The sequence below is a fragment of the Mesorhizobium sp. WSM4840 genome (genome assembly GCF_055811755.1).
The window spans coordinates 56,713-162,768 of sequence record NZ_JBVVQD010000008.1 but is presented as its reverse complement, the minus strand read 5'-3'; the positions used below and the strand labels follow the sequence as shown (position 1 = coordinate 162,768).

Annotated in this window: 99 protein-coding genes, 1 tRNA gene, 8 pseudogenes and 1 riboswitch; of the genes and pseudogenes, 50 read left to right on the top strand and 58 right to left on the bottom strand. The window is 62.0% G+C overall.

What is annotated here, in order from left to right:
• Window positions 1-5: 5 nt before the first annotated feature.
• The 8 genes from AC0L3I_RS13815 to AC0L3I_RS13780 form a co-directional block, all read right to left on the bottom strand.
• Window positions 6-839, bottom strand: a complete 834-nt coding sequence (locus tag AC0L3I_RS13815; RefSeq protein WP_473527230.1) for an ABC transporter ATP-binding protein — start codon at window positions 837-839, stop codon at window positions 6-8.
• Entirely contained in the window at window positions 832-1,566 is a 735-nt protein-coding gene (locus AC0L3I_RS13810) for an ABC transporter ATP-binding protein (RefSeq protein ID WP_473527229.1), read from the bottom strand. Before AC0L3I_RS13810 ends, AC0L3I_RS13815 begins: the two co-directional genes overlap by 8 nt.
• Window positions 1,563-2,531 (bottom strand): branched-chain amino acid ABC transporter permease, encoded by a 969-nt coding sequence (locus AC0L3I_RS13805; RefSeq protein ID WP_473527228.1) that lies wholly within the window; start codon window positions 2,529-2,531, stop codon window positions 1,563-1,565. Before AC0L3I_RS13805 ends, AC0L3I_RS13810 begins: the two co-directional genes overlap by 4 nt.
• Window positions 2,531-3,397: a branched-chain amino acid ABC transporter permease gene (locus tag AC0L3I_RS13800; protein ID WP_473527227.1), complete on the bottom strand. Its 867-nt coding sequence runs from the start codon at window positions 3,395-3,397 to the stop codon at window positions 2,531-2,533. The genes AC0L3I_RS13805 and AC0L3I_RS13800 overlap by 1 nt, the downstream gene beginning before the upstream one ends.
• Window positions 3,398-3,458: 61 nt before the next feature.
• A complete protein-coding gene (locus AC0L3I_RS13795) occupies window positions 3,459-4,667 on the bottom strand; it encodes an amino acid ABC transporter substrate-binding protein (RefSeq protein ID WP_473527226.1) in 1,209 nt (402 codons plus the stop codon).
• A 316-nt stretch (window positions 4,668-4,983) separates the two neighbouring features.
• The gene (locus AC0L3I_RS13790; RefSeq protein ID WP_473527225.1) at window positions 4,984-6,243 is read right to left on the bottom strand and encodes an NAD(P)/FAD-dependent oxidoreductase; all 1,260 of its coding nucleotides are present in this window, start codon (window positions 6,241-6,243) and stop codon (window positions 4,984-4,986) included.
• 15 nt (window positions 6,244-6,258) lie between these two features.
• Window positions 6,259-6,576 (bottom strand): 2Fe-2S iron-sulfur cluster-binding protein, encoded by a 318-nt coding sequence (locus AC0L3I_RS13785; RefSeq protein ID WP_473527224.1) that lies wholly within the window; start codon window positions 6,574-6,576, stop codon window positions 6,259-6,261.
• A 10-nt stretch (window positions 6,577-6,586) separates the two neighbouring features.
• The gene (locus AC0L3I_RS13780; protein WP_473527223.1) at window positions 6,587-7,768 is read right to left on the bottom strand and encodes a cytochrome P450; all 1,182 of its coding nucleotides are present in this window, start codon (window positions 7,766-7,768) and stop codon (window positions 6,587-6,589) included.
• 100 nt (window positions 7,769-7,868) lie between these two features.
• Here AC0L3I_RS13780 and AC0L3I_RS13775 point away from each other — a divergent pair, with 100 nt between their 5' ends.
• Window positions 7,869-8,825, top strand: a complete 957-nt coding sequence (locus AC0L3I_RS13775) for a LysR family transcriptional regulator (RefSeq protein ID WP_473527222.1) — start codon at window positions 7,869-7,871, stop codon at window positions 8,823-8,825.
• Between the two features lie 69 nt (window positions 8,826-8,894).
• Here the strand turns inward: AC0L3I_RS13775 and AC0L3I_RS13770 are convergent, their stop codons facing one another.
• Both AC0L3I_RS13770 and AC0L3I_RS13765 read right to left on the bottom strand, forming a co-directional pair.
• Window positions 8,895-9,437: a cupin domain-containing protein gene (locus AC0L3I_RS13770; RefSeq protein WP_473527221.1), complete on the bottom strand. Its 543-nt coding sequence runs from the start codon at window positions 9,435-9,437 to the stop codon at window positions 8,895-8,897.
• A gap of 61 nt (window positions 9,438-9,498) precedes the next feature.
• On the bottom strand, window positions 9,499-10,620 hold the full coding sequence (locus AC0L3I_RS13765; RefSeq protein ID WP_473527220.1) for an alcohol dehydrogenase catalytic domain-containing protein: 1,122 nt from the start codon (window positions 10,618-10,620) through the stop codon (window positions 9,499-9,501).
• Between the two features lie 327 nt (window positions 10,621-10,947).
• Here AC0L3I_RS13765 and AC0L3I_RS13760 point away from each other — a divergent pair, with 327 nt between their 5' ends.
• The 5 genes from AC0L3I_RS13760 (at window position 10,948) to AC0L3I_RS13740 (ending at window position 16,410) form a co-directional block, all read left to right on the top strand.
• Entirely contained in the window at window positions 10,948-11,739 is a 792-nt protein-coding gene (locus AC0L3I_RS13760; RefSeq protein WP_473527219.1) for a fumarylacetoacetate hydrolase family protein, read from the top strand.
• Between the two features lie 104 nt (window positions 11,740-11,843).
• Window positions 11,844-12,743, top strand: coding sequence for a VOC family protein (locus AC0L3I_RS13755; protein WP_473527218.1), 900 nt, complete (start codon window positions 11,844-11,846; stop codon window positions 12,741-12,743).
• 79 nt (window positions 12,744-12,822) lie between these two features.
• Window positions 12,823-13,704 (top strand): alpha/beta hydrolase, encoded by an 882-nt coding sequence (locus AC0L3I_RS13750; protein WP_473527217.1) that lies wholly within the window; start codon window positions 12,823-12,825, stop codon window positions 13,702-13,704.
• Between the two features lie 32 nt (window positions 13,705-13,736).
• A complete protein-coding gene (locus AC0L3I_RS13745) occupies window positions 13,737-14,774 on the top strand; it encodes an Ldh family oxidoreductase (protein WP_473527216.1) in 1,038 nt (345 codons plus the stop codon).
• 64 nt (window positions 14,775-14,838) lie between these two features.
• Window positions 14,839-16,410, top strand: a complete 1,572-nt coding sequence (locus AC0L3I_RS13740) for a bifunctional 3-(3-hydroxy-phenyl)propionate/3-hydroxycinnamic acid hydroxylase (RefSeq protein ID WP_473527215.1) — start codon at window positions 14,839-14,841, stop codon at window positions 16,408-16,410.
• 72 nt (window positions 16,411-16,482) lie between these two features.
• Here the strand turns inward: AC0L3I_RS13740 and AC0L3I_RS13735 are convergent, their stop codons facing one another.
• Window positions 16,483-17,100 carry a TetR/AcrR family transcriptional regulator gene (locus AC0L3I_RS13735; protein WP_167366449.1) on the bottom strand — a complete coding sequence of 206 codons (618 nt, stop codon included), beginning with the start codon at window positions 17,098-17,100 and terminating at the stop codon, window positions 16,483-16,485.
• A gap of 57 nt (window positions 17,101-17,157) precedes the next feature.
• Window positions 17,158-17,514 carry a DoxX family protein gene (locus AC0L3I_RS13730; RefSeq protein WP_473527214.1) on the bottom strand — a complete coding sequence of 119 codons (357 nt, stop codon included), beginning with the start codon at window positions 17,512-17,514 and terminating at the stop codon, window positions 17,158-17,160.
• Between the two features lie 269 nt (window positions 17,515-17,783).
• Here AC0L3I_RS13730 and AC0L3I_RS13725 point away from each other — a divergent pair, with 269 nt between their 5' ends.
• The 4 genes and pseudogenes from AC0L3I_RS13725 to AC0L3I_RS13710 all read left to right on the top strand — a co-directional run.
• Complete coding sequence (locus AC0L3I_RS13725) at window positions 17,784-18,893, top strand: alcohol dehydrogenase catalytic domain-containing protein (protein ID WP_473527213.1); 1,110 nt, start codon at window positions 17,784-17,786, stop codon at window positions 18,891-18,893.
• Window positions 18,894-18,992: 99 nt separating this feature from the next.
• Window positions 18,993-20,015, top strand: coding sequence for an amidohydrolase family protein (locus AC0L3I_RS13720; protein ID WP_473527212.1), 1,023 nt, complete (start codon window positions 18,993-18,995; stop codon window positions 20,013-20,015).
• 67 nt (window positions 20,016-20,082) lie between these two features.
• Window positions 20,083-20,754 carry a 4-carboxy-4-hydroxy-2-oxoadipate aldolase/oxaloacetate decarboxylase gene (locus AC0L3I_RS13715; RefSeq protein ID WP_473527211.1) on the top strand — a complete coding sequence of 224 codons (672 nt, stop codon included), beginning with the start codon at window positions 20,083-20,085 and terminating at the stop codon, window positions 20,752-20,754.
• Between the two features lie 168 nt (window positions 20,755-20,922).
• Window positions 20,923-21,105, top strand: a pseudogene (locus tag AC0L3I_RS13710) (transposase domain-containing protein); the annotation flags it as partial.
• A 9-nt stretch (window positions 21,106-21,114) separates the two neighbouring features.
• Here the strand turns inward: AC0L3I_RS13710 and AC0L3I_RS13705 are convergent.
• From AC0L3I_RS13705 to AC0L3I_RS13685, 5 genes and pseudogenes are all read right to left on the bottom strand, one after another.
• Complete coding sequence (locus AC0L3I_RS13705; RefSeq protein ID WP_473527210.1) at window positions 21,115-22,086, bottom strand: adenylate/guanylate cyclase domain-containing protein; 972 nt, start codon at window positions 22,084-22,086, stop codon at window positions 21,115-21,117.
• A 251-nt stretch (window positions 22,087-22,337) separates the two neighbouring features.
• Window positions 22,338-23,042, bottom strand: coding sequence for a hypothetical protein (locus tag AC0L3I_RS13700; protein WP_473527209.1), 705 nt, complete (start codon window positions 23,040-23,042; stop codon window positions 22,338-22,340).
• A 188-nt stretch (window positions 23,043-23,230) separates the two neighbouring features.
• Window positions 23,231-23,494, bottom strand: coding sequence for a hypothetical protein (locus AC0L3I_RS13695; protein WP_473527208.1), 264 nt, complete (start codon window positions 23,492-23,494; stop codon window positions 23,231-23,233).
• Between the two features lie 373 nt (window positions 23,495-23,867).
• Window positions 23,868-24,584: a pentapeptide repeat-containing protein gene (locus AC0L3I_RS13690; RefSeq protein ID WP_473527272.1), complete on the bottom strand. Its 717-nt coding sequence runs from the start codon at window positions 24,582-24,584 to the stop codon at window positions 23,868-23,870.
• 369 nt (window positions 24,585-24,953) lie between these two features.
• Window positions 24,954-25,079, bottom strand: a pseudogene (locus AC0L3I_RS13685) (3-oxoadipyl-CoA thiolase); the annotation flags it as partial.
• A 255-nt stretch (window positions 25,080-25,334) separates the two neighbouring features.
• Here AC0L3I_RS13685 and AC0L3I_RS13680 point away from each other — a divergent pair.
• The 3 genes from AC0L3I_RS13680 (at window position 25,335) to AC0L3I_RS13670 (ending at window position 29,924) form a co-directional block, all read left to right on the top strand.
• Window positions 25,335-27,920: a hypothetical protein gene (locus AC0L3I_RS13680; RefSeq protein ID WP_473527207.1), complete on the top strand. Its 2,586-nt coding sequence runs from the start codon at window positions 25,335-25,337 to the stop codon at window positions 27,918-27,920.
• Window positions 27,863-29,002, top strand: a complete 1,140-nt coding sequence (locus tag AC0L3I_RS13675) for a hypothetical protein (RefSeq protein ID WP_473527206.1) — start codon at window positions 27,863-27,865, stop codon at window positions 29,000-29,002. The genes AC0L3I_RS13680 and AC0L3I_RS13675 overlap by 58 nt, the downstream gene beginning before the upstream one ends.
• A 184-nt stretch (window positions 29,003-29,186) precedes the next feature.
• Entirely contained in the window at window positions 29,187-29,924 is a 738-nt protein-coding gene (locus tag AC0L3I_RS13670; protein ID WP_473527205.1) for a DUF4336 domain-containing protein, read from the top strand.
• Window positions 29,925-29,945: 21 nt separating this feature from the next.
• Here AC0L3I_RS13670 and AC0L3I_RS13665 read toward each other — a convergent pair whose 3' ends face one another.
• The gene (locus AC0L3I_RS13665; protein ID WP_245318963.1) at window positions 29,946-30,170 is read right to left on the bottom strand and encodes a hypothetical protein; all 225 of its coding nucleotides are present in this window, start codon (window positions 30,168-30,170) and stop codon (window positions 29,946-29,948) included.
• 179 nt (window positions 30,171-30,349) lie between these two features.
• On the opposite strand from AC0L3I_RS13665, the gene AC0L3I_RS13660 reads away from it, so the two are divergent.
• Both AC0L3I_RS13660 and AC0L3I_RS13655 read left to right on the top strand, forming a co-directional pair.
• Window positions 30,350-30,583, top strand: a complete 234-nt coding sequence (locus AC0L3I_RS13660; protein WP_165848647.1) for a P27 family phage terminase small subunit — start codon at window positions 30,350-30,352, stop codon at window positions 30,581-30,583.
• Between the two features lie 136 nt (window positions 30,584-30,719).
• Window positions 30,720-30,968, top strand: a complete 249-nt coding sequence (locus AC0L3I_RS13655) for a hypothetical protein (RefSeq protein ID WP_473527204.1) — start codon at window positions 30,720-30,722, stop codon at window positions 30,966-30,968.
• A 555-nt stretch (window positions 30,969-31,523) separates the two neighbouring features.
• Here AC0L3I_RS13655 and AC0L3I_RS13650 read toward each other — a convergent pair.
• The 3 genes and pseudogenes from AC0L3I_RS13650 to AC0L3I_RS13640 all read right to left on the bottom strand — a co-directional run.
• Window positions 31,524-31,724, bottom strand: a complete 201-nt coding sequence (locus tag AC0L3I_RS13650; RefSeq protein ID WP_123149332.1) for a hypothetical protein — start codon at window positions 31,722-31,724, stop codon at window positions 31,524-31,526.
• Window positions 31,725-31,940: 216 nt separating this feature from the next.
• On the bottom strand, window positions 31,941-32,657 hold the full coding sequence (locus tag AC0L3I_RS13645; protein ID WP_473527271.1) for a recombinase zinc ribbon domain-containing protein: 717 nt from the start codon (window positions 32,655-32,657) through the stop codon (window positions 31,941-31,943).
• Window positions 32,658-32,802: 145 nt separating this feature from the next.
• Window positions 32,803-33,060, bottom strand: a pseudogene (locus tag AC0L3I_RS13640) (recombinase family protein); the annotation flags it as partial.
• Window positions 33,061-33,167: 107 nt separating this feature from the next.
• On the opposite strand from AC0L3I_RS13640, the gene AC0L3I_RS13635 reads away from it, so the two are divergent.
• Both AC0L3I_RS13635 and AC0L3I_RS13630 read left to right on the top strand, forming a co-directional pair.
• Window positions 33,168-33,287, top strand: a complete 120-nt coding sequence (locus AC0L3I_RS13635; protein ID WP_342210972.1) for a hypothetical protein — start codon at window positions 33,168-33,170, stop codon at window positions 33,285-33,287.
• An 81-nt stretch (window positions 33,288-33,368) separates the two neighbouring features.
• The gene (locus tag AC0L3I_RS13630) at window positions 33,369-33,587 is read left to right on the top strand and encodes a hypothetical protein (RefSeq protein ID WP_123149331.1); all 219 of its coding nucleotides are present in this window, start codon (window positions 33,369-33,371) and stop codon (window positions 33,585-33,587) included.
• Window positions 33,588-33,768: 181 nt separating this feature from the next.
• On the opposite strand, the gene AC0L3I_RS13625 is transcribed toward AC0L3I_RS13630, so the two are convergent.
• From AC0L3I_RS13625 to AC0L3I_RS13610, 4 genes are read right to left on the bottom strand one after another with little or no spacing between them, the layout of a single operon-like run.
• Window positions 33,769-34,767, bottom strand: coding sequence for a substrate-binding domain-containing protein (locus AC0L3I_RS13625; protein ID WP_123149330.1), 999 nt, complete (start codon window positions 34,765-34,767; stop codon window positions 33,769-33,771).
• A gap of 43 nt (window positions 34,768-34,810) precedes the next feature.
• Window positions 34,811-35,797, bottom strand: coding sequence for an ABC transporter permease (locus AC0L3I_RS13620; RefSeq protein ID WP_473489837.1), 987 nt, complete (start codon window positions 35,795-35,797; stop codon window positions 34,811-34,813).
• Complete coding sequence (locus tag AC0L3I_RS13615; protein ID WP_473527203.1) at window positions 35,794-37,308, bottom strand: sugar ABC transporter ATP-binding protein; 1,515 nt, start codon at window positions 37,306-37,308, stop codon at window positions 35,794-35,796. The genes AC0L3I_RS13620 and AC0L3I_RS13615 overlap by 4 nt, the downstream gene beginning before the upstream one ends.
• On the bottom strand, window positions 37,308-38,135 hold the full coding sequence (locus tag AC0L3I_RS13610) for a GntR family transcriptional regulator (RefSeq protein ID WP_473527202.1): 828 nt from the start codon (window positions 38,133-38,135) through the stop codon (window positions 37,308-37,310). The genes AC0L3I_RS13615 and AC0L3I_RS13610 overlap by 1 nt, the downstream gene beginning before the upstream one ends.
• Here AC0L3I_RS13610 and AC0L3I_RS13605 point away from each other — a divergent pair.
• From AC0L3I_RS13605 to AC0L3I_RS13575, 7 genes are all read left to right on the top strand, one after another.
• Window positions 38,134-39,006 (top strand): SMP-30/gluconolactonase/LRE family protein, encoded by an 873-nt coding sequence (locus AC0L3I_RS13605; protein WP_123149326.1) that lies wholly within the window; start codon window positions 38,134-38,136, stop codon window positions 39,004-39,006. The two genes, AC0L3I_RS13610 and AC0L3I_RS13605, sit on opposite strands and share 2 nt — an antisense overlap.
• Before the next feature lie 30 nt (window positions 39,007-39,036).
• Window positions 39,037-40,086: a sugar ABC transporter substrate-binding protein gene (locus tag AC0L3I_RS13600; protein ID WP_473527201.1), complete on the top strand. Its 1,050-nt coding sequence runs from the start codon at window positions 39,037-39,039 to the stop codon at window positions 40,084-40,086.
• 119 nt (window positions 40,087-40,205) lie between these two features.
• The gene (locus AC0L3I_RS13595; protein WP_473527200.1) at window positions 40,206-41,672 is read left to right on the top strand and encodes a sugar ABC transporter ATP-binding protein; all 1,467 of its coding nucleotides are present in this window, start codon (window positions 40,206-40,208) and stop codon (window positions 41,670-41,672) included.
• Window positions 41,669-42,667 (top strand): ABC transporter permease, encoded by a 999-nt coding sequence (locus AC0L3I_RS13590; protein ID WP_123149323.1) that lies wholly within the window; start codon window positions 41,669-41,671, stop codon window positions 42,665-42,667. The genes AC0L3I_RS13595 and AC0L3I_RS13590 overlap by 4 nt, the downstream gene beginning before the upstream one ends.
• Window positions 42,664-43,158: a lactoylglutathione lyase family protein gene (locus tag AC0L3I_RS13585; RefSeq protein ID WP_473527199.1), complete on the top strand. Its 495-nt coding sequence runs from the start codon at window positions 42,664-42,666 to the stop codon at window positions 43,156-43,158. Before AC0L3I_RS13590 ends, AC0L3I_RS13585 begins: the two co-directional genes overlap by 4 nt.
• Window positions 43,159-43,177: 19 nt before the next feature.
• Window positions 43,178-44,188 (top strand): C-terminal binding protein, encoded by a 1,011-nt coding sequence (locus AC0L3I_RS13580; protein ID WP_473527198.1) that lies wholly within the window; start codon window positions 43,178-43,180, stop codon window positions 44,186-44,188.
• Window positions 44,189-44,201: 13 nt separating this feature from the next.
• Window positions 44,202-44,873: an RraA family protein gene (locus AC0L3I_RS13575; RefSeq protein ID WP_123149320.1), complete on the top strand. Its 672-nt coding sequence runs from the start codon at window positions 44,202-44,204 to the stop codon at window positions 44,871-44,873.
• Between the two features lie 328 nt (window positions 44,874-45,201).
• Here the strand turns inward: AC0L3I_RS13575 and AC0L3I_RS13570 are convergent, their stop codons facing one another.
• The 5 genes and pseudogenes from AC0L3I_RS13570 to AC0L3I_RS13550 all read right to left on the bottom strand — a co-directional run bounded on the left by AC0L3I_RS13570 (window position 45,202) and on the right by AC0L3I_RS13550 (window position 48,103).
• On the bottom strand, window positions 45,202-45,528 hold the full coding sequence (locus tag AC0L3I_RS13570; protein ID WP_473527197.1) for an antibiotic biosynthesis monooxygenase family protein: 327 nt from the start codon (window positions 45,526-45,528) through the stop codon (window positions 45,202-45,204).
• Window positions 45,529-45,563: 35 nt separating this feature from the next.
• Window positions 45,564-45,929 (bottom strand): 4a-hydroxytetrahydrobiopterin dehydratase, encoded by a 366-nt coding sequence (locus tag AC0L3I_RS13565; RefSeq protein ID WP_095491315.1) that lies wholly within the window; start codon window positions 45,927-45,929, stop codon window positions 45,564-45,566.
• Window positions 45,930-45,977: 48 nt separating this feature from the next.
• Window positions 45,978-46,052: pseudogene (locus tag AC0L3I_RS13560) on the bottom strand (NADH-quinone oxidoreductase subunit D-related protein); the annotation flags it as partial.
• Between the two features lie 42 nt (window positions 46,053-46,094).
• The gene (groL, locus tag AC0L3I_RS13555; protein WP_473527196.1) at window positions 46,095-47,738 is read right to left on the bottom strand and encodes a chaperonin GroEL; all 1,644 of its coding nucleotides are present in this window, start codon (window positions 47,736-47,738) and stop codon (window positions 46,095-46,097) included.
• Between the two features lie 50 nt (window positions 47,739-47,788).
• On the bottom strand, window positions 47,789-48,103 hold the full coding sequence (locus tag AC0L3I_RS13550) for a co-chaperone GroES (RefSeq protein WP_095491317.1): 315 nt from the start codon (window positions 48,101-48,103) through the stop codon (window positions 47,789-47,791).
• A 535-nt stretch (window positions 48,104-48,638) separates the two neighbouring features.
• Here AC0L3I_RS13550 and AC0L3I_RS13545 point away from each other — a divergent pair.
• Window positions 48,639-48,894: pseudogene (locus tag AC0L3I_RS13545) on the top strand (hypothetical protein).
• Window positions 48,895-49,015: 121 nt separating this feature from the next.
• Here the strand turns inward: AC0L3I_RS13545 and AC0L3I_RS13540 are convergent.
• The 3 genes and pseudogenes from AC0L3I_RS13540 to AC0L3I_RS13530 all read right to left on the bottom strand — a co-directional run.
• Window positions 49,016-49,453, bottom strand: coding sequence for a hypothetical protein (locus tag AC0L3I_RS13540; RefSeq protein ID WP_095492058.1), 438 nt, complete (start codon window positions 49,451-49,453; stop codon window positions 49,016-49,018).
• A gap of 303 nt (window positions 49,454-49,756) precedes the next feature.
• A pseudogene (locus tag AC0L3I_RS13535) lies at window positions 49,757-49,881 on the bottom strand (IS6 family transposase); the annotation flags it as partial.
• Between the two features lie 659 nt (window positions 49,882-50,540).
• Window positions 50,541-50,903 (bottom strand): annotated as a pseudogene (locus AC0L3I_RS13530) (protein-L-isoaspartate O-methyltransferase family protein); the annotation flags it as partial.
• Window positions 50,904-51,506: 603 nt separating this feature from the next.
• On the opposite strand from AC0L3I_RS13530, the gene AC0L3I_RS13525 reads away from it, so the two are divergent.
• The 3 genes from AC0L3I_RS13525 to AC0L3I_RS13515 all read left to right on the top strand — a co-directional run bounded on the left by AC0L3I_RS13525 (window position 51,507) and on the right by AC0L3I_RS13515 (window position 53,861).
• On the top strand, window positions 51,507-51,665 hold the full coding sequence (locus AC0L3I_RS13525) for a hypothetical protein (RefSeq protein ID WP_258122432.1): 159 nt from the start codon (window positions 51,507-51,509) through the stop codon (window positions 51,663-51,665).
• Window positions 51,666-51,738: 73 nt separating this feature from the next.
• Window positions 51,739-52,929 (top strand): NADH-quinone oxidoreductase subunit D, encoded by a 1,191-nt coding sequence (locus AC0L3I_RS13520; protein ID WP_123149585.1) that lies wholly within the window; start codon window positions 51,739-51,741, stop codon window positions 52,927-52,929.
• Window positions 52,930-53,645: 716 nt separating this feature from the next.
• The gene (locus tag AC0L3I_RS13515) at window positions 53,646-53,861 is read left to right on the top strand and encodes a hypothetical protein (protein WP_254022074.1); all 216 of its coding nucleotides are present in this window, start codon (window positions 53,646-53,648) and stop codon (window positions 53,859-53,861) included.
• A gap of 297 nt (window positions 53,862-54,158) precedes the next feature.
• On the opposite strand, the gene AC0L3I_RS13510 is transcribed toward AC0L3I_RS13515, so the two are convergent.
• Window positions 54,159-54,452, bottom strand: coding sequence for a hypothetical protein (locus AC0L3I_RS13510; RefSeq protein ID WP_123149695.1), 294 nt, complete (start codon window positions 54,450-54,452; stop codon window positions 54,159-54,161).
• Window positions 54,453-54,758: 306 nt separating this feature from the next.
• Here AC0L3I_RS13510 and AC0L3I_RS13505 point away from each other — a divergent pair, with 306 nt between their 5' ends.
• The 7 genes from AC0L3I_RS13505 to AC0L3I_RS13475 all read left to right on the top strand — a co-directional run bounded on the left by AC0L3I_RS13505 (window position 54,759) and on the right by AC0L3I_RS13475 (window position 60,454).
• Entirely contained in the window at window positions 54,759-54,881 is a 123-nt protein-coding gene (locus tag AC0L3I_RS13505) for a hypothetical protein (protein WP_258122430.1), read from the top strand.
• A gap of 132 nt (window positions 54,882-55,013) precedes the next feature.
• Complete coding sequence (locus AC0L3I_RS13500) at window positions 55,014-55,349, top strand: hypothetical protein (RefSeq protein WP_123149587.1); 336 nt, start codon at window positions 55,014-55,016, stop codon at window positions 55,347-55,349.
• Window positions 55,350-55,362: 13 nt separating this feature from the next.
• Window positions 55,363-55,656: a DUF1488 family protein gene (locus tag AC0L3I_RS13495; RefSeq protein ID WP_123149588.1), complete on the top strand. Its 294-nt coding sequence runs from the start codon at window positions 55,363-55,365 to the stop codon at window positions 55,654-55,656.
• A gap of 130 nt (window positions 55,657-55,786) precedes the next feature.
• Entirely contained in the window at window positions 55,787-55,972 is a 186-nt protein-coding gene (locus AC0L3I_RS13490; protein ID WP_123149696.1) for a DUF3606 domain-containing protein, read from the top strand.
• Between the two features lie 372 nt (window positions 55,973-56,344).
• Complete coding sequence (locus AC0L3I_RS13485; RefSeq protein ID WP_473486500.1) at window positions 56,345-57,001, top strand: ABC transporter ATP-binding protein; 657 nt, start codon at window positions 56,345-56,347, stop codon at window positions 56,999-57,001.
• Window positions 57,001-59,409, top strand: coding sequence for an ABC transporter permease (locus tag AC0L3I_RS13480; protein ID WP_473527195.1), 2,409 nt, complete (start codon window positions 57,001-57,003; stop codon window positions 59,407-59,409). The genes AC0L3I_RS13485 and AC0L3I_RS13480 overlap by 1 nt, the downstream gene beginning before the upstream one ends.
• Complete coding sequence (locus AC0L3I_RS13475; RefSeq protein ID WP_123149590.1) at window positions 59,399-60,454, top strand: lipocalin-like domain-containing protein; 1,056 nt, start codon at window positions 59,399-59,401, stop codon at window positions 60,452-60,454. The genes AC0L3I_RS13480 and AC0L3I_RS13475 overlap by 11 nt, the downstream gene beginning before the upstream one ends.
• Window positions 60,455-60,554: 100 nt before the next feature.
• On the opposite strand, the gene AC0L3I_RS13470 is transcribed toward AC0L3I_RS13475, so the two are convergent.
• Window positions 60,555-60,683, bottom strand: coding sequence for a hypothetical protein (locus tag AC0L3I_RS13470; protein ID WP_473527194.1), 129 nt, complete (start codon window positions 60,681-60,683; stop codon window positions 60,555-60,557).
• Between the two features lie 103 nt (window positions 60,684-60,786).
• Here AC0L3I_RS13470 and AC0L3I_RS13465 point away from each other — a divergent pair, with 103 nt between their 5' ends.
• On the top strand, window positions 60,787-61,680 hold the full coding sequence (locus AC0L3I_RS13465; protein ID WP_473527193.1) for a LysR family transcriptional regulator: 894 nt from the start codon (window positions 60,787-60,789) through the stop codon (window positions 61,678-61,680).
• A 467-nt stretch (window positions 61,681-62,147) separates the two neighbouring features.
• Window positions 62,148-63,107, top strand: a complete 960-nt coding sequence (locus AC0L3I_RS13460; RefSeq protein ID WP_473527192.1) for a DMT family transporter — start codon at window positions 62,148-62,150, stop codon at window positions 63,105-63,107.
• Window positions 63,108-63,250: 143 nt separating this feature from the next.
• On the opposite strand, the gene selD is transcribed toward AC0L3I_RS13460, so the two are convergent.
• Window positions 63,251-64,324 (bottom strand): selenide, water dikinase SelD, encoded by a 1,074-nt coding sequence (selD, locus tag AC0L3I_RS13455; RefSeq protein WP_473527191.1) that lies wholly within the window; start codon window positions 64,322-64,324, stop codon window positions 63,251-63,253.
• 456 nt (window positions 64,325-64,780) lie between these two features.
• Between selD and fdnG the strand changes: the two genes are divergently transcribed.
• From fdnG to AC0L3I_RS13410, 9 genes are all read left to right on the top strand, one after another.
• Window positions 64,781-67,867 carry a formate dehydrogenase-N subunit alpha gene (gene fdnG / locus AC0L3I_RS13450; protein WP_473527190.1) on the top strand — a complete coding sequence of 1,029 codons (3,087 nt, stop codon included), beginning with the start codon at window positions 64,781-64,783 and terminating at the stop codon, window positions 67,865-67,867.
• Window positions 67,868-67,877: 10 nt separating this feature from the next.
• Window positions 67,878-68,828, top strand: a complete 951-nt coding sequence (gene fdxH / locus AC0L3I_RS13445; RefSeq protein ID WP_473486494.1) for a formate dehydrogenase subunit beta — start codon at window positions 67,878-67,880, stop codon at window positions 68,826-68,828.
• Entirely contained in the window at window positions 68,815-69,507 is a 693-nt protein-coding gene (locus AC0L3I_RS13440) for a formate dehydrogenase subunit gamma (RefSeq protein ID WP_473486493.1), read from the top strand. The genes fdxH and AC0L3I_RS13440 overlap by 14 nt, the downstream gene beginning before the upstream one ends.
• 152 nt (window positions 69,508-69,659) lie before the next feature.
• Window positions 69,660-70,577 carry a formate dehydrogenase accessory protein FdhE gene (gene fdhE, locus AC0L3I_RS13435; protein WP_473527189.1) on the top strand — a complete coding sequence of 306 codons (918 nt, stop codon included), beginning with the start codon at window positions 69,660-69,662 and terminating at the stop codon, window positions 70,575-70,577.
• A gap of 7 nt (window positions 70,578-70,584) precedes the next feature.
• On the top strand, window positions 70,585-72,003 hold the full coding sequence (selA, locus tag AC0L3I_RS13430; protein WP_473527188.1) for an L-seryl-tRNA(Sec) selenium transferase: 1,419 nt from the start codon (window positions 70,585-70,587) through the stop codon (window positions 72,001-72,003).
• On the top strand, window positions 71,990-72,814 hold the full coding sequence (locus AC0L3I_RS13425; protein ID WP_473527187.1) for a tetratricopeptide repeat protein: 825 nt from the start codon (window positions 71,990-71,992) through the stop codon (window positions 72,812-72,814). The genes selA and AC0L3I_RS13425 overlap by 14 nt, the downstream gene beginning before the upstream one ends.
• Complete coding sequence (gene selB, locus AC0L3I_RS13420; protein WP_473527186.1) at window positions 72,811-74,754, top strand: selenocysteine-specific translation elongation factor; 1,944 nt, start codon at window positions 72,811-72,813, stop codon at window positions 74,752-74,754. Before AC0L3I_RS13425 ends, selB begins: the two co-directional genes overlap by 4 nt.
• Window positions 74,755-74,765: 11 nt before the next feature.
• A tRNA-Sec gene (locus tag AC0L3I_RS13415) sits at window positions 74,766-74,861 on the top strand.
• Between the two features lie 16 nt (window positions 74,862-74,877).
• Window positions 74,878-75,327, top strand: a complete 450-nt coding sequence (locus AC0L3I_RS13410; protein ID WP_473486489.1) for a hypothetical protein — start codon at window positions 74,878-74,880, stop codon at window positions 75,325-75,327.
• Between the two features lie 68 nt (window positions 75,328-75,395).
• Here AC0L3I_RS13410 and AC0L3I_RS13405 read toward each other — a convergent pair whose 3' ends face one another.
• The 4 genes from AC0L3I_RS13405 to AC0L3I_RS13390 form a co-directional block, all read right to left on the bottom strand.
• Window positions 75,396-76,202: an ABC transporter permease gene (locus tag AC0L3I_RS13405; protein WP_473527185.1), complete on the bottom strand. Its 807-nt coding sequence runs from the start codon at window positions 76,200-76,202 to the stop codon at window positions 75,396-75,398.
• Window positions 76,199-77,209 carry an ATP-binding cassette domain-containing protein gene (locus AC0L3I_RS13400; protein WP_473527184.1) on the bottom strand — a complete coding sequence of 337 codons (1,011 nt, stop codon included), beginning with the start codon at window positions 77,207-77,209 and terminating at the stop codon, window positions 76,199-76,201. The genes AC0L3I_RS13405 and AC0L3I_RS13400 overlap by 4 nt, the downstream gene beginning before the upstream one ends.
• A 197-nt stretch (window positions 77,210-77,406) precedes the next feature.
• Window positions 77,407-77,916: a superoxide dismutase family protein gene (locus AC0L3I_RS13395; RefSeq protein ID WP_473486486.1), complete on the bottom strand. Its 510-nt coding sequence runs from the start codon at window positions 77,914-77,916 to the stop codon at window positions 77,407-77,409.
• A 135-nt stretch (window positions 77,917-78,051) separates the two neighbouring features.
• Entirely contained in the window at window positions 78,052-78,828 is a 777-nt protein-coding gene (locus tag AC0L3I_RS13390; RefSeq protein ID WP_473527183.1) for a sulfite exporter TauE/SafE family protein, read from the bottom strand.
• A gap of 315 nt (window positions 78,829-79,143) precedes the next feature.
• Window positions 79,144-79,256: riboswitch (TPP riboswitch) on the top strand.
• Between AC0L3I_RS13390 and AC0L3I_RS13385 the strand changes: the two are divergent.
• From AC0L3I_RS13385 to AC0L3I_RS13370, 4 genes and pseudogenes are all read left to right on the top strand, one after another.
• Window positions 79,247-79,390: pseudogene (locus tag AC0L3I_RS13385) on the top strand (YkoF family thiamine/hydroxymethylpyrimidine-binding protein); the annotation flags it as partial. Its footprint overlaps the riboswitch before it by 10 nt.
• 85 nt (window positions 79,391-79,475) lie before the next feature.
• A complete protein-coding gene (locus AC0L3I_RS13380) occupies window positions 79,476-80,276 on the top strand; it encodes an ABC transporter permease (protein WP_473486484.1) in 801 nt (266 codons plus the stop codon).
• Window positions 80,273-81,031 carry an ABC transporter ATP-binding protein gene (locus AC0L3I_RS13375; RefSeq protein ID WP_473486483.1) on the top strand — a complete coding sequence of 253 codons (759 nt, stop codon included), beginning with the start codon at window positions 80,273-80,275 and terminating at the stop codon, window positions 81,029-81,031. Before AC0L3I_RS13380 ends, AC0L3I_RS13375 begins: the two co-directional genes overlap by 4 nt.
• A complete protein-coding gene (locus AC0L3I_RS13370) occupies window positions 81,028-82,041 on the top strand; it encodes an ABC transporter substrate-binding protein (protein ID WP_473527182.1) in 1,014 nt (337 codons plus the stop codon). Before AC0L3I_RS13375 ends, AC0L3I_RS13370 begins: the two co-directional genes overlap by 4 nt.
• A gap of 241 nt (window positions 82,042-82,282) precedes the next feature.
• On the opposite strand, the gene AC0L3I_RS13365 is transcribed toward AC0L3I_RS13370, so the two are convergent.
• The 18 genes from AC0L3I_RS13365 to AC0L3I_RS13280 all read right to left on the bottom strand — a co-directional run bounded on the left by AC0L3I_RS13365 (window position 82,283) and on the right by AC0L3I_RS13280 (window position 105,952).
• Window positions 82,283-83,395, bottom strand: coding sequence for an AI-2E family transporter (locus AC0L3I_RS13365; RefSeq protein WP_473486482.1), 1,113 nt, complete (start codon window positions 83,393-83,395; stop codon window positions 82,283-82,285).
• Between the two features lie 497 nt (window positions 83,396-83,892).
• Window positions 83,893-84,852 (bottom strand): D-ribose ABC transporter substrate-binding protein, encoded by a 960-nt coding sequence (locus tag AC0L3I_RS13360; protein WP_091594763.1) that lies wholly within the window; start codon window positions 84,850-84,852, stop codon window positions 83,893-83,895.
• A gap of 32 nt (window positions 84,853-84,884) precedes the next feature.
• On the bottom strand, window positions 84,885-86,021 hold the full coding sequence (locus AC0L3I_RS13355; protein ID WP_473486481.1) for an ABC transporter permease: 1,137 nt from the start codon (window positions 86,019-86,021) through the stop codon (window positions 84,885-84,887).
• Window positions 86,022-86,046: 25 nt separating this feature from the next.
• Window positions 86,047-87,588, bottom strand: a complete 1,542-nt coding sequence (locus AC0L3I_RS13350; protein WP_473527181.1) for a sugar ABC transporter ATP-binding protein — start codon at window positions 87,586-87,588, stop codon at window positions 86,047-86,049.
• Window positions 87,585-88,235: a DUF2291 family protein gene (locus AC0L3I_RS13345; protein ID WP_473486479.1), complete on the bottom strand. Its 651-nt coding sequence runs from the start codon at window positions 88,233-88,235 to the stop codon at window positions 87,585-87,587. Before AC0L3I_RS13345 ends, AC0L3I_RS13350 begins: the two co-directional genes overlap by 4 nt.
• Window positions 88,232-88,354: a hypothetical protein gene (locus AC0L3I_RS13340; protein WP_473486478.1), complete on the bottom strand. Its 123-nt coding sequence runs from the start codon at window positions 88,352-88,354 to the stop codon at window positions 88,232-88,234. The genes AC0L3I_RS13345 and AC0L3I_RS13340 overlap by 4 nt, the downstream gene beginning before the upstream one ends.
• Before the next feature lie 398 nt (window positions 88,355-88,752).
• Window positions 88,753-90,483, bottom strand: a complete 1,731-nt coding sequence (locus tag AC0L3I_RS13335; protein ID WP_473527180.1) for a glycerol-3-phosphate dehydrogenase/oxidase — start codon at window positions 90,481-90,483, stop codon at window positions 88,753-88,755.
• Entirely contained in the window at window positions 90,480-91,256 is a 777-nt protein-coding gene (locus tag AC0L3I_RS13330) for a DeoR/GlpR family DNA-binding transcription regulator (RefSeq protein ID WP_473486476.1), read from the bottom strand. The genes AC0L3I_RS13335 and AC0L3I_RS13330 overlap by 4 nt, the downstream gene beginning before the upstream one ends.
• Window positions 91,253-92,788, bottom strand: a complete 1,536-nt coding sequence (locus AC0L3I_RS13325) for an FGGY-family carbohydrate kinase (protein ID WP_473527179.1) — start codon at window positions 92,786-92,788, stop codon at window positions 91,253-91,255. Before AC0L3I_RS13325 ends, AC0L3I_RS13330 begins: the two co-directional genes overlap by 4 nt.
• 350 nt (window positions 92,789-93,138) lie before the next feature.
• The gene (gene amaB / locus AC0L3I_RS13320) at window positions 93,139-94,650 is read right to left on the bottom strand and encodes an L-piperidine-6-carboxylate dehydrogenase (protein WP_473486474.1); all 1,512 of its coding nucleotides are present in this window, start codon (window positions 94,648-94,650) and stop codon (window positions 93,139-93,141) included.
• A 179-nt stretch (window positions 94,651-94,829) separates the two neighbouring features.
• Complete coding sequence (locus AC0L3I_RS13315) at window positions 94,830-96,104, bottom strand: RNA polymerase sigma factor (protein ID WP_123149615.1); 1,275 nt, start codon at window positions 96,102-96,104, stop codon at window positions 94,830-94,832.
• Entirely contained in the window at window positions 96,101-96,475 is a 375-nt protein-coding gene (locus AC0L3I_RS13310; protein ID WP_473527178.1) for a YciI family protein, read from the bottom strand. Before AC0L3I_RS13310 ends, AC0L3I_RS13315 begins: the two co-directional genes overlap by 4 nt.
• Window positions 96,476-96,734: 259 nt before the next feature.
• On the bottom strand, window positions 96,735-97,301 hold the full coding sequence (locus tag AC0L3I_RS13305; RefSeq protein ID WP_473527177.1) for a type II toxin-antitoxin system VapC family toxin: 567 nt from the start codon (window positions 97,299-97,301) through the stop codon (window positions 96,735-96,737).
• A gap of 1 nt (window position 97,302) precedes the next feature.
• Complete coding sequence (locus AC0L3I_RS13300) at window positions 97,303-97,644, bottom strand: hypothetical protein (protein ID WP_473527176.1); 342 nt, start codon at window positions 97,642-97,644, stop codon at window positions 97,303-97,305.
• Between the two features lie 336 nt (window positions 97,645-97,980).
• Window positions 97,981-99,087 (bottom strand): DNA topoisomerase IB, encoded by a 1,107-nt coding sequence (locus AC0L3I_RS13295; protein WP_473527175.1) that lies wholly within the window; start codon window positions 99,085-99,087, stop codon window positions 97,981-97,983.
• A gap of 147 nt (window positions 99,088-99,234) precedes the next feature.
• On the bottom strand, window positions 99,235-100,119 hold the full coding sequence (locus AC0L3I_RS13290; RefSeq protein WP_473527174.1) for a transglutaminase family protein: 885 nt from the start codon (window positions 100,117-100,119) through the stop codon (window positions 99,235-99,237).
• Window positions 100,120-100,144: 25 nt separating this feature from the next.
• Window positions 100,145-102,550, bottom strand: a complete 2,406-nt coding sequence (locus tag AC0L3I_RS13285; RefSeq protein WP_473527173.1) for a circularly permuted type 2 ATP-grasp protein — start codon at window positions 102,548-102,550, stop codon at window positions 100,145-100,147.
• A 6-nt stretch (window positions 102,551-102,556) separates the two neighbouring features.
• Complete coding sequence (locus tag AC0L3I_RS13280; protein ID WP_473527172.1) at window positions 102,557-105,952, bottom strand: transglutaminase family protein; 3,396 nt, start codon at window positions 105,950-105,952, stop codon at window positions 102,557-102,559.
• Window positions 105,953-106,056 lie beyond the last annotated feature (104 nt).

The following is a 106,056-nucleotide window of genomic DNA, read 5'->3' as shown; positions in this document are numbered from 1 at the left end:
CATCATTAGAACCTCCTCTCGGTCCGCGCCGGCGCGCCTTCCTTTCGGTTTTTGTTGTTTCTTGTTCCCCCCCCCCCCCCCCCCCGGGGGGGGGGGGCCGCCCCCCCCCCCCCCCCCCCCCCCCCCGCGGCGGCGTCGCCGAGGTAGGCACTCATGACCTTTGGATCTTTGAGCAGGTTTGGCGCCGTGTCCTCTCCGACGAACCTTCCCGTCTCGATCAGGTAGCCGCGATCGGCGGTCTTGAGGCTCAGCCGCGCGTTCTGCTCGACGAGCAGGATGCCGAAACCTTCGGCGGCGATGGTGGCCAGTGACTTGAACAGCTCCTTGGACAGCAGTGGCGACAGGCCGAGCGAGGGCTCGTCCAGCATCAGGATGTCCGGCTTCGACATCAGCGCCCTGCCGATCGCGACCATCTGCTGCTCCCCTCCCGACATCGTCTGCGCCAATTGGCGACGGCGTTCGGCGAGCCGGGGGAACAGCCCGTAGACAAAATCAAGCATCTTGCCCGCGTCAGGCTTCGCGCGCCTGGCATGGCTTCCAAGCCGCAGGTTCTCCGCCACGGTGAGTTCGCCAAAGATGCCTCGGCCTTCCGGGACGAGCGCGATCCCCTCCTCCACCATCAGATGGGCGTCGAGTTTCGTGACATCCTTGCCGTTCATGACGATCCTCGTGCCGGCCTCCGTCCCGACGAGCCCGGCGACAGCGCCGAGGAAGCTGGACTTTCCCGCGCCGTTGGCACCCAGGATGACGCAGATCTCGCCTTTGGAAACGCGTGCGGAAACGCCTTCGAGCGCAACATGGCGTCCGTAGCGGACGCCGAGATTGGACACCTCAAGCATCGTCGTCGTCCCCCAGATAGGCGCGGACAACCTCCGGGTCGGCCAGGACGCTGGCCGAGATGCCGTCGGCGATCTTCGTACCGGAATTCATGACGACGCAGCGTTGGCAAAGCGAGCGGATGGCATCCATCACATGCTCGACCATGATGATCGTCCGGCCCTGCGCACTGATCTCGCGGATGAGCGCCATGCCGATCCTGAGTTCGCTGGGGTTGAGGCCGGCGAGCCACTCATCGAGCAGCAGGACATGAGGGTTGCTCGCAAGGGCACGGGCGAGCTCTATTCTCTTCTGGTCGATATAGGTCATTGCCGCCACGGGAATCTCCTCGCGGCCCTTCAACCCGACCCGTGCCAGCAGTTCGCGGGCAAGCGTCAGTGCCTCGCCGCCCCAGAGCCTGTTGTGCCCGAAGACGGCGCCGGCGACGACGTTCTCCACCGCGCTCATGGACGGCAGGACGCGTACCAGCTGGAAGGTCCGGGCAACCCCGATCCGGGCGATCTTGTGGGCTGCCAGTCCGGCGATGGGCTGTCCGGACAGGAGAATATTGCCCGATGTCGGCGACAGCGCCCCCGATATGAGGTTGAGCATCGTGGTCTTGCCTGAACCGTTCGGGCCGATCAGTCCCAACAGCTCACCCTCGGCGACCTCGAAACTCACATCGTTGACGGCGACGAGGCCGCCGAAGGCCTTGCGCACCCTGTCGATGGCCAGCAAAGGAACGCTCATCTCCCCTCCTCCACGGTCGTTGCCAGCAAGCTCTGGTCGGTTGGGCGGCGACGACGGAACAGGCTTTCCAGCTGGCCCGTGACACCGTCGGGAAGCACATAGACGATCGCCAGGAAAGCGATGCCAACGATCACCGCCGTCTGGTTAGGGAAGTGGCCCGAGATGAAGTCCATCACCAGGGTGAAAGGGACGACGCCGACCAGGGGACCCCACAGGCGGCGTGTCCCGCCGAGCAGAGCCATGATGACCACGAGGAAGGACGTCATCGGATTGAAGGCCGCGTCCGGCGTGATGTAGGAATAACGAGGCGCCATGATTGCGCCGGCCACGGCAATGAAGGCCCCCGAGACCGCGAACAAGATGATCCTGGCGCGAGCGGTGTCGACGCCGACATGACGCGCCACGGCCTCGTCATTGCCGATGATGCGCAACGCCAGGCCCAGCCGGGACCTGTTGATGAGCCACCCGGTCATGAACACGACCACCGTCAGCGCAAGCAGCATCCAGTAGAGATGCGCCTCGGTGAGATCGGTGAAGACGTATAACCCGATCGTGCCGCCGAAATTGGTTTGTACCCAGGTCACGATCTGGCCCATGAGTTCGGCAAGGCCTAGCGTGAAGATCACGAAATAGACGCCTGAGAGCCTGAGGGTCGCCAATCCGACCAATATGGCCAGCAAGGCGCTGGCTGCGACAGCGATGAGGATGAGCGCCGGGAAAGGCAGGACGTCGATGAAGATCGCGACCGAATAGGTTCCGACGCCGAAGAAGGCGGCGCTCGCCAACGAGACCAGGTGCGTGGGCCCGGAAAAGAGTGCCCAGGCCGTGCATATCGCCGCATAGAGCATGATGTTCACGCTGACCGACAGCCAGAACCCCTCGGTGACCAAGGGAAGAAAGGCCAGCACAGCCGCGCCGCCAAGGCCGGCACCAACAGCCAGAAGTTCATTGCGCGGAATGTTCATCACGCCGGCCGCTTTCCGAAGATGCCCTGCGGCCGGAACAGCAGAACGAGGATGAAAAGGGCGTAGTTGGCCGCCAGCGTCAGCCCCGGGTCCAGCAGGCTGGCGACGAGCGTCTCGGTCAGGCCAAGCACGAGGGCGGCGAGAACCGCGCCACGAATGTCGCCGACACCGCCCATGATCACGATGATCAGCGCCTTCATGGTGAACAGCACGCCCATCGACGTGTTGAACGTGTAGAAGGTCGACAGCAGCGTGCCGGCGCAGGCCGTGATCGAGCCTCCCAGGGCAAAAGCGAAGGCCGCCGTCCGGCGCACATCGATCGCCACGAGCCTTGCGGCGCGCGGATCGACGGCGACGGCGCGAACGGCCGTGCCGCGGTCGGTGTGGTAGAGGAAGACGTAGAGAGCGGCGGCGATGACGGCCGCGGCGACAAAGGCCACGACGCGGTTGAGGCCGAACGAGTCGCCCATGATCGAGAAGGGCTGGGCGAGGAACTCATAGTTGAAATAGGACCCGCCGAAGGCCTGCAGCATCAGCCCCTGGAACAGGAACAGCAGTCCGAAAGTCGCCAGGATCGAATCGACCTCGAGCATGCCTCGGTTCTTGGCCCGCTTCACCAGAGGCTGCATCAGCCAGGCATAGATCAGCCAGTTGACGACGAAAGCGCCGGGGCCGATCACCAGCAGGCCAAGAAGCGGATTGATGGCGTAGCCCGTATACAGCCAGAAGGTGACGAAGCACGCGGCGACGAGCGTCTCGCCATTGGCGAGGTTCATTATGCGCGCCACGCCGTACTGCAGCGTGAGCCCGAGGGCGATGAGCGTATAGGTGCCCCCAAGGAGCAGGCCTGTCAGCAGGATGAGCATTGGTATTCTCGCAGTGAGGGCCTGGCGCCACGAGGACGCCGAGGCTCCTGGGAGGATCGGATCAGTTGCTGGGCCAGACGGGCTTGATCACTGGCTGCTGCGCGCCCTGGAGGTTCCCGGTCGCCCTGACGCCATGAACGACGCCATCGCTCCACTGGCCCACCGTCCAGTTGTTGTTGTTGATGTTATTGTCGAAGTGGACATCGCCGATGACGGTCTTGAAGGTGCCCGACTGGATTTCCTTGTTGAGCGCTTCCTTATCCAGGCTGCCGACGTGCTCGACGGCCTGTTGCAGGATCTCCAGGCTGGCATAAGCCACCGGGCTCGCCCACCAATCGGCTTCCTGACCCGTCACCTCGAGGTGCTCCTTGCGATAGGCCTGGAAGACGGGATCGCTGGCATTGACACCGCCCATGATCAGGACCCCGTTGCCAGCGGCGCCAAAGCGCTTTCCGTAGGCGTCGAGATTGCCGCCGACGCTGACGAAGAACGCCTTGACGTTGAACTTCTGCAACTGCGCCTGCTCGGTGAGAGCGAAGCTGTCCGGCGGGTAGGAGTAGGCGACGAAGGCATCGGGGTTCGCCGCCTTGGCGCTTGCTATCACGGGAGCGACGTCCTGGTTGCCGAGCGGATAGGAGCTTTCGTAGACGATATCGAAACCGGCCTGCTTGAGCGCCGGCTTGCCGGTCTTGATCATCTCGAGGCCGAAGGCATCGGAGACGTTGACCACCGCGACCCGATTGCCGATCTTGCCGGCGTCGCGCAGATCCTTGAGCGTGCCGACGATGCCGTCGGCGATGCCCTGTGCCGGACCGAGCAGCCAGAACGTGTTCGGCCAACGCTTGACGAATTGGTCGAGATCGTTGGCATTGCCGGTGGAGACGATCTGCGGGTAGGCATATTTCGCGATCAGCGGAGCGGTCGCGAGATTGAGGCCTGTCGAATATGGCGGGATGATCAGGTCGACCTGGTCCTGGGTGGCGAGACGCTGAATGTTCTTGACCGCCTCTTCCGGCGACGACTTGTCGTCATACTCGACGATCTCGATCGGCCGCATCTGATCGCCGACCTTGAGGCCGCCGGCCTTGTTCACCTTCTCCGCCCACAGCTTGATGTTCGGCCAAAGGACACCTGACGCGCCGCCCGAGAGCGGCCCGGTCTTGGATGCACTGACGCCGATCCTGACCGGCTCCTGCGCCAAGGCGGCGCCGAACGTGCCGGCCACCAAAGCCGCCGAAAGCATGAGTACGTTGAAACTGCGTCGCAACATCGATTCCTCCCAGTTCTGATTGCAGGGGGCGCCCCCTCGCCTCGCGTCCCGCGAGAACGAGTTGATCGCCCGATCCTCTAGCGAATTGCTTAGGCCATTTTCCTCCGATGATCCAGCTAATTTCGTAATATCTAATATTTTCGTTATTTTTGCGGGCGACGCCCGACCCGAGGCGACTTGGCCGGAGCACGAGGCTGCGCCCGTCCAAAACCGCTTCCGCCTCACCCCACCAAGATACCAAATGGTATTCAGATACTAATAAGAATGTCAACATTAAAAATCTGCCGGTGCGTCCCTACTCCCCTCCGGGTCGGCCTCATTTCGAGCTCGCCAGGGCCTCGAGCGCCAGCGCCGGATCCGCTACCTGAGCAGGGTCGAGGCTGGCCGACACGGCAAGGAGGCGCTTTCCGATCAGATAGTCGCGCGGCGCATTCAGCCCGTCGACGGCGACGAACTGCCCCTCGCGGTAGTACCAGTGCGACCGTCCTGGGCCCGCCCCCTGCCTGACAACCACCGTATCGCCCGTTCTGGACAGGCCGGCGATCTGCAGCTTGAGATCGAACTGATCCGACCAGAACCACGGCTTCGGCTTGTAGGGCTGGCGCGCGCCCATAATGTTGCGGGCGACCAGGTCGGCGCTGTCGATGGCGTTGCCGACGCTTTCCATCCGCAGCGATCCTCCCGGCAAGGAGAAGTTGGCGCAGTCGCCGGCAGCCCAGATGAACGGATCACCCGTGCGCCCGTACGCGTCGGCAGCGATACCGTTGTCGATAGCGAAACCCGCCTCTGCAGCCAGCGTCGTTTGCGGCATGCCGCCGATTCCCGCCACGACGACGTCGGCGGCGATGATCGTGCCGTCGCCGAGCCTGGCGCCAGTAACGCGATCAGCGCCGAGCAACTCGCTCACCGCCCTGCCGAGATGGAACGTCACGCCCCTGGACCGGTGAAGGTCTTCCACAGCCCTCGCCGTTTCCGCCGAAGCCACCCGTGCGAGCGGCCGATCGGTGGCTTCCACGACATCCACTGTCATGCCGAGCCCACGCGCGACGGCGGCGATCTCGAGGCCGATATACCCACCGCCGATGACAAGGAGCTTGCCACGCGTTTCGAGCGCAGGCCGCAATGCATCGATGTCGGCGAGCGTGCGGATAGTGAAGATGCCCGCAAGGCCGCGCGAAATCGCCTGCGGAAGCTTTCGGGCGGTCGCTCCGGTTGCGAGCACGAGACGGTCGTAGGCAAGCATGCCGCCATCGGCGAGGCATACGCGCCGCCGGCCGCGGTCGATGGATGCGACGCGCGTTCCCAGTCGCAACGCGATCCGGTTCTTTGCGTACCAGTCCTCCGCTTTCAGCTTCAACCGGTCCCGCTCGAGTTCGCCAAGAAGATAGGCCTTCGACAGCGGAGGACGCTGGTAGGGAGCATCGGCCTCGTCCCCGATCAGGGTGAGCGACCCAACAAAACCGTTCGCCCGCAGCTTCTCGGCCGTCGACAGGCCGGCCTGTCCGGCGCCGACGATCACGATGCTGCTTTCGTTGCCGGGTACGGCGGTGGCGGGATGGTCGACGTCGTGGAGCATGGCCAGCCGCAACCGCTAGGCGGCCGGAATGCGGACGGAAACGTTGTCCAGCGCGTCGCTCACCTTGATCTGGCAGCTCAACCGGCTTCCAGGTTCACGCGGTGCTTCGGCGAAGTCCAGCATGTCGTTTTCATGTTCGCTGATGGGTCCGAGCCTCGACATGATGTTCTCGGGAAGCACGACATGACATGTGGCGCAGGCCGCCGAGCCGTTGCATTCGGCGATGATGCCCGGAACGCTGTTTTCAAGCGCGGTTTCCATCAAGGTGCGGCCGCTCTGGGCCTCGACGGCGAGCTCGGCGCCGTCGGCGAGGAGGAACCTGATCTTCGGCATGAAACTCTCCTCAAGCGTCCCAGACAACGGGCATGTGCGTCGGGCCACGAAACACCCAGCCCCGGATGCGGACGTGGTCCGGATTCTTGAGCCTGAGATTGCGCAGCCGCTCGAACACCGTCGGCACGGCGATCTGGCTTACCAGCGCGCGCGACACCCATGTCCCGGCGCAGAAATGCGATCCGGCGCCAAACGCCAGGTGGAACTTCTTCTCCCGGAACACATTGAATTTCTCCGGATCGCTGAAACGGCTGTTATCGTGGTTGGCGGCGCCGACGCATAGACCGACCTGCTCGCCCTTGCGGACCAGCGTCCCCGAGATCTCCGTGTCGCGGGTCAAGCGGCGCGGATACATGCCGATCGGCGAAATCCAGCGCACCGCTTCTTCGAACGCCTGCCCCCAAAGCGAAGGCTCGGCGCGAATGCGCGCGAGCTGGTCCGGGTTCTGCAGCAGGCCAAGGATCAGCGTAAGGATCGAGTCGCGGGTCTCGTTCAGCCCGCCCCCGATCGCGACCTTGATGTTGGCGTAGATCTGCTCGACGGTCTGCGGAGGATCGGCCTGGAGCATCGAAGACAGCATCGAAGGATTTGGATTGTCCCGATGATGGGGAAGCATCCTGTCGACGGCGCTCTCGACGCCGCTGGCTGCTTCCCTCGCCTTGCGAGCGATCTCCGGGTTGTGGGAGTAGTTGCCGGAACCGTCGATCAGCGACTGCGACCACAGTGCCATCGTGCGCCAGTCGACGCCGTCGAAACCCAATATGTCGGCCAGTGCTCGTGCCGCGATCGGCGCTGCGAGTTCCTCGAAAAGTTCGGCCTCGCCCCGGTGCTCGATCTGCGAAATAACGTCGTCGCAAATGGCCCGCATGGGGTCGGCCCAGCACCGCTTGACGACGCCAGGCCGCAGACTCGGATCCATCGCCGCCCTTTCGCGGGCATGATCGTCGCCGTCCTTGCGCATCAGGTTCGGCCCGATCACCGTGTTCAGCAGCGACTGCGGATTGATGGAGGAAAACGTCTCGGGGTCGCGTTCGATGGCCATGATGTCGTCGAAGCGCGTGACCATCATGATGTTGGCCGCCTCGACCTTGACGACCGGCCCGAGGTCGCGGACGCGCTTGAAGACCGGATACGGGTTGGCAAGCAGGTCTTCGAACGCAACGTCGTCGACCACTTTCACGGCTTCGCTCATGATTTCCTCCTGTCGGGGAACGGCGTACGAAATCCACGTGTATTCAGCAATGCGATGAGTTAGATAGAGGTCATCGAAAATTTGCATGAGGAGGATAGCAATGCTGCCCGAGGAGCTTGCCAGTGTGGACCTCGCGGCCCTGCAGACGCTTGTTGCTGTCCAGGACCGCGCCTCGTTTTCGGACGCCTCCCAGCTTCTCGGCGTCAACCAGTCCACCATAAGCTACGCCATCAAGAGGCTGCGAAAGGCCTTCAACGATCCGCTGTTTGTCCGCCAAGGCAATTCGATCGTGGCAACCGATAAGGGCGAACAGCTGGCCCAGCAGGCACGCGGCATCCTTGAGCAGATGGCGGCGCTTTCTTCGCCGTCGGGTTTTGATCCAGCCACGGCCGAGGGAAGCGTGACGGTGTCCTGCAACCATCATGAGCGGATGTTTCTCATTCCGGACTTTCTGCGGCGCGCGCAGAAGGAGGCGCCGCAGGCGACGATCCACATTTTCGAGTCCGCCGTCGACGGCAAGCAGCAGTTGAAGGAGAACACCTGCGATATCGTGCTTGGCCCGGTCTCGATCCTCGGGGACATCTACTACCGTAGGAAGATGTTTTCGGATCACTATGCGTGCGTCATGGACCCGGCGCACGAACTCACGCGCGGAGCACTGACGCTTGAGCGCTATTGCGCCTCGCGGCATGTCGCGGTCACCCATAACGGGCGCTGGGAGGCTCTCTATTTCGCGGCGCTGCGCGCCAGGGGCATCGAGTTGGAGCCGGACGTCACCGTCTCCAGCCATGACATACTGGAACGCCTGATACCGGCCTCCGAATTGGTAGCGACGATACCGTATCGACTGGCGCGTCGCCTTTCGGACAGGCTCACTTTGCGCCCGTTCCCGATGGACGTCTTCATCCAGGTCGACATGTACTGGACCGAGCGCACGCACCATTCCGGCCTGCACCGCTGGGCCCGCCAGATCCTGGCCGAGGTCGCCGAGAAGAATCTCGGCGACGGGGACCCGCACACAGCAAGACGAGATGACCGCCTGACGGGCGGACAGTAAGCCTGGGCAGACGAAGCCGGTGCCGCGCAAGCGGAGCGCACTTTGCGATCGGCCCGGGAGCGACAACGCCTAGACCGTGGTCGCTCCGAGCATCACGACCGAGATCGTCACCGGCTCGGCGAAGGGATTGCGCCAGGCATGGCGCGCGCCCTGCTGCACCACCGTATCGCCCTGTGCCAGCTCGACGGTCTTGCCGTCGTCAAGCTCGAGGACAAGCCGGCCCTTGACGACGGTGACATAGTCGACCGTCGGCGTCTGGTGCATGCCGGGATTGTCCATCTCGAAGCGCTCGGCGATGCCGGGCGCGGCCTTCAGGTGCTCCGGACCCGCCAGTTCGGGCTTCCAGTCGGGCGACATCATCACGCTGTCCGGCGGAAAGGTGATCATCCAGAACACCGAACCACCGACCGAAGCGAGCATCGTGCTCTCGCTCGCCATCGGGTCGGCACCGTCCCGTTTGGCCAGATCCGGCGTCCCGTCGATCTTCCACTGCGGGGACGAAATCAAACCGGGCGTGTGCTGCAGCGCCACCTCGCGCGGCGAGGAGCCGTCGCTGATGAATACCGATTTTCCTGCTGCGTTCTTTCCGGTGACAACGCGGCGAATGGTCATGTCTTGATCCTCCCAGATAACATAAATACCGTCAGGTATCAGCATACCCAAACGTATGCAATTACGGATGGATCACAAAATTTGAGAACCCGCCATGGCGCTGGGCGATACCCGAAATGGCCTCATTGACCTTGCTCATGGGCGTCGCCTGGGTTTCCAGGAGGTCGAAGCTGACCTTGCCGATCCCGACGAGGTCAGCCATTTCCTGGCCTTCGGACGTCGTCAGCCATGCCGAACCGATAAGACGCTGGTTGCGGTCCATCATCATGTGGACGTCAATGGGAACCGCACCCATCACGGCGCCGATGTCGACGGCGATACCGCCGCGGCGCAGCGCCCTGAGGCCCGCCAGGAAAGGCTCTTGCGGCGTGCCGGGACCGTTGCAGTCGATGAAGGCGTCGACCCCCTCGCCATGCTCCGTCCTGGAACGGGCCCATTCGTCGGGCGATCCGTCGTCAAGCGAATGTGTCTCGATGATGCCGGGCGCCAGCGCTTCGATCTCCTTCAGCAGCTTCCTGTCGCGACCGGTGCCGAGAATCTGCTTGACCCCGAACGACGGGCCGAACACTGCGATCGATATGCCGAGCGTGCCGGAGATGCCATTGACAAGGATCGTGTCACCGGGACCGACCTGCGCTTTCTTCAGAGCGGAATAGCCGGTGCCCATGTAGCCGAGCCGCGCCGCCTGATCGAAGGTCATGTTGTCGGGCAGAGCCACGATCGCCGACGCCGGCGCGGCCATGTACTCGGAAATACCGCCGACCGGGTAGTCCTCGAATGTCTGGAGCGCTTCATGGCTAAAGCCGAAATAACCCTGGAAGGCGTAATGGCGGCAGGAGATCGTGTCGCCGCGCCGGCAATGACGGCAAGAGCCGCAGGAGCGCCCCGGATTGACGTAGACCCGATCGCCGGGCTTCAGACTGTGGACCTGGCTGCCGACCGCCGCGATCTCGCCGGTCGGGTCGAGGCCGAAAATCGCCGGCAGCGGCGGCTGCGGCATGTGGGGAAACCAGGTCGGCCACATCGCCAGGATGTTGGCGAGGTTCGGCACGATGCCGCACGATCTGACGCGAACGAGCACGTCCATCGACCCAAGCTTCGGGACCGGCACTTCCTCGATCCTCAGCTGGCCGCCGATCTCATGCATGCGCGCGGCCTTCATCGTCTGCGGAATTGCTGTCACGTCGATACCTCCCGTTCGCTCAAACCAGCGCATGCCGAGTTTCTCTCGCGCATATGGGCCTCCTCCCGAGGCCAGACCGGTGATCGCATAGATTTTTCGAAATATCAACCTTTTTTCGTAACTTTGTGATGGACTCGCACGACGCCCAGGCAGCGGTCAGACCATTTTCGGCCTGAGTTCGGTTGCTTGTCGCCATTTACGATGGCTTGCCTATTTTCGAAAATCAGGTTTACTCCAAGACGGAAGTGCCTGCTTTTAAGGTACGTCGTAATGGGTGAGCCTTTGAAATTCGCTTCTTTCGTTGAACGCAACGGTGCCGGCTACGGAATGGTTGACGGTGAAATCATCCTGCGGCTGGATTCGGTTCCCCGCGCGCCACCGGATCTCAAAGCCTATCTCGATAGCCGGTTTCCCGACCTCACGCCCGATGAACGCGATCTCGAAGCCTTGCCGCTGGCTGAGGTCAGCCTGCTGCCGCCAATTCCCAACCCAGGCAAGATCTTCTGCGTCGCCACCAACTTCCACGAGGATGACAAGCCGGCGCCACAGTTCCCGCTGCTGTTCATGCGCCACGCGCAAGCACAGACCGGCCATGGAGGCGCGATCCGGAAGCCGGCGGTTTCCGACAAGCTGGATTTCGAGGGTGAGTTGGCGGTGATCATCGGCCGCCGCGCACACAAGATCGTGCGCGGCGAAGCAATGGGCTACGTCGCCGGCTATTCATGCTTTAACGAGGGGAGTGTGCGCGACTGGCAGAAGCACTCGAGCCAGTTCACGCCCGGAAAAAACTTCTACCACAGCGGCGCGTTTGGTCCCTGGATGGTCTGTACGCGCGAGATTCCGGACCCGGCACGCCTCGTTCTGGAGAGCCGGGTCAATGGCGTGAGCAAGCAGTCGATCGCGATCGACCGGATGATCTTCGATATCCCCTGGCTGATCTCCTACATCTCGACATTCGCCCCGCTCGACCCTGGCGACGTCATCGTTTCAGGCACGCCATCAGGCTTCGGCGCAAGCCGCAATCCGCCTGAATTCCTTTTCCCTGGCGACGAGGTCGAGATCGAGATCCAGGGCATTGGAACGCTGCGAAACACCGTGATCTCGGATCAGTCGTCCTGACATTTCGTAATAATATCTTTTTTTCGAAATTTGTTGCCGTGGCGCTGAGTTTGATCTAAGGAGATCGCCAGGACCACGCTGCGGCCATAGGAAGGAGACTGGTGATGCACCTGGTGTTTGGGGTCGGTCACATAAAGCTGAATGTCCGTGACGTAGACGCCGTGATCCACGACTCGACGGAGATTCTCGGCCTGCGGGTCACCAAGCAGGCGGCGGGCGAGACATGGCTGAGCTCGAACGGCCGCGAAGCAGAACTCGTGCTTCTCCATTCCGAGGAGAATTCCTGCCACACGATCGGGCTCGAAGCGCTGACCGAGGAGGCTGTCGCGGAAGCCGCCTCGCGTGTCGACGGCGCCGGCTGCCGGATCCTCTCGCGCGAACCCAGCCTGGTGTGCTGCGATGCCGGCGTCACCTTCGCGACGCCGGACGGTCTGCGCTTCGAGGTACACACCCCGGCGCGCGACGACATGTACAATCCGCGCTACCCGACCAACGGCATCAAGCCGCGGCGGCTCGACCACATCAATCTCATCACGCCCGACCCGGTCGCCACGAGGCAGCAGCTCTCCGAAATCTGCGGCATGCGGCTCACCGAGCGCATGGTCAACGAGGCTCTGAGCTGGATGCATGGCGGCAACCGCCAGCACCACATTCTGGGTCTGGTGAAGGGTCCGGTCGGGCTTCACCACTACTCTTTCGAATTCAGCCACTTCAGCGACTATTGCCGGCTTGGCGACATTCTCGACGGATTCAACCGCCAGGTCCTTTGGGGGCCGGGCCGCCATCGTCCGGGCGACAACACCTACGCCTATTACCTCGATGCCAGCGGCGCGATGGTCGAGTGCTCCGGCGCCATGCACATGGTCGCCGACGACGCCCACTTCGTACCCAACGTGATCACCAATTTGGAGCGCCCGGGAAACGTCCGCCAGATGAATGTCTGGGGTTCTCCCGCCCCCCAGGAATGGCGCGAGCACCATTTTCCATTCGCCGGGATCGACTGATCCGGAGGGCTCGGCGGCAGACCACACAGGCAAGCAAGGCGAAGCAGCTCGGGGCGCTGCTTCGGATAGGAGATAGTTTATGCAGGAAAAACTGACGTTCGAATCCGACGGCCTGAAATTGTCGGCGGTTCTGCACATTCCCGACAGCCACCGTCCCGGACAGAAGCTGCCGGCATTCATTGTCTGCCACGGCTTCGTCGGTTCCAAGGACGAGTCGCACGCCCAGATCCAGGCGGAGATGATGGAGACGTTCGGCTATGCCGCGCTGCGCTTCGACTTCCGCTGCTGCGGCGAGAGCGAGGGCGAGCGCGCTCAGGTGCGCTGCTTCGATCAGGTCGCCGACGCAAAGAACGCGCTGACCTTTCTTGCCAAGCGCCCCGAGATCGACCCGAAGCGAATCGGCATCACCGGCCACAGCTTCGGCGCCGCGGTTTCGGTCTATACGGCCGGCGTCGATGAGCGGTTCGCGTGCGTCATCTCCTCATGCGGCTGGGGTCACGGCGAGCGGAAGTTCCGCGGCCAGCACCCAACGCCGGAGGCCTGGGAGCGCTTCATGGGCCTGCTCGAGAAGGGACGCGAGCATAAGCGCGCAACGGGCGAAAGCCTGTGGATCTCAAGGTTCGACGCGGTGCCGATCCCGGAAAAATTGCGCACGAACCTGTCGCCCAAGGCGATCATGGAAATCCCGACCGAGACGGCATGGAGCATGATGAACTTCAGGGCGGAGGACGTGGTTGCCGACATAGCGCCCCGGCCTGCCCTGTTCTTCCACACCGCCGACGACATCATCACGCCGACCGAGCAGTCCATCCGCCTGTTCGAGAATGCCGGGCAGCCGGCCGAGCTGATGCTGATTTCGGGCACCGCCCACTTCCCGCTCGCACCGGAGGACGCGCCGCGCACCAAGATGATGCTCAAGGTCTGGCTCGACAAATTCTTCCCGGCAACGCCGACAGTTTGAGGTCGATGCGGCCAGACAAGGAGACATTCGGCATGCCCGTCGCCCAGGAAAACGAACTGACCGATTTTGCGACCGCGCTGCTCAATGCTGCCGGCTATACGCCGGACGAGGCGGCACAAACCGCGCGGCTGCTGGTGTGGGCCAATATGCGTGGCGCGGATTCGCACGGTGTTCTCAGGATCCCGCGCTACGTCGAGATGATCGAAACCGCTGTCGTGTGCGCCGGTCAACAGCCGACGCTGATCCGGGAGTTCGGGGCGACCTGCGTCTTCGACTATGGAAAGGGGCCGGGCGCGGTCGCCATGATGCACGCGGCAGGCAAAGCCGCCGATCTGGCGGAAGCGTTCGGCATCGGCTGGTGCGGCGCCCGCGATGTATCCCATGCCGGCGCGATCGGCTATTTCACCACCAAATTGGCCGAACGCGGGCTCATCGGCATCGCCATGACCGCATCGAGACCGCTCATGAGCTATTTTGGCGCAAAGGGCGAGGCGCTGTCGACCAATCCGCTGTCGATCGCCGTGCCGCGGCCCGATGGCGCCGATCCGATCGTGCTCGACATGTCTACCGCCGCCGTTGCGCTCGGCAAGATCATGGCGGCGAAGGATTCGGGCAACCCAATCCCAAAGGGTTGGGCCATCGACGCCAACGGCATCGAAACGCAGGATCCGCATGCCGTGGCAGCCATACTGCCGATGGCCGGGCCGAAGGGATCCGGTCTGTCGCTGATGATCGAAATTCTGTCGAGCGTGCTGGTGGGCAACGCCGTCATCGCGCCGTTCCTGCGCGGCGACAAGAAAGGCGGCTTCAATGGCCTTGTGCTTGCCATCAATCCGGCGGCCTTCGGCGACATCTCGTCCATTCTCGCCTCGGTGGAAAGCCTCGCCGGCGCGATCCATGCGCTCGATCCGGCGGTCGGCTCCGATGGCGTCAAACTACCCGGCGAACGCGGCTTCCAAACCGGGCGGGAGCGCACCGCCAACGGCATCCCGCTGGCGAAGGGCACGGCCAGAAACCTCGCCGATGCAGCCGTCCGGCTGGGGCTCAAGGTGCCGGCCTTCCTGCAGTGATGGCAAGTGGCAGCCCACACCAAGCCCTCCAACAAAGGACCGAAACCCAGCGGGGGTCTCACTGATGACGCACGATGAGGCGGACGTCGTGGTGGTCGGGCTCGGCCCGGTCGGCATCACCTTGTGCAATCTTCTTGCGGCAGCAGGCGTCAGGGTGGAAGGCATAGACGCCGCTGACGACGTCTATGCACTGCCTCGCGCGATCGGCATGGACCACGAGGTGATGCGGATATTCCAGAACATCGGCGCGGCCGACGCCGTGGCCGCAGCGACGGGGCACTATCGCCCATCGGAATACAGGTCCGCCGACGGAACCCTGTTGCGCCGGTTCGAGTCCCCTGCCGAGCCCTACCCGCTTGCCTGGCCGCCATATCTGACTTTCCTTCAGCCGGATCTCGAAAGGGCTCTGCGCGCCAATGGCAAGAAGTTCCCCCACCTGACGCTGCGCACGGCAACGGAACTCGTCGGCCTTGAGAACCCCGATAGACCGATCCTGACCTTGCACGACAAGGCGAGCGGCGAGCGCACAAGGCGCGCGCCCCGCTATGTCATCGGTTGCGACGGCGCGAACAGCTTCACACGGCGCGGGCTCGGCGTCGCGCTGGAGGACCTCGACTTCGACGAACCCTGGCTCGTGGTGGACATGATACTGGAGGATCAGCACGCGCCATTGCCAGAGACCAACGTCCAGTTCTGCGATCCCGTGAGGCCGCATACGTACGTGTGTGGGCCTGACCAGCTACGCCGCTGGGAGTTCATGATCCTGCCGGATGAACATCCGGCGGAGATCAACCGCCCGGAACGTATCTGGCAATTGCTTTCGCCCTGGCTTCGGCCGGACCAGGCCAGGCTGTGGCGCTCGGCGACCTACAACTTCCACGCCCTTGTTGCGGAGCAGTGGCGCGTGGGCAGCGTCTTTCTAGCCGGCGATGCCTGCCACATGACCCCGCCGTTTCTCGCGCAGGGAATGGTGCAAGGCATCAAGGATGCAGCCAATCTTGCTTGGAAGCTGGCCCGTGCGATCGGCAGCGGATCGGAGCACCTCCTCGGCACCTACCAGGCCGAGCGCAGGCCGTTCATGCGCGAAGTCATCGACATCACCAAGCGGCTTGGACAGTTCATCTGCGAGCTGGATCCGGACAAGGCACAGGCGCGCGATGCCGAGATGGCCGCGGCCCTGCGCGCGGGCCAAGGTGTTCAGATCCGGCAGAACCTCTTTCCGCCCATCCGTCGTGGACTTGTCGCCAGCAACATCGATGGCTCGCCGAGCCCTGGCGCCGGTGAGCCATGTCCTCAACCCTGGATTATCGGGCCTTTCGGCCGGATGCGGCTCGACGATGCGTTGCCACCAGGATTCCAGCTTCTCATCGCCGGACACATGGACCCCTCGCCCACCCTCCTGGACAAGGCGCGGCAGGTGGGCATTGCCGTGCATCGCGTGGCGCAGGAGAAATCCTACCCTTCGCTGCTGGTGGAAGAGGACCGCGTTCTCGTCGACTGGCTGACCGCGAAGGGCGCGCGCGCCGCCCTGGTGCGGCCGGACCATGTGGTCTTCGGTACGGCCGCGGACGCGCGGGGGGCCAAGCAGCTCGTGTGTCAACTCCAGATGATGCTGGTGGCGGCACCCGACAAATGACGTGTGCTTGCGTCGTGCGCCTGGACGGCCTCGACTGCGAGCCGGGACTGGCCGGTGCGTATCGGAAGCGCCTTATTTGCGGGCTGGCTGCTTCATGTGGCGATAGAGGTGGGCCAGATGCATTGAGGTGAGCGTCGCCCGCACCATCTCGCCCGGTGAATCGTCCTTCATGAAGCTGGAGAGGCCGCCATAGATGAGTTCCAGAACGACGCCGCCCACATAGAGTGGTTCGATATCGGAACCGCCATAGGGAAAAAGCTTTGCGGACAGCAGCTTGCCCAGACCTTCCCACTGGTCCTTGAACAGGCGCAGATGCCGCTCTTCCAGTGTGTTGTCGCGGCGGGCGATACGCAACAGGTCGATGGCAAGCGTTCCCCAGCGCTTGTCCTTCGCTCGCTGGTTGGCCCAATCGCACATCGCATCGATGATCTTTTTCGGGTCGTCGTAGCCGTCAAGCAGGCCGGTGAGTTCGACCACGTCGCCACCGGCATGGCGCTCGAGCAGTTGAAGGAAGATGTCTTCCTTGTTCTCGAAGTTCGAATAGAAGGCGCCCTTCGAATAGCCGGCTTCTTCCGCGATACGTTCAATGGTCGCGCCGGAGTAACCATCGCGAGCCACGACATCGCTCGCCGACAGCAAAAGCTTCTCACGAGTCAGAGCCTGGCTCTGTTCGCGCGTCAGTCGCGCCATTCTCTATCCTTCCAAGCCATTCATCGGGATACCTTTGGTATCCGAATCGGCCGAAGGTTAGAAGGCCGAAACAATACAGGCAAGCGCCCAGAAAATCGGGTATTCGGGACCCATCAGCTGCCAGCGCCAGCGCGGGCCGTTGATCCGCACCACGGCATAGGCCGCTCCCAGCAAGACGGCCACGCCGCACGCCGCAGCCAATCGCGGATAGATGTCGAGCACCATTCCAACGGCGGCAACAAATTCCAGCGCAACCGTCAGCACGATGAAAGGTTTTCCTGGCTTCAGCCCGGCGGCCCCGAACGTCTTCGTCGCCTTTTCGAAGTTCCTGACCTTTCCGATGAGATGCGGGATGAACCAGATCCCGCACAGAATACGCAGGAGATCGATTGGCGTTAGCATGAACTCCGGCACTGATTCCTCCATGTAGAACGTCGATCGGACCGCCCGGCCCGTCCTCCCGTTCCTGATTGCCGTTTGCGGCGACGTTCTCTCAACCAGCGGAGCGAAAGTGTTCGTCGCCAGCCCAACCGGCGCGGCGTTCGCCGGACATTTCCCCAAATGCTGTCGCCCGTGGAAAATGGCTCTTGCGTCACCCAATCCAGATACTGTACGGTATCCACAGTCTAGGAAGAATGTCAACGAGGCATCTCCGCGATCCGGTAAATTGGGAGGAACAGACGATGACGATCATGATGCGGGCGGCACGGCTTCATGCCGTGAACGAGCCGATGCGGGTTGAGGACGTGGCGAAGCCGGTGGCGTCCGGCACGGATGTGGTCGTCGAGGTCAAGGCCTGCGGGATGGTGCCCAATCTCGCCAACGTGCTCAACAACTGGGAAACCTGGTATCCGCATCAGCCGCTGCCGATGAAGCCGGCGATCTTCGGCCTCGACCCCGCGGGCACCGTGCATCAGGTCGGTGAGCAGGTCGTGGCGATCAAGCCCGGCGATCGCGTGTATGTGAATCCGTTGCGCTCCTGCGGCGCGTGTCATCCCTGCGTCAGCGGCCATCAGGCGAAGTGCGAATACTTCACCTTCAACGGCTATTTCGGCTTCAACAGGAACAGCCTCGAAATCTACAAGCGCTATCCGGAAGGCGGCTTCGCCCAGTTCATGCGCGCGCCGCAGAATGCGATCGTCAAGATCCCCGCCAACATGACCTACCCGCAGGCGGCCCGCATGGGTTACCTCGGCACGGCCTATTCCGCGCTCAAGAAGTTCGGCACACCGGCCGGCAGATCGCTGATCATCAATGGCGCGACCGGTACGCTGGGTGTCGGCGCAACTCTCTTCGCACTCGCCATGGGCGTCTCGACGATCTATGCGGTGGCACGTGGCAAACCCCTGCTCGAGCGGCTGAAGCAGCTCGCCCCGAACCGGATCCAGACCTTCTCCAACCAGGACGGCAAGGTCGCCGACTGGGTCTGCTCGCAGACCGGCGGTCTCGGCGCCGACTTCATGCTCGACTGCCTCGGTGCGGTGGCCGACGTCAACGCCATGAAGGACGCCATGATGGGCGTCAAACGCGGCGGCCGCATCGTCAACATCGGCGGCACCGGCAGCGACATGCTGTTCAACACCAAATGGTGGATGGACAATTCGATGGAGCTTCTCGGCTCAGCCTGGCTGACCACGGCCGAGGGCATGGAGATCGCCGATATGGTCCGCTCCGGCGCGATCGATCTTTCGGTGCTGGAGGCGCGGACGTATCCGCTCGAGCAGATCAACGAGGCCATCAATGGCGTCGCCTCCGGTGACGGCGGCTTCACCAACTACGTGCTCGAACCGTAGGAGGGACATCCGGCGGACCTCAAAGTCCGCCGCTTGCCGAAAACCGCGGAACGGCGCAGCGGATCGACGATGCGTCACCTTGTGAGTGAAGAGAACGAAATGATCATCGACTGCCACGGCCACTACACGAGCGAACCGCCCGGGCATCACGCCTTTCGCAAGACGCAGGTCGAGTTCGTCGAAGGGAGGCGCGACGCCATGCCCGCCTATCCCGGCATCGCCGACGACGTGCTAAGGGCGACGATCGAGCAGAACCAGTTGCGCCTGCTGCGCGAGCGAGGCACGGACCTGACCATCCTGTCGCCGCGTGCTTCGGGCATGGGCCACCATATCGGCAGCGCAGAGAACAATGCCGAATGGTCGCGCATCTCCAACGACCTGATTACCCGCATCGTCGACATGTTCCCGGCCAACTTCGCCGGCGTATGCCAACTACCGCAATCGATGAGCGGCGACCTGAAGCCGGTACTTGCCGAGCTCGAACGCTGCGTCGTCGAACTCGGCTTCGTCGGCTGCAACCTCAACCCCGATCCGTCCGGTGGCTTCTGGTCGGCGCCGCCGATACACGATACATATTGGTATCCGCTCTTCGAAAAGATGGTCGAGCTGCAGGTGCCGGCCATGATCCACGTCTCCGGCTCGTGCAGCTCCTGCCTGCATACGACCGGCGCGCACTACATCAACGCGGACACCACCGTGTTCATGCAGCTGATCCAGGGCGACCTGTTCAGCACGTTTCCGGATCTCAAGCTGATCATTCCGCACGGCGGCGGCGCGGCGCCCTACCATTGGGGACGTTATCGCGGCCTGGCGATGATGTTGGACAGACCCGGACTGGCCGAGCACCTGATGCGCAACGTCTTCTTCGACAGCTGCGTCTATCATCAGGCGGGCATCGACACGCTGTTCCGCGTCGTTGGTCCGGCCAACATCCTGTTTGGGTCCGAATTGCTCGGAGCGGTCAAGGCCATCGATCCAGAAACCGGCTTCGCCTTCGACGATACGCGGCGCTACATCGACGCACTTTCGCTCGATGAGGTCGAACGGCACGCCGTGTTCGAAGGCAATGTCCGAAAGGTCTATCCGAGGCTAGATGCGCGGCTGAAGGCGCAAGGGCGCTAGACCAGCCGATGAGCACTGTTCGGGTGCGGCGCCGGATGCCGCACCTCATCATTCCGGGAGAACACTTATGGGCAAAGTCGTCACCAAGTCCGAGCGCACGCCGATCGAGACCTGCGATGCTCTTGGCCAACTTGGCGTGGCCACGGTTCACGAGGCACAGGGGCGGACGGGCCTGCTCGCCGCGCGCCTGCGGCCCATCTATGATGGCGCCAGGATTGGCGGCAACGCGCTGACCTGTGAAGTCGCACCAGGCGACAACTGGATGATCCACGTCGCGCTGGAACAGGCGCGGCCAGGCGACATCCTGGTCGTCACCCCGACCTCGCCTTGCGAGGACGGCTATTTCGGCGACCTGCTGGCCGAATCGGCCAAGGCGCAAGGCATCAGGGGCCTCATCATCGATGCTGGTGTGCGCGATATCTCGACCCTGCGCTCCATGGCCTTCCCGGTCTGGTCGAAGGCGATCAGCGCACAAGGGACGGTCAAGGAGACGCTCGGCAACGTCCAGGTGCCGATCGTCTGCGCCGGCGCCCACATCCGGCCGGGCGACGTCATCGTGGCCGATGATGACGGCGTGTGCGTGGTGCCGCGCGAAACCGCGGGAAGGGTTCTTGAAACCGCCCGCAGGCGCGAGGCGATGGAAGAAGAAAAGCGCAGTCTCTATGCCGCCGGCAAGCTCAGTCTCGATGTCAACGACATGCGCGAGCGCCTGCAGCGCAAAGGCCTCGTCTACGAATAGGCAACCGCATAGCAGGTTCGCCGCCCGCAAGGAAAATCTTGATCCCGCGGGCACGCTCGATCACGCGTGCGCCAAGTCCATTTCAGGACACCGTCGGCCTCGCGCATTGCTGCGCAAGGCCAACGGCTGCCTTAGAATGAACGGCGCTACTGCAGTTAGAATGGCATCGGCGCCGAACACTGGGGAGTCATCGCGTCGCTGATCGAAACCTGCAAGCTCAACAGCGTCGAGCCCCTCGGCTACCTGGCCGATGTCCTCACCAGGATCGTCAACCGTCACCCGAACAGCCAGATCGATGATCTCCTGCCTTGGGCCTATATCCGGGTGCCTGAGCTCAAGGCCGTGGCCTGAAAACAGTGCTTACATTCTGTCCAGGATAACGATCCCGGCACATTCGCCGCCAATATGAAAAAACTTTCCTGTCCCCTTGTCGCCTGTTATTGAACCCTTCAGAATGTTTTTTCCCTCTATCCCCTCGTGAATAAAGGTGAGTGTAATATTTACCGCGCCGTTGCTCGAGACTTTTCCTTTCATTGAGTCGGACGATACGATGCCGTCACTTATTGAAACGTTAGTCGCGATTTCGCGCCAGCCGCAGCTCGCGTTCGTGGCACGTCTGGTTACCTTCCATGTGCCGTCGAAGGCACTTAGAGTCCTACCGAAAAAGCGTTGAGTGATCTCTGATTGATTGAAGGATAGAGCAGCAAGGGTCGCCAACGCGAGCGCTCCAAAGGCACCAATTTGTGTGGAAGGACGACGAAGGAACGCGCGAACCCGCTTCCCAATCCTGGATGCCTGCGATCGTTGACCATCGGCAATTGAATAAACCCGAATGGGTTTCACCATGTTCTTCGCGTAATGCTCGCCGAGCTTGGTGACTGGAAAGCTTATGTGGCCGTCGATCTGCTGCTGCACATTTTCGGAAAGGCAGATTCCCCCCGGATCGGCGAAGGTCTCGAGCCGTGAGGCGACATTGACGCCATTCCCAAGTAGATCGCCGTCTTTTGTTACGACGACATCACCTATGTTGATGCCGACGCGAAACTGCAAACGCTCTCCCGGAGGCACATTCTCGTTGTGCAATCTGTGCGCCTGCTGAATTTCGATGGCGGCCTTTACAGCCTCCACGGGGCTCTGAAATTCAGCGATGACGCTGTCGCCTGCCGTATTGGCGATCCGTCCTCCGCGATTCTCGATGACCCTGTTGAGTTGCGTTCGCAACGCAGATAGTTGAGACAGAGCCCTCTCTTCGTTGCGTTCAACGTGAGCGCTATAGCCGGCGACATCCGCCGCCAGGATCGTCACCAGCTTCCTCTGCCCCATATCGTTCATGGCGAGAGCACGATTCAGATTTCCATGGCCCCGCAAGGAGGGCCGGATGATCGTCAGTTCATGCGGTACACTCTCATGCTTTCCGCACGCATTTCATAGTCAAAGATTATTCTGGGAATATATGCCATGCTTCATGTAGGTGATGGGCATGGAGAAATCGGAAGCTGCCCGCCTTCACCTTTGGTATCGTTCCGGCCGGCTTCAGCAGCGGCTTCCAGGCTGTCCAGACGCTCCCCGAAGGACAAACGCAATCACCCGCCCTGGACCCGTCGCACTCTCATCCCGCGCGAGGTCATTTCATAGTCGAACATTCGCTGCGAATACACGCCATGTTTCAAGTAAAACCGCTTCGCCTGAAACTCGCGGGGTTGCTTCGATGGATCGTAGTAACCGGAAACCTGGGCGGCCCCGTCTAGCATCAGCGTCGCCTTGAAGCCTCCGTTTCCATCGAATTCGACAAGAACGCCGAGACGCTGCTCCGTTCCATCTCGGCGAAGCCGTGCCTTTGACATCTTGTTGTGAAGCGCGCCCCGTATACAGCTCTCACCGGGACCAGTTTTTATATCGCTGGTCAGGCTCATCCTGCCGTCGGACTGAACATAGATAACCAAGGGCGGGGCACAGCCACGACGACCATCATGCACCTGAAAAATTCCGAACCGCTCGTTTGATGCGCTCTTCATCGAAACGCTTGTCTCGAAAAGATAAGCCCCGCGCGATGTAGGCGACAGGTGACCCGTTTCCAGTTCGGCGCGCTGTTTGAATATGCCACCTGGGCAGTGGTTCCTGCTCGTCCTGAACACCCGAGCATCGCCTTTTCTGGCGATCGCCCCTGAATCAGCCCCACATGACACGCGCCAGCTGTTCAAAGCATTCGCATAGCCAATGGATACCGATGACGTCGCGAAAATCACCGTGACCGTCAAAACGACACAAAGTAGAGAGAACACACGCATAAGAGGACGCCCTCCGCCTACTGAGTAGGTCCCTCGCGGGTCAGCGTATTTGACATACGATATAAAAACAAGACTGCGTGTTTCAGTAAGTCCCGGACGCCTTTTCCGGTAAGTCCCGGACACCGTTTTCAGCGCAAACTCTGAAATCGTCATATGTCGAAGCCCTCACAGACTTCGAACATCGCTCCTCACAGCCCGATCCGAAAGGTGGCGTCAGAACACCGCTTACGGTAAACCGTTACCGCTGTCGGATGAAACTCCACAATGCTTTCTGCGGCCGCCATTGCCTGAAGCTCTCGGCCTAGATTCTGCTTTTCGCGCTCGAGGTCCAGCAGCTTCGATTTCATGCTGGTCGTCGCGACACCGTCAGCGATAGCATCGACGATGTTAGCAATCTGCCTGTCGATGCCGGCATGCCGCCTTTCGACTTCCCTTTGCCGTTCGCGGTTCATGGCGTTCAGTCGCTTATGCTCAGCATGATATTCAGCAAGGAAACCCGCAATGGCATCTGGCGCCAGCTTCAGGGCACAGGCGTCGCAGTCCAGCTTGCTGGCGCGATAGCGCTTCTGAATTGATAATCACGACGATGGTAGTCATTCTCGACGATACAAGAGTTGCTGCCATTTATTCGGACAGGAGCTACCGGTTCGATTGAACCGGTAGCGGTGAACGGAAAGGGCACAAACACCCTTCGGCCGCGATTTCGCCAATAGCAATACCGCAGAAACGTGCCACTTTGGCGGAGGATCTGCGCCCTCCGAAGGCAGAAGTTACAGGTTCGAATCCTGTCGGGTGCAGCATTGCCGCAGTTCGCTTGGCGACAACTTATTCCTGCTGGAATTGACAGGGCCAATCTTCAGGCCTCGTCAAGCCAGAAGGCAACTCGGTCCGGGCGTCTCCGCAAGCCATGTTGAGCTGCCACTGGGACAGACCCGCCGAATTGGAAAGGTCGACGCCCTCGATACGGGTCAGAAAGAAAAAGGCGCGGTCAAAGTCTATCGGCGCGGTGAACGTCGCTCCTCGGAAGTCCGCCCGTGCGAGATTGGCAAACGAGAAGCGGCTGCCGCTGATATCGGCGTCACGGAACTGCGCACGCCCCAATTCTGCCTTTGTGAAATCAACATTGGTCAGATTGGCGGCCTGGAAATTCGAGCGCTGCATTTCCGCGCTCGCAAACACAGCGCCCTGGGCGTCCATACGGCTGAAGTCGGTCCTGTAGGCCTCGATTCTGTCGAACCGGGCGCCTTTGGCGGTCGAGTCGGCCAGGGAAGCACGCACAAGCGTTGCCTTCTCAAGATTTGCCGCAAGGAGATTGCTGTTCCTGAGGTCGGTCGAAGTGAAATCAACACCGAACAGGTTCGCCCCGCTCAGGTCCTGTCCTTCTAGGATGAGAAGCTTCTTGTCACACTCGTGCCAATTGACGCCAGGCGTCGCGGCTGCGTGGCAATTGGGAGCAGCAGTGGCGTTCTGCCAAGCAAACACAGTGCAAACCGCTAGAACCAAGCCGGATGCGCCGTAAGCTCTGGTTCGCCTCAAAGTCATTGTTGCTGGACCTCTGCTACTCGCCGACACTCAACCTTACCACATCTGCTGACACTCGAGCCACCGTGACCACCGCCGTCACAGTTAGCGCATTTCTCATATTCAAGCTTTGATGTTGATCAACCGATCAACCCGCGCGTAGGGCGCGATTTGCGAGCGCCTCCCCATATCATCGGCGGTCCAGCAGAGATTCATTTGTCACCGGCCAGGCGCATCATTCCGTAGGTATGCTTGACTAAGCCGAGGCCTCCGCTCTGGACGTTTGTCTCGCTAATTGGGAGCCTGCTCGGGTGCTGACCGCCACCGCCGGCGTCCGCTGACGCTGCCGTCCGAAGTCAGGATGTCTAACTAAGGTCGTCGCCCACTTATTTAGACCCGCTGCAGTGCGATAGCGATCCCCTGGCCCACGCCAATGCACATCGTGGCCAAGGCGTACTTCTTCCCAAGGGCGGCAAGTTCGAGAGCTGCGGTTCCAGTTATCCTCGCGCCGCTCATGGCAAAGGCGACGCACAGGTAATACTCGCACGAGTTATCGGCCGTCCTTCTTTGCGATTGACGGCCCGATGAGCGCTTCCTAGCTTGCTCCCATGTTCGATATCACTGGCGACGACATCGCCGCTCTTGGCGACGCAGACTTGCGCACCCTAGTTGGCCTTCTCTGCGAGACCGAGATGCATCGAGGAGGCCTGCCCACGTCCGCCGTCACCTGGTGGAAATCAAGACGCAAGCGACGGCGGTCTTGATGTTCGCGTGGCGCTCCCGGCCGGGACGGCAATCGACGGCTTCGTGCCGAAGCCAGCAACCGGCGTGCAGGTCAAGAAGCCGGACATGCCGCGGGCTGAGATTCTGAAGGAGATGAAGCCGAAGGGCGTCTTGCGGCCCGTCATCAATGAGCTCGCTGATGCCGGCGGCGCCTACATTATCGTGAGTTCTACGGGCTCGACATCGGACTCGGCGCTGACCGACCGCCGCAACGCGATGGCCGAAGCTATCAAGGGCACGCCTGCCGAAGGCAAGCTCACGCTCGACTTTTATGACCGTAACCGGATCGCGACATGGGTTCGGAATCATCCCGGGCAGATTCCGTGGGTGCGCGCGCGGATCGGCAAAGCGATGCCGGGATGGCAGTCTCATGGTTCATGGTCGTTTGCGCCTGCGGGCGTGGACGCAAACTACATCGCCGATGACAAGGCGCGCATTTTGACGGGCGACAAGGATGAAGGCGACGGGGCTTCCGCTATCGAGGGCATCAACCGTATCCGGAAAGTGCTTGCCACGCCGGGGCATGTGGTGCGGCTTGTCGGGCTTTCTGGTGTCGGCAAAACGCGACTCGCCGAGGCGCTGTTTGACGCAAGCGTTGGCGAAGGCGCGCTCGATCCGTCACTTGCGATTTACACCAATGAAGCCGACGAGCCCATGCCGCCGCCCGCCGGGCTTGCCTCGGACCTGATCGCCGGACGGACCCTCGCTATCCTGGTGGTCGATAATTGCACGCCCGAACTGCACCGGCGGATTTCGGAAGTCGCGCGGTCGAGCAGTTCGACAATCAGCGTGATCACCATCGAGTACGACATCCGGGAGGACCAGCCGGAGGGCACCGACGTCTTCGTCTTGGAAACGTCTTCCGTACCGCTGATCGAGAAGCTGGTGGGCCGGCGGTACCCCCACCTCTCGCAGATCGATGCGCACACCATTGCGGAGTTCTCCGGCGGCAATGCCCGGGTTGCCCTGGCGCTGGCCTCGCGGATCGAGAAAACCGAGACCGTTGCAGGCTTGAACGAGGAAGAGCTGTTCAAGCGTCTCTTTCAGCAGCGCCACGACCCAGACCCCTCGCTCCTTCTGGTCGCGCAAGGGTGCTCGCTGGTCTATTCGTTCGACGGCGAGACGCTCGAAGGCGGCGAAGCGGAGCTTCCAGTCCTCGGCAGCCTCGTCGGCAAATCGGCCGACGAGATGTACGCCGGGGTGGCAGAGCTCAAGCAACGGGACCTCGTGCAGGCGCGTGCAGAATGGCGCGCGGTGCTGCCGCATGCCATTGCCAATCGCCTCGCCAAGAGGGCACTTCAGACCATTGCACCGGCCAAGGTGAAGTCGGTGCTTGTCGACAATGCGTCCGAACGTCTTCTCCGCTCCTTCTCGCGGCGTCTCGGGTATCTTGATGACAGCAAGGAAGCCCAAGCCATCGTGAAGACGTGGGTGGCGCCGGACGGTCTGCTCAGCGACCTGCCGAATTTCACCGAGCTTGGCCGCGCGATGTTTACCAACATCGCACCGGTCGCGCCGGAGACCGTCTTGGCCGCGCTGGCGAATGCATTGTCCGGCGCCGATGAAACCACGCTCCGCCGCTGCACGCATTTCGTTCGGCTCTTGCGCTTGCTCGCTTACGAACCTGCCTTCTTCGAGCGCGCCCTCGCTTTGCTGGTGAAATTCGCGGCGCTTCCAAGCGGCGATACCAATGACAACGAAGCGACGCGGGTCGTGGAATCGCTCTTTCACATTGCTCTGTCCGGCACGCATGCGCCGGTCGAGATGCGTGTGAAGGCCGCGGAAGCGCTGCTGGCCTCCCAGGACGAGGCCGTGCGCCCACTCGGCATCAAAGCGCTCGAAGCGATGATGAAAACACGCCACTTCTCCTCACACTATGAATTCGACTTCGGCGCGCGCTCCCGGGACTATGGCTACTACCCCCCCACCGGCGCGGACGTGCGCGCATGGTTCGACCGCGTGCTGAAACTCGCAGGAAAGTTTGCCCTGTCGGACAGCCAGGTGGCTGGGGAGGTGCAGAAGGCCATCGCGCGGGAGTTTCGGGGTCTTTGGAGCGATACGGGTCGGGCGGAGGAGTTGGACCAACTCGCCCGCGCGATCGCCGCCACGTCGTTCTGGCGCGACGGCTGGATCGCGGCACGCCAGACCCGCGCCTATGGCCGCAAGGATATGGACCCTGAGATTCGCGACCGCTTGACGGCGCTGGAGGATTTTCTTCGGCCCAAGGATCTCGTCAGCAAAGTGCTCGGGCTTGTCCTCGGCGCGCGCGCCGGAAGCCTCGACCTGGACGACTTCGATGATGACGATGATGACGAGGACGGAGGCGGGAGCGACCCGACCGCGTGCTACGCTGAACGTGCTGCGCGCTCGGCGGCGGCGATACGTGAGCTCGGCCATGACGTCGCGGCGGACGAGGATACGTTCAAAACTGTGCTTTTGGAGTTGTTGGGCGAGAACGCTAATGCGGCTCCCTTCGGTGCGGCATTGGCGGAGGCCGCTGAAAGCCCGCGCGCTATGTGGGACACTATCGTTGTACAGTTTGCAGCAACCGAAAACGCGAGCTGCGGCTCCTGAGCGGTTTCTTAGGCGGGCTAAACAAGCGCGACGCTGCGCTTGCCGACGCCGTCCTTGATGAAGCGCTGGAGCACCCAGCCCTTGCCGCGTGGTTCCCGATTCTGCAGGCAACAGTAGAGATCGACGCGCGTGCTCTTGAGCGGCTGCATCGCGCGATTGAGCTCGGTAAGGCACAGATCAATACTTACTACAGTCTTGCATATGGCCGTGTCTCCGACAACGTACCGGGGCCGGACTTCCGTGATTTGGTGCTCGCCATCGCGCGTAAGCCCGACGGCTGCGCGGTTGGACTTGAGATAGTCTGGATGCGCCTGCACTCGGACGGTAGCGCGACGCGCCAGCCGCTGCCTGAGGTCCGCGAGGCCGGACGCCTGATACTCGCTGGGTTTGAATTCAGCACAAAAGATAGCCGCACGACGCGCGAGGACCACGAGCTAGGAGCTGTCGTCACAGCCTCTCTGGTCGGAGAAGAAGGCGCTCCTGTCGCGAAAGCGCTTTGCCGCAAGCTCATGGTTGCGGCCGGAAGGCATAATGTCAGCGGGCACGACTACGATGACCTAGTAAAGGGCCTGCTGAAGGCCCAGCCACTCGCGACACTTGATGAACTGTTTTCCGGCGATCTGAAGTCGCAACGGGCAAGCGTACGCCTTCTCAACGATCTCCTACGCTTCCACAAGAACGTCCTAGATGTACTGTCCGCCGAAATCGTAATCAATTGGTGCGACCGCGATCCCACGGTGCGCTATCCGCTGGCAGCATCGGTGGTTTTGCTCTTCAACAGACCGAAGGAGGGCGCGCCACACGAATGGACACCACTCGCAGGGAATCTGTTGGAAAGAGCACCGGATCCACGCCCAGTTCTGGCCGAATTCGTCAATCGTCTCCATCCCTCAGGGTGGAGCGGCTCGCTTGCGACCAAGCTGGAAGAGCGCCTCAAGCTCCTGAACGGCCTGCCCGGGGCCGATATCCCCGCTCTTGCTGAGACCCTGGCTGAGGCAAAGAGGAGGCTCCAAGAGCGGATAGACGCCGAACGTCGGCACGAGCAGGAAGAAGATCGGGCGCGCAACAACCGGTTCGAATGATGTCTTCTCTCAGGAAGCGGCAAAGCTCACCTCTACGGCCGATATCGGCGCAAAGCTGCCGTTGGTATGTTGCAACATAATGATTTGCTTCGGCCAGCAGACGAACTAGGCCATCACGCAGTTCCCCGGAACAGATCCTCTCGAAGCGTGTTGCGCCAGCTCCAAGCTGAATTGGAGCACAACCATGAAGCCCGAAGACGCTACCTACCCTCCTCTTGATGTCGCCAAGCCTGTCGCCCCTGGGATCTGGATCGTCGACAGCGGACCGCTGAGCGTGATGGGCATTCCAGTCCCGGTGCGCATGACGGTTATCCAGCTCGGGAATGGCGGTCTCCTGCTGCATTCACCAACACGGTTCGCTTTTGAGCTGAGAAAGCAGCTCGAGCAGATTGGTCCGATAGTGCATCTGGTTGCGCCAAACAGTGCACACTGGACCTTCCTCAAGGAGTGGCAGAACCATGTGCAGGGAGCGCCGACTTGGGCCGTTCCGGGCTTGCGCCATCGGGCACAGGTCCGCCGGGCTGGCGTCAGGATCGATCACGATCTGGCCGCAGCGGCGCCGGAAGCCTGGTCGAAAGATCTCGATCAGGTTCTCGTTCCAGGAGCCGGTGGGTTCACCGAAGTCGCGTTCTATCATAAGAACAGCCGAACTATGGTGCTTACGGATCTAGTTCTGAATCTCGAGCCGGAAAAGCTGCCGTTCATCATCAGGCCGGCGGCGCGCCTCTTAGGCGTCACGGCACCTGTGGGGAAGGCCCCCATTTACCTGCGGATGATCATCAAACGGAAGCATGAGCAGGCGAAGGCGGCCGCGGAGCGCCTCGTGGCTTTTCAGCCAAAGCGCGTGATCTTCAGCCATGGCCGGTGGTTCCACAAGGATGGGACGACATTACTTCGCCAGTCGCTGGCCTGGCTTCTCTGAGGGCGGCCGCAGAGAAGATTGTCAGCAGGAAGTAGCCATCAACTCCCGTTGCCGTTCCCATTCGACGGGCAAACCCCTGACGAGCGCCTGGAGCTGAACCCCCATGGACTGCCGTCCGTCGAGTATGGCTTCGACCAGGTCGGGCGCGAGCAGCGTCAACTGGAGCACGTGGGAGACGAAGGAGCGGTCAAGCCTTTCGGCCGCGGCAAGTTCGATCACTGTGGCGAACTCGCCTGTTTCCAGCATGTGTTTCCACCGGAACGCCCGCGCCAGCGCCTGGATCAGAGTGTTGTCTATGCGTGGCCGTGCTGGGGTCCATTGCTGTCCGCCGGCGGGCGAGATGATGATCTTGCGGCCACCACGCTTGCGCAGGGTCAGCGGCAGATGGACGGTGAGCGATCTACTGTCAAGCCTATGGCCGCTGGGTGGAGTCCGAGAAGAAGCTGAAGGATACCCCTGCCCTGCTCAGGACGCCAGCCGGCTACGTGCAGCCCTCGCCCTGGCTTGCCATCTCCAACAAGAATGTCGAGCTGATGCACAAGTTCATGAGCGAGCTCGGCCTCTCGCCCGTGTCACGCAGTCGGGTCGCAACGACGCACAGCATGGGACCCAGGCCATGGGAGTTCACCGGCCAGGAAGACGACGAACTCTTTTCGTGAAACCCTGCGTCGCTAAGCACTGCTGCATCGAGCCGTCCATGCCAACGGCTAGCCAAGCAAAATGGTCGTCGCTTCAACAGGCGCCATAATCAAGTATAGTCCCAAAGCGATCGCAGAAGGAGGAGGAACGGAGCAAATGTCCGTCGACGCCGGACCGAGAAAAGTGGACGCCGAATATGCGATTGAGTACCTCCAGGAGCATCCGGAAGCCGGGCTTTGCTGCGAGGATCGGCGCTGGTGGATTACGCCAAATGCAAACGAGACCGATCAGCAGGTCCTGCTTCTTGATGTGGTTGAGGCTGAGCGGCTCAAAGATGATCCCGCCTTCGACTCGTGTCCGGAATCGCTCATGCGGGCCGGTCGCTCTGGGTTGTTCGGAGAATGACATAACTACCTGCCATTCGAACGTTGAAGGAACCGGGTCGGGCTTAGCTTTGTAGGGGGAGCATATTATGCCGGTACCATTCGCGGACCGAAAGGATGCGATTCGCGCGGAGTTAATCAGGCGCGCGACCAGAGGCCTAATGATCACATACGCGGAATTGAGTCGTGCAGTCGGCATTCCGGACATGGGATATTGGAAGCCAGTCCTGGATGAGATCAGCCGGGAGGAGACTTCCAAGGGCTACCGGACATCACCTTTCTTGTTGTGTCGCGAGAGCGCGGACTGACGAGCCAAATAGGCTTTAAGCCGGCGAAACCAGGCTCCCCCAGCCAGGAAAGACGCGCGGTAGAGGCAATTCGGGAGGCCTTCGAATACTACCGCCCTCCGAGAGCATAACCTCGGAAAGCTGCAGCATCGAAGCGGCTCCCGCTATCTGCATTATCTTGTCGTGATCCAGCGAACTCGAACGGGCGGCGCCTCGCCGCCTACTGCCAGCTACGGTGGAAGCGGCCTCGGCAAAGGCGACCATTCGCAGGGCCGCGGCCATAGCCTGCGCTACGGTCCCGTGTTCCTGTCGAGCGCAAATGCGACCCTCTCGCGCAGCAACTCGGCCATGTCACCATTTAGATGCAGCCGTACCCGGCCGCCACGGGCATCCGTGAGCATCAGCGCCACGCCGTCATCGGTTTCGTTGTCGGCTAACTGAACATCCGCGACCACGAATTCGTGTGTGTTCCTGTTCTGATCTGAACTCATTCTTCGCTCTCCTCTGCTGAAGAACGATGTAGAGCATTAAGCCTGGTGAGCCATGAGCGCTCCCAGGCTCAGGCAGGCCTAACAAACGAAGAGCGCCAGCCGAAGTCCTCCGGCCGGCGCTTAGGCGGCCAAACTGCTTGCCGGTCGGGGCCCAATGACGCGACCAATTTGCGCATGTAGTCGCGCTGGCTGGAAATTTTTTGGTCGAATTTCCGACTATTTGAATTGATCCCTCTGTCGTTCGATATGGATTAACGCTGTAGCCCGACCTTTTCGGCTGCCACCGCTATCAAGCAAAATCGGGAGAGCATCCGCGCGCTTTCGTGCTTCGGACCTTGCGGCCGAAATGACGCTGGTAAGCTCAACTCGCGTGTTGCCGTCCACGTTGAAGGGTAATCTCAGATCCGACGAAATCAGCTGCTTCTCCAGCCCCCACGGCCTCTCAATCTCGGCCCGAGCGACAAAAGCATGCCGGTCCAACCAGCTATCCAAGACGCATTCGCCGGGGTCGGTGAAGGTATAGCGTCCAGTACTTCCTACCCGGCGCAGCTCGATGCCCAATTCAGCAGCGAGCAAGCAGCCTAACGTGCGGCGCAACGTCGATCCAGCCGCGTCCACCCGCTCGACCAGAAGCTGGACGATGCGGGCCTGCTCGGCCGGGAAGAGCTCATCCCAGAGTGGATCCAACTGGACGAGGGCTTCACGGACCTCAGTTTCAGTGATGTCGGAATCGTCCTTTCGCGTGGCCATCCAGGTCTTTACGATCATCTCGGGCGTTCGAAGCAGCGCCCGAAGCTGGTCGATGACCGCAGCCTCGATCTCGCCTGCCGGCACACGGCGGACCGGGCATGTCTCCGGTCCGAGCTTCTGCACGCTCGTGGTGACGTAGTAGCGGTAGAGCTTTCCCTTCTTGCGGGTATGGACAGGTGTCATGGCGTAGCCGCTCGGAGCAAAGATCAGACCCTTGAGGAGTGCCGGCGTCTGCCTTCGGGTCTGCCCTGCCCGCTTGCTCGGACTCTTCAGCAACGATCGAGCGAACCTTGTCCCAGAGTTCGCGCCCGATGATCGCCTGATGCTCGCCAGGGAAGCTCGCACCCTTGTGGACGGCGTCGCCGATATAGACCCTGTTCGAGAGAAGCTTGTAGAGCAGGCCTTTGTCGAAGGCCTTCCCGTTCTTGCGCCTGAGACCCTCCGCATTCAACGTTCGCGCCAGGATGGTTGCCGAACCTATCAGCAGAAATCGCTCGAAGATCGAGCGCACAATGGCTGCCTCGTCCTCTTGGATCAGAAGCTTACGGTTCTCGACCCGGTAGCCAAATGGGACGTTGCCACCCATCCACATGCCCTTTCGCCTGGATGCAGCGAACTTGTCCCTGATGCGCTCGCCGATGACCTCGCGCTCGAACTGGGCGAAGGAAAGCAGGATGTTCAAGCCTACGTGGACTGGCAATCGCTCTAAACAACCGCGGCGTTCGCACAGCGCGCAATGGCCAATGGCAGGTGTCGAACGTGCGCAACGTTCTCGCGCGGCAATCCCCCTACTCTTTTATAAGCGGGAAATAGCCACCGGCGCGGCCGGAACAAACGGGATCGACGCCGGTTAACTACTATCGAAGGGACCGCAACCGCAAAGGACGCGGGAAAATGTTTGAAATTTATCGCCTCGAAGTGGCCAAGGCCAGACAGGGTGTAAAACGAGCCGAGAACTCTCTGAAGCGCGCGAATGAGTTGCTGGACGAGGACGGTGGCGTCGCCCTTAATCTCGCGTTGTGCGGCCGGATAAGGGCCGAGCAAAGGCGCGTGATCGATGCCAGAGAGCGACTGATGAAGATCGATCCGAACAGCACGGACAACGTGGGCTGAGCTTTCGGAAGGCCGGCCCCAACGAAGCCCTCCGCGAGGGCACGGCCGATTCCCCCCGCCGCTGCTGAAACAACAGCCAGCGCTCGATCTTCGTCTTCCGACGATGATAAGGACATGCAATCAGCCGCACCCGGCCCGCGCGCCCGCCGGACCGCGGAAGGTCCGCGGCCCGGCCTGTCGCTCAGTGTTTGAATTGGGCGACGTTATCCTTGGTAAGGCGCATCACGCCAGTCTCGACTTTTTCCGGCAAGGGGTTGACGCCAGCCGCTTTGTAGTCCGGCACGACCTTCATGCCATCGGTATTCAGCCAATGAAGGAGATGCACGGCGAGAAAAGCTTCGACATAGGATTTTTGAACCACGGCGCCGACGATCGTTCCGTCCTCTATGTAGGGAAGCATGTCGTCGTTCCGGTCCATCGCGACGATCTTGACCTGGCCTTGGCGACCGGTCTCATGCACCGCGATGGCAGCACCTTTGCCGCTGTCGCCGTCGGTGCCGCCGATACCGACCACGTCAGGATGAGCGAGGAGTGACTGGCTGTAGGCCGTGGGGGCATAAGACGGGTCCGCTTTGTCGTTGACCACGTCGACTACTTCGATTTCGGACGCGGATTCCTTGAAGTAGGCCTTGTAGCCTTCGACCCGCTCCAGAACCGAAGGCGCGGGGAACGAACCGAGGATCACCTTGCCTTTGCCGCCGATCGCCTCGGCAAGCATCTTGCCCCCGACCTTGCCGGCTTCGAGGTTCGAGATGCCGAGATACACGGCGCGCTTGGTGCCCGGCGCGTCGCCGATGATCATGGCGACCGGAATTCCTGCATCGACGGCGCGGTCGATGCCGGCCGCAAGCGAGGCGGCGTCGCCAGGAAAGATCAGGAGGCCGGCCGGCTTCCGCGCGATCAGCTCATCGAGTTGCCGCGCCTGGGCGACGGTGTCGAAGTCGAGCGGGCCGGTGAAGCTCGTCTTGATGTTCAGCGATCTAGCGGCGTCTTCGAGAGCTTTGCGGTGGTCGACCCAGAACGGCACCTGCGTGACGATGGAGAGAAACACGTATTCCATGCCCTCGCTCTGGGCGAGCGCTTCATCGCTGAATTGGGGTACGAGGCCGAGCCCCGTCCCGGCGAGGCCAATGCCGCCGAGCTTCATCAGGCTGCGGCGGTCGAGATCGAGTGTCGTCATCACTTTCCTCCCTTCTTCGATTGGAGCCCAATGGGCCCTTGGCTTACCCGTCGCCGCGGCGCACCAGCATGTCGAGCGCAACGGCCAGGACAAGAACGGCGCCGGTGACGATCATCTGCCAGTAGATCGACACGGCGAGCATGGTCATGGCGTTGTTGATCAAGGCGACGAAGATGACGCCGAGAAACGCGCCCAGGACGGTGCCCTCCCCGCCGCGCAGACTTGCGCCGCCGATCACGGCGGCTGCGAGCACCTGCAATTCGAGCGCGTTGCCGGCTGTAGGCGTACCGCTCATCAGCCGCGAGGCGAGGAGGACGCCGGCAAGCGCGGCGAGCAGTCCGCTCAGCATGTAGGCGAGTGTGCGGACGCGATTGACGGCCAAACCCGAGAGACGCGCCGCCTTCTCGTTCGAGCCGATGTAGTAGAGTTGCCGGAAGAAGCTTCCATGCCGCATGGCGAGGTCAAAGACGACCACCAGTGCGAGCGCGACCCAAAGAAGAAACGGCAGGCCGAGAATCTCGGCGCGGCCGGCCCACCCGAAGGCCGGCGGTAGATTGCTGAGCGAGAATCCTTCGGTCAGCACCAAGGCGATCCCGCGGGCGATCGACATCGAGCCGAGAGTGGCGACCAGGGGATTGACACCGATCCTGGTGACGACGATGCCGTTGGCAAGGCCGATGATGACGCCAAGAGCAAGCGCACCAAGAATCGCCAGCGGGATGGAGGCGCCGCTTAACAGAAGAAGCGCCGTCACGGTACTCGCTAGCGCCAGCACGGAGCCGACCGAGAGATCGAATCCACCAGAGACCAGGAGCACCGTCATGCCCACAGCGATGATCACGGTCGGCGCCATGCCGATGGCTATCGCACGGAAGTTCGCCAGCGACAGGAAGACCGGCGAAGCCAGCGACATTCCGACGATGATCGCAACGATAAGAACCAGTAGCGTCAACTCGCGCGTCTCGACGAAGCGCCGAAGGACACGGCTGCCGAAACGCGAAGGCCACCGACCGACCTCGTCGACGCTCATGCCGCCTCCCCTTCGCGCTTGTGACCGATGCCGGAGGCAAGAGCCATTACACTCTCTTCCGTTGCCAAACGTGTCGGGAGATCGCCGACGATCTGTCCCTCTCGCATGACGACGATCCGATCGGAGATGGTGAAGAGCTCCGGGAGGTCAGAGGAGATCAAGAGAATCGCCTTACCGGCAGCAGCGAGGCGGCGGATTTCCTTGTGGATCTCCCTTTTCGCTTCGACGTCGACGCCCTTGGTCGGCTCGTCAATCACGACGATCGCCGGGTCGCTCGCAAGCCACTTCGACAGCATCAGTTTCTGCTGGTTGCCGCCGCTGAGTTTTCCAGCCGCCGCCGCAAGGCTCGGCACTCGTATCCGGAAGCGTTCGACCGCCCTACCCGCCGCCGCCGTCGCCGCCGCCCTCTCAATCCAACCGAGCCGCGCAAAGCGGCGAAGCTCAGTCACGACGAAATTATCGGTGACCGACATCGACAGGAACAGGCCTTCCGCTTTGCGATCGTCCGGCACATAGGCGATGCCGCGGGCCATCGCGTCGCGGAGACCACGCAGGCGCGTCGGACGGCCCTTGATCTCGATCGCAGTTCCTCCAGACGGCTGCCGCAGGCCGACGAGGCTGCGTGCAAGCTCGCTGCGGCGCGATCCCATCAGGCCCGCGAGACCGACGACCTCACCGAAACGTATTTCAAGCTCCAGATGTCGAGATTTGCCCTTGGCTCCGTTGCCACGGACTGCAAGCGCCACCGGACCCGGCACGAGCGCCGTCTCGGCTGCGAAGATTTCGAGGTTCCGGCCGACCATGGCGCGGACGACGTCGTCGATGGAAGTCTCCGGCACCGCGCGCGTGGTCATCCTTCGGCCATCGCGCAGCACGGTGACGCGGTCGGCGATCCGGAAGACCTCGGCCATGTGATGGCTCACATAGACGATGCCGATGCCCCGGGTCTTAAGCCGAGTGATGATGTCAAACAGCGCTGCGACCTCATCGGAGGTGAGCGCCGAGGTGGGCTCGTCGAGGAGAAGGATGCGAGCGTCGAGCGACAGCGCCTTGGCAATCTCGACGAGCTGGCGCGTGCCCGCGGGCAAGCGGTCAACCGGGCGACCGACATCGATTTCGATGCCGAAGGGGGAGAGGATCTGCTGGGTCCGCCGCCGGAGCTCGCTCCAGCGTATGACCCCGCAGGCCGTCGGAGCCCGGCCGACAAAGACGTTCTCGGCGACCGTCAAGGCCCCGGCGAGGCTAAGCTCCTGGAAGACCGTGCTGATGCCGAGCGCCTGCGCTCTGGATGGGTCGTCAATGGTGACCGCCCGCCCGTCGATGTTGATCGTACCCTTGTCGGGCGCGACCACACCGGAGAGGATGGCGAGGAGTGTCGATTTCCCGGCACCATTTTCGCCGACAAGCGCATGCACCTCGCCCTGCCTCAGATCGAAATCGACGTCGCCAAGGGCCCGCGTCGTGCCGTACCACTTCGTGATGCCGCTGAGCTCGAGGAGCGGTGCCGCCATCAGCTCGCCTCCGGAATTCCTTTATCCGCGGCGGCAATGTCCTCAATTCCGTTGGAATAGGTCTCGCGCGTCCGTCCGATATGGATATCCAGAACCGCTATCGTTGCGTCTGCGTCGCCACGCCGGATGGTGTCGAGCATCTGTCGATGCTCCTGGAACGACAGCTTCGTGTGAAGCGGCTTGCCGGCAAGGTGGGTCCGGAGCGCTGCGATCTTGCCGACATAGCGCTCATAGCTGTCGCGGAGATAGCTATTGCCGCAGTGCCCGAAGAAGGCCGCGTGATAGCGGGTGTCCAGGGACAGATAGAGCCGCTGGTCACCCTGACGCTGCGCGGTTGCCATGCCGCGCACGATGTCTTCAAGCTCCGCCGCGAAGCCATCCGGGCCGCGCGCGATGGCGAGCCTCAGCGCCGCCGTTTCTACCGCACTCCGGAATTCACAGATCTGATGAACCTCGCGAGCGCTCAGCGTGAAGACGAAGGCGCCGCGCTGCGGATAGATCAGCACCAGGCCCTCGGCGCGGAGCTGGGCGAGCGCCTCTCTGACGGGAGTCTTCGACACGCCGAGATCGTCGGCGAGCTGACGTTCAGAGAGAGGCTGACCCAACGCGAGGTCACCGTGGACGATCGACTGGCGGAGCTGGTGGAGCACGGTTTCCGCAAGCGATTTGGGTCGCTTGATCCTGGCGACGGGAAGCCGGCCGCTGATTTTGGTATTGCCTGCCATCTGCAAGGTGATATACCAGACACCAGAAAGTTCGGCAACAAGAAGCGGCTTCGCTGACGGCCCCGTTACGAAGCCAAGGTACGTGCTCCGGGGAGGAGACATGGACAGAGCCGAGCTCGCGCTCGACTGCCGTAACCTGCACGGCGAGGGAATTCTGTGGAACCACCATGACCGCCGGGTCTGGTGGACGGACATCCACGGGAAGCGTCTGTGGTGGCTCGAACCCTCATCAGGTGCTTCGGGTTCAATCGCCATGGCGGACCGCGTCTGCTGCTTCGCGCCCCGCGAGAAAGGCGGTTTCATTCTCGCCCTCGCAAAGGAGGTGGCGTTCTTCGACCCCGGCACCGGCGAACTCGCGACGATCCATCGCTTCGAGCCCGACAAACTGGCGACGCGCCTCAATGACGGCCGCACGGATCGCCAGGGCCGATTCATCGCTGGCGGAATGAACGAGGGTTCCGGACCGGAAAAGTCGACCGTGTTGCGGATCGATCCCGACGAATCGGTAACGACGATCATTACCGGCGTTGGCTGCGCCAACTCGACCTGTTTCTCGCCCGACGGGCGCCGCATGTATTTCGCCGACACCTCCGTCGGAACCATCTGGGTCTATGACTACGATCCGGGCACCGGGGTTCCAGGCAACCGACAAGTCCTCAACGATTTCAAGGGAGAGCCGGGCATTCCGGACGGCTCGTGCGTCGACGCTGAAGGCGCCGTGTGGAATGCCGAATGGGAAGGCCGGCGAGTCGTCCGCATCCTGCCCGACGGGAGCATCGACCGGGTGGTCGAGGTGCCGGTGTTGAAGCCTACCTGCTGCGCTTTCGGCGGGCCTGAGCTCGAGACTCTCTACATCACCACATCGCGACTGGAGGCGACGCGGGAGCAGATCGCCGCCGAGCCGACGGCCGGCTCTCTCTTCGCTTTCAAACCCGGCGTGCGCGGCGTCGTGGACGCGCCGTTCGCCGGATAGAACCCGTCAAGCGTCCAAGGGAGGAAAGACATGAGCTTCAGCTTTCGATCGTTGATCGCGATAGCAGCGACAAGCGCGGTCGTAGTACTCACGGCGACCGGTATTGCCCGCGCCATCGACTACGCCGCACCGCAACCGCTTCAACCCGGCGCACAGGCGCCGATCACCAAGGGCGCCGGCAAGGACAAGATCCGCATCGCCTACATGCCGCCGGCGACCGAGTTCAACTACTACATCGCCATCGGCGAGGGCCTCAAAACCGCAGCGGCCGAGAAGGGCAATGTTGAGACCTTCATGCTCGCCCCGCAAAGCGGCGCCGACATCAACGGCCAGATGGGCATGATCCAGGACGTGATCACCCAGGGCGTCGACGCCATCGTCCTGTCGACCCATGACGAGGCGGCCGCCGCTCCGCTCGTCAAGCAGGCCGTCGACAAAGGCATCTCCGTCGTCATCGTCAACTCCGACATCGCCAACTTTCCGACCCCGGTCCATGCCGTGGTCGGCTATTCGCAACGCAAAGGCACGCATAAGATCGGCGAATACCTCCTTGAGAGGCTCGGCGATAAATCGGTGAAAGCCGCGGTCATCGAAGGCCAGCCCGGCTACCATTCGACAGAGCGCGTCGGCGGCTTCCTCGACGCCGTCAAGGGCAAGCCGAATGTGGATATTGTTGCGAGCATTCCCGGCGGCTGGAATGTTGAGGGTGGCAACACCGCCGGCATGGACCTGCTCCAGGGTCATCCGGACGTCGACGTCATCTTTGCCGCGAACGACTACATGATCATGGGTGCCCAACTCGCCGCTAAGTCGCTCGGTCGAAACGACTTGATGCTGCTTGGCAATGATGGCGACACCGCCGCTCTCGAGGAGATCAGCAAAGGCACGGTCACCGCTACTGTCAACACGACACCATTCGTCATGGGCCAGATTGCGTTGCAGGTCGCGATCGACGTGCTCGACGGCAATTTCGCAGGAGGCTTTGTCGAAACACCGACAACGATTGTCGACAAGGCCAATGTGCTGCCGGTTCTGCAGGCGCCCGACAAGCTCTATCCGAAGCCGTCGATACAGTATTGAGACGAACTCATGTTCCTTAAGCAGCACCTCCCTCGCTCGGCCGGATCACCCGGTCGGGCGAAGCAAGGATCGCGTGGAGAGCTATGGAAGAGAGCGTTCCCGTCTGGGAGCTGAGGAACGTGACCAAGCGTTTCCCCGGCGTTGTGGCCAACGATTCCGTGTCGCTCAGCCTCGTTGCCGGGCGGATTCACGGCCTGCTCGGCGAGAATGGCTGCGGCAAGTCCACGCTTGTCAAGGTGCTATGCGGGGTGCATCAGCCCGATTCGGGCGAGATCCTGTGTGCGGGCCAGCCGGTCGTGCTTTCCGACCCGATCGCCGCGCGGCGCGCAGGGATCGCCACGGTCTTTCAGGAGTTCTCGCTCGTCCAAACGCTATCGGTCGCGGAGAACATCTATCTCGGCCGGCTTCCGGGAAACCGATGGCGGATAGACTGGCCGGCAATGCGCGAGGGAGCCCGGCGCGTGCTTGGCCGCATCCACGTCGCGATCGACCCGGACGCGATCGTGGGCGAACTCTCAACCGCCGGCCAGCAACTCGTGGAGATCGCCAAGGCGATCGCGGCCAACGCCTCGATGATCATTCTCGACGAGCCGACCACCGCCCTCGGCCCCGGCGAGATCGCCGAGCTTCATCGCCTTCTCCTGCGCCTCAGGGACGATGGCAGGATCATCCTCTACATCTCGCATCGCCTGGACGAGGTCGTTGAACTCGTCGACGAAGCAACGATCCTCAAGGATGGGCGCGTGGTATCGAACGCAGCGGAAACGCCGGTCGAGATCAGCGCCATTGTCCTTAAGATGGTCGGCCGCGTCGACGAACACTTTCCCAAGGCGGCGAATGCCACGGGTGACGCCCTCCTCGACGTGCGCTCCATCCACACGAGCAACCGCGTCGCCGGCGCTAGCTTTACGGTTGGCCGCGGCGAGGTCTTCGGCCTTGGCGGCGTGCTCGGCTCCGGCCGCACCGAAATCGCCCGCGCCCTGTTCGGGGTCGATGTGCTTCGGCAAGGCGAAATCCGGCTTCGCGGCAAATCGCTCAAGCTTCTGTCCTCGCGCGACGCGATCGCCGCCGGGATCGCGCTTGTGCCGGAGAATCGAAAATCCGACGGGCTCTTCTTCAATTTCAGCGGGCTCGAGAACATCTCGATCGCCGGGCTCGGCCGGATCACGCGCGGAGCCATGCTCGACCACGCCCGCGAACGACGGCTTGCCCACGGCCTGATCCGGAGCCTCAGAATCACGCCGACTGCCGGGACGGCGCTGGTCGGCGAGCTTTCCGGTGGCAACCAGCAGAAGATCGTGATTGCCCGGTGGCTGTTCGCGGAGGCCGAGCTTTTCGTTCTCGACGAGCCGACCCAAGGTATCGATGTCGGGGCCAAGATCGCCGTGTATCAGCTCATCAACGAGCTTACAGCCGCCGGCAAGGGCGTCATCCTGATCAGCTCCGACTATGACGAGCTGCTCGCGATGAGCGACCGGATCGGCATTGTAAGCCGCGGAAGGATCGTCGCAATCCGCGATGCCAGGAGCCTCGACAAGGCCGACCTGGTCAAGGCCTCCGCCGACCAGGAGGAGCTCGCCGCATGAAGCGGTTGGTGAGCAACCAGATCGTCGGTCCGCTTGCTGCCCTTCTCCTGGTGGCTGTCGTCGTCGCGCTCACCACCAACCGCTTTCTCGATGTCGGCAATCTGTCCAACCTCATTCTGCAGGTGAGCATCGTTGCGATCGTTGCGATCGGCTCGACCATCGTGATCTTCACCGGCGGCATCGACCTTTCCCCCGGTTCGGCCATCGCATTGATGACTATGGTTTTCGCCATGGCGATCAAATTCGGGGACGTGCCGCTGCCGTTGGCGATTCTGCTCGTCCTTCTGATCGGCGTGCTCCTTGGCGCCGTGAACGGCGTCCTCACCGCCTACCTTCGTATCCCGTCGTTCATCACCACGCTCGCGGCGCTCTCGGCGTTCCGCGGCATCGCCTTCATGTTCAACAACGGCTCGCCGGTATTCTCCGTGCACCCGAAGCTCGAGCCGATCTTCTACGGCTCTCTTCTCGGGGTGCCGCTGCCGCTCTTCTACGTCGTCGGCCTTTACGCACTCGCCTTCTTCGTCATGCGCTACACCGCCTTCGGCCGCACGATCTACGCGGTCGGCGGCAACCCGCAGGCCGCGGCGCTCTCCGGGCTCAATGTCGCCCGCACGCGCTTCCTTGCCTTCGTCATTGCCGGTGCGATGGCGGCGGTCGGAGCCGTGCTCATGGCCGCACGGCTCAATTCCGGCTCGCCTAATTATGGCGTTGGGATGGAGCTCTCGGCGATCGCCGCCGCAGTGATCGGCGGCGCAAGTCTCGCCGGCGGTCGCGGCCAGATCGTGAGCACCGTGATCGGCGCGCTTACCATCGTCATCGTCCAGAACGCGCTCAACCTCAACGCCGTGCCGGCGTCGGCCCAGAACGTCATCATCGGCGCCATCATCGTGACCGCGGTCGGCGTCGACATGTGGCGCGGCGAGATCGGTCGCGCATTCGCCTTCATCGTCGGCCCGCTCACCTTGCCAGGACAAAAAGGAAAGGTAGATCAATGACCGCCATAACCTTTTCCCACATCGGCATCACTGTGCCCGACCTCGAAAGAGCAGTCGAGTTCTACTCGATGGCCTTCGACTGTTATGTGATCATGGGGCCGACCAAGGTCAGCCAGGACGACAGCGCTATCGGCCAGATGTGCGACGACGTCTTCGGAGCCGGCTGGGGAAGTTTCCGGATCGCTCACCTCTCGACCGGCGACGGCATCGGCATCGAGCTCTTCGAGTTCCCCAAAACTCGCCCTGAGAAGCGGCCCTTCGAATACTGGCATCCGGGCATCTTCCACATCTGCCTGCAGGACCAGCATCTCGAAGAGCGCGTCAAGCGCATCGAGGCCCTCGGCGGCCGCCAGCGGATGAGCCAGGTCCGCTACTACTATCCGGGCGAAAAGCCTTACCGCATGGTCTATTGCGAGGATCCCTTCGGCAATATCATCGAGCTCTACAGTCACTCCTATGAGCTCACTTATTCGGCCGGCGCCTACGTCTGAAGCGCAGGAGAGACGCGGCATGGCGGAACACCCCAAGGTCGTCATCACCGACTACGACTACGGCAATCTGGATATCGAACGGGCCGTGCTGGAGGCAGTCGGGGCGCGGGTCGTAGGGCTCCAGGCCAAGTCGGAGGAGGAACTGGCTGCCGAGGCGATCGACTGCGACGCGATGATGAACCAGTATGCCCGCATCGGCGCGAAGACCATCGAACGCATGCAGCGCTGCCGGGTGATCGCCCGCTACGGCATCGGTGTCGACATCGTCGATGTCGACGCGGCGACCGCCAAGGGCATTCTTGTCACCAATGTCCGCGACTATTGCACCGACGAGGTCGCCGACCATGCGATCGGGCTGTGGCTCGCGCTCGCCCGCAAGCTTTTCCAATACAACGCCGCGACCCATGAAGGGATCTGGCGTTGGCAGACCGGGCAACCGATCCATCGGTTGAAGGGACGCACGATGGGCATTGTCTCCTTCGGCAAGATCGGCCAGGCGATTGCCGAGCGCGCCAAAGGCTTCGGCGTCGATATCCTTGTATACGATCCTTACATCGAGAAGGGCGTCGCCGAGGCGAAAGGCGCGCGCCGCGTCGGCAAGGCAGAGATTCTCCAAAACTCCGACTATCTGATGATGCAGGTGCCGATAACCCCCGAGACCCGGCATTTCCTGGGCGCGGCGGAATTCCGCCAAGTGAAGGAGGGGGCAATTATAGTGAATACCGGCCGCGGTCCAACCATCGACAACCGCGCGCTTTATCGGGCGCTGACCGAAGGCCGCATCGCCGGCGCCGGCCTGGATGATCCTGAAGAGGAGCCGGCCAAGCTCGCCAAGTGGAACCCAAGCGGCAATCCGCTGTTCTCGCTTGCCAACGTCATCGTGACGCCCCACACGGCGTACTATTCCGAAGAGTCGATCCGGGTTGCCCGCGAAACCGCCGCGTCTGAAGTCGCGCGCGTGCTGACCGGCGGCATGCCGCTCAACCCGGTTAACGCAGTAGAGCTGACGCGAACGCCGGCTCGAAGATAAGGGAGGTCATGCGATGCTCAAGGTTTTCAACGATTTCGAGCGGCAGCCGGTGCTGCTTGCGAAGTTCGAAGAGGTCGCCAAATGCTACAGCGCCTCATGCGTCTTTGCCGACGCTCAATACCGTCAGGGCGTGATGGATTCGGAGATCAAGCCGCCGTTTCCGGCGAGAATCGTCGGCCAAGCCCTCACGGTCCAGCTCTCGCCGGGAGACCTCGTTGACCCGCTCAGGGCAATCGAGATGGGCAGGGATGGTGACATCATCGTCGTCGACGCGGGCGGCGACCGGCAGACCTCGGTGTGCGGCGGGCTGATGGGCGGGCTCGCCAGGAACCGCGGCATTCGCGGCATGATCATCGATGGCTCCGGCCGCGACATCGACGAGCTTGAGGCGATCGGCTGGCCGATCTGGGCCCGCGCCATCACGGCGCGAGGCACGCACACAATGTATTCAGGCCGAAAGGATGAGCTCTCGATCAACGTGCCAATTCAATGCGGCGGCGTACCTATCAATCCCGGCGATTTCGTGGTTGCCGACACAATCGGCGTGACCGTCGTGCCGGTAGCCAGCGCCGAAACGGTCGTGGAGCTCGCGCGCGAACAAGCAGCGCGCGAACAGAAGACCCGCGAATGGGTCGCCCAAGGGAAAACACTTGAAGAGCTGCTTAACGAGTTCGGTCGTCTTTGAGACCGAGGACCTTTTCGCGTCCGGCCGGCCCCTATATGCTTGTCCTCTGGCGACGCCGTTCGCCCGTGCACGGCGAGAGACGCATCAATATCGGCACGTAAATCGATCGCCAGCGGTATCATCAATTATCTTGGCCCGTTCCGGATGTCTTGATGCAATCCGAACGGAAAATTCACCATTGCGGAGATGCCGAACAACGCGGCGGCCGAGAAACCCGGTTCCACCGAACACGCTGACGACGCGATGGTTCATGGCAGCCATGGCTTAGACTTTGTCAGCTCATGTCGACCGTCTCGACCCGGCGGTTCAGGTCACCTGAACAGCACGGCTACTGACCACTATCTATCACCTGGGCTACCTCGTACAGATTGGGATCGATCTCGTCCGTCAACTGATCGAAATGACCCCACTCCTTGCGGAATTCCGGCGATTGATGAGCCGATCGCAAGAGATCGCGATTCTGCCATTGGACGTAGTTGACGATGCGCCGCCCGTCGAGGCTGCGATGCAGGCTGATTGAGATGAAGCCAGGCTGGCGCGCCATAAAGCGCGCTCGCTCGATCATGACCGACAATGCCTCGGCCTGCTTGTCCGGTTCAGAATCGACGATGGTGATTTGGGTGACGGGCTGGTTGTCGGCTCGGATCTGTGTCATAGGGACCTCGCTAGATTGGCGATGGATTTGCCGTGTCACTGCTGGCGGTCGAGGGGCCGTCCCGAGCGATCGAACACCCGATCGATCTTGCTCGCCATGATGAAATCGTTCTCGTGCAGTCCTTTTATCTTCTTGGTGCTCAGGGAAACCGTCACATAACCCCAGCCGAAGCTGATGTCGGGGTGATGGCTTTCGGTTTCGGCGAGCTCACCGATCTCCTGAACAAGGGCGAGCGCGTCCCGGAAATTGCGGCATCGAAAGCTCCGTTGGATGCGGTGGGCATCGTCACCCAGCTCCCAATCGGGAGCCTGTGCCTGGAAGCGTTGGGCTTCATCACGCGTGAGCGGCGGGACGCCGCCGCGACAAGGCGTACATGTTTTCTCGGCAAGAGTGTCGGTCATGTTCTTGTCTCCAGACCATTTTTAGCAGCAAATACGACAGCGACGAGCCTATCGATCGATCTCCCCGAACACGATGTCGAGCGAACCGATGATCGCCGAGATATCGGCTCGCATGTGCCCGCGTCGCTGGCCTTCCGTCGTCCTGGCTATAGTCTCAGGCGCCGCTCAGTAGTCCATTCCGCCCATTCCGCCCATACCTCCTGCGCCACCCATAGCGGGCGAAACCTTCTGCGGAATGTCCGCGATCATTGCTTCAGCGGTGATCAGGAGCGCGGCAATCGAGCCGGCATCCTGCAGGGCCGTGCGAACGACCTTGGCGGGGTCGACGATACCGGCCTTGATCATGTCGACATAGTCTTCGTTCTGGGCGTCGAAGCCCTGATCGTGATCCTTGCTGTCGGAGAGCTTGCCGACGACGATCGAACCTTCAACGCCGGAATTCTCGGCAATCTGGCGGATCGGCGCTTCAAGTGCTCTCAGCACAATCGAAATACCTGCCGTCATGTCAGCATTCGCGCCAGTAAGCTCAGTCAAAGCTGCCTTGGCGCGCAAAAGCGCAACACCGCCGCCGGCAACGATGCCTTCTTCCACGGCTGCACGAGTGGCGTTCAGCGCATCATCGATGCGGTCCTTCTTTTCCTTGACTTCCGTCTCGGTCGCGCCGCCGACGCGAATGACAGCAACGCCGCCAGCCAGCTTCGCCAGCCGCTCCTGGAGTTTCTCCTTGTCGTAATCCGAGGTCGTTTCCTCGATCTGCAACTTGATCTGCTGGACGCGCGCCTGGATGGTGGCTTTCTCGCCGGCGCCGTCGATGATCGTCGTCGTATCCTTCTCGATGAGCACGCGCTTAGCCCGCCCGAGCATGTCGATCGTGACGTTCTCGAGTTTGATGCCGAGATCCTCGGAAATCATCTGGCCGGCGGTGAGCACGGCAATGTCTTCCAGCATCGCCTTGCGCCGGTCACCGAAGCCTGGCGCCTTGACGGCTGCGACCTTGAGACCGCCGCGCAGCTTGTTGACGACCAGCGTCGCCAGCGCCTCGCCTTCGACGTCTTCCGAGATGATCAGCAGCGGCTTACCGCTTTGCACCACAGCTTCGAGGATCGGCAGCAACGCCTGCAAATTGCCGAGCTTCTTCTCATGGATGAGAACGTAAGGGTCCTCCAGCTCCGCGCGCATCTTCTCGGCATTGGTGACGAAATAGGGCGAGAGATAGCCACGGTCGAACTGCATGCCTTCGACGACATCGAGTTCGGTTTCGGCTGTCTTGGCTTCTTCGACGGTGATCACGCCCTCATTGCCGACCTTGTTCATCGCCTTGGCGATCATGGCGCCGACCGACGCGTCGCCATTGGCGGCGATCGTACCAACCTGGGCGATCTCGTCCGAAGATTTGACTTTCCTGGCCCTGGCTTGAATGTCCTTCACCACGGCAGCCACAGCAAGGTCGATGCCGCGCTTGAGATCCATCGGGTTCATGCCCGCGGCAACGAATTTCGCACCTTCGCGCAGGATGGAAGCGGCCAGCACCGTGGCTGTCGTCGTGCCGTCACCAGCAAGGTCGTTGGTCTTCGAGGCCACTTCGCGCACCATCTGGGCGCCCATGTTCTCGAACTTGTCGGCAAGCTCGATTTCCTTGGCGACGGCGACACCATCCTTGGTGATGCGCGGCGCGCCATAGGCCTTGTCGATGACGACATTGCGGCCTTTGGGGCCGAGCGTCACCTTGACGGCGTTGTTCAGAATTTCGACGCCGCGAAGCATCCGGTCGCGGGCATCGGTAGCGAATTTGATTTCCTTGGCAGACATGATTTTACGTCCAGTTCAGTCTTGAAATTGCGGGATCGGAAATCGCCCGGTCAGGCGGCTTTCTTGGCCGCTTTGGTCTTCTCGACGATGCCCAAAATGTCGCTCTCCTTCATGATCAGGAGATCCTCGCCGTCGATCTTGACCTCGGTGCCGGACCATTTGCCGAACAGGATGAGATCGCCGGCCTTGACGTCGAGCGGGATCAGCTTGCCGCTCTCGTCACGCGAGCCGGGCCCAACGGCGATCACTTCGCCTTCCTGAGGCTTTTCCTTGGCGGTGTCGGGAATAATGATCCCGCCCTTGGATTTGGTATCGCCTTCCGCGCGCCGAATGACGACGCGGTCGTGGAGTGGCCGGAATTTCATTGGGGTTCTTTCTGCCGCCGCACATAGAGCGACTGCAACACTTAACATAGCCCCTTTGGCACTCGAATGATAGGAGTGCCAAATTTTTAATTCCTCAAGCCGAAAATATTTGAAATGTAAATCAGTCGTTGTTACCGGCGCTTTTGGCCGTCCGAAAAGCGGAGCAATAAGCAATTTTATCGTAATACATCTCTCTTAATTTTGCCGACAACAGACTATATTAATCAGCAATTACGAACAAAACCTATTGAGCCTTGATTGAATGTGCATCGAGACATATATATAGATTGCGTGGATTTGGCCGATTTGGCTTTCGCGGTCCCGATCGACATAGGTCCGCGACCTTCGACCCGCCATGAAGCACCGAATTTTCCGACAGCGAATGTATAGCGCTTATTCGGCGCGCATGTCGCTCTGTTGGAGCCTTTGAACCACGGCGTTGACCACGGATGTACTGGCAGCATTGGGACCTTTCCGGTTCGGATGGAAAAGATGCAGGAGGGGCGTCGGCGTGCTCCTGCGGAAAGCCGCACCCATGGCCAGTCGCACCACGCAGACCGTCGTTCACTTTTCATCCGCGTTCCGGCTGCCGGGTTTTGAGGCGCCGCAACCTGCCGGAGACTACCGCGTCGATCACGACGAGGAATCGATTGAGGGGATCCTCCAGGCTTGCCTGGCGACGCGTCGGCGCGTTCATTCACCTGCCGGCAATCGCCCTGCAGAGTTCGGCGCAACAGATGGTGCAGCTCAGCCCAGCAGTTGACGCCGCTCTCGAAAAGGACCTTGGATAATCATGACCGCACCCTCGCTCATGCAACGCAGCCTTCCCGCGTGGGGAGCGCTTGCCTGCGCTGCGGCGGCGGCTTTCAATGCGAGCCCGCTTCAACAATGATGCCGCGAAGCGTCGCCGGCTTATCCGACGAACGCCTCACGCATCCGAGCGAACATGCCGGGCTGTCTCCCGGCAATCGCCGCACGGATGTGACGGGCGGCCGTTGCGGCGGTCACCGTCGCGCCGAAATGGCAATAGCAGATGATCTCATGCAATTGCCTGTCGGTCAGTTCGAAGAACCGCTTCGCTTCGCCGTAGTTGTCGTTTTCCAACCCGGCGGCGCGGAGGACAGGATCCTCGAAAGCGACTGAGATCGGCGAGCCGTCGCCGCGCATGGCCCCGCGTGCTCTAACCGGCTGATACTCGGTCTGGTGCAGCGTCGAGAGGCGCCGGTCAGGGTTCCGTTCAAGGAGCTCCGCCCAGCGTTCAAGACGTTCGCTGCGCGACATGGCCTGGCGCGGGTAGGCCTGATCGATCTCGGCGACGATCTGCAGTTGCTCGATCGTCTGGTGTTTCATTTTGGCCTCCTATTCGGACGATAGTTGGTCAACCCATATCCTTCTTATGCCTGCAGCCAGCGTGACTCCAACGGATCGTGAAGTCCAATCACGATGATGCCTGGAGGGCTTCATTCACGCAGATGTGGAGGCTTCGCAAAGATCCGGCCATTAATTTGGCGAACGCGGTCAAATGCGCGGCTGTTCGACGATGTCGGTCTGGAGTCCGTGCCGATCGAGGTGATCGACGGGCAGAGTCTGTGCTGGAGTAGCCCGGCTCCATCGCTGGCCGGGCAGCGGGATCAAGGGAGTGGCAGTTTAGCTTCGAAACCGCCGAAGGCCGGGCTGATGCGAGTTCTCCGCCCGGTCGTTGGGCCCTTGTGGCTCCAGTGTACGACTTCCGGCATGACCTGGCGCCTGGCTACTCCGTAGGATCGCAGTTTGTCCGTGTCGAAACCATTATCGAAGTTATCCGGCCCGATGGCGGAGTGTTGCGGATTGCGCGCGATCCAAAGACCGGTCCGTCCAACAAGTTGAGCGGAAGCCATCTCAAAAACGGTCCAGGCTGTGCGTCGTCAGGATGGTAGCCGAGCCAGCGAAACAGCCAATCAGGTGTCCCTTCCTTCGACCTTTAGAGACTGAGCAGTCAGCTGCCGCCAAGCGAGAATGACGATCGCTCTCATTGCTGCGGCGCTGGTATCGGTGTGCCGCCAAACCAACCAGCCGCATACGCAATCACGACCAATACCACGATCACGGCTACCACGCCGTACCAGAGGCGCCTGTCCTTGAGATCCATCGTTACCTCCTGCCCGCTACGTGTTGGCCACTGGGCGAATTCCTTGAGCCTTTGGCCGTCATTTCCCAGATGAGCGACCCATTTGCCCTCTGGTAGGCACACAGTAGGCTGGATAAGGGTCTTTGAGAAGCGCGCATACGACCGCGCCGGCATGATCGCCAGCGGCTGCGACCGGCGGCTGCAGGCGTGCTCGACGAGTAGCGTTGCGGCATGGATGTCAAAAGATCGGCGATGCCATCCAGCGCCCGTGTGATCGATGCGGCGCGCGTTATCCTGATCTTCCAGCACGGCTCCGCGCAGCCGCACCCCTCATGTGACCGTTTCGAGCCGACTGAACCGAACTGGGATGAGTTTCCGAGTCTTGAGTTGCCCTGCCGCGTCCTTGTCGATGACAGCCAGCAACTGGACTTCTTCAGATCCAACAGGCAGTACCAGGCGTCCCCCTGGCTTGAGCTGCTCAAGCAAAGCCGGCGGCGTCCGTTCAGCCGCCACGGTGACCAGGATCTTGTCGAATGGGGCGTGCTCAGGCCAGCCGCGAGACCCGTCTCCGACACGAATGCCGACATTGGAGGTGCCGAGGCCCTGCAGGAGAGCCTCGGCATGGCCTGCGAATTCCTCGATGATTTCGACGCTCCAAACTTGCCCGGCGAGTTCCGCGAGGATTGCGGCTTGAATGGAGCGGCGCCGATGCGGATCGGTACCTTACCTGCTCCGAAGCCGTGAGCTTTCGGAGCCCTGCTATCTCATCAGAGCCTGAGTTTCCTGGCAAGGCGTTCGGCCCATCCTCGGGGGGAGACCGGTAATTTTGCTGGGGTAAATTCCGCCCCTTGATCGAGGTAATCCATTCGATCGTCGCGTCCATGACGAAAATGACCGTGTTGCATCGGACCTTGCTGCCAATCCCTGTAGACACTACCCCAGCAAAATTACCGGTCTCACGATTTACATGTCCAAGGCAACAGCTCCCAGGCACGGCTTTCACCATTTGGCCACATCTGTAGCAGCCGAGGGCCACAACTAAGGGATACTCTTTGTTGCCATCAAGATGATCCTCCTTCGAGCAAACGGGAACGGAAAGATCATGCGCATGCTGACGACAATCGCCGTCCTCTTGGCACTTGGCGTGGCGTCGCCAGTTTACGCTCAATCCCCGGGCGCGCAACTTCCCCCAGATGTAACCCAGGCTCCGGCAACTTTGTGTGACCAGACTTCACGAGCGTAGCGGTCATCGACATCGAGGATTTGTCTCCGGAAATTAAATCGGAGGTCGATGCCGTGATTACCCAAACGAGCTCGGAAGAGTTGTATATTCTGCAAAGTTCGATCGATGTGACGCCACCTGCCGTGTCGGTGTCGGCAGCGGTCGGGCTGGATTCGTCGCATGTGGTCGCTGCCAACATCGGTGACGATGGCCCAGACGACGACTTGATTTGATCGTCGGTCAGGCGCCGCACTTTGCATCGGGCATTCGAGATCGACTGCGAACTACGAGGCCGGAAGGATTGCCATGGCCGAGGCCGCAATTCGCAACTTCACCATCAATTTCGGACCGCAGCATCCGGCCGCGCATGGTGTCTTGCGGCTCGTGCTTGAACTCGATGGCGAGGTCGTCAAGCGCGTCGATCCGCATATCGGCCTGCTCCATCGCGGGACCGAGAAGCTCATAGAGCACAAGAACTATCTGCAGGCCCTGCCCTATTTCGACCGGCTCGACTACGTCGCGCCGATGAATCAGGAGCATGCGTTCTGCCTCGCCGCCGAGAAGCTGCTTGAAATATCGGTTCCGCGGCGCGGACAGCTCATCCGTGTCCTTTTTTGCGAAATCGGCCGGCTTCTGTCGCACCTCCTCAATGTGACGACGCAAGCCATGGATATCGGTGCACTCACCCCGCCGCTCTGGGGTTTTGCCGAGCGCGAGAAGCTGATGGTGTTCTACGAGCGCGCTTCCGGCGCCCGCATGCACGCGAATTATTTCCGGGTCGGCGGCGTGCATCAGGATCTGCCTCCGAAACTTCTGGACGACATCTGGGATTTCTGTGACCCGTTCCTCAAGGTCTGCGACAATCTCGAAGTGCTGCTCACCGACAACCGTATCTTCAAGCAGCGCAACGTCGATATAGGCGTGATCAGCCTCGACGATGCCTGGGCTTGGGGCTTCTCAGGCGTGATGGTGCGCGGATCGGGCGCCGCTTGGGATTTGCGCAAGGCGCAACCCTACGAATGCTATCCTGAGATGGATTTTGATATTCCTGTCGGCAAGAACGGGGACTGCTATGACCGCTATCTCGTCCGCATGGAGGAAATGCGTCAATCGGTTCGGATCATGAAGCAATGTCTGGAAAAGCTGCGTTCACCGGAAGGCCGGGGGCCGGTGGCGATTCCAAATCAAAAGATCACGCCACCGTCGCGTGCCGAGATGAAACGCTCGATGGAAGCGACGATCCATCATTTCAAACTTTACACGGAAGGGCATCGCGTGCCCGCCGGAGAGGTATACGCTGCGGTCGAAGCACCGAAGGGTGAGTTCGGCGTTTATCTGATTTCCGATGGCAGCAATGTTCCGTACCGGTGCAAGATCCGCGCACCCTCCTTCGCCCATCTGCAGGCAATGGATTTCTTGTGTCGGGGCCACATGATCGCCGATGTCTCCGCGATCATTGGTTCGCTCGACATCGTGTTCGGAGAGATCGATCGTTAAGCCGAGTTGCACATCTCGGCTGCTGGAAGATAGGCCTACAATCGCAGGATCATCCGTGGTTTATCGAAGTCGCGCACTAAATGCCCCGCCGGGTGGGTCTCTCTGGCTTGCTGCCGGTTCAGTGGACAGGCAGCAGGCCAAGTTGACCCTACCCAGCCGTAAGGGAATGACAAACCCGAAAAGAACGGCTCGCCCTTTCACAAGGCGGGCCGTTCGTTCGCTTTTGAAGATACGAAAACGCCGCTCGACCGGAAGGGAGCGGCGTTTATCAAGTGTGGCGTCCTAACCCTAGACGAAACCCCGATTGGTCGGGGCCGCCGGACTCGAACCGACGTTTCCAGCTTGTTCGCTATCAACTTTAGATGGTGTTCTCCCGTCGTCCTTGCAAGCCCCATCGGCGCGCAGAGTGTGGAAGGCTAGACGCGAGCCAAACGCTATCCAGCCGTGGAACCAACACTTCGCGCATATGTTGATAGAGACCGGGCGGCCCCCCGCCGCGTCCGGTGGCTACGAAGCCGCTTTCAAACATCCCCTCTGGAAAGCGGGTTTTTTTGTGCCTTCCCAGCGAACGGATTCACCAATGCCGGTGACAGGCCGGTACATAATGACTCGCTAATGGATTGTCGAAAGCGTACATTCCCAATGTCGCTGGCCACTGAACGGGCGCTGGCGCTTGAGAGCGTAGATCGTACTCCCGCCCCTATGGGAGTTATGTGATGGAAAACGACAGCCGCTCAGACGGATTTATCTCCGCTCACGACTTTGACATTCTGTGCGATGCCTTCAAGGCTTCGGTCGAGGAAGGACGGGTGACCAAAGCGCACAGGATTCAGCACGCCAAGAATCTGGTGCGCGAACTCACCGGCCAAGAGAACGCCGACAAACACCTGATTAGCCGGATGATGCGGGGTTGCCACGCTACCCAGCCGTAGGGGAATGGCGGGCCTACTTGGGTTTGGTAGGCCGCTTCCGTTCCTTCGCATCTTCAACGCCTCGGTCAAACCCGGCTTGGTATTCGGTCTTGCCTGCGGGGATGGAGTGGCTTGGGATGCCGGGTAGGATGCCGGGCGAAACCGTCTTCCAACCGTCCAAATACCCCTTCTCGAAAGATCCAGACATTACTTCTGTCCCGATGGTTTCTCGTCTCGCCGCTCACTAGTATGTGCGGCCTTGGCTATCTTTTTGACCATAGCATCTGACCGACTGCCCGACGGCGAAACGATGAACGTTCATTGCTGGATCCTCCTGATTGTGCCTAGCGCCTGTTCCTGATCCTGCTCTAACGCAGCTTCGAGTTCGTAATGGTCGATACCCACAAGCTGGCTCGCGAGATAGAGAGTCGAGGAGACGGCGGGAATATGGATGAAGGTGGCGACACGCCGGTAGGCGAGCCAGGAAATCCCGTCGATCCAGTCGTCGTCCTCGTCGATTGCATAATCGCCCGGCTGCTGAAACTCATCGACGCCTCCCAGCGAGAATGGTGCCGTGAATTTCACGGTCGTGTGCTTTGTGCGGGTGTTCATTTGCATATCCCTGGAAAGAGCAGATTATTGCGCTCGCGAAGCGACGCAGCCCTTTCAAAATCGATGATTTGGGGAGTTGGCGGGTCGAGAGCCTGTGACGCCGCGATAGCAAGCATGGCCAAAAGAACGATACACGAACGGTATGCGCCAATTGCGGTTTAACTGCCGCTTGTCTAGCTGCCGAATGCCCTGTTTTGGCCGCTAAGCCGCTTCCGCCAGGAAAGCTCCAAAAAAACTATTATGGAGGCTCTTTGTGTGATAGGGTGATTTTCTGGCCGAAAAAATAACAAAACAAAGGAGGCCGCTGTGAAAACCTATATCCCTGCTCAGGTTTACCTTTACGACTACAAGAGCTTATTCGTAAGAGCGTCGGTCACGATTGCCATAGGCATCATCGTCTATTTGACGCTTTTCGGCATCACCTGGTAAGTCCAGACGTCGGTAGCGACTGGCGGCCAAACGTCCTGGAGTGGCGCTTCTAGAGCGCGGGCTTCGCTGGAGGCCGCTGGTCTAGTTCTACCATAGGGATCTTTGATTATCCCACCCAAGAGGTGCACCGCCATGAACGACACCAACGACAAAGCCCGCGAAAATCGCGATGCTGTTGATATCAGCATTCGCGATGCTGTTGATATCAGCATTTGGGAGAACGAAGGCGGAGCCTCGGATCGATACGATATGAATTATCACTACGGCCGGCGCGTAGAGCCGGACGGGTCATGGACGATCTATCACGTCTTCACCGGGGCACCGGCAGATATGGGAAGCCGATCCATGGCTGGGCTCAGCAAAACAGATGCCACTACCAGAATGATAATTCTGAACGCGCACAATGCGAAGAGACGCAAGGCCGCGAGCCTGCAACAGACGTTCGCTACGCGGTTCTTAACGGCTTGAGGTATGTTCAACCTTGGCGCTGACTTTTCCGAACCGAAGCCGCAGCTACGACGAGGCCGGACAATACCTCCATTTTCTCGGCTACAATGGCATGTTTGAAATGCTGTTCTTGATTGAGATCGAAGCGCTCGCGAACGCAAAACCGGAAGCAGCCACAGCCGAAGCGGGTTATTTGGCGACCTTCGATGCATCACCGGACTCCATTCGTGATGTCGCGCGGAAAGTTTACTCCCACGGCCGCAAGAACGTGTACCAGCCCAGAAAACCTCAACGCTTCGAACAGCGGACGAGCAAAGCGTTCCCGTAAGGGATCGGCTTATCCCTGCGACCGCGGAGTTGTGCGGTTTCGACATGGTTGGGGACTACGTCCTTGTCCCCGTCGATTAGAGGATTATCCTTGACAGGTTTGGGCGAGGCGATCGCCCATGGAGGTTGTCATGGCAGACGACAAGTCAAAGCGTGGTCCGCAAGACAGAGCACGGGTCGACGGTGGCGAAGACTATGAAGTCGGGTACCTCATGAAGAAGCACCATCTCGAACGGGCTGATGCCCTCAGGCTGGTAAAAAAGTATGGAAACAACCGCGCAAAGATCGAAGAGGAACTCGTTGCCCGAAAGCTCTGATCGCGTATTGCCGTGAGGCTGGCATAGAGCCAAGCACGCCTGAGTGTGACCAGGCTGCAGGCATAATCATGGCGCTTTTCAGCAACGGCATCGGCACTGCTGAGGAATTGAAGGCAGCGCTCCAGTTCCGTTTGGAGAGTGTGTTGCGACGGTACGGTCAACGCCTATCCCGCCTAGCTGAGAACCGCTCTAGATCGTAATTGTACATCGAATTCCAAGTGGAGGTCGCGTTAGATGCAAAACGCGAGCCCTCTGAAAAAAACCATTGTCCAATTAAGGCAGTGGGTTTGGAGGCTGTATGAAAGGGGTCGTTGTTTGGCGCTATTTCACGGGCATGCCGTGTCAGATGCACGCGGACCTCCGGGGAGTAACATGCTGCTGAGGCTGCACCAGATCGACAAATTCTACCCCACTGGCGAGGGGCCGTTGCATGTTCTGAACGGGATCGATCTTTCGCTGGAGGCGGGCAAGAGCCTTGCGCTGACCGGCGAGTCTGGCAGCGGCAAGAGCACGCTTTTGCACCTCGTTGCAGGGCTCGACAGCCCTGATGCGGGAGAAATCCACCTTGGCGGTACCAATATTGTGGGGCTGAACGATACAGCCCTTGCCGCCCTGCGGCGGGGAACAGTCGGACTTGTGTTCCAGCAGTTCAACCTGATCCCTTCGCTTGATGTGGCGGCCAACCTTGCCTTTCAGGCTCGGCTTGCTGGCCGCCCTGATCCGGCATGGTTGAAAGTCCTTGCCAAACGGCTGGGCCTCGCCCAAGTCCTCACGCGCTACCCTGAACAACTGTCGGCCGGCCAGCAACAGCGGGTGGCGATCGGCCGGACCTTGGCCGCCCGGCCCCGGCTGGTTCTGGCTGATGAGCCCACGGGCAATCTGGATGAGGCAACAGGGGACGCTGTACTCGATCTTATGCTGTCGCTGGTGGCTGAAACGGGTGCCGCCCTGTTAATGGTCACCCATTCCAACCGTCTGGCAAACCGGCTGAACGCCCGCATTCACCTGCACGCGGGCCGGCTGGTGTGATGGTGTGGACCGGGCTGACAGCGCTCTTGTCTCACTGGCGCAGGCGGCCTGTCCAATTGGCGATGCTGCTTTTGGGGCTATCGCTGGCAACGGCGCTGTGGTCAGCGGTTCAGGCGATCAACGGTGAGGCGCGGGCGAGCTATGACCGTGCAGCGGCGATCCTTGGGCAGGACCGGCTCGCGCAACTAGTGCGTGAGGACGGGGCCCGGATGGATCAACAGGAGTTTGTGAGACTGCGGCGAGCAGGCTGGCTGGCTTCGCCGGTGATTGAAGGTGAAATGCGGTTTGGGGATGTGCGGTTGCGCGTCCTCGGCATTGACCCACTGACTTTGCCGCCGCAGGCGCAGCAGGTGGATGTTGCGGTGGGTGATGAGCTATTGCCGTTCATCACGGCGCCCGGTGTGCTCTATGCAGCTCCGGAAACCGCGGCACGACTAACCGAGCAAGCAACACCTCCCGTGCGCGTGGCCGAGGGTTTGCCGCCTGGCACAGTCCTCACCGACATCGGGCAGGCGCAGGTCTTGCTTGGGGCAAAGGACAAGATCTCTCGTCTTTTGCTCTGGCCGGACCAACCGATTGGCCGTGCCCCTCTAGAGGTGACAGCCCCCGGCCTGACCCTGCGCGAGCCGAGCGAAACGGGGGATCTTGCCAGGCTGACCGACAGTTTTCACCTGAACCTGACGGCTTTCGGTTTTCTCGCCTTTGCGGTGGGGCTCTTCATCGTGCATTCCGCCATCGGTCTGGCTTTTGAACAGCGCCGCCAGGTATTTCGCACGCTGCGCGCACTGGGCTTGCCGGCACGCGTGCTGGTCCTTTTGCTGATCGCCGAGCTGCTGACCTTCGCCCTCCTCGCGGGGCTGGTGGGCGTGGCACTTGGCTATGTAGTCGCCTCGGCCCTTTTGCCCGACGTCGCCGCCACCCTGCGCGGGCTTTACGGGGCCGATGTGCCGGGAACGCTGTCGATCCGCCCCGCAGTGTGGGCAGCGGGGCTGGCCATCGCGGTAATCGGCACGCTGGTGGCGGCCGCACAGAGCCTCTGGCGGCTATGGCACCTGCCGCTGCTTGCAGCGGCCCAGCCTCGGGCCTGGGCGCGGGCTTCGGAGCGGGCACTGCGCGCGCAAGGCGTGGCTGCGATGGTGCTCCTGTTGACGGCGGCGGGAATTGCACACTTCGGATCCGGCCTCGAGGCGGGCTTTGCGCTTCTGGCGGCACTGCTGTTGGGGGCGGCACTGGCGCTGCCGCTCGTGCTGACGGGGATATTGCACCTTGGCGGCCGCTTGGCGCGTGGACCACTGGCCGAATGGTTTTGGGCCGACACGCGTCAACAGCTTCCCGGCCTGTCATTGGCGCTAATGGCACTGCTGCTTGCGATGGCCGCCAATGTGGGCGTCAGCACGATGGTGTCGAGCTTTCGGCTGACCTTCACCGGCTGGCTCGATCAGCGTCTCGCCTCAGAGTTATACGTGACCGCCCGCACCGAAGCAGAGGCCACGGCGATACGCGACTGGCTGGCCCAGCGCAGCGAGGCGGTCCTGCCGATCTGGAGCATTGAGGGTCGGGTCGCAGGCCAGCCCGCGGCAATATACGGCGTGGCCGATCATGCCACCTATCGCGACAACTGGCCGATCCTCTCTGCAGTGCCGGAGGTGTGGGACCGGATCGCCACAGGCGACGGCGCCCTGATCAACGAACAACTGGCGCGGCGCCAGGAGTTGGGCTTGGGGGACCAGATCACGCTGCCCGGTGGCTGGCGGGCCAGCATCGTCGGCGTCTATGCCGACTATGGCAACCCGATCGGCCAAGTGATCATCGGGATCGACACACTGGTCCAGCACTATCCTGACGTCTCCCGCCTGCGCTATGCCATTCGGATTGCCCCCGGCAAGGCCGAATCACTGGCGGCGGGTTTGCGGGCGGAATTCGGGCTGCCCGCGCAGAACGTGATTGACCAGGCCGGGATCAAGGTCTTTTCGCTCAAAGTATTTGAGCGCACATTCAACGTGACAGCCGCGCTGAATGTGCTGACGCTGGGAGTCGCGGGGCTGGCGATGTTTGCGAGCGTCATGACCCTGTCGGGGATGCGCCTGCCGCAACTGGCGCCGGTCTGGGCCATGGGTCTGACCCGCCGCCACCTCGCATGGTTGGAGCTTTCGCGCGGCTTGCTGTTGGCAGCCTTGACCATGCTGGCCGCTGTGCCTGTAGGTATTGCGCTCGCCTTTGTTCTACTGGCGGTGGTGAATGTGGAGGCTTTTGGCTGGCGTCTGCCGATGCACCTTTTTCCCGGTGACTGGGCGCTGCTGGCGGCGCTCGCGCTGCTGGCGGCCGGACTTGCAGCCGCCGTGCCTGCCTGGCGGCTGGCGCGTCTTTCGCCATCGGATTTGCTGAAGGTATTTGCAGATGAGCGTTAGAGCATTGCTGATCTACATGTGCTTGGCCGCACCTGCCTTTGGCCAAGGTTTTGCTGGGCTTGGCACAGAGGCTGACGGGTTTTCAGTGCCGCAGCCGGGGACTGCATTCAACTTTCCGGCAGACCACGGCCCGCACCCCGGTTACCGGATCGAATGGTGGTATTTGACCGCCAACCTGCAAGCTGCGGATGGAGCGGACTATGGCGTGCAATGGACTCTTTTCCGATCCGCCCTGGCCCCGGTGGAGCGGTCAGGCTGGTCCAGTCCGCAGCTTTGGATGGGCCATGCGGGGCTGACGACGCAAACGCACCAATTCGTGGCCGAACGGATGGCACGGGGCGGCATCGGTCAGGCGGGGGTTACGGCTGCGCCCTTTGCGGCCTGGATTGACAACTGGCAGATGGCAGGCCGGGCCCTGCCAGAGGCGGATGCGCTGTCGGCGCTCGATCTGCGTGCGGCGGGACAGGCGTTCTCCTACGAACTGGCGCTGGACGCCAAAGGCCCTCTGGTGCCGCAGGGAGTGCAAGGCTATTCGGTGAAATCCGAGAAGGGGCAGGCGAGCTATTATTACTCGCAACCATTCTACCACGTGACCGGCACGCTGACCCTTCCGGCAGGCGCGATTGCGGTGACCGGTCAGGCGTGGTTGGACCACGAATGGTCCTCGCAGCCGCTGGCTGAGGATCAAACCGGGTGGGACTGGTTCTCGCTGCATTTCGACAGCGGCGAAAAGATGATGGGCTTTCGCCTGCGCGACGGAGGCGCGGGCTTTACATCGGCCACATGGATCAAGGCCGACGGCAGGCCGCAGCCGCAGGCCCCCGGCGCGCTAAGGGTGACGCCGCTCGAAACGGCGGCAGTCGCGGGACGTAGCGTGCCGGTCCGCTGGAGGGTGCAATTGTCGGAAAAAGGGGTGGATGTGACCATCCGGACGCTAAACCCAGAAGCCTGGATGGACACACGCTTTCCCTATTGGGAAGGCCCGATCCGATTTGAGGGCACCCATGCCGGGCGCGGCTATCTCGAGATGACAGGCTATGAGTGACTGGAGGACGCTGCTCGATCGCGAGATCGCGACGGTTGGCGAATTGCCGAAAATGGAGAAGGTTAGTTTCCAGCGCCCTTCCCTCTACCATTTTAGACGTTTAACGGCATGATAGGTCTTCCTTGTCGACGAAGATCACGTCCATGACGGGCGGCGCGTCGGCGTGAACCGGCACAGCATATTCGGCGAAGTTGGCGTTCGTGACGCGCCCGTTGCGGTTGTCGATCACCGAACGCCTGATCCGTTTAGGACATTCCAGGTCGATCGTGCCCGGGTGCAACTCGTCTCACTAGCTTGTATAACTAGTATCGACCTATCGGCATGAGCCATAAATGCAGCGCGGAAGACTTGATATGCTTCTGGCCTTTCTGGCCGTCGCACGGGAAGGCAGCTTTACGCGGGCCGCCGCGCAGCTCGGAATTTCGCAGTCCACACTGAGCCACACGATCCGCGATCTCGAAGAGGGCCTGGGCCTTCGTCTGCTGACCCGCACCACCCGCAGCGTTTCACCGACAGCGGCCGGCGAGCGCTTGCTTCGCAACATCGGCCCGCATTTCGAGGAGATCGAGGCCGAACTCGACGCCCTGAGCGAGTTGCGGGAGAAGCCCGCCGGCACCATTCGTCTCACCGCCAGTGATCACGCATTCAAATCCGTGCTCTGGCCGAAGCTGGCGAAGCTGCTGCCGGACTATCCCGACATCATGGTCGAGGTCTTCATTGACAACGCACTGACGGACATCGCCGCAGAACGGTTCGACGCCGGCGTGCGGCTCGGAGAGCAGGTTGCAAAGGACATGATCGCCGTACGCGTGGGACCGGATCTTCGCTTCGCTGTCGTCGGTGCGAAGCCCTATTTCGCCAAGCGGCCGCCGCCAACGACGCCGCAGGAGCTAACCGGTCACATTTGCATCAACCAGCGCTTTTCCACCAATGGCGGGCTGTGGGCTTGGGATTTCGAGCGAGACGGTCGCGAACTGAAGGTGCGGGTGGACGGCCAGATCGTCCTGAATGGCACGGTCGGGATTCTTGAAGCCGCGCTGGATGGTTTCGGCCTCGCCTATGTGCCGGAGGACGTGGCGGAGCCTCATCTTGAGAGCGGTCGCCTTATGCGGGTGCTGGATGAGTGGTCCCCGCCGTGGCCAGGATATTACTTCTATTATCCCAGCCGCCGTCAGACGTCCCCCGCTTTCGCTCTGCTCATCGACGCGCTTCGACACAAGAGCTGAGATATGTCGGTCCATCACCCAGCTTCGAAAGGCTGGTTATAAGGCTCAGGTCGGGCGTTGGCAGCATGTGGCCCACGCAGACGTTCAACTGCTCGGACTAAATGTCTGAAAAGCGCCGCGTTGCGGACCAGCCTGTGAATTGAAAAGCCCGCGCCTCCGGGAGAGGCCGCGGGCAACGGTCTGTTGGGATCAGAGGGACTGATCCAGTTGTAATGTGGGTACCTTCCATGATCAGCGCATCGGTCAAATGGATGAAAGCCCGCGCCCGGGGGAGAAGGATGCGGGCTGTGATCGGCGGGAGGATCCGATCTGGCAGCATTTGTCTACGGCTGCAGAAGTCGATCTTTCGTCGCTGGCCTGTGTTCCACACGGAAAAAAACGCCGCACAAGGATTGGTGAAATAGGTGGCGTTGCTGCTCGGCAAGACGCAGCAATCTTGCTAAGATTGGCGGTGGGAGGAGACGGACATGCAATCGCTGCCGATAGCCCATCCAAGCGTAGCGAAGGCGACAGCCGGGGTATCGCTTCCTCTCGCCTATTCCACCGCGACGCTCTGCTGGCTCCTGTCCGCCGGCGTCTACATCGCAGCCAAGTGGGTTGCCCCCGAAATGCCGCCTTGGGCGCTCTGCTTCTGGCGGCTGACGCTCGCCTGCGCGATCCTGCTGCCCATCGTCCATCGCCACCATGGGGCGATGCTCGTGCTGGTCCAATCCCGGGCGATCGAGGTGGTAGCCATCGGCGCAATCGGGCTGACCCTCTGTCAGGGCATGATCTACACGGGCCTCAACTACACCGACGCGACGACCGCCGGCATTATCATGGCCCTGTCGCCGATCATGACCATGGTGCTTGCCCGCTTCGTGCTCGGCGAGCCCCTCGGCGTCTGGAAGGCGCTTGGTGCGCTGCTCGCTCTGGTCGGGATGGTGGTGATCGTAGCGCGCGGCGACCTTACCGCGCTGATGCGGCTCCAGTTCAATCCCGGCGAGTTGTGGATCGTCGGCAGCGCGTTTTGCTGGGGCCTCTACACCGTGCTGCTGCGTCGTTCCAAATTCGCTATCGAGCTTCTGCCGATGGTTGTCCTGCTGCTAGGAGCCGGCGCGCTGGCCGCACTCCCCCTTTATCTCTGGGAGCTGTTTTCCGGGGAGCGTTCGGCGCTGCATGCGAACGGCCTTCTGGCCCTCGCCTATGTCGCTGGCCCGGGCGGCGCTCTGATGTATTACCTCTACAACCGCAGCGTCGAGACGCTTGGCGCCGGGCGCGCCAGCATGCTGCTCTATCTGCAGACTGTCTTCGTTGCCGTGCTCGCTTATCTGTTCCTTGGGGAAGGCTTGCACGACTACGACCTCGCCGGCGCTGCCTTTATCGTCGCCGGCCTGGTGCTGGCCACCACGATCAAGCCGAGGCAGCGCACGGTGCATGTCGCGTAGGGAACATCAGCACCGCCGATTCCGAGACAGCGCTTAGCGATCAAGAGCCGAGGCGCACATCACGCCAGATGATTTTCGACGATTACGGATTTCATCACGTTCACACCTCGCCTCGCTAAATTAGGCGCGCCTGTATAGCGGCTTCACTGGACCGTTATCGCGGGTGCGCCGGGCTTGACGTCGCCGATCACGCAAGCCGACGTGTAACCATCCGCGACAATCTTTTCGACCAGGGCCGCCGCTCTGTCGCGCTCGCAGGCGACGAGCAGCCCGCCCGAAGTCTGTGGATCGGTGAGAAGATGGCGCCGCCACTCCGGCATATCGGTGGGCAGGAGCACCGCGTCGCCATAGCTCGCCCAGTTGCGCCGCGAAGCGCCGGTGACAAATCCTTGCTCTGCCAGCAGCACGGCTTCGGAAAAGAGCGGAACGTCGCGATCACGAATGACCAGAAGACAGCCTGAGCCGCGCGCCATCTCGAGAGCATGTCCGAGCAGGCCGAAACCGGTCACGTCGGTCATCGCATGGACACTCTCATCCTGCGCGAGCTCCGATCCGATCCGGTTGAGCAGGGTGGTCGAGGCGATCATCTCGACATAGGCGCTGGGCGGGAGCGCCTGCTTCTTGAAGGCGGCGGAGTAGATGCCGACGCCGAGTGCCTTCGTCAGGATCAAGGCGTCTCCCGGCCTCGCGCCCGAATTGCGCCGGACGTCATCGGGCCGGCATGTACCGATCACGGCAAGACCATAGATCGGCTCCGGCGAGTCGATCGAGTGGCCGCCGGCGACCGGGATTCCGGCGGTGGCGCAAACTGCCCGTCCGCCCTTCAAAATGTCTCGGACCATATGCGTCGGCATCTTGTCGAGCGGCATACCGAGAATGGCCAGCGCCATGATTGGCCGGCCGCCCATCGCATAGACGTCGGAGATCGCGTTGGTCGCGGCGATCCGCCCGAAATCATACGGATCGTCCACCATGGGCATGAAGAAATCGGTGGTGGCGATGACACAGGTGTCCTCGTCAAGCTGCCACACAGCGGCGTCATCTCCGGTCTCGGTGCCGACAAGAAGCTGACGAAAGGGATTGGTCTCGACCTGGTCTGCGAGAAGCTGCTGAAGGACGGACGGCGCCAGCTTGCAGCCGCAGCCCCCGCCATGGGCGAGACTGGTCAAGCGAAGCACAGGAGCATCGGCGACTTCAGGAGAGAGGGCGACTGCCATGGCAAGCCTCCTTAGATTGGCACCGAGCGAGATACCGAGTGGAATTGGCGTTGGCCGTACACCGGCGATCGTTCGGGGAACCGATTTGACGGAACGGAGAGATCAGACGCGGAAACGGTGAGAGCGGCCCGAAGACGCTTGGTGAGAGGGGAAAAGCGGACACATGCGCAGCCGCGGAGCGCACGCTTGCGCCACCGTCGGCCGTCGTCCGAAAAGCGCCCCGGCACGCGGGAGCCGTTTCCAATACCACGCAGCACTCTAAGATTATCCTTGGACAAGCGTCAATCGCACTCTCGTCCTAAAACATGAGTTATATCGTCAACTATAATCAGTAAGAAAATGCAGAGCAGTCGGAACGCTTTGCTTTGTTTGACATTGTCCTGTTTTGGATCAGAATGCACTCGTACCCTTGGTTCGGGATGCCCTTCGGAGCATCCGCTTCGGGAGGACATTCAAATGAACATCGAACTGTCACGGCGCGCGTTCCTGCAGACGGCAGGCGCGGGTCTCGCCGGTACTACGCTTGGAGCTCTCGGCTTCGGCGATATCGAAGCCGCACATGCCGAGGCGATACGATCCTTCAAACTCGCCAACACCACCGAGACACGGAACACGTGCCCATACTGCTCAGTGGCGTGCGGTGTGATCCTCTACTCAAAGGGCGATCTCAGGAAGGGCGAACAGGCCGAAATCACCCATATCGAGGGCGATACCGACCACCCAACCAACCGCGGCACCTTGTGCCCCAAGGGCTCGGCCCTGCTCGGCTTCGTCAAGGCCCCGACCCGCTTACAGCAGCCGATGATCCGCAAGCCCGGGGCGGACAAGTTCGAGCCGACAACGTGGGAAAACGCGCTTGACCGCATCGCCCGCCTGATGAAGGACGATCGCGACCAGAACTTTGTCGCGACGAACAATGACGGCGTGACGGTCAACCGATGGATCACCACCGGCTTCCTCGCCGCTTCGGCGACGACCAATGAAACCGCGTTCGAGACCTACAAGGTGGTCCGCAGCGCGGGCATGCTGGTGTTCGATAATCAGGCACGTGTCTGACACGGCCCGACGGTGGCGAGTCTCGCCCCAACATTCGGCCGCGGAGCAATGACGAATTCCTGGACCGATATCAGGAACACCGATCTTGTCGTGATCATGGGCGGCAATGCCGCCGAGGCCCATCCTTGCGGCTTCAAATGGGTCACTGAGGCGAAGGCCAACCGTGGCGCCAAGCTCATTGTCGTCGACCCGCGCTTCACGCGCTCGGCTTCGGTGTCGGATCTCTATGCACCAATCCGTCAAGGCACGGACATCGCCTTCCTGCTCGGGCTGATCAACTATTGCATCGAAAACGACAAGGTGCAGCGGGACTATGTGAAAGCGTTCACCAACGCCGGCTATGTCGTCAAGCAGGGCTTCACTTACCAGGACGGCCTGTTTTCCGGCTACGACGAGGCGAAGCGCGACTACGACAAGTCAAGCTGGGACTACGAGGTCGGCGCGGACGGTTTCGCCGTCGTCGATGATACGCTGGCAAATCCTCGCTGCGTCTGGAACCTGCTGAAGAACCATGTCGCGGTCTACACGCCGGAGATGGTCGAGCGCATCTGCGGCACGCCGAAGGACAAGTTCCTGAAGGTCGCCGAGATGGTGGCGGAGTGCTCGTCGCCGACCAAGGCGATGACCTCGATGTACGCGCTCGGCTGGACGCAACACTCGAAGGGTTCGCAGAACATCCGCGCTATGGCGATGCTGCAGCTCATTCTGGGCAATATCGGCGTTCGCGGCGGCGGCATGAACGCGCTGCGCGGCCATTCCAACATCCAGGGGCTGACCGACGTCGGTCTGATGTCGAACTTGCTTCCTGGCTATCTGACGCTGCCCAACGAGAAGGAACCGGACCTCACCGCCTATATGTCGACCCGCGGTTTCAAGCCGCTCAGGCCGAACCAGATGAGCTACTGGCAGAACTACAGGAAGTTCTTCGTCAGTTTCCAGAAGGCCATGTACGGCTCGGCGGCAACCCCGGAAAATGACTTTGCCTACGACTACCTGCCGAAGCTCGACGTGCCCGGCTACGACGTGCTGCGCGCCTTCGATATGATGCACCAGGGCAAGATCAACCTGTATCTTTGCCAAGGCTTCAACGCGCTGCAAGCGTTCCCCAACAAGCAGAAGATCACGGCCTCGCTCTCCAAGCTCAAGCTCCTGGTCGTCATGGACCCGTTGGCTACCGAGACGGCGCGGTTTTGGGAGAACCACGGCGCGCACAATGACGTCGATCCGTCGGCGATCCAGACCGAAGTGATCGAACTGCCGTCGACGTGCTTTGCCGAAGACGACGGCTCCCTTACCAATTCGGGGCGCTGGCTGCAGTGGCACTGGGCCGGCGGCACGCCGCCGGGCGAGGCCAAGCGCGACACCTGGATCATGGCGCAGATCCATCTTCGCCTGAAGGAACTCTATCGCAAGGAAGGCGGCGCCTTCCCCGATCCGATCCTCAATCTCCATTGGCCCTATGCCGATCCGGGCGATCCGACGGCCGAGGAAATCGCTCAGGAGATCAATGGCCGAGCGCTCGCGACGGTGACGGACACGGCCGATCCGACCAAGGTGCTTGCCGAGGCCGGAAAACTGTTGCCGGGCTTCGCCGCGCTGCGCGACGACGGCTCCACATCCTGCGGCTGCTGGATCTATTCCGGCTGCTTCAACGAGAAGGGCAACAACATGGCCCGTCGGGATACTGACGATCCCGACGAGACCGGCGCCTACCTGAAGTGGGCGTTCTCGTGGCCTGCCAATCGCCGCATCCTCTACAACAGGGCGTCGGCCGATTTGAACGGCAAGGCCTGGGATCCCGACCGCAAGGTGATCGAGTGGGACGGGGCGAAATGGTCGGGTTATGACGTCCCGGACATCGCGCCGACAGCGAAGCCCGGCGAGGTCGGCCCGTTCATCATGAATCCGGAAGGCGTGTCGCGCCTCTTCACCCGGGGAATGATGCGGGACGGACCTTTCCCGGCGCATTACGAGCCGTTCGAATCGCCGATCATCAATCCGGTCGCGCCCAACGTCCGGGGCAACCCGGCAGCGCGGGTATTCGAAGGGGATTTCAGGCAGTTCGCCGAGCCGGCCTCGGCGGAGTTCCCCTATGCGGCGACCTCCTACCGCCTGACCGAGCATTTCCACTTCTGGACCAAGCACGTCATCGTCAACGCTGTGATGCAGCCGGAGTTCTTTGTGGAGATATCGGAACAGCTTGCGGCCGAAAAAGGTATCGCCAAGGACGGTTGGGTGCGCGTTTGGTCCAAGCGCGGCTCTGTCACGGCGAAGGCGATGGTAACGAAGCGGATCAAGCCGCTGACCTGCGACGGCAAGACCGTCCACATCGTCGGCATTCCACTGCACTGGGGCTTCACCGGAGCGGCAAAGAAGGGATTCGGCCCGAACATGCTGACGCCCTATGTCGGCGACGCCAACATCGAGACGCCCGAATACAAGGCGTTTCTAGTCAATATCGAGCCCGTCTCCGGGCCGGTAGCATAGGGAGGCGGCGATGTTTCCTCCAATTGCCAATCCCTCGGTAACGGACGTGACGCCCCGCTTCTCGGAGAAGGATCTCGTCCGTCGCTCCGCCTCAACGGTACCCGCGCCGGCCGAGCGGCTGACAGAGGTGGCCAAGCTCATCGACGTTTCGAAATGCATCGGCTGCAAGGCCTGCCAGACAGCCTGCATCGAGTGGAATGACACGCATCCGGAGATCGGCGTCAACGCCGGCGTATACGAGAATCCGCCCGACCTGACGCCGGACATGTTCACGCTTATGCGCTTCAGCGAGTGGGAGAACCCAGAGACGAACAATCTCGAGTGGCTGATCCGGAAGGATGGCTGCATGCACTGCGAAGATCCGGGCTGCCTCAAGGCCTGTCCGGCGCCGGGCGCTATCGTTCAATATTCCAACGGCATCGTCGATTTCGTCCACGAGAACTGCATCGGCTGCGGCTATTGTATCAAGGGGTGCCCCTTCAACATCCCGCGCATATCCCGCGTCGACCATACGGCCTACAAATGTACCCTCTGCTCGGACCGCGTCGCCGTCGGCCAGGGTCCAGCCTGCGCCAAGGCCTGTCCGACCCAGGCAATCGTCTTCGGCACAAAGGAAGAGATGAAGCAGCATGCCGAGGGCCGCATTACCGACCTGAAGGCGCGCGGCTATGCCAATGCCGGCCTCTACGATCCGCCAGGTGTCGGCGGAACGCACGTGATGTACGTGCTGCATCACGCCGATCAGCCCGAACTCTATTCCGGCCTGCCGAAGGAGCCTAGGATCAGTCCTCTCGTGGAGGCGTGGAAGGGCATCACCAAATATGCCGGCCTGACCGTGCTTGGGGTCGCGGCCGGCGTCGGCCTTCTCCACCATCTGGTGATGGGGCCGAACAGGGTTTCGGACACGGATGAGGAGAATGCCGAACGGCTAGTGCGGAGTGACCGCCATGACAGCGCATGATGTCGAACCTGGTAAAGTACATCCGGGCAAGCCCGTCACGGTGGACCGGTATACGGTGGGCGCGCGGATAAATCACTGGATCACGGCGGCGAGCTTGATCCTGCTTGCCCTGTCCGGCCTCGCGCTGTTTCACCCGAGCCTTTTCTTTCTGTCAGGACTGTTCGGTGGTGGCCAGTTCGCGCGCTTCATCCATCCGTGGATCGGCGTCGTTCTCTTCTTCAGCTTCTTCGGGCTTTTCATCCGGTTCTGGAAGGCGAATCTGTGGAAGCGCGAAGATGGGGCCTGGCTCACGCGCTTTCGCGACGTGCTGGCCAATCACGAGGAGAACGTGCCGGAAGTCGGCAAGTATAATGCCGGCCAGAAATTCGTATTCTGGGCCATGTCGGTCTTGATCATCATCCTGATATCGAGTGGCCTGGTCATCTGGGATCAGTATTTCTCCGCCTACACGACGGTCGGTCAACAGCGGATGGCGCTCCTCATTCATGCCATCGCCGCCGTTGCGATGATCGGCGTTTGGATCATCCACGCCTATTCCGCCCTCTGGGTGCGAGGCACGATTCCCGCCATGATACGCGGTTCGGTGACGGGCGGCTGGGCCTGGCGGCATCATCGCAAATGGTTGCGGGAACTTGTTACGAAACCGGGCGGAAGATCGGGATCGAAGCCCGCCGAATGAGCGGGCGCTAATGCATGTCGCCCAAAAGTACGCAGCGGTTTTTGGACAACGACATGCATAGAAGCAAAAACTTAAGCGCGTCGCATGATTCCCTTCAGACGCGACGCGCTTAGTCAGCCAACCACGTGGCCCGTGTGGTTCGTGAGGTGAGTATGCCAAAGCAGATCGTTCCGTCGGATATCGATCCCACCGCCATCGGTGAAGTCTCGGCGCCGCCTTACGTCCGTCTGCCTGATCCGACGCGTCTTTTCGTTCGACGCGCGCAGCGGTTGAATGCGCTGGCCGAAATCGATGAACTCGGTCCTTATCTCCGCTTTCTCGCTGCTCTCGCCGATGTCCAGCACGGCATACAGGACGGCCTGTCCGATCCGGATCTGCCGGAAACGGAGGTGCGTGAACGGGCGAACGCTTTCGGGATGCCTCCACTCGATCGTGACAGGTTCGCCTCCGGGGCGTTCTTCGAGACGCTCGACCGCCTGGTGCTGGCGGCTTCGGCCATCGAGAAGCCTCGCGCCGCGGCAGACGCGCTCGACCGACTGAAGCTGGCCACGCCTGCAGAGCGCGATGCCATGGTGCGCAACGTGCTCGCCGATGCAATCGCGGCTGACGCATTGGCCGAGCATGTTTATGTCGCGGCAGCGCTGCAGCTTCATTTCGCGCGTCTTGCCGCTTGCCTCGACGCCTCCACGCTGGTCCCGGTAGGTGACGGCGCATGCCCCGTCTGCGGCGGGCCGCCGGTGTCCTCGATGATCGTCGGTTGGCATGGCTCCCACGGGGCAAGGTTCTGTGCATGCTCGCTCTGCGGCACGCTCTGGAATTATGTCCGCATCAAATGCACCCTGTGCGGCTCGACCAAGGGAATAGGCTATGTGGAAGTCGAAGGCGGACCCGGCACTGTAAAGGCCGAGACCTGCGATTCATGCGGCTGCTATGTGAAAATCCTGCATCAGCACAAGGATCCGACCCTTGATCCGGTTGCCGATGACGTGGCGACACTCGGCTTGGACCTGCTCGTCCGCGAGAGCGGCTACCGTCGCGGGTCGTTCAACCCATTCCTTGTCGGATACTGAGGACGCGATGACCGCTTTGCCTGCACGTCGCCTGCGTGATCTTCCATCGGTCGATGAGATATTGAAGACGCCGCTCGGATCCACGGCGATCCAGCGCTTCGGCCGGCAAGTCGCGACGGCGGCTGTCCGCGCGGCACTTGCCGCAGCGCGGGAGGCCTGCCTCGGCGGAGCAGCAGTGCCGCAGCCCGGCGACGTCGCCGCCGACGCGGTTGAACAACTCAAGGTTGCAGAGCGCCCTTCCCTGCGACCGGTTTTCAACCTGACCGGCACGGTGCTGCACACCAATCTCGGCCGGGCGCCGCTGGCTGAGGAGGCGATCGAGGCGGTGCGCTCTGCAATGTGCGAAGCGGTCGCTCTCGAGTTCGACCTCGAGACAGGCAAGCGCGGCGAGCGGGATGATCATCTGCGTTCGCTCGTTTGCGAACTGACGGGAGCGGAAGACGCAACTGTGGTCAACAACAATGCGGCCGCTGTCCTTCTTGTCCTCAACACGCTGGCGCTCGGCCGCGAGGCGATCGTCTCGCGCGGCGAATTGATCGAGATCGGCGGCTCGTTCAGGATGCCCGAGATTATGGCCCGCGCCGGCGCCAAGGTGGTCGAGGTCGGAACCACCAACCGCACGCATCCGAAGGACTATGTCGCGACGCTCGGCCGGAAGACCGGGTTGGTCCTCAAGGTGCACACCTCGAACTACCGGGTCGAGGGGTTCACGGCTGAGGTGGGCGCGCGCGAACTGGCTTCCATTGCCAAGGCGCAGGACGTGCCCCTGGTCCACGACCTCGGCTCCGGCACGCTTTTCGATCTTGCTGCCTATGGCCTCAAGCATGAACCAACCGTGCGCGAGGCGATTGCCGACGGCGCGGATCTGGTCACCTTTTCCGGCGACAAGCTGCTCGGCGGACCCCAGGCGGGCTTTATCGTCGGCAGCAAGGCTCTGCTGGCCGCGATCAGCCGCAATCCGATGAAGCGGGCGCTCCGCGTCGACAAGCTTCGGCTCGCCGCGCTGGAGGCGACGTTGAAGCTCTATCGCGACCCTGATCGCCTGGCGGAGAGACTGCCGACGCTGAGATTGCTGACGCGCCCCTCGGCCGAGATCGCAACCCAGGCGGAGCGCCTTGCCCCCATGGTTGCCAATGCTCTGGGTGAGGCATTCGTGGTGGAGACTGTGGAATGCCGCAGTCAGGTCGGTTCGGGTGCCCTGCCGCTTGAGACGATACCCAGCGCCGGTCTTGTTGTACGGGTAAAGTCCGGCGGCGGGAAGTCGCTGGGAGCGCTTGCAGCGGCATTGCGCGGGCTGCGCGTTCCCGTGATCGGGCGCATCGAGGACCGGGCGCTTGTGTTCGATCTGCGCTGCCTCGAAGACGAAGCGGGGTTCTGTGCAAACCTCGCCGGCTTCGATTCTGGAGGAGCCGATGCGCTGGTTTGAGAGCCTCGCGCGCCGGCCGGCCGAAGTGCCCCGGCCGGCTGACGTGCCCCGGCCGGCTGACGTGCCGGTCGCCGAACGTCTGGCAAAGGCCTTGGAAGCGGCCAGGCGCAGCGATTATGCGGTCGCCTTGAGCATATGGGAGCCGCTCGCTCATGCTGGGGTCGCGCGTGCGCAGAACAATATCGGCGCCTGCTTCGCAGAAGGGCTTGGCGTCGACCGGGACTGCGACCTCGCCTTCCGCTGGCTGGCGCTTTCGGCCGAGGCCGGCGATGCCGTCGGGCGGCGGAACCTGGCGTCGCTCTATTTCCGCGGCGAGGGCGTCGCGCAGGACTACGGCCGCGCAGCCGAGCTCTACCGAGCAGCCGCGGAGCAAGGCGACGGACCGGCGCAGGACATGCTGAGCTGGATGCTGCTCGAAGGCGAGGTGTTCGATCCCGACCCAGCAGAGGCACGGCGCTGGGGGACTGCCGCCGCCGAGCAGGGAATAGCGTCGGCCATGACACGGCTCGGCATGATCCATCACAATGCGCTCGGTGTGCCGCGCGATCCCGCTGAGGCAGTCCGCTGGTGGCGTCGGGCTGCCGTGCGCGGGGATGCGGACGGGCAGGCCATGCTTGGCGCCGCCTGTCACTTGGGAGCGGGTGTCGAGGCCGACGCGGTCGAGGCATATGCCTGGCTTCTGCGCGCGAACGCAGCAGGCAGCTCGCTCGCCGAGCGGTATCTGCCGGCCGCGCGTGCCGGCCTCACCCCTGACGAGACCGCCGAGGCCGAAAATCGTGCCGCGGCATCATTGACGGGGGACGGATCATGATCGTCGGCACGGCGGGCCATGTCGACCATGGCAAGACCGCGCTGGTGCGTGCGCTGACCGGCGTCGACACCGACCGCCTGCAGGAGGAAAAGGCGCGGGGCATGACCATCGATCTCGGCTTTGCCTACCTGCCGGCACCGAACGGGGACGTCATCGGCTTCATCGATGTTCCGGGGCACGAACGGTTCGTGCATACGATGCTCGCCGGCGCCAGTGGCATCGATTTCGTGCTATTGGTCATTGCCGCCGACGACGGGATCATGCCGCAGACGCGCGAACATCTGGCAATCATCGATCTGCTCGGCATCAGGCGCGGCGCGGTCGTGCTGGCCAAATCCGATCTGATCGCGCCCGCACGGCGCGCCGCCGTTCAAGCGGACATCCGTGCCGCGCTTGCCGATACAGCACTTGCCGAAGCAAACATAATGCCCACCTCGGCCGTCAGCGGTGACGGTATCGACGATCTGCGGCATTTCTTGTTTGAGGAGGCGTCGCGCTTTGCCGGCCGCGCATCCTCTGGACGATTCAGATTGGCGGTCGACCGATGCTTCACGCTGCACGGCATCGGCACTGTCGTGACCGGCACGGTCCTTTCAGGATCAGTCGGCGTCGGCGACCACCTTGTCGTTAGCCCGTCGGGCCTGGCGGCGCGTGTTCGCTCGATCCACGCCCAGAACAGGCTGGCTGAGCGCGGGCGGGCAGGAGACCGTTGCGCGCTCAACCTGGCTGGTGACGGCATCGGCAAGGAGGCGATCGGGCGCGGCGACATCATACTCGACCCGGAACTTCACGCGCCGACGGGTCGGATCGACGCAAGGCTGCGCGTCTTGCCAGGAGAGCCTAGGCCGATCGGCCAGTGGTTCCCGGTACGCCTCCACCACGCTGCGGCCGAGGTTGGGGCAAGGGTCGTGCTTCTCAGTGACGAGCCGGTCAGACCCGGCGGCGTCGCCAAGGTTCAATTGGTGCTGGACAATCCGATCGCGGCTGCCGCTGGCGACCCCTATGTTGTGCGCGACACCTCGGCGCAGCGGACCATCGGCGGCGGACGCCTGATCGATCTGCGGGCGCCGAGCCGGAAGCGCCGCACGCCGGAACGGCTTATCCAGATCGAAGCATATGCCGTCCCGGATCCCGACGCTGCTGTCACCGCACTGCTCGACACGCCGCCCCATTACCTTGACCTTGGCTCATTCGCGCGCGACCGGGCGCTCGGCAGCGACGAGACGCAGAGACTGGTCGACAGCCTCGGATTGGTCTGCATTCCCATCAGGAAAACGCTGTTCGTTCTCTCGCCGGCATGCTGGATGCAATTCAGGCTCGGCCTGGCCGCGAACTTGAAGACCTTTCACGCGGACAATCCGGATCTGCCGGGAATCGGCATGGAGAGATTGCGCCTTCAGCTTGACCCACGACTTCCGGCGCCGATGTTTGCAGCCGCTCTGCGAATGCTGGCGCGCGCCGGCAAGCTCGCCCTTGACGGCGCCTGGGTGCGGCTGCCCGGCCATGAGGTCCGTCTGACACCGCAGGACGAAACGCTGTGGCTGCAAATCGAGCGGCTCATCGGCGGCTCGACGCGATATCATCCGCCGAGGGTCCGCGATATAGCCGATATGTTGGCGAAGCCGGAAACGGAAATCCGCCGGATCCTGAAACTTACCGGCCGCATCGGGAGAGTATACGAAGTCGCCCATGATCATTTCTTCCTGCGCCCGGCATTGGCCGGGATTGTCGAAATCGTCGACGACCTGACGGCGGCCGAGCCGGGCGGGCGGTTTAACGCCGCCCAGTTTCGCGATCGTGCAGGCAGCGGGCGCAAGGTTGCCATCCAGATCCTTGAATTTCTCGATAGGCATGGCGTCACTTTGCGACGCGGCGACCTGCGGCTCGTCAACAGGCATCGACGGGATCTGTTTCACCGGCCGATAGTGAGCCGGCAATAGCGGAAGTTTCTGGAGGAGCATCGTCCCCGGTGGGGCGTCCGGACTTCAAATCCGGGAGGGGCCGCGAGCCGGTCCTTGGTGGGTTCGACTCCCACTCTCTTCCGCCACTCTCGCAAAGGCGCGATGACGGTGACAACCCGCTTTCTCGTTGAGCTCAAGACAGCGGCCGAGGCCGCCAAAGTCGCGGAAGGCCGTTTCCGACGGGAAGCTGCAGTCCGGATCGCGGCGCTCGAACAAGAGCGCGCCTTCGCCTTCAGGCGGCTCAATCTCATTCAGGCGATCGCCGAGGCCATGGCATCGGCCGACAGTGAGGAGATAGCCGTCGCCAGCGCCTTCGCCACGCTGCGCACGCGACTCGGCTGGAATTCCGACAGCGAAGCGCGCTCGGAGGTGATCGCGCGTTTCGGCCAGGTTGTGCTGGCGATATTCCGGGCGTCGGAGGAAGAGGAATCCGCCAATGACATTCCTGAGACCCTGGCGGGTTTCGAACATTGGTATGCCGAAACCCGTGGATCGCCCTTCTGGCTCCTGTTCGAGCGCCAGATGCAAGACACGCCCCGTGTCGACTTTTAAGAAGCGCAGGTCCATCCGGGCGCATTGTTGACGCTCAGGCGATCAGGACTGCGACCGTTTGGCTCCTCTCACCTTCTGAGATACAGCCATAGTGTCGTCGGCGCCAGGATGGCGGTCAGCGCCATCGGCGCGATCAGGGCGAGGACGACCTGACCGAGCGTCGCCCCGCCAGCCATCAGCCCGCGCAGCGCCGTCGTCATCAGCGACACTGGGTTGACTTCGACGATGGCCCGCAGCCAGTCCGGCATGGTGCCGGGGTCGACCATGATGTTTGAGGCGAAAACGAGCGGGAACAGGAAGGTAAAGCCGAGCGTCATCACCGTGGTTGGCGTGCGGATCAGCAGGCCGAGCACGATGAATACCCAGCCCATGCCGAACCCGATGGCGATCAGCATGGCGAAGGCGGCAAGCACGCCGAGGATGCCTGCCTCAGGCCGGTAGCCGAGGATCAGCCCGATGGTGAGAATGATCGAGGCGGCAATCAAATGGCGCAGGATGTCACCCACCATCAGGCCGGCGAACGGAGACAGCGACCAGATCGGCAGCGATCGGAAGCGGTCGAATAAGCCCTTGCCGAGGTCGGTCGACAAACCCATGCCCGAATAGACTGCGTTGAACACCACGGTCTGAACCAGGATGCCGGGTAAGAAGAATTGCAGGTACTCGCCAGGCGAACCGGCGAGCGCGCCGCCGAAGACGAAGGTGAAGAGCAGGGTGAACATGATCGGAGTCATCACCAGATCGAAGAGTTGCTCCGGCACATGCTTGAATTTCAGCACCGCGCGCCACCCGAAGACCAGCGCGTTGGAAAGGGCTGATGGGGTCCTAGGTCGGGCGACGCTTTGCAGCCGCTGCAGGGATGTCGTGTCGATCATGGCTTGTCACCTGCCTTCCGGCTTTCACCGAGGCCCGGCTGGCCCGTCAGCGCGAAGAAGACCTCCTCGAGGCTGGGTTGGCCCATGGAGAAATCCGACAGCTCGATGCCGGCGGCGACCAGATCGGCCAGCGCCTCATTGGCGGCCTTCGCTGTGCCGGCAAGGACGGAGAGCTCAGCGCCTTCGGCGCTGCGTTGGACAGGATGTTCCAGCCGGCGTTCCAGAATGGTCGCCGCTTGGTCCGCCCGTGCAACATCGGCGAGCGCGACATGGAGAAAGCCGGAGCCGGTGGCCGCCTTCAGTTCGCGGCTGGTACCCTCGGCGATCTTCCTGCCGTGGTCGATGACGGCGATACGCGCTGCAAGTTGATCGGCCTCTTCGAGATATTGCGTGGTGAGCAGGATGGTGACGCCGGCCTCGGCGAGGCCGCGGATCATGCCCCAGACATCCTTGCGGGCGTTCGGATCGAGGCCTGTAGTCGGCTCGTCGAGGAACAGCACGCCCGGCGTGACGACCAGCGAGGCGGCTATGTCGAGCCGCCTTCGCATGCCACCCGAATAATCCCTCACCTGCTTCGTCGCCGCTTCGGACAAGCCGAAAGCCGCGAGCAGGTCGTCCGAACGGGTTTTCGCGGCGCGACCGCGAAAACCCCAGAGTCGGGCGAGCAGGACGAGGTTCTCCCGGCCCGTCAAGTCCTCGTCGAGCGAAGCGAACTGCCCGGTCATCGCGATTGCCGCACGGACCGCATGCGGGGCCTGCACGAGATCGTGCCCCATCACGGTCGCAGAGCCGGCGTCGGGGCGCGACAGCGTCGCGAGCATGCGCATCAGCGTTGTCTTGCCGGCACCGTTCGGACCCAGGATGGCGAAAATCATGCCGCGCGGCACATCGAGATCGACACCATCGACGGCGCGCAGCTTGCCGAACGTCTTGACCAGGCCGCGGGCGGAAATGGCTGACTGGACAAAACCCTTGGAGGGCAGGCCCATAGGAGAAGTATCGTTCATGCAATCATCCGGCAGTCGCAAAATGAAAGGCCAGCTTCGGCGCGATGGGTGCGTCGTCAATTTCTCTGCAGGCGCACGAACTTACCGTCTGGCTTATCCTCGTGCCAGAGGCTCCGACGACGTACCACTACCTGGCCGCTGAGGCTGAAAGCCGGTCCGATCATATGTCGGACAGGTCTCTAATCATCTTGGGGTTTTCACTCGATCACGGCGCAGGCCTGACGATTTCCGGCATCACCGGCAGGCTGGCTTTTGTAGTCGTCCTGTCCGCCGTGGATCATCAATGCCTTGCCTCGTATCGCCGTTTCTCCACCATCCAGCTTGACCATGCCGTTGAAAGCCTGGGCACGCAAAACGCCGTCGGCGCCGACCCGCTGATTTGGCATATCGCCCGCGTGCGGGCCTTTTCCAGTGAGGTATCCATGTTCGGCATTCGTCGGATTGAAGTGCCCACCGGCCGAGTCATGGCCGGTCTGATGGTCGCACTTTCCGGTTTCATGAACATGGAACGCGACCCACTCGCCCGGAGGCAGTCCTGTTACCTCCAACGCTATCAGCACGCCCTGCGCCGTCTCGGTCAGCGTGGCCGTGCCATTCTTCTCGCCGGCCATGTTGACGAATTCGGCTTTCGCGGTCGCGGTGTCCTGAGCCGCTGCAGGCATCGCGACCGCCAGCGCCAACCCTGTTGTTGCAACCAATCTTCTCATCGACTCGGCCTCCGGTTGTCCAAGCAAGCCAAACAACAAAGGGGTCTCTTCGTTCCATTTGGCAATTGAGTTTTTTTGTCTCCCGCACAGCCGCCAGGGAAGCGACGCCGACAACCTGTTCGATGTGTCTTCAGTTTACACCAATTCGAAGAGTTGCGCGGTTTGCCAGCCTGCAAGCAGTATGATGAGAATACCAACGAGCCTGAGAAGCGTCTTTTCTGCGATTGACTTCACTACCCAACCGGCCATCGGCGCTGCGACTACGCCGCCAAGAATCAAGCCGGCGACAGAGAGTAGATTTTCCGTTGGCTCTCCTGCCTCCGCCCAATGGCCCGTTACTAATGCAAACAAGAAGGTCAGAGACACCGAGAGCGTGATGAGGAACTCGCTCGCATTTACCGTACCAATAACGTAGCGGGGCGTCCCGCCAAAACCGAGAAGGCCCGTCGTTACGATGGGTCCCCATCCACCACCCCCTGCGGCATCGAGAAATCCACCACCAAGTCCAAGCGGAGGTACCGCGCCTGCAGGGACCGGCTTACTCGGGATCCGCCGGAATGAACGGAACAGGAGCCAAGCTCCGACAAGCGCCAGATATGTGGTCACATATGGCTTCATGATCGCTCCCTCAAACGAGGTGAGCACATAAGCGCCGAGAACGCCGCCGAGAACACCAAATGGCATCAGCCGCCAGAAAAGCTTCCAGTCGATATTGCGGTGATAGAGGTGAGCCGAACCTGAGGCCGCAGTGGTAAACAGCTCCGCTGCGTGAACTGAAGCCGAAGCGTGTGCAGGAGACACGCCAAACCCCAGTAGGGTTGTCGAGCAAATCACGCCGTAGGCCATGCCGAGAGCCCCGTCGACAGCCTGAGCTACAAACCCTACGAGCGCAAAAAGGATAAATTCCTGCATTTGGCTCTCCAACAAAGCGCGGGTCGTAATTGGCGAAAGAGGAACCGCTGCCTACAACGGATGCAATTTATATCTTCATGCTTCCACAATTCACCAAACGCCTGGCATCGACAATGGCGACGAACGGGAAACTGTCCGCTCGATCGACGTCTTTCCCGATACCTTCAAAGTCATGTGGCTTCTCAGAATATCGAGAGCGATCTCGAACAGGATGCCGGGTTGTCACTCTTCCCTGTCCTGCGCCGCGCCTCCTCGACCTGAGGTTTCACGAGTCGGACGCAGGCTTGCAGCTCCACCCCATATCTGTTTAATTGCCGGCATCCACAGGGGTGCTCCGTATCGTCGGGGCTGAGAGCTGGGCTGCAAGCCCGTAAACCCTAGAGCTGATCTGGATAATACCAGCGGAGCGAGGCGGGCGATGTTTTCTGGCGCACAGATTTCTCTTTCTCCGACAACCGGCGATTTCGTCGGTGTCGTCATCTCCGCGCTCGATGCGCTCGACCCTTGTCGCGATCGGTTGCGCATAGGCACAGACGATATTTCGACGCTGCCGGTCGGCCCGCTCCAGGGCCATCTCACGATCGAGCTTACGGTTTCGGCCAACAGCCCGACCCTGCGCTGATCTTTTCGCACCAGACAAGTCTCGCATGTCTCAACCTTTCTCCGCCGCGCCGCGAATCGCAGCCTTGTTCGCCAAGGTCGGACCGGCCTTGCTATCGGTTGGCACGCTGGTTTTGGCTTGGGACCTCTATGCGCGCATCTCGGGCATCTCGCCCACCACGCTGCCCGCGCCGTCACGCGTTCTCGCCCAGGCCATCCGGCAGCGCCAGGCGCTGCTCGACAACACCGTGCCGACGATCAGCGCCACATTGGCGGGCTTCGCCTGCTCGCTGGCCGTTGCCTTCATCCTTTCGGTGCTGATCGACTTCTTCAACCCGCTGCGCCGTGCCCTGTTCCCGGTGTTCATCATCAGCCAGACCCTGCCGCTGGTGGCGATCGCCCCGCTGGTCGTTCTCTGGTTCGGCTTCGGGCTGACGCCGAAGATCACGCTGATCGCCCTCGTGACTTTCTTTCCCATGCTGGTCGCGCTTGTGCAGGGTTATGACTCGACGGATCGGGACATCTCGGCGCTTCTGAGTTCGATGGGCGCTTCCCGCATGCGCATTTTCCTGCTGGCCCGCTTGCCCTCCTCGCTGCCCTATTTCTTCGCCGGACTGCGCATCTCGATCACCTATGCCGTGGTGGGCGCCATCTTCGCAGAATATGCCGGTGCGGCCAAAGGGCTCGGCATCTACATGCTCAACGCCAAGAACAATTTCCGGCCCGATCTCGTGCTGGCGGCCGTGCTGGTCAGCGCCTTGCTCACGCTAGCCCTGTTTGCTGCTACGGTACTGATCCAGCGCGTCGTCATGCCATGGGAGCGGCTCGATGGCGCACGAAAATCATGAGCAGGCGGCTGGAGCTGCGCCAAGTCAGGAAGCGTTTTGGCGACATCGACGTGCTTGCCGACATCACCCTGCACATCGAGCCGGGCGAATTCGTTTCAATCCTCGGCCCCTCCGGAGCCGGCAAGTCCACGATCTTCAGCTTGCTGACGGGCGGTCTCGGAGGCCACGGCGGCGATGTCGACTTCGACGGGCGGCCACTGGCCGACACGCGCCGACCGTTTGCCTTCATGCCGCAGCACGACGCCCTGATGCCCTGGCGCACGGTTATCGACAACACCGCGCTCGGCCTGGAAGTGCAGGGCATGTCCCGCAAGGCGGCGCGCGACAGGGTGGCGCCGTTCTTCGGCGAATTCGGCCTTGCGGGCTTCGAGCATAAGTATCCGGCGCAGCTCTCGGGCGGAATGCGCCAGCGCGCCGCGCTGTTGCGCACCGTCGTGCAGGACCGCGCCATGCTGTTGCTCGACGAGCCGTTCGGCGCACTCGACGCCCTCACGCGCACCGGCATGCAGCGCTGGCTTCAGACGATGTGGGACCGACACCGCTGGACGGTCCTGCTGATCACCCACGACGTCCGCGAGGCGGTCTTCCTGTCCGACCGCATCTATGTGCTGAGCGCCCGCCCCGCCCGCGTGCTGCGCGAAATCATCATACCTCTTTCGCGCCCGCGCAAGGATCTTGCCTCGTCGGAAGCCAGCGCCATCGAAGCCGACATCCTCGATACCCTGCTCGATCCACAGCCCGCCCAAAGGACATGACCATGCTTTCCAGACGCCTCTTCATCGCTGCCGCATTGATCGCCGGGTTCGCACCCGTCACGTCCGTCTCCGCCCAGCAGACTGTCACCGTCGCGCTAGACTGGACGCCGAACACAAATCATGTCGGGCTCTATGTCGCCCAAGCGAAAGGCTTCTACGCCGAGGCCGGGCTCGACATGCGGATCCTGCCCTACACCGACACTGCGGCCGGTACGCTGATCGCCAACCGCGTGGCCGATTTCGGTATACTGGGATCCATAGGATTGTTCACCCAACGCACGGCCGGCGCCGACCTCGTCGCCACCTACGCCATCATGCAGACAGAAACCGGCAGGCTGGTGTTCAACGCCGACCGCGCCGATATACAGTCCCCCAGGGATCTGGACGGCCTGACCTATGACGGTTTCGGCAGCGCCTGGGAGAATGCGCTGATCGGCACCATCATCCGCCATGATGGCGGCGAGGGCAAATTCGAAACAGTGACGCTGGGCACCTCCGCCTATGAGGCCTTGGCCAATGGCGCAGTCGATTTTACGCTCGAGGTCTACACTTGGGAGGGGATCAAGGCGGAGCTTGACGACAAGCCTCAGCGCGCCTTCCGTTACGCGGATTTCGGCGTGCCCGACCAACACACCAATTTCATTGGCTCGAGCCGAGCCTACCTCGAGAAGAACAAGGACACGGCAACCGCGTTCATCGCCGCGACCAGGCGCGGCTATGCCTTCGCCGTCGAACATCCGCAAGAAGCGGCTGAGATCCTGATAGCAGCAAACAGCGACATGCTGACTGACCGTCCATTGATCGAGGCATCGCTGAAGGCGCTGGTCGACGGCCACTATCTGCAAAGCCCCGCCGGCGCGATCGGCACGATCGATCCCGCAAAGATGGAGGCTATCGGCGACTACCTGTTCAAGGCCGGAGCCCTGCGCGACGGCGATGGGAACCCGGTCGGCGAACGACCCGATTTCGCGGCCTATTACAGCAACGCCTATCTGGACGGCGAAAAATGAGCCCGCCGCGGCGCATGCATCCTGTCGGCACTCGCCGTCGTCACCAGCAGGATCGGACTTGACCGGAACTGCATCGACCAGCTTCGACGCGCCGCTGCCGCCGCTGTCGAGCGCACGGCCGAACCAGTCCGGCCAGAGCCGGTCGGCGTGCTGGTCGTGATCGCAAGGCGGGACAGGCTGACGCTGGAACAATGCTCATGCGCATCGTGGTGGTCGCCGAACTGGTCGCGCGCGGCGGTGCTTACTCACTGGGCGCGGGTCCGGACTGACGTGATGGCTTTGTGTCGCGCTTTGGCGTCAGTTCCGCCTCGGGCTGGTCGCTCAATCGTTTCTTGAGGATGTCAATGAGGCTGACGGTGACCGCAATCACCGCCGGGCCGAGGACGAGCCCGGATGCTCCAAACAGGACGATGCCACCGACAGCACCGACAAAGGCCACCACCGTGTGGAGCCGCAGCCGGTTCCCGACAAGCATCGGATAGAGCAGATTGTCGATGCCGGCGACGACCACGCCGCCCCAGACGGTCAGGATCGCCGCGCTCGCCCAAGCCCCCTCCAGCGCGAGATAGATCGCTGCCGGCACCCAGATCACGAATGCGCCGAGCACCGGCACGATGGCAAGCAGTCCCATTGCCAAGCCCCAGAAGACCGGAGTGGGCAGGCCGAGCCACCAGAACATCAGGCCGCCCAGCGTCCCCTGCACAGCGGCGACAAGCACGGTGCCTATCAGGATCGCATGTACCGTCTCGGCAAGGCGGGACAGCATGTATGCCGTCTCCGCGGTACGCAGGGGCGAGAGACGCTCGATCCCCCGCAGGGCGGATTCACGGTCCCGCAGAAAATAGAACAGCAGATAAAATGTCAGAATGAACATCACGGCCTGATTGATCGAGCCGCGCAACAGCGATGTGCTTTGTGCCGTCAGCCATTGTACAAATGCGGCGACCGTGCCGGCCGGATCGAGTTGGTTCTCAATCCACTGGGCAACCGCCGAAAGCCTGGGATAGCCCGACACGAAGGCATCTGTGTTCCAACCCCGGATGACCTCCTCCATATAGGTGGCTCCGTTTACCGCCTCGCGAACAAGCTGCTGTGCCACGAAGACGAGCGGCAGGCCGACTGCCACCGCCGCGACGCTGACCGATATCAGCGCAGCCAGGTTTTGATTCCTGAGCCTTTCCTCGACCCGTCGATGAGCCGGATACAGGATGATTGCCAACACCACCGCCCAGGTCAATGCGGGCAAAAAAGGCAACGCCAAGAGATAGCAGACATACAGACCGATCGCCGTCGCGGCCACGATGCCGAGCAATCTCATTTGTTTCATATCGGGCATCTGTTTCAGGTCGGGCATCTCTCGCCGTCTCGCAAACCAAGCGAGCCTAGTGGATTTCCCAACAAAATGGCAGCTTCCGTTGCCGCACCCTACGGCTAGGCCGCTGTCGAGTGTGACGAAAATCCCGTGCGCGCTGCCAGCACCGCGGCCTGCCGGTCGTGGATGGTCTGACCTACGGCCGTTCTACAACTCGCTCGCGGCAGCGCAGCTTCACAGGACCAATAGAAAAAAGGCCGGACTGTTAAAGTCCGGCCAGGCATGAAGGTTCAAAACCTCCAGAGGGGAACGCGCCGGACGCAATGGGAGGAAAACATCCGACGCAATGCGTATATGGATCCGCACGGGTGGCGTTTCAACGACATGTGGTGGGCCACATCAGCCGCTCCATAGAGCCACCAGCGCGGATTCAGGTCACGGCCTGTGTTTCAGTTTTAGCGTAACAGACATGTGGTGCGTCGGCCCGATCAACGAGGGTCAGGCGAGGAGTGTCCCGCGGGACACTCCCCCTTCGTTTTTTACTCCGAGAGCGTGAAGGGAGCCGTGTATTTGTCGACGTTGTCCTTGGTGATGAGAAGGCAGTCAAACAGCTGCTTCTCGGTCGGCGCGCCGGTTTTGCCGGTCTTTATGAACGAGTCGGCCTGTTGTACGGCCTTCGCCGAGTAGACGGCCACCGGCTGGAGCACGGTGTACTGCAAGTCGCCCGCCTTGATCGCGGCGACAGCGTCCGGAGAGCCATCGAAGCCGCCGACCTTAATGCTCGACAGCTTTCCGGCTTCCTTCAGCGCGGCGATCGCGCCAAGCGCCATCTCGTCATTGCCGCTCGTCACGCCGATGATATCGGGATGGGCCTGCAGCAGGCTCTGCATCTTGTCGTGGCCCTGGGTCCGGTCCCAGTTGGCGACCTCCGAGCCGGCCTTCTTGAGGTCCGGATACTGGCTGATCACGGTCTCGTATCCGTTTGACCGGGTGGCGGCGTTGTTGTCGGACGGGGCGCCCAACAGTTCGACGTAGTTGCCCTTCTCGCCGATATTCGTCACCCATTGCTGTGCCCCCAGAGCGGCGCCCTGTGCGTTGTTGGAAACGAGCTGCGCCTTGGCCAGACCCTCCTGATTGATCTCGGCGTTGACCAGGAAGACCGGGATGTTCGCGGCAATCGCCTTCTTGACGGCGCCGATGGATCCGCTGGCGTCGGCAGGATCGAGGATGATCGCCACGGATTTGTTGGTGATTGCGGTGTCGATCAGTCTGCTTTCCGTGTTCGTGTCGGCTTTCGATGCGCCGACAGTCGCGGTGTAGCCGAGTTTTTCGGCCTCGGCCTTGGCCACATTGCCTTCGGTGAGCCAGTACGGGTTGGCGGGATCGATGACGATGATCGAAATGAGGCCTTCGGCCGACGCTGCGCTTACCGACCCTGCGAGGACCGGAGCGGCCAGCGCAAAGGCCGTGAGCATTAGAATTCTTGCCTTGCCATACATGAGATTTCCTCCTTGGTTAGCGACGGTACCGGTCAACCGGCAATCTTCTCGTGAGCGGGATCGGCCGTTCGGGCCTTGCCGGCTTGTTGCGGAGAAGTCGAAGGGCCGCCGGTCGAGCCCGGGAGCTTGACGCGACGGCGATACTGAATGGCGTTGAGCAGCACCGCCAACACGATGACCGCGCCGGTGAACACTGTTTGCCAGTAGGCGGACACGCCAATGATCACGAGGCCATCGGATAGGAAGCCGATGACGAAGGCCCCAACCAGCGTGCCGCGGATATTGCCTCGACCACCGGTGAGTGCCGCGCCGCCGATGACGACGGCCGCAATGGCGGTCAGTTCGTAGGAGTTGCCGGCGGTCGGCCCTGCCGAGGTCAGTTCCGAGGACAGGATGAGGCCGGCTACCGAGGCGCAGATGCCGGACAGCATATACACCGACACCTGCACTTTTTTCACCGGCACGCCGGACAGTTCCGCGGCGCGCTCGTTGCCGCCGGAGGCATAGAGCCACCGGCCGAAGGCCGTGCGATTGAGGATGATGCTGCCGATGATCGCGATGACCACCATGACCAGCACACCGATAGGGATACCGAACAGGCGGTTGAAGCCCAGCCAGTCGAAGCCGGTATTGCCCAGCTCCGGCTTGCCGCCGAGATCATTATATGTGAGGCCGTTTGTCATCAGCAGCGCGGCGCCCCGCACCACATAGAGCATGCCCAGCGTGGCAACGAAGGCCGGCACCTTCAACCAGGCGATAAGCACGCCGTTGACCAGGCCGACCAGTGCGCCGAGCACGCACACCAGCACCACGACCACCCAGACGGGGGGAAACAGCACGATGCCGAGCGTTTGCAACTGCACGCCCTGCATCAGGAATCCTGCGATTACGCCCGACAGTCCAAGCGTCGACCCCACCGACAGGTCGATGCCGCCATTGAGGATGACCAGCAGCATGCCGACCGCGAGGATGCCGAAGATGGCGACATGCGACGCCATGGTGAGGAAATTGCCCAACGAGAAGTAATAGGGCGACAGCATCGAGAAGACGAAGATGATCACCATCAGCGCGAGAAATGCCCGGCCCTCCAGCAACAGCTTGGCCACACTGAAGCCACCGGTCGATATCCTCGAGCCGGAGCGGCTACGATGCTGACTGGCGTTGGTCACGGTCTGGCTCCTGTATTCTTCATGATCAGACAAGCACCGCCTCGCCCGAGGCGGCCATGATCTGCTCTTTCGTGACATCGGCGCCGAACTGAGCCGAAATCCTGCCTCGGCGCATGACGATGATCCGGTGCGCGATACCAAGGCACTCGGCGACTTCCGAGGTCGAGAAGACGACCGCGAGCCCCTGCGCGGCCCGCTCGCCGAGCAGCCGGAACACCTCCGCCTTGGCGCCGACATCGATCCCGCGACTGGGCTCGTCAAGCAGCATGACCTTGGGGTCGGTGGTCAGCATCTTGCCGATGACGACCTTCTGCTGATTGCCGCCGGACAGCGATCCGATGGGCGCGCCTGCGCCCGCCGTCTTGACGCGCACATCGCGAATGGTTCCGTCGATCAGCGACCGCTCCTGCGACCGCGAAAGCAGCATCCCCTTGACGAAGGCGCCAATGCTGGCGAGCGACAGATTTGCCCCCACGGTCATCGTCTGGACCAGCCCGTCGCGTTGGCGGTCCTCAGGCACCAGCACAAGCCCCCTGTTTATCCGCTCCGCAATGCTGAGGCAGGAGATGTCGTCGCCCTCCAGCAAGACCCGGCCGCCCGTCACCGGCAATCGTCCGGCGACGCACTCCAGCAATTCCGTGCGCCCCGCGCCCATCAGCCCGTAAATGCAGACGATCTCGCCCGCGCGGACATCGAGCGACAGCCGGTGGACGACCAGGCGGTCCGAACTCGAAACATCGGCGACGCTCACATCGTCGATTGACAGGGCAATGTCGCCGAATGCGTATCCCGTGGGCGGCGATCCCAGGTCGAAGTTCTCGCCCACCATGTTACGGACGATCCATTCGAGATCGATGTTCTTCGCTTTGGCCGTGGCCGTGATCGTTCCGTCGCGCAGCACCACGGCGTGGTCGGTGATCTGCAGTGCTTCTTCGAGGTGATGGGAGATGTACACGATCGAAACACCGCGGGCGGTCAGGTCCCGGATCACCTTGAACAGCACCTCCACCTCGGTCGCACTCAATGCGGAGGTAGGCTCGTCCATGATCAGGATGCGTGAATCGACGGAGAGCGCGCGTGCGATTTCGACGATCTGCTGCTGGCCCAGACGCAGATCCTGCACCAAGGTCATCGGATCGACGTCTTCCTCGAGATCGGCCATCAGCATCCGCGTCTGACGAGCCTCTTCCGCGAAGTCGAGGCCGGTCGCGCCCCGCAACTCACGGCCCATGAAAATATTGTCGCGCACACTCAGATTGGGCGCGAGACTCAACTCCTGATGGATTATCGAGATGCCTCGATCCCGCGCGTCGACGGTCGAGGAGAAGACGACAGGACGGCCATCGAGTTCGATGCTTCCGGACGTCGGCGTCTCGACACCGGAAAGGATCTTCATCAGCGTCGACTTGCCGGCGCCATTCTCTCCGAACAGCGTGGTGACCTCGCCACGGCGGATGTCGAAATTGACCCCCTTGAGGGCATGCGTTCCGCCATAGGATTTTACGATGTTGCGCGCCGCGAGCACGGTATCGCCGGCCGCCGGCTCGAATTGAGGCGCCGCATTCATTGAACGCTCAGCTTTACGGGTGTGACGAGCCAGCCCTTGGGATTGACCAATTTGAAGACGCCGATCACCGAAATCGTCTTGCCGGTGAGCTTGGTGTTGTCGATGGCCGACAATACCTGCTTCTTCATCTCGTTGTTCAAGGCCGATCCTGCGTTCTGATACTCGATCTGGTTGGTGAATTGCCCGAAGGCGATCGTTCCCGTGGCATCGCGCAGGTCGGTTCCGTTGATCGCCGGACCCGTCTGCACTCGAATGACCAAAGTGCTGGGAACCTCGTCGACCTTGACGGCGTAGATGCCGGACTTTCCCTCACCGACCACGCCGGTGAATTTGACTGAGAATTCCGTACCGACATTGGCCGGCACGCCGTACTCCTTCTCCGCCACCGCCTTGTCCTTGGCGATGGCCGACGCAAGGGTAGCGGCGTTCACCGCGCGCTGCTCCACGGCGGATTGAACCTTCGGAAACTCGGACTTGCCGTATTCTTCCGGGGAGAACGCAGCCTTTCGCGCGTCCTCCGCCGAACCAATTATGACGACCTTGGTGTCGAGAACCATCGCGCCGAGCAAAATCAGGATCGCGGCCGCGGCGACAATCCAACGAACGCCGACCCGCCGATTGATCGTGGTAGCGGGCTGCGAACTCATGGTGCAACGACCTGCGGCATGACGCCGATCAGGTCACGATCACCACTGGCGGCGCTGCTGGATTTCATTCCATCTCCTCCCGAGATGATATTATTATCTTCAGTTGAAAAATTTTTCACGCGTTCATGTCGTTGTCAATCCGCCTTCACCGGGATCAGCGTGCAGCCGGCGTCATCGAGAGGAACTTTGTCGCGTAGCAGTTGATTGCGGCCGAGAACCCAGCCGGTATTCGGCTGCACGATCGTGTGACCGCGATTGCATGCGCTGGTTCGTCAGCCCAACCGCCGTAAGCAAGAAATTCCTCACGAGCCGAAGCCTTTCGGAACAGTCAGGCCTCAGGCACAAAATCGACCATACGTTAGTGTTAAATTCACGTCAAGACATGTGATATTCTGCCCATTCTCCGGCACTGCCGGAGAATGGGCACCTGTCAACAAAGCTTAATATGCTGTTTTCGTGTGGTATTTTTTGAAAACAGCGCATACCCGCGAGGTGTTCGTCCCAAATCAGGGCGCCATCACAATCGCATCAGATTCCTGTCGCTGAGCTGCGCGACAGCGGCATCGAGTTCGTCGGACATCCGCTGCGGGTCCCAGTTACATGCACGGCCGGCAATGGCGGCGATCTGCTTCAAATCGCTCATGGTCAGGGAACCACCAATGGCCAGGGTCGTGCGCCGCATGACGATATCGGCCAGATGCTCGACGAATTCATTACGAACGATGTAGTCGATTTCGGATGTGCCGTAGTCGCTTGCCCCCGGCAGGCGATCTTCATTGTCTCCTGAACTTTGGTGGCGGGCGATCGGCAACGCCTTGGTTCCGTAGCGCGACAGAAGTTGGTCGAGACGGCGTTCGTCGGCGCCCGAAGCCGATCTGGCATCCGCCAGCCAGGCAGCTCGCGCCGCAGGCTCGGTTGGAAAACCCTTGCCGCCGCCGATCGGCATCGATCGCGTGGTGACCTTGCGGCCGCGTCCCAGCCGGTCGAGTACCGTGTCGGCAACCTCCTCGGCAAAGCCGCGGAACGTCGTCCATTTGCCGCCGACCAGCGAGATAATCGGAAACGGACGCGAACCTTCCGGCTCGACGACCGGTGCCGAATGATCCCGGCTGATCAAGCCGGGGACAGAGGCGTCGGATGCAGGCAACGGTCTGATGCCGCTATAGGCATAGACGATCTGGTCGCGTCCAAAGCTCATGCCCGGCATCAGCGCACGCACGCTTTCGAGCAGATAGTCGATCTCCTGCGGCTCGCAGCGTACTGTGTCCGGGCTGTCGGCCTGGATGTCGGTCGAGCCGACGAGCGCCAGACTGAGATAGTCGTAGACAAGGCAGATGCGGCCGTCGTCGGCTTCGAAGTAGAGCATGCGGCCTGCCAGGCTTCGTACCAGTTCGTCGTGCTTCAAAAGGATATGCGAGCCCTTGGTGCCGCCGATCATTTTCGATGGCGCGCCGAGCGAGGCGTTGACATCGTCGATCCACGGACCGGCGGCGTTGACGACCAGTTTCGGCCGTACCGCAAATACGGCGCCGTTCGCTGATCGGAAGGCCAGCACGCCATTGGACGACGAAACCAGCGTCGTGTAGTTGGCGGCCGCGGCGAGGGCATTTGCTGCCAGCCCGTCGGTGATCAGTTCGAGCACCAGCCTTTCGGGATGGCTGATCTTGGCGTCGTAATAGATGCCGGTGGCGACGATCGACCTGGTCAGTGCCGGTATCTCGCTCAGCGCCCGCCGTCGCCCGACCAGTCGGTGGCGCGGCATGACACGATGCCGCGACCCATAGAAATCGTAGATCGTCAGGCCGATCTTGATGAGGACGGCGCCGCGACTGCGCGGCGCGCTGGTCGAGCCCAGCAGTGTGCGCAATGCCGCCCACATGCCCTTGCTCCAGGAGAAGATCGGGATGATTGTCGGCAGCGGGCTGACATAGTGCGGCGCGTTCTTCAACAGCAGGTTGCGCTCCAGCGTCGACTGTGCCACCAGCCCGAACTCGCCCGTTTCGAGATATTTCAGGCCGCCATGGATCAGCCGCGATGGCGCAGCACTTGTGCCCGAGCCAAAATCGCCCTTGTCGACGATCAGGCAACTGACGCCTTGCGCGCACAAATCCCGGAACAGACCAGCCCCATTGATGCCGGCGCCAAGAATGACGACGTCGACGTCGCCCGTCTTGTTCATAAAGGCGAGGCGGTCGATGGGGTCGGCTGAGCCGGGGTCGGCTGCGCCTGCGTCGCCGGAAGGGCTCATGGCTTAGTCATCTTGACGATGCGCAGCTTTACGCCGGCTCGTTCGAGTTTTTGTGCCTGCGCATCGCTTACGCCGTCGGTCGTCAGCACCGCGTCGAAACGGGTCAGATCGTCGAAAACATGCAGGGCGACCTTGTCGAACTTGGAATGGTCGACGACAAGAATGCGCTTGGTCGAGGCAGCGACCATCGCTTGCTTGACCCGGACCACATGCTGGTCCTGGATGAAGGCCGTGGTGCCTGAGATCGCCGAAGCCGAGCAAATCAAAAGATTGGCACGCAATTGCGCCACGGCATTCTCGCAGACGATGCCGATATAGGCATTGTAGGTGCGGTGGTACTGACCGCCCAGGCAGATGAAGTCGATATCGTCGACATTGGTCAGCAGTGCTGCAGTCGCGACGCTGTTGGTGATGACGGTCAGTGGCTTGATGTCGGGCAGCAGAGGCGCGATCGCGTTCGCCGTGGTCGAATCGTCCAGCATGACGGCCTGGCCGGCCTCTACATAATCCAGCGCCGCATGCGCCAGCGCATCCTTCTCGGCTCTGCCGACCGTCACCCGATAGCGGAAAGCGCTTTCATAAAGACCGGAAGGCTGCACCGTCACCGCGCCGTGCAGCTTGCGCAGCACGCCCTGGTGCGCCAGTTGGTCGATATGGCGGTGGATGGTCATCCGCGACACGCCGAAATGCTCGACCAGGTCGTCGATGCGCACCTGGCCGAATTTGATCACATAGTCGGCGATTTCCTCGCGCCGTTCGTCGGCCTTGATCATGCAGCCCCCTCAATGCTTTGCCCCGCCAGCCTTTCGATCTCCAGCCATTGCGGCTTGAGCGATTCGGCAATGCGGCAATAGAGAGAAAAACGGTCCTCGAAAACCGCATTGCGCGCCGCGTCGGGCAGATATTCATGGCTCGTCTTGCTGACCGCGCGCGCCCCCTGTTGCGGTGAGGCAAACAGGCCAACCGCGGCGCCGGCACAAAGGGCTGCGCCGAAGGCAGCCGCCTCGTCGGTCGACGTCACGATGACCGGCACATTGAGCACGTCGGCGAACATCTGCGCGAAGGCCGGATTGCGCGACCCGCCGCCGGTGAGCCGCACCTCACGAACGGCAAAGCCGTCGCGCAGCGCTTCGACGTGCGTGCGGTGGTTGAAGACGATACCTTCCAGCACTGCCTTCAGCATGTCGCCGCGATCATGCCAGCCATGCAGGCCGAGAAAGCTGGCGCTGGCGGCATTGCCGTAAGGCGAGCCGAACAGATAGGGATGGAACAAGATGGTCGAAGGCCTGCCAAGCGCAATGTCGATCTCTGCCGCCAGCATCTCGTGGATCGAGCCGCCGGTCCTTTTTGCTTCGTCCTGTTCCGGGCGGCAGAGCGTGTCGAGGAACCAGTCGTAATTCGCCGTCGAGGCCGGCGAGATCGACATGTTGTTCCAACGCCCAAGATCAATAGCATTGCGGCAGAACCAGCGCAGGTCGACGCGCGGCTCGGTGGAAACTATTTCGTTGATCGAATAGGTGCCGGCGACGATGCTGACCACGCCCTCCTCGTGGCCGCCCATGCCAAGCGCCGAGGCAGTGACATCATGCAGGCCGCAAGCGACCGGCGTCCCTTCAGCAAGCCCGCTCAGCGCCGCTGCATCGGTGGTGACGTAGCCGACGATGTCGGCCGAATGCATCATCGGCGGCAAGGCTTCAAACAATGCCTCAAGACCGAAAATGCGCATCGCCTCCGGCACATGGCTTTGCGTACGCACATTGGTGAACGAGGTGCTCGCCTCAGTGAGGTCAGTGCCGATGGTGCCGGTCAGACAGAAACGCAGCCAGTCCTTGCAGGCGAGTATGTGCGCGACCCGGCTGAAGCGTTCCGGATCGTGCTCCCGCAACCAGACCAGCAGCGACGACGGTGAGGAAGCGTGCGGCACCTGGCCGGTCAGGGCGAGCGCTTCGGCGAAGACCGAACCTCGCGACCATCTGTCGACGATTTCGCCCGCCCGGCTGTCCAGCGACAATATGCCGGGGCCTAGCGGCCGGCGATCGCTGTCGAGCAGGTACAGGCCATCGCCATGCGCGGTCGCCGCCACCGCCTTAATGTCGCTGGCTGGCCGGCCGCCCAAGGCAATGGCTTCCCGGATCGCCTCGGCTGTCGCCTGCCAGAGGCCGGCCATGTCGCGTTCGACCCAGCGCGCGTGCGGCATCGATTGCGGCACCCGCCGGCGCGCCACCGACAGTTGCGAACCGTCGGCGTCGAAGATCACCGCCTTCGTCACCGTCAGGCCGTTGTCGATCCCAAGCAGGCTGGACATGGCTACCTCTCAGCTCATCGCTTGCCGGTACGCGTTGCGAGTAGGATTTTGGTGCATAGCGCTTGACGACGGCGGGGAAAGCTGCCCGGCGAAGCAACCGCCGAACACCCGTTGGGAATTCCGAACCAACGGAATAGACCATACAATGGTGTTAAATTAACGTCAACATGTGTGATTTTTGGAAGCAATCTTGCGGCGGCCAAGCACCCTTACTAGCGCCGAAGTCCCGAGCTCGCCATCATTGATGCGGCTTTCGCAGACTGTTTTGGATCTCCCGGAAGCCGCTGAACGGCGACCGAGATAAATCGTGGCAGCTATTGGCGCAGCCGCCACGACAAGGGCCTCACAGCCTAGTCGATGTCGAAGGATACACCCTGGGCCAGCGGCAGCGCCTTGGAATAGTTCACCGTGTTGGTGGCGCGCCGCATGTAAGCCTTCCAGGCGTCGGAGCCCGACTCGCGGCCGCCGCCGGTCTCCTTCTCGCCACCGAAGGCACCGCCGATCTCTGCCCCCGATGTGCCTATGTTGACGTTGGCGATGCCGCAGTCGGAGCCGTCGACGCCCAGGAAGCGCTCGGATTCCTGCAGGTCGCGGGTGAAGATCGACGACGACAGCCCCGCTCCGACCGCGTTGTGCTCGTCGAGCACGGCGTCGAAATCCGAGTACTTCATCACATAGAGGATCGGCGCGAAGGTCTCTTCCGTCACCGGCGAGACCTGCTTGGGCATCTCGACCAGCGCCGGACGAACGTAATAGGCGTCGGGATGGCCATTCTCGACCCGCGTGCCACCGGTCGCCTTGCCGCCGTGAGCGGCGGCTTCCTTCAATGCGTTCTGCATGCTGTCGAAGGCTGACTTGTCGATCAACGGTCCGACCAGCGCTGATGTCTCCAGCGGGTTGCCGACCGAGACGCTTTCATAGGCCTTCTTCAGGCGCGGAACCAAGGCATCATAGATGCTATCATGCACGAACAGGCGCCGCAGCGTCGTGCAGCGCTGGCCGGCCGTGCCCATGGCGCCGAATGCGATGGCGCGCAAGGTCATGTCGAGATCGGCGGTCGGGCAGACGATGCCGGCATTGTTGCCGCCGAGCTCCAGCACGGCGCGGGCAAAGCGTTTTGCCAGCCGCGGACCGACATCCCTGCCCATGCGGGTCGAGCCGGTGGCCGAGACCAGGGGCACCTTCGGATGATCAACCAGAATTTCGCCGACAGCGCGGTCGCCGATCAGCACCGACGTCAAGCCTGCCGGAGCATCACCGAAACGCTTTGCCGCGCGCTTGAAGATCGCTTCGCAGGCGAGCGCCGTCAGCGGTGTCTTTTCCGACGGCTTCCACACCACCGCGTCGCCGCAGACCAGCGCAAGTGCCGCGTTCCACGACCACACCGCGACCGGGAAATTGAAAGCGGAGATGACGCCGACGACACCCAGCGGATGCCAGGTTTCCATCATGCGATGGCCAGGCCGCTCGGTGGCGATGGTCAGGCCGTATAATTGCCGCGACAGGCCGACGGCGAAATCGCAGATGTCGATCATCTCCTGCACTTCGCCGAGCCCTTCGGACGGGATCTTGCCGACCTCGATCGACACCAGCCTGCCAAGCTCGGCCTTGTGCGTGCGCAGCTCCTCGCCAAGCAGCCGCACCAGCTCGCCGCGCTTCGGTGCCGGCACCAGACGCCAAGCCTGGAAGGCTTTATGCGCCTTGTCGATAGTCTTTGCCGCATCGGCCGGCGAGATCGTCTTCAGCGCGGCGATCTGCTCGCCCGTCACCGGGCTGCGCACGATAAGATCGCCGCCCGAAAGCGCATCCTCGGCGACGCCCAGTTTCGCCAGTAGCCCGGCTGTTTCCTTCGCAATCGTCATTCTCTGTCCCTTTCAGATCCCGTCGCTCATATGGCGTCGGTCGAAGCCTTGTGCCATGCCGTCCCTGTGCCGATCGGCACATCAGGCGCTGTCATGGCGTGGCATTACTCGTTTCAGGGAAAAATCGCCACCCCGGCATGGTCTAAGCCAAGGTCAGACCGTTGAACCAGCGAGTCGATTCAGCGCACTGTCTGCGCGGTTACCCGCGCGGCGCCTTCCTTCATCAGCCGGTCGATGTGCATGCGGATATGGGCCGCCTCGGCGGCCGTATTGGCAAGCGCAATGGCGCGGTCGAAGGCGATGCGCGCCTCCTCACCACGACCGAGCTGCATCAGCAGTCCGCCCTTGAGGCCGAAGAAGTGGAAATAGCCGGAAAGCCTTTGTTCCAACGGCTCGATCATGGCAAGTGCCGCTTCCGGCCCGCGCACCTTGGCCACCGCAACGGCGCGATTGAGCGTCACCACCGGCGACGGCTGCATCTGCTCGAGCAGGCTGTAGAGCAGCTCGATCTCGTTCCAGTCCGTGTCCTCAGGCTTTTCCGCCCGCGCATGCAGGGCGGCGATCGCCGCCTGCACCTGGTAGGGACCGGGCTTCTGATGGCGCAGCGCCTTATCGACCAGCGCCAGCCCCTCGTCGATCATCTTGCGGCTCCACAGGCTGCGGTCCTGGTCTTCGAGCAGCACGATTTCGCCGTTCTCGTCGAAACGCGCCGGCGCACGCGCATGCTGGAGAAGCAAGAGCGCCGTCAGGCCCATGATCTCCGGCTCGGTCTGGAACAACCTGAGCAGCAGCCGGGCCAGCCGGATTGCCTCTTCGCAGAGCGGCGCCCGGGCCGGCGCCTCACCGCTGTTGGTCGAATAGCCTTCGTTGAAGATCAGGTAGACCATCGCGGCGACGGCGGCGAGCCGTTCGGACCGCTCGACCGCACCGGGCGTCTCGAACGGCACGCCGGCATCGGCGATGCGCGCCTTGGCACGTGTGATGCGCTGCTCCATGGCGCTTTCGCCGACGAGAAAGGCGCGGGCGATCTGCTTGACGCTCAGGCCTGAAACGATGCGCAGCGCCACGGCGATCTGCTGCGTCGCCGGCAGGTCGGGATGGCAGCAGATGAACAGCAGCCGCAATATGTCATCGCGGTAATGCGCGCCGTCCAGCCGTTCGGCGATATCGGTCTCGGCATCCTCCAGATCGGAGATCTGGTCCTCTTCCGGCAGCGGCGCCTGCTTGGCACGCTTGCGCACCGCGTCGATGCCGCTGTTGCGGCCAACGAAGATCAACCAGGCTGCCGGATCGCGCGGCGGGCCGTTTGTCGGCCAGTTCTTCAGAGCTCGCAGGCACGCGTCCTGGAAAGCTTCTTCCGCCGCATCGAGATCGCGGAAGTAGCGCAGCAGCGCGCCCATCGCCTGTGGGCGGGCCGTGCTGATCGCCGTGCTGATCCAGGTGAGATCGGTCATGCGGGAATCCTGGCGGGGTTGAAGAGCGAGATCGGCCGTATTTCGTAGGAGCCGCCGCTCGGGTTGACCTCGGAAAGTTCGCGCGCAAAGTCGACGGCCTCGTCGAGATCGGCGCATTCGAGCGTGTAGAAGCCGAGGAACTGTTCCTTGGTTTCGGCAAATGGTCCGTCGATGACGACCGCTTCGCCCTTGACCTTTCTCAGCGTTGTTGCAGCGGTTGTCGGCAGCAGCCGCGCCACCGGGCCAAGCCGGCCGGCCTGAGCGTATTTTTCCTGCACGCCCAGGAGTTTTTCCATGACGGCATCGTCCTGTTCCTTGCTCCAGGAGCAGACGACGTCTTCGGAGGCATAGCAGAGGATAGCGTAGAGCATGGGTGCGTCCTTTTCTCTGTCAAAGGACGAAACAGTAGGACCGATCCCGACATAACGTCGATAAAAAATTACGTCCTGCGAGCACAATGAAGCGCCATTCGGTAGCAACCGCCACGCGCCGGACGCGCCCGGCCTTCTGGGGCGCATTCCAGGCTTACCGTCGCTTCCGAGTTGGAGAGTGAGGAGCGCTGAAGTCCGGCATTATGTAGCAAAGACCACCAGATTTCGACATCGTGGAAGCCCGGATGTGCAGCTACATTTAGATTGGCCGATACATCAAAACCCGGCCCGTCGGGATCAGCTGCAGCAAATAATCGAAGTCGCTGATGTTGCCCGTTAGAACGGTAAATCCCAATTTCTGGGCCTGCAGGAACATCACGCAATCCTGAAGCGCCCGCAGCCTGGAATCATTCTTGTAGCCTTGCAGGCGACACAGCATTCCTGAGAGGAGTGCGGCTCGGCCCAGGACATCGGGACCTGGTGCAAAAACCCGATGGGGCGGCATATCCTTGATCATGGTCCCGATCTGCTTGATAGCTTCGGCGGTACCCGGGTGCTTCGGCTTAAGGACGCCAACCGTGTGCATTAGTTCCTGGATGGCTGCGGTGGAATGATTGACCTGCCTGACGTCGAGGAGGTCGGCAACTGCTTCTGGCGCTCGGCCTTGCAAACCGTCGAGGTAAACACAGGTATCCAGCAGCAATTCCTGTCCCGCCTCGACAAGGTTACCAATGATCGGCAGCTCCTTGTCGGGCCGGCGGCTTAAAGTTTTCTGGGGGTCAAATCGCGACCATCTGACGGCGGCACCGAAGTCGAAATCGGCCAATTCAGAATCCGAGCTTCAGCGTCGGATCCACCGTTCCCCGTGTTTTCCTGAAGGTGTCGGCGAAATTGTCTTCCAAGGCTACATTTGCCAACGCAAATTCGACCAGTTCGGTATCAGACGTCAATCCGGTTCGAGCTTTAGCCTTCTTGATCAGGTCAGCACTCACCCGTCCCGCAATCCTGCCGTTCTTCTCAGCGCGCAGGCCGGATTCTTCCGCCCTCTGCAGGACGGCATTAATTCTGGCTAGGCGACGCATCTGCATTTTCGCAGCCGCTTTGGGAAGCGTTTTCGTCCGCTTGCCCACGGAGAGGCCGCGACGAACACGTACAGCTGTCTTCGCCATCAGGGTGCCTCACGTTTCCGTTTAACAAAAATCGATTTTAGACAACATAGCAGGAAAGATGATTTTTTCAATGTCCGCTACCGGAACAGATCCAGGCGCGATTCATACTCGTCGTCCGACTAGCCCGGATATCTCACGATATATCCGGGCTAGTCCGGATCGCCCTGCATCTCATACTTGTCCAGACTGAATCGAGGCATCTCGCAATAACTGGCGAGAGACAGTCGACAATTCGAGATGCCGCTTCCAGGCTTTCGATCAATCCACCGACGGAGACGTCATGGTGGTTTTTGCTACCGAATACCACGATGAAGGCCTGTGGCTGCTCTGTTCGGTTCAGCTTTCCTGCGCCTTCAGCCATCTCAGAACGATGGCCTCTTCGTCATCAAGACCGGGTATCGATCGCTTCCGCTTGTTCACATCCGCCATTTCGCTGAGCAGCCGTCCTTCGGACCAGGCTTCGAAAACTTGCGGGTGGATGTAACACCTGCGGCAGATGGCGCGCGTGTTGCCCAGCCGCTCGGCAACCTTGTCGATGACGCCGTTCATCACCCGCTTCTGTTGTGCCTGGCTTTCGGGTCGTTCGATTTGCGCAAACAGTGACGCCGCATGGATGGTGCCGCCCCAGGTTCGGAAATGCTTGGAGCTGAAATCGTCCCCTGCGTTCTCCCTGATGTAGCGGTTGACGTCGTCGGAGCGGATCGGTCGCCTGCTTCCATCCTCGTCGAGATACTGGAACAGCTTCTGGCCCGGCAAATCCTGCGCCCCGCGCACGATCCTGGCAATCCGGCGATCGACGAGCTTCAGCTTCCATTCCTTGCCGGACTTGCCTTTGAAAGCGAAACGCAGGCTCGAGCCATTGACGTCGACATGGCGGTCGCGCAGCGTGGTCAGCCCAAAGCTGTTGTTGTCGCGAGCGTAGGCGGCATTGCCGACGCGGATCATCGTGCTGTCGAGCAGCCAGACCACAGCGGCGACAACGCGTTCCAGCGGCAGGCCGTGACGGCGCAGATCGGCATCGATCTGGCGCCGCAGCTCAGGCAGGCTTTCTGCAAAGGCAACCAGGCTCGAATATTTGACGCCGTCACGCTCCTCCGCCCACAGCGCATGATACCGATATTGCTTGCGCCCACGCTGATCCCGGCCCGTCGCCTGAATGTGACCGTCAGCATCCGGCGAGATCCACACATCCGTCCACGCCGGCGGTATGGCGAGCGCCTTGATGCGGGCCATAGTGTCGTCGTCGACACCCTGCCCGTCAGGTCCTTTGTATGAAAATCCCCTGCCAGTCCTAAAACGGCGGATACCGGGCTCAGCGTCAGTGATGTAGGTGAGTGAGGCTCGATCGGCAGAGGCTTGCGACCCATTTTTCGGCGCCCCGTTCTTTGGTGCAACCTCCCTGGCAGCCGATTGGCCAGACGACGACCCGGATTTGTCCAGCATATCCTCTCCACGGAATTTTCCCGTAGATAAGCGACGGACCGGCCGCTGGTTCCGCCATGGCTTTCACAAACATGTCAGGCTGACCGCATGAGAACCCGTCTTCCGTCTATGTTCAGCGCCTACAAATCGATGCGGCATCGCCTGCCGTCATGCTTTCTCGAGCACGACCGGAATGACGTCGACCGCTTGCTCGCCGACCTGCCCTCCGGTCGTCTTCAGGATGCCGACGATCGGCGCGACATCCGAGTAGTCGCGGCCGTGGCCGACGGTGATGTGGTCGTTGCTTGCCCGGATGCCGTTGGTCGGATCGAACTCCTGCCATCCGGTGTCGCGCCCGCACCACACCTTCACCCAGGCATGCATGGCGTCGGCCCCTTCCAGCCGCGGTTTTCCGCGCGGCGGAATGGTGCGCAGGAACCCGCTGACATAGCCGGCGGGAACGCCCAGGCCGCGTAGGCCGGCGATCATGATATGCGAAAAGTCCTGGCAGACGCCCCGCTTAAGGTCGAAGGCATCGCTTGCCCGGGTCTGCACCGTAGTCGCCTCGCCATCATAGGTGAAATCGCGGTAGATACGGCTGCACAGGTCCATGGCCGTGCTGACAGCGGAGTTGCCGGCACTGCTCCGCGCGTAACCCGTGATATCAGCATCGATGCCGGCATGGTCGCTGGCGGCCAGAAAATGATGCGGTGTATCAGGCGACAGCGACCGCACCGCATCGAGTTCCTCCCTCAGCCGGCGAATGTCGGGCGACACGTCAAGCCCGGGTTCCGGCCGCGAAACCGCGACGCGCGCGCTCATCCTGATGTCGAGCGCAACGTGAACGTCGCGAAAGGCAATCGACGTGACATTGTTGCCAAAGAAATCGGAAAAATCCGAGCGTTCGCTCGGCGCCGGCACGAAGGACAGCGAAGCGGCGATCACGCGCTGCATGCCCGATATCGTCGGCGGCAGCACGCGCACCTGATGGCGGCCGCCGCCGGCTGCAGCATCGTAATCGTAACGCAGATTGAGCCTGATGTCGTAGAGCATGCCCGCCTTTATCCGAACCCGTCCCCTACCCGAAATAGGCTTTGGCGAGGCTGTTGTAGAGGCCGCCGATCTCGTTGGCGAGATCGGCCAGGGCCTTCGCCGTCATGTCCGATGGCTCCTTGATGGCGATTGCCGTGTTGAGCTGCAGGATCTCTTTCGCGGCCGGCGACATGTGCCCCTCGCCGCCGACAGCAGGCAACAGTGCGATTTCGGCCTTCAGCCGCTCGAGCTGGAACAGGATGGAGCGCGGGTTGAGCGGATCGAGCACCAGGAGGTCGATCACCGTGCGCCGGCCGGCCTGCACCGGATACTGCCGCCGGTGGGTCATGACGCTGTCGCCGATCTCCAGCATCATGTCGAGCGCGCCGTCCGGTGCCGCAGTCCTGGTCAACCGGGCCAGCGTGCGGGCGATCTGGATGCCGCGTTCCAACCGCCGGCCGATCTCCAGGAAGCGCCAGCCGGTGAAGCGGTACATATTCTCATGCAGCAGGCCGGAAAACCCGGCGAGCTTGCGCAGGATGACCGTCATCGCCCGCGTCGCATCATCGCCCGGCGCCACCGTTGTCGCGAATTGATGAATGGTCTTCGACAGATCCTTCAGCGCCAGCCAGCCATCGGGCGAGAAGCGGTCGCGAATCTGTCCGGCGCTGTAGACGGCGCTGTCCAAGGTGCCGATCAGCCCCGGCGGGATCGCGGTTTCGACGTCTGTGCCGAACGGTTCGAGATAGTCTCTGATATCGGCAAGCAGCGGCATATCCGGGTCGGAGGCCTCGGCCAGCCGCACGTGATAGGCGCGCAGGATGCGCACCGTGTCTTCCGATCGCTCGATATAGCGGCCGAGCCATGTCAGGTTTTCCGCCGCGCGGCTGGGCAGGCTGCCCGGCAAGGTACGGGTGAAGCTGTCATGCTCCTGCGGCAGCAGCGTCTCGCGCTCCACCGGTCTGTCGCTGACCACCCAAACATCCGCCGCCTGGCCGCCGCGCTGCATGGCGATGGCCGTCGGGTCGAGCGAAAAGCCGACGCGGGCAAAACCGCCGGGCATCACCGTCCAGCCTTCCGGCGTTCGCGCCAGATAGACGCGCAGGGCTGCTGGCCGCGGCTCCAGCCAGCCGCCGACATAGACCGGCGTGGTCGAAAGCGTCACCGCTTCCTGTCCGACAAAGTCGCCGCCGTTCTGTTCGATCAGGGCTATCAGTTCGGCCCGCTCCCCGGCAACCAGCGCCGAGCCAAGCCTGGTGCAATCGTCATCCTCGAAGGCAAGCCGTGTCGACAGCGCCGGGCCGATCACCATGCGGTCGAGGTTAGCCAGCACATGGTCACGTTCTGCGTCCCGCCCGCACCACCATGTCGCGACGCTCGGCAGCAGAAGCTCCTCGTTGCGCAATTCGCGTGAAATCTTCGGCAGGAAGGCGAACAGCGCCCGCGTCTCCATCAGCCCGGAGCCGAGCGCGTTGACGGCTGAAACAGCTCCCCGGCGGATCGCCTCGACCAGCCCTGGCGTGCCGATCTGCGAATCCGGCCGCAACTCCAGCGGATCGGCGAAGGCGGCGTCGAGCCGTCGCCAAAGCACGCTGACCGGCATCAACCCCGAAACGGTGCGCACCATAAGCCGGCCGCCGGAGACGGTCAGATCCTCGCCTTCGAGCAGCATGATGCCGAGATAGCGGGCGATATAGGCATGCTCGTAATAGGTTTCGTTGAGCGGCCCCGGCGTCAGGATGGCGACACGGCCGCCTGATACTTTGGCCATGCCGTTCAGCGCGTCGCGAAAGCGACGGAAGAAGCCGGCAAGGCGGTGCACATGCATCTCGCCATAGATGTCGGACAGCGCGCGCGTGGTGGCGACGCGGTTTTCCAGCGCAAAGCCGGCACCCGACGGCGCCTGCGTGCGGTCACCCAGCACCCACCAGCGGCCGTCCGGTCCACGGCCGAGCTCGAAAGCGCAGAAATGCAGGAAATGGCCGCTGGCCGGTCTGGTGCCGACGACGGGGCGCAAATATTCCGGGCTGGCCGCGATCAGCCCCGCCGGCAGGATGCCCTTCTCGACCAGGCGGTTCGGCCCGTAGATATCGGCGATCGTTTCCTCGAACAGCTCGGCCCGCTGAACCAGGCCGGCACTGATCGCGGCCCATTCCTGCTCCTCGATCAGCAGCGGTACATGCGCCAGCGGCCATTCGCGCTCATTGGCGCCGGCCTTGTCGTAGACGCGGTAATAGACGCCGGCGTCGCGCAGATACTGGTCGGCGCGGGCGAAGCGCTGGGCGAGCTTTTCGGGCCCCAGTTCTTCCAGTGCCTCGATGAACTCCTTCCAGACCGGACGGGGATTGCCTGATGCATCGACCATCTCGTCGACGACGCCGTCGATCGGCTGGTAGTGCTCCAGCAGGTTGTGCGGCCTGCCGCGTATTTTCTTGTGATTCCCCTTTGCCATGGCTGATCAGAGTCTTGCAGGCCGCCGCAGGTCAAGGGTCATCGGGAATTCCTCAGAGGCTTGTTCGTCGTGCAGCAGGTAGCCGGACGGCGTATGGCCGCGCGGCTCGAAGCGGGCGAGCCGCCGCGCCTCCGCTTCGTTGCCGTTGACAGGGAAGGTGTCGTAGCTGCGCCCGCCGGGATGCGCGACATGGTAGACGCAACCGCCGACCGCCCGGCCCGACCACCGATCGTAGATGTCGAAGACCAGCGGCGTGTTGACCGGCAGCGCGGGATGCAGCCCCGATGCCGGCTGCCAGGCCTTGAAGCGAACCCCTGCCACCGCGATCTCTCTGGTGTCGGTCACCTTCATCGGCACGATGCGACCGTTGCAGACGACGGCGTGACGCTCGGGGTTGAGCCCTTCCGTCTTCACCTGCAGCCGCTCGACCGAGGAATCGACGAAGCGCACGGTTCCGCCGATGGCGCCCTGCTCGCCCATGACATGCCACGGCTCCAGCGCCTGCCGCAGTTCCAGCTTGATGCCGGCATGCTGGACCTCGCCGCAGAACGGGAAGCGGAATTCGAGCTGCGCGTCGAACCATTCGGGACGGAATTCAAAGCCGTTCAGCTTGAGGTCGTCCAGCACGTCGAGAAAGTCAGCCCAGACATAGTGCGGCAGCATGAAACGGTCATGCAGCGACGTGCCCCAGCGCACGAAGCGGCCATCGAGCGGGTTCTTCCAGGCGCGGGCGATAATGGCGCGCACCAGCAATTGCTGCGCGAGGCTCATGCGCGCATTGGGCGGCATCTCGAAGCCGCGGAATTCGACCAGCCCCAACCGGCCGGTCGGCCCGTCCGGCGAAAACAGCTTGTCGATGCAGATTTCCGAGCGGTGGGTGTTCCCCGTCACGTCGGTCAGAAGATTTCGGAACAGTCGGTCGACCAACCACGGCAGCGGGGCCTGACCCTTGTCCGGATGCGGCACCTGCGCCATCGCGATCTCGAGCTCATAGAGCGAATCGTGGCGCGCCTCGTCGAAACGCGGCGCCTGGCTGGTCGGGCCGATGAACAGGCCTGAGAACAGATAGGACAGCGACGGACGGCGCTGCCATTGCAGCACCAGGCTCTTCAGCAAATCGGGGCGGCGCAGGAACGGACTGTCGTTAGGTGTCGCGCCGCCGACGACGACATGGTTGCCGCCGCCGGTGCCGGTATGGCGGCCGTCGATCATGAACTTGTCGGCACCAAGCCGCGTCTGCCGCGCCTCGTCGTAGATCGCTGTGGTCGTCGCCACGCAGTCCTGCCAATTGGCAGCCGGATGGATGTTCACTTCGATGACGCCGGGATCGGGAGCCACGCGGATGACGTTGAGGCGCGGATCATGCGGCGGGCCGTAGCCCTCGATATGCACCGGTAGGCCGATAGCCTTTGCCGCATTCTCGGCCGCCGCGACCAGTTCGAGATAGTCTTCCAGCGCCTCGACCGGCGGCATGAACACACAAAGCCGTCCATCGCGCGGCTCGACCGACAGCGCGGTGCGCACCGCGCCGCCGATCTCGGTGATCTCCTGTTCGACACGGTCCTGCTGGCCGGTCGCGGCGGTGAAGGACACCGCCTGCTGGCGGCGCGCCATTTCGTCGGCGCCTTCAAGTTCGGCCGGTGCAGCCTCCGGCAAGGGAGCGGCTTCAGGCAAAATAGCCTCGCGCGCCGGCAATGGCCCGCGCGGCAGGGAAGGATCGACCGGCACGATGTAGGGGAACTGCGCCGGCGGCACATAGGGAAGCGTGCCCAGCGGCAGGCGGTAGCCGACCGGTGAATCGCCCGGCACCAGAAACAGCCTGCCGCGCCGCGTTTTCCATTTCTCCGAACGCCAGCGCGGTCCGGACGCCTGGCTGTTCCAGCGCTGGACAGGCAGCACATAGCCCGACGGCTTGGTCAGGCCGCGTTCGAACACCCGCGCCATGCGGCTGCGCTCCTCGGGGTCGTCCAGCTTCGAATTGGACGGATCGACATTCTCCGGCAGCTTGCCTTCCTTGAGCAGCCACTCGGCCGGGTCCTCATAGGCTTCGCTGACCATGGTCCTGTCGATGCCGAGTTCATCGGCAATCGCCGTCAGCAGGCTTTCAGCCTGCTTCGGTCCGACATCTGCTTCGCCTGCTTCATCTGCTTCGCTGTTTTCCCGTGCGATCAGCGATGGGTCGCTCCACACCGGCTCGCCGTCGGCGCGCCAGTACAGCGAGAAGGTCCAGCGCGGCAGGCTTTCGCCCGGATACCACTTGCCCTGCCCGTAGTGCAGGAAGCCGCCGGGCGCGAAACGCTCACGCAGCCGGCGGATCAGCGCATCGGCCTTTTCGCGTTTTGTCGGGCCGACGGCGGCGGTGTTCCACTCCTCCGCCTCGAAATCGTCGATCGACACGAAGGTCGGCTCGCCACCCATGGTCAGCCGCACGTCCCCGGCTTCCAGCGCGGCGTCAACCTGGTTGCCCAGCGCATCGAGCGCCTGCCAGCTTTCGTCGGAGAACGGCTTGGTGATGCGTGGATGCTCGGCGATGCGGTCGACCCGCATGTCGAAGCCGAACTCGACATTGGCGAAGCTGGCCACGCCGGAAATGGGCGCGGCGTTGCGGAAATGCGGGGTTGCGGCGAGAGGCACATGGCTTTCGCCGGTGAGCAATCCGGAGGTTGGGTCGAAGCCGATCCAGCCGGCGCCCGGCAGGTAGACCTCGCACCAGGCATGGAGATCGGTGAAGTCGACGGCGGTGCCGGGCGGTCCGTCAAGCGCGACGAGGTCGGGCTTCAGCTGGATCAGGTAGCCGGAAACGAAGCGCGCGGCGATGCCGAGGTGCCTCAGGATCTGCACCAGCAGCCAGCTCGTATCGCGGCACGAGCCTTTCTTGGCGGCCAGCGTTTCCTCCGGCGAGAAGACGCCGGTTTCCATGCGCACGATGTAGGCGATTTCGCGCTGCAGGCGCGCATTCAGGTCGACGACGAAATTGATGGTGTTGGTAGGACTGCGATCGATGGTTTGCAGGAACGCCGACAGCAGCGGTCCAGCCGGTTCCGGCGTCCGGTAGATGGCGAGATCGTCGCTGATCTCTTCCGGGTATTCAAACGGAAAGGTCTCGGCCGACGGCTCGACGAAGAAATCGAACGGATTATAGACCGTCATGTCGGCGACGAGGTCGACCTCGATCTTCAGTTCCGTCACCGGTTCCGGAAACACGAAGCGCGCCAGGAAATTGCCGTAGGGATCCTGCTGCAGATTGACGAAGTGGTTCGCCGGCCCGACCTTCAACGAATGGCTGAGCACCTTGGTGCGGGAATGCGGCGCCGGCTGCAGCCTGATGACCTGAGGGCCGAGAACAACCGGCCGGTCATATTTGTAATGGGTCAGGTGGTAGACAGCTGCCAGAATTGCCATGGGGCCTCGAAAGTCGGCGTTTCAAACGAATTCGCCGAACCCTGACACAAATGCTGGCCATTCTCCAAGCAGAGATGTTGCGTTGCACCTAATTTAAGCAGCGT

Bases quoted from the DNA above. Each gene is read 5' to 3' on its own strand.
- AC0L3I_RS13815 (WP_473527230.1), bottom strand. From the start codon at position 839: ATGCTTGAGGTGTCCAATCTCGGCGTCCGCTACGGACGCCATGTTGCG.
- AC0L3I_RS13810 (WP_473527229.1), bottom strand. From the start codon at position 1,566: ATGAGCGTTCCTTTGCTGGCCATCGACAGGGTGCGCAAGGCCTTCGGC.
- AC0L3I_RS13805 (WP_473527228.1), bottom strand. From the start codon at position 2,531: ATGAACATTCCGCGCAATGAACTTCTGGCTGTTGGTGCCGGCCTTGGC.
- AC0L3I_RS13800 (WP_473527227.1), bottom strand. From the start codon at position 3,397: ATGCTCATCCTGCTGACAGGCCTGCTCCTTGGGGGCACCTATACGCTC.
- AC0L3I_RS13795 (WP_473527226.1), bottom strand. From the start codon at position 4,667: ATGTTGCGACGCAGTTTCAACGTACTCATGCTTTCGGCGGCTTTGGTG.
- AC0L3I_RS13790 (WP_473527225.1), bottom strand. From the start codon at position 6,243: ATGCTCCACGACGTCGACCATCCCGCCACCGCCGTACCCGGCAACGAA.
- AC0L3I_RS13785 (WP_473527224.1), bottom strand. From the start codon at position 6,576: ATGCCGAAGATCAGGTTCCTCCTCGCCGACGGCGCCGAGCTCGCCGTC.
- AC0L3I_RS13780 (WP_473527223.1), bottom strand. From the start codon at position 7,768: ATGAGCGAAGCCGTGAAAGTGGTCGACGACGTTGCGTTCGAAGACCTG.
- AC0L3I_RS13775 (WP_473527222.1), top strand. From the start codon at position 7,869: ATGCTGCCCGAGGAGCTTGCCAGTGTGGACCTCGCGGCCCTGCAGACG.
- AC0L3I_RS13770 (WP_473527221.1), bottom strand. From the start codon at position 9,437: ATGACCATTCGCCGCGTTGTCACCGGAAAGAACGCAGCAGGAAAATCG.
- AC0L3I_RS13760 (WP_473527219.1), top strand. From the start codon at position 10,948: ATGGTTGACGGTGAAATCATCCTGCGGCTGGATTCGGTTCCCCGCGCG.
- AC0L3I_RS13755 (WP_473527218.1), top strand. From the start codon at position 11,844: ATGCACCTGGTGTTTGGGGTCGGTCACATAAAGCTGAATGTCCGTGAC.
- AC0L3I_RS13750 (WP_473527217.1), top strand. From the start codon at position 12,823: ATGCAGGAAAAACTGACGTTCGAATCCGACGGCCTGAAATTGTCGGCG.
- AC0L3I_RS13745 (WP_473527216.1), top strand. From the start codon at position 13,737: ATGCCCGTCGCCCAGGAAAACGAACTGACCGATTTTGCGACCGCGCTG.
- AC0L3I_RS13740 (WP_473527215.1), top strand. From the start codon at position 14,839: ATGACGCACGATGAGGCGGACGTCGTGGTGGTCGGGCTCGGCCCGGTC.
- AC0L3I_RS13735 (WP_167366449.1), bottom strand. From the start codon at position 17,100: ATGGCGCGACTGACGCGCGAACAGAGCCAGGCTCTGACTCGTGAGAAG.
- AC0L3I_RS13725 (WP_473527213.1), top strand. From the start codon at position 17,784: ATGACGATCATGATGCGGGCGGCACGGCTTCATGCCGTGAACGAGCCG.
- AC0L3I_RS13720 (WP_473527212.1), top strand. From the start codon at position 18,993: ATGATCATCGACTGCCACGGCCACTACACGAGCGAACCGCCCGGGCAT.
- AC0L3I_RS13715 (WP_473527211.1), top strand. From the start codon at position 20,083: ATGGGCAAAGTCGTCACCAAGTCCGAGCGCACGCCGATCGAGACCTGC.
- AC0L3I_RS13705 (WP_473527210.1), bottom strand. From the start codon at position 22,086: ATGAACGATATGGGGCAGAGGAAGCTGGTGACGATCCTGGCGGCGGAT.
- AC0L3I_RS13700 (WP_473527209.1), bottom strand. From the start codon at position 23,042: ATGCGTGTGTTCTCTCTACTTTGTGTCGTTTTGACGGTCACGGTGATT.
- AC0L3I_RS13695 (WP_473527208.1), bottom strand. From the start codon at position 23,494: ATGAACCGCGAACGGCAAAGGGAAGTCGAAAGGCGGCATGCCGGCATC.
- AC0L3I_RS13690 (WP_473527272.1), bottom strand. From the start codon at position 24,584: ATGACTTTGAGGCGAACCAGAGCTTACGGCGCATCCGGCTTGGTTCTA.
- AC0L3I_RS13670 (WP_473527205.1), top strand. From the start codon at position 29,187: ATGAAGCCCGAAGACGCTACCTACCCTCCTCTTGATGTCGCCAAGCCT.
- AC0L3I_RS13665 (WP_245318963.1), bottom strand. From the start codon at position 30,170: ATGCTGGAAACAGGCGAGTTCGCCACAGTGATCGAACTTGCCGCGGCC.
- AC0L3I_RS13655 (WP_473527204.1), top strand. From the start codon at position 30,720: ATGTCCGTCGACGCCGGACCGAGAAAAGTGGACGCCGAATATGCGATT.
- AC0L3I_RS13650 (WP_123149332.1), bottom strand. From the start codon at position 31,724: ATGAGTTCAGATCAGAACAGGAACACACACGAATTCGTGGTCGCGGAT.
- AC0L3I_RS13645 (WP_473527271.1), bottom strand. From the start codon at position 32,657: ATGACACCTGTCCATACCCGCAAGAAGGGAAAGCTCTACCGCTACTAC.
- AC0L3I_RS13630 (WP_123149331.1), top strand. From the start codon at position 33,369: ATGTTTGAAATTTATCGCCTCGAAGTGGCCAAGGCCAGACAGGGTGTA.
- AC0L3I_RS13625 (WP_123149330.1), bottom strand. From the start codon at position 34,767: ATGACGACACTCGATCTCGACCGCCGCAGCCTGATGAAGCTCGGCGGC.
- AC0L3I_RS13620 (WP_473489837.1), bottom strand. From the start codon at position 35,797: ATGAGCGTCGACGAGGTCGGTCGGTGGCCTTCGCGTTTCGGCAGCCGT.
- AC0L3I_RS13615 (WP_473527203.1), bottom strand. From the start codon at position 37,308: ATGGCGGCACCGCTCCTCGAGCTCAGCGGCATCACGAAGTGGTACGGC.
- AC0L3I_RS13605 (WP_123149326.1), top strand. From the start codon at position 38,134: ATGGACAGAGCCGAGCTCGCGCTCGACTGCCGTAACCTGCACGGCGAG.
- AC0L3I_RS13610 (WP_473527202.1), bottom strand. From the start codon at position 38,135: ATGTCTCCTCCCCGGAGCACGTACCTTGGCTTCGTAACGGGGCCGTCA.
- AC0L3I_RS13600 (WP_473527201.1), top strand. From the start codon at position 39,037: ATGAGCTTCAGCTTTCGATCGTTGATCGCGATAGCAGCGACAAGCGCG.
- AC0L3I_RS13590 (WP_123149323.1), top strand. From the start codon at position 41,669: ATGAAGCGGTTGGTGAGCAACCAGATCGTCGGTCCGCTTGCTGCCCTT.
- AC0L3I_RS13585 (WP_473527199.1), top strand. From the start codon at position 42,664: ATGACCGCCATAACCTTTTCCCACATCGGCATCACTGTGCCCGACCTC.
- AC0L3I_RS13580 (WP_473527198.1), top strand. From the start codon at position 43,178: ATGGCGGAACACCCCAAGGTCGTCATCACCGACTACGACTACGGCAAT.
- AC0L3I_RS13575 (WP_123149320.1), top strand. From the start codon at position 44,202: ATGCTCAAGGTTTTCAACGATTTCGAGCGGCAGCCGGTGCTGCTTGCG.
- AC0L3I_RS13570 (WP_473527197.1), bottom strand. From the start codon at position 45,528: ATGACACAGATCCGAGCCGACAACCAGCCCGTCACCCAAATCACCATC.
- AC0L3I_RS13565 (WP_095491315.1), bottom strand. From the start codon at position 45,929: ATGACCGACACTCTTGCCGAGAAAACATGTACGCCTTGTCGCGGCGGC.
- groL (WP_473527196.1), bottom strand. From the start codon at position 47,738: ATGTCTGCCAAGGAAATCAAATTCGCTACCGATGCCCGCGACCGGATG.
- AC0L3I_RS13550 (WP_095491317.1), bottom strand. From the start codon at position 48,103: ATGAAATTCCGGCCACTCCACGACCGCGTCGTCATTCGGCGCGCGGAA.
- AC0L3I_RS13540 (WP_095492058.1), bottom strand. From the start codon at position 49,453: ATGAAACACCAGACGATCGAGCAACTGCAGATCGTCGCCGAGATCGAT.
- AC0L3I_RS13520 (WP_123149585.1), top strand. From the start codon at position 51,739: ATGGCCGAGGCCGCAATTCGCAACTTCACCATCAATTTCGGACCGCAG.
- AC0L3I_RS13515 (WP_254022074.1), top strand. From the start codon at position 53,646: ATGGAAAACGACAGCCGCTCAGACGGATTTATCTCCGCTCACGACTTT.
- AC0L3I_RS13510 (WP_123149695.1), bottom strand. From the start codon at position 54,452: ATGAACACCCGCACAAAGCACACGACCGTGAAATTCACGGCACCATTC.
- AC0L3I_RS13500 (WP_123149587.1), top strand. From the start codon at position 55,014: ATGAACGACACCAACGACAAAGCCCGCGAAAATCGCGATGCTGTTGAT.
- AC0L3I_RS13490 (WP_123149696.1), top strand. From the start codon at position 55,787: ATGGCAGACGACAAGTCAAAGCGTGGTCCGCAAGACAGAGCACGGGTC.
- AC0L3I_RS13485 (WP_473486500.1), top strand. From the start codon at position 56,345: ATGCTGCTGAGGCTGCACCAGATCGACAAATTCTACCCCACTGGCGAG.
- AC0L3I_RS13480 (WP_473527195.1), top strand. From the start codon at position 57,001: ATGGTGTGGACCGGGCTGACAGCGCTCTTGTCTCACTGGCGCAGGCGG.
- AC0L3I_RS13475 (WP_123149590.1), top strand. From the start codon at position 59,399: ATGAGCGTTAGAGCATTGCTGATCTACATGTGCTTGGCCGCACCTGCC.
- AC0L3I_RS13465 (WP_473527193.1), top strand. From the start codon at position 60,787: ATGCAGCGCGGAAGACTTGATATGCTTCTGGCCTTTCTGGCCGTCGCA.
- AC0L3I_RS13460 (WP_473527192.1), top strand. From the start codon at position 62,148: ATGCAATCGCTGCCGATAGCCCATCCAAGCGTAGCGAAGGCGACAGCC.
- selD (WP_473527191.1), bottom strand. From the start codon at position 64,324: ATGGCAGTCGCCCTCTCTCCTGAAGTCGCCGATGCTCCTGTGCTTCGC.
- fdxH (WP_473486494.1), top strand. From the start codon at position 67,878: ATGTTTCCTCCAATTGCCAATCCCTCGGTAACGGACGTGACGCCCCGC.
- AC0L3I_RS13440 (WP_473486493.1), top strand. From the start codon at position 68,815: ATGACAGCGCATGATGTCGAACCTGGTAAAGTACATCCGGGCAAGCCC.
- fdhE (WP_473527189.1), top strand. From the start codon at position 69,660: ATGCCAAAGCAGATCGTTCCGTCGGATATCGATCCCACCGCCATCGGT.
- selA (WP_473527188.1), top strand. From the start codon at position 70,585: ATGACCGCTTTGCCTGCACGTCGCCTGCGTGATCTTCCATCGGTCGAT.
- AC0L3I_RS13425 (WP_473527187.1), top strand. From the start codon at position 71,990: ATGCGCTGGTTTGAGAGCCTCGCGCGCCGGCCGGCCGAAGTGCCCCGG.
- selB (WP_473527186.1), top strand. From the start codon at position 72,811: ATGATCGTCGGCACGGCGGGCCATGTCGACCATGGCAAGACCGCGCTG.
- AC0L3I_RS13410 (WP_473486489.1), top strand. From the start codon at position 74,878: ATGACGGTGACAACCCGCTTTCTCGTTGAGCTCAAGACAGCGGCCGAG.
- AC0L3I_RS13405 (WP_473527185.1), bottom strand. From the start codon at position 76,202: ATGATCGACACGACATCCCTGCAGCGGCTGCAAAGCGTCGCCCGACCT.
- AC0L3I_RS13400 (WP_473527184.1), bottom strand. From the start codon at position 77,209: ATGAACGATACTTCTCCTATGGGCCTGCCCTCCAAGGGTTTTGTCCAG.
- AC0L3I_RS13395 (WP_473486486.1), bottom strand. From the start codon at position 77,916: ATGAGAAGATTGGTTGCAACAACAGGGTTGGCGCTGGCGGTCGCGATG.
- AC0L3I_RS13390 (WP_473527183.1), bottom strand. From the start codon at position 78,828: ATGCAGGAATTTATCCTTTTTGCGCTCGTAGGGTTTGTAGCTCAGGCT.
- AC0L3I_RS13380 (WP_473486484.1), top strand. From the start codon at position 79,476: ATGTCTCAACCTTTCTCCGCCGCGCCGCGAATCGCAGCCTTGTTCGCC.
- AC0L3I_RS13375 (WP_473486483.1), top strand. From the start codon at position 80,273: ATGAGCAGGCGGCTGGAGCTGCGCCAAGTCAGGAAGCGTTTTGGCGAC.
- AC0L3I_RS13370 (WP_473527182.1), top strand. From the start codon at position 81,028: ATGACCATGCTTTCCAGACGCCTCTTCATCGCTGCCGCATTGATCGCC.
- AC0L3I_RS13365 (WP_473486482.1), bottom strand. From the start codon at position 83,395: ATGCCCGACCTGAAACAGATGCCCGATATGAAACAAATGAGATTGCTC.
- AC0L3I_RS13360 (WP_091594763.1), bottom strand. From the start codon at position 84,852: ATGTATGGCAAGGCAAGAATTCTAATGCTCACGGCCTTTGCGCTGGCC.
- AC0L3I_RS13350 (WP_473527181.1), bottom strand. From the start codon at position 87,588: ATGAATGCGGCGCCTCAATTCGAGCCGGCGGCCGGCGATACCGTGCTC.
- AC0L3I_RS13345 (WP_473486479.1), bottom strand. From the start codon at position 88,235: ATGAGTTCGCAGCCCGCTACCACGATCAATCGGCGGGTCGGCGTTCGT.
- AC0L3I_RS13335 (WP_473527180.1), bottom strand. From the start codon at position 90,483: ATGAGCCCTTCCGGCGACGCAGGCGCAGCCGACCCCGGCTCAGCCGAC.
- AC0L3I_RS13330 (WP_473486476.1), bottom strand. From the start codon at position 91,256: ATGATCAAGGCCGACGAACGGCGCGAGGAAATCGCCGACTATGTGATC.
- AC0L3I_RS13325 (WP_473527179.1), bottom strand. From the start codon at position 92,788: ATGTCCAGCCTGCTTGGGATCGACAACGGCCTGACGGTGACGAAGGCG.
- amaB (WP_473486474.1), bottom strand. From the start codon at position 94,650: ATGACGATTGCGAAGGAAACAGCCGGGCTACTGGCGAAACTGGGCGTC.
- AC0L3I_RS13315 (WP_123149615.1), bottom strand. From the start codon at position 96,104: ATGACCGATCTCACCTGGATCAGCACGGCGATCAGCACGGCCCGCCCA.
- AC0L3I_RS13310 (WP_473527178.1), bottom strand. From the start codon at position 96,475: ATGCTCTACGCTATCCTCTGCTATGCCTCCGAAGACGTCGTCTGCTCC.
- AC0L3I_RS13300 (WP_473527176.1), bottom strand. From the start codon at position 97,644: ATGGCGAAGACAGCTGTACGTGTTCGTCGCGGCCTCTCCGTGGGCAAG.
- AC0L3I_RS13295 (WP_473527175.1), bottom strand. From the start codon at position 99,087: ATGCTGGACAAATCCGGGTCGTCGTCTGGCCAATCGGCTGCCAGGGAG.
- AC0L3I_RS13290 (WP_473527174.1), bottom strand. From the start codon at position 100,119: ATGCTCTACGACATCAGGCTCAATCTGCGTTACGATTACGATGCTGCA.
- AC0L3I_RS13285 (WP_473527173.1), bottom strand. From the start codon at position 102,550: ATGGCAAAGGGGAATCACAAGAAAATACGCGGCAGGCCGCACAACCTG.
- AC0L3I_RS13280 (WP_473527172.1), bottom strand. From the start codon at position 105,952: ATGGCAATTCTGGCAGCTGTCTACCACCTGACCCATTACAAATATGAC.